Here is a 114,479-nt window from a genome sequence, read left to right as displayed (position 1 = left end):
AGGATCGGCAGGATCTGCCCTTGGTAACCCACCTTTTCGATCTGGAACAAACCGAGGATGTCGAAGTACGGCAGGCTCTGACCGTCGAGACCCGCAACGGCCTTTCCGTAGTTCCAGGCATTGAGCAGATCGGGGTGAACGAGCATCAGACCGAGCACGATGCCGAGGATTTCGCTACCGCCGAACCGCTTGGCTGCCGACCAGCCCACCAGGGCCGGCAGAAACACAAACGAAGTATTGGCCATCAGGTTGATCAGGCTCCAGAGCCCGTCGAGTTTCGGGTAAGCGTCCAGCAGGGTCCTGCCTTCGATGAACATGCCCTTGGCGCCGATCAGGTTGTTGATGCCCATCAACAACCCCGCAATGATCAACGCCGGCAGGATCGGCATGAACACGTCGGAAAACACCCGCACCAGACGCTGCATGGCGTTTATCTTTTCGGCGCTTTTTAGTTTGACGTCAGCGATGGTTGAAGCGGCGAGACCGGTTTGACGGCGCAGTTCGGCGTAAACCTTTTCAACCTCGCCGGGGCCGATGACCACTTGGAACAGGCCGCCGGTGAAGAACGAGCCTTTCACAAGATCAATCTGGTTCAGCGTGGCGCTGTTGACCCGGCTCGGGTCCTTGAGGGCCAGGCGCAGGCGTGTGACGCAGTGCGCGGCCTGCTCGAGGTTGTCGCTGCCCCCGAGGCTTTGCAGCAGCTCGCTGGCGATATTCGGATAGTCGTGGCTCATGCTTTTCTTCCGCTGTAGTTTTTTGTTTTTGGCAGCACGCCGAAGCGAAAAGTACTCGTCTGTACGAGTTAAAGCAACAACTCGTACAGACGTGTTTGATTTGTTTATTCAGAACCCGACAGTCGGCGACAATTCCTACCTACCGAAACGATGAAACCTAAACCCGCATGGACAAACCCCTACCCTGCCCTTAAGGTTCGAAACCTTGAGCACATCGCGGCACAGAGCCATCCCCATGAGTAAATACAACCAGATCTACAGCGATCTGCTTGCCAGCATCACGACCGAACGTCTGGAACGCGGCGCCCGGTTGCCGTCCGAAACCGAATTGATGGACAGCTACCAGGCCAGTCGCGGCACTGTGCGCAAGGCCATCGAGCAATTGCAGGAGCGTGGTTTCGCCCAGAAAGTCCACGGTAAGGGTACTTTCGTGTTGTCGACCAACCCGATCGAATTCCAGTTGGGTGGCATCGTCAGCTTCCAGGAGACTTATCCGCGACTGGGCAACGACGTCAGCACCGAGGTGGTCGAGTTCACCCAGATCCCCCTCGAAGGCCCGCTGCTGGAACACATCAAGGCTGAAGAAGGCAGCCTGATCACGCGGATCAAGCGCGTGCGGCGGATCGACGGCAAACGCGTGATTCTCGACATCAACCATTTCGTCAGCGATGTGATTCCCGGCCTGTCCCGCGACATCGCCGAGCAGTCGATCTACGCCTTCATCGAACAGACCCTGCAACTGCAAATTGCCTACGCCCAGCGCACCATCGAAGCGGTGCCCCGGAGCAAGGACGACCAGCACCACCTGGACCTCGATGGCCAGAGCCATGTGATTGTGGTCAGCAACCAGACCTTCCTGCAGGACGGCCGCCAGTTCGAGTACACCGAATCACGGCATACCCTCGACAAGTTCTATTTCTCGGATGTGGCCCGGCGCTAAAACGCAAAAGGCCCCGTGAACTCACATTCACGGGGCCTTTCAGGTGTTACGAACGATCAGTCAGACAGTCAGACAGTCAGACAGTCAGACAGACAGACAGACAGACAGACAGACAGACAGACAGACAGACAGGGATCATTCCCACTCAATCGTCGCCGGCGGCTTGCTCGACACGTCGTAAGTGACGCGGGAGATGCCTTCGATTTCGTTGATGATGCGGCCGCTGACGGTTTCCAGCAGTTCGTAAGGCAGGTGAGCCCAACGCGCGGTCATGAAGTCGATGGTTTCCACGGCACGCAGGGCCACGACCCAGGCGTAACGACGGCCATCGCCGACAACGCCAACCGATTTCACCGGCTGGAACACCACGAAGGCCTGGCTGACTTTGTGGTACCAGTCGGCCTTGCGCAGCTCTTCGATGAAGATGTGGTCGGCGCGACGCAGCAGGTCGGCGTATTCCTTCTTCACTTCACCGAGGATGCGCACGCCCAGCCCCGGGCCCGGGAACGGGTGACGGTAGACCATGTCGTACGGCAGGCCGAGTTCCAGGCCCAGACGACGGACTTCGTCCTTGAACAGCTCGCGCAGGGGTTCAACCAGCTTGAGGTTCATTTCTTCCGGCAGGCCGCCCACGTTGTGGTGCGACTTGATCACGTGAGCCTTGCCGCTTTTCGCGCCAGCCGACTCGATCACGTCCGGGTAGATGGTGCCTTGGGCGAGGTACTTGATGTTGTCCAGTTTGTTGGACTGGGCATCGAAGACGTCGATGAAGGTACGGCCGATGATCTTGCGCTTCTTCTCTGGATCGCTTTCGCCAGCCAGGTTGTTCAGGAACTGGTCTTCGGCGTTGGCGCGGATGACCTTGACGCCCATGTTCTCGGCGAACATGGCCATCACTTGTTCGCCTTCGTGCAGACGCAGCAGGCCGTTGTCGACGAAGACGCAGGTCAGCTGGTCGCCGATGGCCTTGTGCAACAGCGCGGCAACCACCGAAGAGTCAACGCCGCCGGACAGGCCGAGCAGTACGTTGTCGGTGCCGACCTGGGCGCGAACCTGAGCGATGGCGTCTTCAGCAATCTTCGACGGCGTCCACAGCGCTTCGCAGCCGCAGATGTCGAGGATGAAGCGCGACAGGATGCGTCCGCCCTGCTTGGTGTGGGTCACTTCCGGGTGGAACTGCACGCCGTAGTAGCCGCGAGCATCGTCGAACATGCCGGCGATCGGGCAGCTTGGGGTGCTGGCCAGGATGTGGAATTTCTGTGGCATCTTGGTGACTTTGTCACCGTGGCTCATCCATACGTCGAGGCCGAACAGGCCATCGGCGTCGATGTGGTCTTCGATGCCATCGAGCAGGCGGCTCTTGCCGACTACGTCAACGCGGGCGTAACCGAACTCACGCAGTTCGGAACCTTCAACCTTGCCACCCAGCTGTTCAGCCATGGTCTGCATGCCGTAGCAGATGCCGAAGACCGGTACGCCCAGGTCAAAAACGGCTTGCGGGCAGCGAGGGCTGTTGGCTTCGTGCACAGACTCGGGGCCGCCGGCGAGAATGACGCCTTTTGGAGCGAATTCGCGAATCGCTTCTTCATCCATGTCGAAAGGATGCAGTTCGCAGTACACGCCGATTTCACGCACGCGGCGGGCAATCAGCTGGGTGTACTGGGAACCGAAATCGAGGATCAGGATGCGGTGAGCGTGAATGTCGAGGGCCATGATTCAGTCTCGTCTAAGTAATTCAGAAACAGTCGTGATTCAGAAACAACTCGGGGCTGAATAGAACAGCCCCGGGTTACTTAACGTTTTGCTTGAAGCCTCAACCTACGCGGTAGTTTGGCGCTTCTTTGGTGATCTGTACGTCGTGGACGTGGGACTCGGCCATGCCTGCGCCGGTGATCCGCACGAACTCAGGCTTGGTGCGCATTTCTTCGATGTCGGCACTGCCGGTGTAGCCCATCGAGGAACGCAGGCCGCCCATCAGTTGATGGATGATGGCGCTCAGGGTGCCCTTGTACGGCACACGTCCTTCGATACCTTCCGGTACCAGCTTCTCGGCACCCGCGGAGGAGTCCTGGAAGTAACGGTCGGAGGAACCTTGAGCCTGGGACATGGCGCCCAGCGAACCCATGCCACGGTAAGCCTTGTACGAACGACCCTGGAACAGTTCGATCTCGCCTGGCGCTTCTTCAGTACCGGCGAACATCGAGCCCATCATCACGCAGGAAGCACCGGCAACGATGGCCTTGGACAGGTCACCAGAGAAACGGATACCGCCGTCGGCGATCAACGGAACACCGGTACCTTCAAGGGCAGCGGCAACGTTGGCGATGGCACTGATTTGCGGGACGCCGACACCGGCGACGATGCGGGTGGTGCAGATCGAGCCAGGGCCGATACCGACCTTGACGGCGTCAGCGCCGGCTTCGGCCAGGGCCTTGGCGGCAGCGCCGGTGGCGATGTTGCCGCCGATGACCTGCACTTCAGGGAAATTCTGTTTGACCCAGCGAACGCGGTCGATCACGCCTTTGGAGTGACCGTGTGCGGTGTCGACCACCACCACGTCAACGCCGGCATTGACCAGGGCAGCGACGCGGTCACCGGTGTCTTTACCGGTACCGACGGCAGCGCCAACGCGCAGACGACCTTGATCGTCCTTGCTGGCCAGCGGGTAAGCCTTGGCTTTTTCGATGTCGTTGACGGTCATCATGCCTTTGAGGGCAAATTTGTCGTCGACGATCAGCACGCGTTCGATGCGGTGTTTGTGCAACAGCTCGCGAACGTCGTTCTTGTCGGCGCCTTCCTTGACAGTGACCAGACGCTCTTTAGGCGTCATCACTTCGCGGACGGTGGCTTCCAGACGATTTTCGAAACGCACGTCACGGGAAGTGACGATGCCGACCAGGTCGCCATTGTGCAAAACCGGAACGCCGGAAATATTGTGCATGCGGGTCAGTTCGAACAGATCACGAACCGTGGCGTCAGCCTCGATGGTGATCGGGTCCTTGACCACGCCGGCTTCGAACTTCTTGACCTTGCGCACTTCGGCAGCTTGCTGCTCGATGGTCATGTTCTTGTGGATAATGCCGATGCCACCTTCCTGAGCCATGGCAATTGCCAGACGGGCTTCAGTAACGGTGTCCATGGCGGCAGAAACCAGAGGAATATTCAGCTCGATGCCACGGGTAAGGCGGGTCTTGAGACTGACTTCGTTAGGAAGCACCTCGGAATAACCAGGCACTAGGAGAATGTCGTCGAATGTCAGAGCTTCTTGGCTGATACGCAGCATCGCGGGGGCTCCCGAGCGGGAAAATGGAAGCGCGCCATTATAGTCAGACACCCCCTCGGGTTCAATGTAAAACTCTGTCTATTATCGATGCGGTGATCGACGGGTGATTTGAAGAGCATCGCCAGCAAGCCGGCTCCAACATATTCGGCGTGATTGTAGGAACCGGCTTGCTGCGGGCGGCGCTCCGACGATCAACGATAACGTGGTCTATCAGATGTATCACAACTCGACCTTCACCCAACTGACGGGCTGATCCAGCCAGTCGGCGAACTCATCGATAAAGCTCTGCTTGAACCCGGCCTCGGCCCAGTTGTTGAAGATGAACCCCAGGTTGGAAAACCCGCACTCCTGCAAGAAAAGAAAGCCGTTGATGTCATCTTCATGCCCGCATTCCGGGCAGATGAAGTTATCGGTGCGCCCCGGCATCCAGTCTTCGAGGCTTTCGAACAACGCTTCGCCGATTTCCTTGCGGCACTCGGGACAGCCTGCTTCGCCAAGGAAACCCTTGGCCGGCGTGTAGATGCAACGCTTGGTAATGATCTCGAGGCCATTGATCGGCTCGCCGAACGGCAGTGCTTCCGGGTGCAATACCACGGCACGGGCACCGTCGGCGATCGCGTGCCCCATGCGGTTGCCGGTACGGCCGCAAGTGGTCAGCTCTTCCTTGACGATGTTCTTGCGCACCAGCCACCGCACGACCGCCCTTGCCCGGGGTTCGTGCGCAGGCAGCGTAGAGATTTTCGGGACGATGATGCTTTGGGAATTCATGGGTGCAAGCCTGCTACGTCAGTGGAAAGTTCTGCGGCGTACCGTTTGACGCTTTCGCGGGCAAGCCCGCTCCCACAAGGATTGGTGGTGTACATAAAAATCATGTTCACCCCGGTCACTGTGGGAGCGGGCTTGCCCGCGAAGGCGTCCGAGCGGGCGGCAGCTTAATCCCTGACACTCTGAGGTCAAGTACTCAAATACCGCCCGATCAACGCAATCCCGCTGGCCAGCACCAACCACGTCACCAGCCGCACGAACGCCTCGCGAGACAACTTCTTGGTCAGCCGCCGGCCGGCCCACAGCCCCAACGCCATGACCGGCAACAAACACAGCGCCAACATCAACAAGGGTAGCTCGGCATACACACCCGCGACAGCAAACAGGCTCAGGCGCACGACGGTGCTGCAACTGATCAGTGCGCTCTGGGTTGCCCGCGCCGCGTCTTTCGGTAAACGGCTGTTCAAATAGATCGCATATAAAAAGCCGCCACTGCCAAACAGCGCACCGAACATCCCGCCGACCGTGCCCATCGGCACCGCCCAACCTGCCGACAACTGCATCGGCCGGGTTTTGACCCACAGGCTGTAAACCGCATAGACGCTGATGAACAGCCCCATCAATAGCAGCAACAGGTCGGATTTCAGGCTCAGCAGAAAGATCACACCCAGCGTGCAACCCACCGCCATGCAGGGCAGCAGCCGCAGCAGTTCCGGCCTGGCGACATCCCGTCGTGAGGGCAACAGATTGCCGAACGCCGCGACAAAATCCAGCAGCACCAGCAACGGCACGATCTTCGACAGCGGCATGAACAGAATCAGAATCGGCCCGGCCACCAGTGCAGTGCCGAACCCGGCGATGCCAAACACGATATAGGCCAGCGCGATGCCCGACCCGATCACCAGCCAATCCGTCGCGCCGAATGGCCATTGGTGCAACAACTCAAGCACGTTCATCTGCACGCCTTCATTAAATACCTGTGATGACTTTAGCCAGCGCCGAGCCTTGCGACTAATATCCTCAAAGTGGCCCTCTCATCTCAAAAAGGCATACCTTGTGCTTTCAACCCGTCAATTGCGTTACTTCGTGGAAATCGCCGAGTGCGGGAGTTTCAGCGCCGCCGCCGAACGACTGTTCATTGCTCAATCGGCCCTGAGCCGGCAAATAAAGGACATGGAAACCCGCCTGCAAACGCCGTTGTTCGAGCGTACGGCACGCTTGCCTCGACTAACGGCCGCCGGTGAAGCCTTCCTGCCCCGGGCCAGAAACCTGTTGAACGAATTGACCAAAGCCAGTGAGATGGCCACCCAGGTCGGCAATGGAGAACTCGGCACCTTACGTCTTAGTCACTCAAGCACCGTGCCCATGAGTGGCCGCCTGCTGCGAGGCATCAGCGACTACCTGAGCCAGCATGCCGGCGTGTCCATGGACATCGCCAAGCTGTCCTCCGAAGCGCAACTTGAAGCGTTGGCCGACAACCGGCTGGATGTCGGACTGCTGCGCCTGCCGGTGTTGCGCCAACGTGAAGGCGTGCAGATTGTTCCTTTGTATAGCGAACGATTGCTGCTGGCCGTTCCGCCCCATCATCGGCTGGCTGTGGATAAGTCCACGCAGGGCATCGATCTGGCGCAACTCAAGGATGAGGCGTTTATCTCCATTCCTCATCCTCAGCGTGGAGGGTTGAGTTATCTGTCCGCCGAGCTGTGCATGCGTCAGGGTTTCTTTCCAAAAGCGGCCCGCGTGGTGTCGCGCAAAACCACGCAACTGCAATTGATTCAGGCCGGGTTCGGCATCGCCCTGCTGCCGGAGTCGATGCAGGACATCGCGCCGCCCGACATTCATTTCCTGCCCCTGGCCGACCCGGATTGCCACAGCACCGTCGCCCTCGCCTGCCGGCAGAATCCCACAGCATTGGTCGAACACTTCCTCAAAACCTGCACAAACTCCTGTGGGAACGGGCTTGCTCGCGATAGCGGTCGAACATTCAACATCAATGTCGACTGACACACCGCTATCGCGAGCAAGCCCGCTCCCACAAGGGATTTGCGTTGATTCATGGAGATTCAGCGACGAATGCCTTTATCATGCGCCCCATGATTAAAGATCCCTTTGCAAGACTTGGCCTGGACCGTGAAGTCCTGACTGTCAGCCAGCTCAACGGCCGCGCGCGGGTGTTGCTCGAAGACGTGTTCAGCAATATCTGGGTCGAAGGTGAAATCTCCAACCTCGCGCGCCCGGCGTCCGGCCATGTGTATTTCACGTTGAAAGACAGCGGCGCCCAAGTGCGTTGCGCATTATTCCGGCAGAACGCGGCGCGGGTTCGCCAGGCGCTGAAGGATGGTCTGGCGGTCAAGGTGCGCGGCAAGGTTTCGCTGTTCGAAGGGCGCGGCGACTATCAGCTGATCCTCGACACCGTCGAGCCGGCCGGTGACGGAGCACTGCGCCTGGCCTTCGATGCCTTGAAGGAAAAGCTCAGCGCCGAAGGCCTGTTCAGCGCCGAACGCAAAGTGCCGCTGCCGGCGCATCCGCAGCGCATTGGCATCATCAGTTCGCCGACCGGCGCAGTGATCCGCGACATCATCAGCGTATTCCGCCGCCGTGCGCCCCAGGTGCAACTGACGCTGATCCCCACCGCCGTGCAGGGCCGCGAGGCCACCGCGCAGATTGTCCGCGCGCTGAAACTGGCGGACGCTCGTGGTTTCGATGCGTTGATCCTGGCCCGTGGCGGCGGCTCGCTGGAAGACCTGTGGTGTTTCAACGAAGAAGCCGTGGCCCGTGCCGTGGATGCTTGCGTGACGCCGATCGTCAGCGCCGTCGGCCATGAAACCGATGTATCGATCAGCGACTTCGTGGCCGACGTTCGCGCCCCGACACCGTCCGCCGCCGCTGAACTGCTGGCGCCGGACTCCAGCGACCTGGTGCGCCGGGTCGAGAGCCTGCATCGACGCCTGGTGATGCGCATGCGCGACCGCCTGATGCGTGATCGGTTGCGCCTTGAAGGCATCTCCCGCCGCTTGCGCCACCCCGGCGAACGTCTGCGTCAGCAGGCGCAACGGCTGGATGATCTGGACATGCGCATGCGCCGCGCGTTCGAACGCAGCCTCAATACCCGTCGCGAACGCTTGATCCGCCTGGAAACCCGCCTCGCCGGGCAACATCCGGGCCGGCAACTGGCGATGCTGCGCCAGCGCCTCGACAGCCTCGCCGAACGCCTGCCCCGGGCCATCCGCGAAGGCCTCAAATCCCGTCGTCTGCAACTGCAAAGTCAGGTACAGACGCTGCACGTGGTCAGCCCATTGGCGACCCTCGGCCGTGGCTATAGCATTTTGCTGGACGAGCGCGGCAACGCAATCCGCAATGCCGCGCAAACCCACAACGGCCAGCGCCTGAAAGCCAAACTGGGTGAAGGCGAACTGCACGTGCGGGTCGAAGACAATCACCTGACGCCTGTCACCCTTTCTTTACTGGATTGATCCATGCCGCGTTTTTTAGCTCCACTGCTGTTGCTGTGCCTGACCTTTAACGCCCACGCCGACAGCTACATCACCCGCCTGTTGAACAAGCCCGTGCCGGGCGGTGTAGCGGTCGTGGATCTGGGCAGTGCTGCCCAAGCGCCGAAAGCCAGTTATCAAGGCAAACCGGTGCTGGTGGTCAAGGAGCAGAACAATTGGCTGGCGATTGTCGGTGTGCCGTTGACCGTCAAACCGGGGGCGCAATCCATCAGCAGCGGTGGTCGTAACCTGGGTTTCACCGTCGGCAACAAGAAATACCCGGAACAGCGCATCACCTTGAAAAACACTCAACAGGTCAATCCAGACCCGGACAATCTCAAGCGCATCGAGCGCGAACTGGCCGAGCAAATCGCCGCCTACCGCACGTTCAGTCCCAATACCCCAAGCAACCTGCTGCTGGACAAACCGGTCAACGGGCCGCTGTCGAGCAAGTTCGGTGTGCGCCGGTTCTTCAATGGTGAAGAGCGCAATCCGCACTCGGGCCTGGATTTCGCCGTGGACGCCGGCACACCGATCAAGACCCCGGCCGCGGGCAAGGTGATCCTGATCGGTAACTACTTCTTTAATGGCAACACGGTGTTTGTCGACCATGGGCAGGGCTTTATCAGCATGTTCTGCCACATGTCGAAGATTGATGTGCAGGTCGGGCAACAACTGGCCCGTGGCGGCGTGGTAGGGAAGGTTGGCGCCACCGGGCGCGCGACCGGGCCGCATATGCACTGGAATGTCAGCCTGAATGATGCGCGGGTGGATCCGGCAATTTTCATTGGCGCGTTTCAGCCTTAAGTAGTCGGTGAGGCGTCTGTCCTCTTCGCGAGCAAGCCCGCTCCCACATTAGAATTTCGGCGGGGCTCGCTCCGATCAAATGTGGGAGCGGGCTTGCTCGCGAAGACAGCATCGAGGACGCGACCTATCTCAGCCCTGTACCCAGACTCCGCAATTGCGCATCCCTCAAACCTCGCGCAAACATCCACAACATCACTCCCTTTCACCGCAATAAAATCTCGATAAATCTCCCCATTCGAGTATTCCTCTCAATTTTTTTCGACTGCTTGCCATCCTTCACCCTCGCGGTTAGGGTTGAAGGCATGAAAACCTCTCACACCCTCATTCAGCTTCGCCAGCACCGCAGCCTGTGCCTCGTCAGCGCACGACTGCCGGGCTGAATCGCGACGCCTCGTCTTACGCTTTTCCCAAGAACATTTGATCTACCGGCAGGCCGCCTTTTTTCGGCCCACACAATAAGGATTTCCCGATGAGCATGCTCAAAGACCCGTCTTCGAAATACCGCGCGTTCCCGACCATCGACATCCCGGACCGCACCTGGCCGTCGAAGACCATTACCGCAGCGCCGATCTGGTGCAGCTCCGACCTTCGCGATGGCAACCAGTCGCTGATCGAGCCGATGGACGCGGTCAAGAAGCTGCGTTTCTGGAAAACCCTGGTGCAGGTCGGCGTGAAAGAAATCGAAGCCTCGTTCCCGGCTGCTTCGCAAACCGACTTCGACTTCGTGCGCACCCTGATCGAAGGCAACCACATCCCGGACGACACCACCATTCAGGTGCTGACACAGGGCCGTGAAGACCTGATCGCACGTACCTTCGAATCCTTGCGCGGGGCGAAGAAAGCCATCGTTCACCTGTACAACGCGACCTCCCCTTCCTTCCGCCGCATTGTCTTCAACCAGGACAAGGACGGGATCAAGGAAATCGCCGTGAGCGCGGCCAAGCTGTTCGTCAAATATGCCGCCCAGCAACCGGAAACCCAGTGGACCTTCGAGTACTCACCGGAAACCTTCAGCGCCACCGAACTGGAGTTCGCCAAGGAAGTCTGCGACGCGGTGATCGAAGTCTGGAACCCGACGCCCGAGCACAAGATGATCCTCAACCTGCCGGCCACCGTCGAATGCGCGACCCCGAACATCTATGCCGACCAGATCGAATGGTTCGGTCGTCACATCAACCGTCGTGACAGCGTGATCATCAGCCTGCACACCCACAACGACCGTGGCACCGGCGTGGCCGCCACCGAGCTGGGCCTGATGGCCGGCGCAGACCGTGTCGAAGGCTGCCTGTTCGGCAACGGCGAGCGTACCGGTAACGTCGATCTCGTGACCGTGGCACTGAACCTGTACACCCAGGGCATTCACCCGGAGCTGGACTTCTCCGACATCGACGGCGTGCGCAAAGTCGTCGAAGAATGCAACCAGATTCAGGTGCACCCGCGTCACCCGTACGTCGGCGACCTGGTTCACACCGCGTTCTCCGGCTCGCACCAGGACGCCATCCGCAAGGGCTTCGCCCAGCAGAAACCGGACGCCCTGTGGGAAGTGCCGTACTTGCCGATCGACCCGGCCGACATCGGCCGCAGCTACGAGGCGGTGATCCGCGTCAACAGCCAGTCGGGCAAGGGCGGTATCGCTTACCTGCTGGAACAGGAATACGGCATCAGCTTGCCGCGTCGCATGCAGATCGAGTTCAGCCAGGTCGTGCAGCGTGAAACCGATCGCCTGGGCCTCGAAATGACCGCCCAGCAGATCCACGCGTTGTTGCACAGCGAGTACTTGCAGGCCAACACCCCGTACGCGCTGGTCAGCCATCGCCTGCAGGAAGAGAACGGTCACAGCGCCGTCGAAGTGGAAGTCTCCGGCAAAGGCCAGGGCGAAACCAACCTGCACTGGCGCGGCAAGGGCAACGGTGCGCTGGAAGCGCTGGTGGCCGGTCTGCCGATTCCGGTGGAGATCATGGACTACAACGAACACGCGATCGGCGCGGGCACCAACGCCAAGGCAGCGGCCTACATCGAGCTGCGTGTGAACGGTGAACGTGCAGTGCATGGCGTCGGCATCGATGAAAACATCACCACCGCCAGCTTCAAGGCTCTGTTCAGTGCGCTGAACCGCTCGTTGAGCCAGCCGGAAGCGAAAGCGGCGTAAGCGTTCGCTGAAATGCAAAAGGCCCCAAGGTGCGAACCTCGGGGCCTTTTTGTTTGCCTGCTGTTTTTGTGCTGCCTGACAGGGCCTCTTCGCGAGCAAGCCCGCTCCCACATTTGACCGGTGTGAACACAACTCCAATGTGGGAGCGGGCTTGCTCGCGAAGAGGCCTTGTCAGGCAATACAGATTTCAGGCATGGGTATCAACGCTAAACATCGCCTGCAACAACGCCGCCTGCAGCACCTGCAAGTTGCTGCTGGTCACGGCGATCTCGACCTGGATTTCCATCACCTGCTGCGCCTTTTGCTCGTTGTCCTGGCTCTTCTGAGCACTGGCCAGTTGAGCTTGCTGTTCGGCGAGGACACGGCGTACGAGTTAATGGTAATGGTGCTCACGTTGATCATGGCTCACTACTCCTGGGCTGACCTTCCTATCGGCCTGCCTGGAAAAATCCGCACCCAGAATCGTTAACAGCCAGCCGATCAAGTGAACTCGAAGGTGTCAGCATCCAGATTCGCCGGGAAACGCGTGCGATAAGCCTGAAGGTCGGCGGCATTCAAAACCACCTGAAATACGCCATCGGCTTCGCCGGCACTGAGCAACGTCTCGCCCTGAAAATCCAGCACCTGACTGTCGCCGGTATACGCGAAACCTTTTCCGTCAGTCCCGATGCGATTCACCGCCGCCACATAACACAGGTTTTCGATCGCCCGCGCCGGCAGCAAACGGTTCCAGTGCTGACGCCGCGCACCTGGCCAATTCGCGGTGTACAGCAACAGGTCAGTGTCCTGGGCATCGCGGCTCCACACCGGAAAACGCAAGTCGTAGCAAATCAGCGGCCGCACACGCCAGCCTTTGAGCTCGAACTGCACCTGGCGCTCACCTGGTGTGTAGTGATTGTGCTCGCCCGCCATGCGGAACAAGTGACGTTTGTCGTAGTGCCAGACTTCACCGTCCGGCCGTGCCCACAACAGGCGATTGCGATGACTGCCGTCGGCGGCCTGAACGATGATGCTGCCGGTGATCACGGCATCGAGTTGCGCAGCCCGTGCGCGCAGCCATTTGCTGGTCGGACCATTTTCCGGTTCGGCGAGCGTCTCGGATTCCATGGAGAAACCCGTGGTGAACATCTCCGGCAGGATGATCAGGTCAGCGCCGCGAGCCTGTTCCAGCAGTTGCTCAAAATGCTCCAGATTGGCTTGGCGGTCGTGCCAGGCCAGGGTGGTCTGGACCAGCGCAATGTTCAGGTTGGGCAGTGCACTCAGATCACGCATAGTTTTGCCGCTGCTTCACGCAGGGTCTCCTCACGCTTGGCAAAGCACAGACGCACCAGGCGCTGGCCTTCGGGCGGTGTCTGGTAGAACACCGAGATCGGGATGCTCGCCACGCCGTGTTCGCGGGTCATCCACAGCGCCATCTCGACGTCGTTGAGGTCCGGTCGGATCTGCGAGTAATCGACCAACTGGAAATAGGTGCCGGTCACGCGGGTGAAACTGAAGCGCGATGGCGTCAGAAGGTCGCAGAACAGGTCGCGCTTGGCCTGATAAAAAGCCGGCAGCTCTTCGACATGCTCCGGGTGCTCAGCCATGAAATCGGCCAAGGCAAATTGCAGCGGCGTCACGCCGCAGAAACTGACGTACTGGTGAACCTTGCGCAATTCCGCCGTCAGGGCCGGCGGTGCGACCACATAACCGGTTTTCCAGCCGGTGACGTGATAGGTCTTGCCAAACGAACTGACCACAAAGGCACGCTGATACAGCTCTTCGTGATTCAGCACACTGACGTGAGGCACACCGTCGAACACCAGGTGTTCGTAGACTTCGTCGCTGACGAGGTAGATATCGCGATCACGAATCAGATCCGCCAACTGATCCAGCTCGGCACGGCTGATCAGTGCGCCACTCGGGTTGTGCGGGGTGTTCAGCACAATCATCCGCGTGCGCGGCGTAATGGCCTCCGCCAGTTTCTGGAAGTCGATGGAGAAGTCATTCAGCCCGAGCTGCACATGCACGCAACGACCACCGGCCAGTTCAACCGACGGCTCGTAACTGTCGTAGCACGGATCGAACACGATCACTTCGTCGCCGCTGTGGATAACCGCCTGAATCGCGCAGAAGATCGCCTGGGTGGCGCCGGGCGTGATGGTCACTTCGTTGTCGGCATCGACATTGATGCCGTAGCTGCGAGCGATCTTCGCCGCCACTTGCTGGCGCAGCGCCGGCAGGCCCGTCATCGGCGAATACTGGTTGTGGCCATTGGCAACATGCCGACCGACCGCATCGCACAGGGCCTGCGGTGCATCGAAATCGGGAAAACCCTGGGACAGGTTGATCGCCCCGGTTTGCGCCGCGAGCTGAGACATCTGCGTGAAGATAGTGATGCCGACATTCGGCAGCTTACTGGTGATCATCGGTGATTCCCTGCTCTACACCCGGCTCTAACGGCGGCGCGGGAGAGCCCGAGGATAGCCCAAACGGCGCCCATAAAAAAAGGGCGCTCTGGTGAGCGCCCTTTTTACTGCCGTCCCCCTGTAGGAGCCGGCTTGCTGGCGATGGCATCACTGCGGTATTTCATATAAACCGCGGTGATGCCATCGCCAGCAAGCCGGCTCCTACAAAAGCATCAACGCTTGTCGCGGCGCTTCTTGTCGGCTTTCTTGTGGTGCGACATCAAGCGACGCTTCTTGTTGACCTGACGGTCGGTGAGCGAGTTCTTGTTGCCTTCGTACGGGTTCTCCCCGCCCTTGAACTCGATGCGGATCGGCGTACCGACCAGTTTCAAGACACGACGGTAAGTGTTTTCCAGATAACGGACGTAAGACTTCGGCACCTTCTCGATCTGGTTACCGTGAATCACGATGATCGGCGGGTTCGCGCCACCCAAGTGGGCATAACGCAGCTTGATCCGGCGGTTGTTGACCATCGGCGGCGCGTGTTCACCGACCGCATCTTCCAGGATCTGGGTCAGGCGGTTGGTCGGCCAGCGGGTGACCGCAGACTTGAACGAGTTCTGTACGGAGGCATACAGGTTGCCCACGCCAGTGCCGTGCAGGGCCGAGATGAAGTGGATGTCGGCGTAGTCAACGAAGAACAGTCGACGTTGCAGCTCGACCTTCACGAAGTCACGCTCGCTCGGCGTCATGCCGTCCCACTTGTTGATCGCGATGACCAGCGCACGACCCGATTCAATGGCGAAACCCAGCAGGTTCAGGTCGTGGTCCACCACGCCTTCGCGGGCGTCCATCACGAAGATCACCACGTTGGCGTCTTTGATCGCCTGCAGGGTTTTGACCACGGAGAACTTTTCGACTTCCTCGTGGATCTTGCCGCGCTTGCGCACACCGGCGGTGTCGATCAGCGTGTACTTCTCGTCGTTGCGCTCGAACGGGATGTAGATACTGTCGCGGGTAGTGCCGGGTTGGTCATACACGATTACGCGGTCTTCACCGAGCATGCGGTTGACCAGGGTCGACTTGCCGACGTTCGGGCGACCGATGATCGCGATCTTGATCCCGTCTTTTTCGCTCGGGCCAGGAATGCGCTTGGCTTCCTCGCCTTCGGCAACGATTTCTTCTTCGCCGTCTTCCGGTTCTTCTTCGTCTTTCGGGAAGTCGCTCAGGGCGATTTCCAGCATCTGGGTGATGCCACGACCATGAGCACCGGCGATAGGGATCGCGTGGCCCATGCCCAACGGGGCGAACTCGGCGCGGGCCATTTCAGGGTCGATGTTGTCGACCTTGTTGGCAACCACGTAGGAACGCTTGTTACGTTTGCGCAAATGCTCGGCGATCATCTGGTCGGCGGCGGTGAAACCGGCCTTGGCATCTACCAGGAACAGAACGACATCGGCTTCTTCAATGGCCAGCAGCGACTGCTCGGCCATTTTTTCGTCCATACCGTGCTCGTCACCGGAGATACCGCCGGTGTCGACCAGAATGTAGGAACGCCCTTGCCACTTGGCCTCACCGTATTGGCGATCACGGGTCAGACCGGACAAGTCGCCGACGATGGCGTCGCGAGTCCTGGTCAGGCGGTTGAACAAGGTGGACTTGCCGACGTTCGGTCGGCCCACCAGGGCGATTACGGGAACCATGCGGCTCTCCACTTCGTTATTTCAGAAAATACAAAAGCCGCTGCGAGGCAGCGGCTGGTGCTCGGGGCAATCACTGTGTGTGTTTCTGCAGGAGCGAGCTTGCTCGCGAAAAACGCAAAGACACCGCGTCTATTCAGGTCGCCAACGTAATCGTCGACGTCCATCGCGAGCAGGCTCGCTCCCACATTCATACCCACAAGTGAAGCAGCCTGGGGTGTTAACCCCAAGCATAGTTGTTACTTGATGGTCAGGGCTTCCAGTTTGCCGCTGTTGCCATACAGATAAATCGTGTCACCCACCACCAGCGGACGGGCACGCAGGCCGTCGCTGTCGATGCGCTCGCGGCCGACGAAGCGACCGTCCACCTGGCTCAGCAGGTGCACGTAACCTTCCATGTCACCGACTGCAACATAGCTGGAGAACACTTCCGGAGCCGACAGTTGACGGCGAGCCAGCGAATCGTTGCTCCACAAAGCCGTGGTGGAACGCTCGTCGACGCCTTCAACCGTGCCCGAAGACAGGCTCACATAAACAGTGCCGAAACCCTGGGCCACGCCCGCATAGCTGGAAGCATCACGCTGCCAGAGTTGACGACCGCTTTCCAGGTCCAGTGCCGCAACGCGACCCTGATAGCTGGCGACGTACAGCGTACCGCCGGACAGCAGCAAGCCACCGTCGATATCGACAACGCGTTCCAGTTCCGAACGACCTTGTGGAATCGCTACCCGCTGTTCCCACACCGGCACGCCGTTGGAGATATCGAGCGCAACCACTTTACCGGTCGACAGGCCAGCCACCGCGAGGCGGTTGGTGACGATCGGTGCACTGGTGCCGCGCAGGGTCAGGACGGCAGGCGTGCTGTCATACAACCAGCGCTGGTTACCGGTAGCGGCATCCAGACCGATCAAACGGTCGTCCTGAGTCTGAACCACCACCACGTCACCGTTGTTGGCCGGCGGCGCGAGGACTTCGCTGGACACGCGAGCGCGCCATTTCTCTTCACCGTTGGTGGCGTCCATCGCAACGATTTCGCCCTTGGTCGTACCGATCACGAGCAAGCCGTAACCTACGCCAACGGCGCCGGAAACAGGCAGTTCGAGGTCTTTCTTCCATTTGACGTCGCCATTGCTGCGATCCATCGCCATCACCACACCAGTGACGTCGGCGGCATAGATGGTATCGCCATCGATCGCCGGAACCAGCATGTTGTAGGTTTCGCCCTGACCGTCACCGATCGAACGACTCCACTGCTTTTGCAGGACCACTTCTTCTTTGAAGTCGACCAGCTCGGCAGGCGGCAATTCTTTTTTGCTGTTGCTGCTGCAACCCGCGGCCAATACGGCCAGAGCCAGCAATGCTGCATGTTTCCAACGGATCACGTCACGCATCCCCTTTGGCCAGATCGTCCAGCTTGATTTGTAGGCCACCGACTGCCGCTTCATCCGACAGTGCCGCCTTGGCTTTTTGATACGCAGCGTTCGCTTCATCAGTACGACCCAACTGCACCAGCAGGTCGCCCTTGAGTTCTTCGCGAGTGGCGAGGAATGCTTTATCGGCATCGCCTTCGAGCAGTTTCAGGGCTTCATCGGCCTTGTTCTGCGCAGCCAGTACCTGCGCCAGGCGCTGACGGGCGATTTCGCCCAGTGCCGGGTTGGCCGGTTTGGCAACGATGGCTTTCAGTTCGGTGGCGGCGTCGTCCAGCTTGCCGCTGTCGACCGCGACTTTCGCCACGAACAGGCTGCCGTACTGCGCGTAGGCGGTGCCGCCAAACTCGCTGTTGAGCTTGCCGGCCAGGTCCGAAACACGGGCGGCGTCAGGCTTGCCGTCAGGCGTCAGCGTGGTTTCGAGCAATTGCTGATAGAGAATCGAGGCGCTTTGCGACTGATTGCTCTGATACTTGTGATAGGCCTGCCAGCCGAACACGATGACCAGCGCCAACAGGCCGCCAGTGACCAGGGGCTTGCCGTTGCGTGACCACCAGTCCTTAAAATCCGCCAGTTGTTCGTCTTCGGTACTCGACACCCCAATACTCCTTAATCGCTAAATCGGCTGTTTGACAGCTTCAACCCTGCACGACGCAGGTGGCCAGGTGTGCAGCAAGCGCATCCCAGGCAATGCTTTGTTGTTCGCCCTGGCCACGCAGGGGTTTGAAACCTACCACTTGCTGGGCCATTTCGTCGTCACCGAGGATCAGCGCGTACAGCGCACCGCTCTTGTCGGCCTTCTTGAACTGGCTTTTGAAGCTGCCGGCGCCGGCATTGATCTGCAGGCGCAGGTTGGGCAATTGATCGCGAACCTTCTCGCTCAACGTCAGCGCAGCCAACTCGGCAGCCTCGCCGAATGCGCAAAGATAAACGTCGACCTGGCGGGAGATCTCTTCCGGGATCTGCTCCAGGGTTTCCAGCAGCAGCACGAGGCGCTCGATGCCCATGGCGAAACCTACGCCCGGGGTCGGCTTGCCGCCCATCTGCTCCACCAGACCGTCGTAACGACCGCCGGCACATACAGTGCCTTGAGCGCCCAACTTGTCGGTGACCCATTCGAAAACGGTCTTGCTGTAGTAATCCAGCCCGCGGACCAGCTTCGGGTTGATCACATAGGGAATGCCGGCAGCGTCCAGGCGAGCCTTGAGGCCCTCGAAGTGCACGCGGGATTCGTCGTCGAGGTAGTCGGCCATTTTCGGCGCGTCGACCAGGATCGCTTGAGTGTCGGCGTTCTTGGTGTCCAGAACCCGTAGCGGGTTGGTCTTCAGACGACGCTGGCTGTCTTCGTCGAGCTTGTCCAGGTGAGCGGACAGGAACTCGACCAGCGCTTCGCGATAACGACCACGGGATTCGCTGGTGCCCAGGCTGTTGAGCTCGAGCTTGACCGCATCACGGATGCCCAGCTCGCCCCACAGGCGCCAGGTCAGCACGATCAGCTCGGCGTCGATGTCCGGACCGTCGAGGTTGAACACCTCGACACCGATCTGGTGGAACTGGCGATAGCGGCCTTTCTGCGGACGTTCATGGCGGAACATCGGGCCGATGTACCAGAGTTTCTGCACCTGGCCACCGCCGGTGATGCCGTGCTCGAGCACCGCACGCACGCAGGCCGCCGTGCCTTCTGGGCGCAGGGTCAGCGAATCGCCGTTGCGGTCTTCGAAGGTGTACATCTCTTTTTCGACGATGTCGGTCACTTCGCCGATCGAGCGCTTGAACAGCTCGGTGAACTCGACGATCGGCATGCGGATCTGCTTGTAACCGTAGTTATCCAGCAGACGCGAAACGGTGCCCTCGAAATGACGCCACAGGGGAGTCTGTTCGGGCAGGATGTCGTTCATGCCACGTATGGCTTGCAGAGACTTGCTCACTATCAATCCTTAAATTCGTTCGACTCAACCGCGGGCGATGACTGCCGCGTCGGCTTCGACCTTTTCGGCCGCTTTCTGGCGGATCAAGCGTTCGAGCTCATCCACCAGATTGTCATTCGTCAGTTTCTGCGACGGCTTGCCGTCGATGTAAATCAGGTTTGGCGTGCCGCCGGTCAAGCCGATATGGGCTTCCTTGGCTTCGCCCGGCCCGTTGACCACGCAACCGATCACCGCGACATCCAGCGGCACCAGCAGGTCTTCGAGGCGCCCTTCCAGCTCGTTCATGGTCTTGACCACATCGAAGTTCTGCCGCGAGCAGCTCGGGCAGGCGATGAAGTTGATGCCACGGGAACGCAGGTGCAGGGATTTGAGAATGTCGTAGCCGACTTTCACTTCCTCGACCGGGTCGGCCGCCAACGAGATGCGGATAGTATCGCCAATACCTTCGGCGAGCAGCATACCGAGGCCTACGGCAGATTTCACCGTGCCGGAACGCAAACCACCGGCTTCGGTAATCCCCAGATGCAGCGGCTGGACGATTTCCTTGGCCAGCAGGCGGTAAGCGGCGACGGCCATGAACACGTCGGAGGCTTTCACGCTGACCTTGAAGTCCTGGAAGTTCAGGCGTTCAAGGTGCTCGACGTGACGCAGGGCAGACTCGACCAGCGCGGCCGGGGTCGGCTCGCCGTATTTCTTTTGCAGGTCTTTTTCCAGGGAGCCGGCGTTGACGCCGATGCGGATCGGAATCCCGCGATCACGGGCGGCATCGACCACCGCGCGCACGCGGTCTTCACGACCGATGTTGCCCGGGTTGATCCGCAGGCAGTCAACGCCCAGTTCGGCGACGCGCAGCGCGATCTTGTAGTCGAAGTGAATGTCGGCCACCAGCGGCACTTTGACCAGTTGCTTGATCTTGCCGAAGGCTTCGGCGGCGTCCATGTCCGGCACCGAAACCCGCACGATATCGACACCAGCGGCTTCCAGACGATTGATCTGGGCCACGGTGGCGGCGACGTCATTGGTGTCGCTGTTGGTCATGCTCTGCACAGCGATGGGCGCATCGCCGCCAACAGGCACGTTACCGACCCAGATTTTCCGGGATTCGCGACGCTTGATTGGAGATTCGCCTTGCATGACTTATTGACCCAACTTCAGGCGAGCAGTCTCGCCACTGGTGAACGGAGCGACATCGACCACCTGCCCGTTGTAGCTGACCTGCGCGCCACGGGCGAAGCCCAGACGCACGGCAAACGGCGGCTTGCCGCTGACGGTAACGTTTTCGCCTTTACGCTTGAGACCACTCAGCAGCACTTTGCCAGTGCCGTCGGTAACCTGGGTCCAGCAATCAGCAGTGAATTGCAATTGAACCTGACCCTGGCCGGCAGCTGGAGCAGCCGCTGCCGGTGCGGGAATGGTCGGCGTGACCGAAGCGCTCGCTGGCGGGGTCGATACCACAGGTGCCGTCGGGGCTGGCGCTACCGGCGTCGCGACAACCGGCGCGGCGCTGTGTGTCGGTGCGGCAGGCGCTGGGGCCGCCGGTGCAGCTGGAGCGGCAGCAGGCGCAGTGGCTTCGGCTTCAGCCGGTTCTTCAGTCGAGCTTTCGGCTTGCGGCAATGCCAGCGACGTCGTGCCTTCTGCCTGACCTTCCGCGACAGCCTGGTCTTCCGGCTCGTCCAGCGGATGGATCTGGGTGGTGCCATCGGCGCCTTCGACTTCAACGTGTTCCGGGCTCAGGCTGACCTGGTCTTTGGTGCGCAAAGAGGTCTGATCCTGCCACCAGACAAAACCACCGCCGATCACCGCGATCAGCAGCAACAGGCTGACGATTCGCAAAATGGTGTGGGAAACCCGAACCGGTTCTTCGATGCGACCCAGGCTGTGGACATTGCTACCCTGGGAGTCGGTGCCGGTGGATTGGTCGAACTGCTGAACCAGAACGGTCTGGTCCATGCCCAGCAATTTGGCGTACGCGCGAATATAACCGCGGGCAAAAGTATGCCCAGGCAGCTTGTCGAAAGCGCCGGCTTCAAGATTGCTAAGGGAGTTAACGGTGAGGTTGAGCTTGAGGGCCACTTCGGCCAGCGACCAGCCATTGCTTTCGCGGGCCTGGCGCAAAGTCTCACCGGGGTTAACGCGATTCGCCGCTACAACTTCAGGATGCGCCGCTTTCATCATTGCTCCGACAGGTATTGCTGATATTCCGGCGTACCGGGATAGAGTCGTTTTAGTTGCAGGCCAAAACTGGCGGCCTTGTCGCGATCTTCGAACACTTTTGCCAGACGAACGCCGAGCAATAGACTACGTGCATTTTGCTCGGTGAGCAGGCTAAAACGGTCGTAATAGTCACGTGCGGGCACATAATGCCTGTCTTCGTAAGACAACTCAGCCATTTCCAGCAATGCACGGGGTTGTTGACGGTTCAAACGCAGGGCTTTTTCCAGTTGCTGCCGGGCCAGATCACGCTGGCCAAGCTTGGAAGCGGTCATGCCCAGGTTCTCGAACACCCGTGAACGCTCAGGATACAGGGTATCGGCGGCGGCTTGTTCGAAGCGCTCGTACGCCTCTTTGTAACGTTTCTGCTCGAAAAGAAAACTGCCGTAGTTATTCAGGATGCGTGCATCGTTGGACCGGGAGGACAGCGCCTTGCGAAAGTGCTCGTCCGCCAGCTCCGGCTCCATCTCCGCCTGAAACACCAGCCCCAAAGCGGCGTTGGCGTCGGGGTCCGAGCTGTCCAGTTCCAAGGCCTTTTTCAACGGGACCTTGGCGCGTTCGGTCATGCCCTGCTGCAAGTAGCCCAAACCCAGTTGCACATAGGCGACACGCGCTTCATCGCGGCCCTTGCTGGTCTTCATCGGGTTGAAATCGCCCGACAGAACGCAGCCAGTACAAAGACTGGCCAACAGCACAAGCAGCGCGAAGCGCAGGGACATAGAGATCCTCTCTTGATTTATTTCGCGGCGTTTTGCGCCATATCGTTGTCGGCGCTCAACTCGCGCACGGCGATATAACGTTCGCTGCGACGGGTGCGATCCAGCACCTGCCCTACCAATTGGCCACACGCGGCATCGATGTCTTCACCGCGGGTGGTGCGTACGGTGACATTGAAGCCTGCATGGTGAAGCTGATCCTGGAACCGGCGAATCGCGTTGTTGCTCGGGCGCTCGTAACCGGAATGCGGGAACGGGTTGAACGGAATCAGGTTGATCTTGCATGGGATGTTCTTGAGCAACTCGATCATCTCAACGGCATGTTCGACCTTGTCGTTGATGTCCTTGAGCAAGGTGTACTCGATGGTCAGCACGCGTTTTTCGCCCAGGGACGACATGTAGCGCTGGCACGACTCGAGCAGCATCTTAAGCGGATACTTCTTGTTGATCGGCACCAATTGGTTACGCAATGCGTCGTTCGGTGCGTGCAGGGACAACGCCAGGGAGACGTCGATGTGCTTGGACAGCTCATCGATCATCGGCACCACGCCGGAGGTCGACAGGGTTACACGGCGCTTGGAAATGCCGTAGCCCAGGTCGTCCATCATCAGATGCATGGCCGCAACGACGTTGTCGAAGTTCAGCAACGGCTCGCCCATGCCCATCATCACCACGTTGGTGATGGCACGGTCGGCGGTCGCCGGGATGCTGCCGAACGATTTATTGGCAATCCACACCTGACCGATAACTTCGGCGGCGGTGAGGTTGCTGTTGAAACCTTGCTTGCCGGTGGAGCAGAAACTGCAATCCAGGGCACAGCCTGCCTGGGACGAAACGCACAGAGTGCCGCGTTTGCCCTGGGGAATGTAAACGGTCTCGACGCAGCTGCCGGACGCCACGCGCACCACCCACTTACGGGTGCCGTCGGTGGAAATGTCCTCGCTGACGACCTCAGGACCGCGAACTTCGGCAATAGCCTTGAGCTTGTCGCGCAAGGCCTTGCTGACATTCGTCATGGCGTCGAAATCATCGACGCCAAGGTGGTGAATCCATTTCATTACCTGACCGGCACGGAAACGCTTCTCCCCGATTGAGTCGAAGAATTTTTCCATTTCCTGTTGAGTCAGACCCAGCAGGTTGGTTTTTACAGTCGATGTAGTCATGGATTCACCTTCACTCTTAAGCCAATGCTTAGCGAGTGGTTACTTCAGTAGCTGCGAAGAAGTACGAGATTTCGCGAGCAGCAGCGGCTTCGGAGTCCGAGCCGTGTACAGCGTTGGCGTCGATGGAATCAGCGAAGTCAGCACGGATGGTGCCGGCAGCAGCTTCTTTAGGGTTGGTAGCGCCCATCAGCTCACGGTTCAGAGCGATAGCGTTTTCGCCTTCCAGAACCTGAACGACAACCGGACCGGAGATCATGAAAGCAACCAGGTCGTTGAAGAAACCACGAGCGCTGTGCTCAGCGTAGAAGCCTTCAGCTTCGGCTTTGGACAGTTGCTTCAGTTTCGAAGCTACAACGCGCAGGCCTGCTTTTTCGAAACGAGTGGTGATCTCGCCGATGACGTTTTTTGCAACAGCGTCAGGCTTGATGATGGAGAAAGTACGTTGAACAGCCATGGTGTAACTCCAGAAACGGTAATTTGTGAAAAATTAAACCCGCGAATTATACGCGGGTTCTTGGGTATTGCCTAACTGCGTACGGTGCAGAATCAGTCTGCTTCTTCGATCCAGGCGGCCTGAATGGCTTCAAGCACCTTCTCGCCACCGCGTGTCGGATCATCGCTGAACTCCGGCAACGCCAGCACCCATTGGTGCAGATCGACGAAGTTCACGTAACGCGGGTCTACATCCGGCTTTGACTCAGTCAGCTGGATCGCGATTTCCAGCACATCAACCCATTTCAGGCTCATGACAGTTCCCTTGAATCAGTGCGGCGCTTCGGCGGCGTGGTTGAGCGAGTATTTCGGAATCTCGATGGTCAGGTCTTCGGTCCCGACGATCGCCTGGCAGGCCAGACGCGATTGAGCTTCCAGACCCCAGGCACGATCGAGGAAATCTTCTTCCAGTTCATCCGCTTCTTCCAGCGAATCAAACCCTTCTCGAACGATGCAGTGACAAGTGGTGCAGGCGCAAACGCCGCCACAGGCACTTTCCATCTCGATGTGGTGCTCATGGGCCAGCTCGAGAATGGAGATGCCGGGCTCAGCCTCGACAACCATGCCTTCCGGGCAGAACTTCTCGTGGGGCAGAAAAATGACCTGCGGCATCAGTTATCCTCGATTTCATTCAGGTTGCGCCCCGCCAGCGCGGCTTTCACCGTCGAGTCCAGGCGGCGGGCAGCAAAGGCATCGGTCACTTGCGACAGACGCTTGGTCTGCTGCTCGATGGCGTAACCATCGGTACCTTTCATCAGTTCGGTCAGTTCCTGCATCTGCAGCTCGATAACCATGCGCTCTTCGGCGTCGAGCAAACGCTCGCCGTCAGCCTCGAGGGCGGCTTGCACCGCCTCGATCAGGCGCTGGGCATCGACCTGCTGCTCACGCAGTACGCGGGCGACCTTGTCGTCATTGGCGTGCTGGAACGAATCCTTGAGCATCTTGGCGATTTCGCCGTCGGTCAGGCCGTAGGACGGCTTGACCTGAATGCTGGCTTCAACGCCCGAACCCAATTCACGGGCCGACACGCTGAGCAAGCCGTCGGCGTCGACCTGGAAGGTCACACGAATCTTCGCTGCACCCGCCACCATCGACGGGATACCGCGCAACTCGAAGCGCGCCAGGGAGCGGCAGTCGCTGATCAGCTCACGCTCACCCTGCAACACGTGAATCGCCATGGCCGACTGACCATCTTTATAAGTGGTGAAGTCCTGGGCACGAGCGACGGGGATGGTGGTGTTGCGCGGAATCACCTTCTCCATCAGGCCGCCCATGGTTTCCAGCCCCAAGGACAACGGAATCACATCAAGCAACAGCAACTCATCGCCATCGCGCTTGTTGCCGGCCAGGGTATCGGCCTGGATCGCGGCACCGATGGCCACCACTTGATCCGGGTCGATTTCAGTCAACGGCTCACGACCAAAGGCTTCAGCGACCGCTTCGCGAACGCGAGGGACACGGGTCGAACCGCCGACCATGACCACGGCGTGCACTTCTTCCAGCTCGACGCCGGAATCGCGCACTGCGCGGCGGCAGGCTTTCAGGCTGCGAGCCACCATCGGTTCGATCAGTGCATTGAAGGCTTCACGGGTCAGCTGGGCTTTCCAGTCGCCATAAGCGACTTCAACAGCCGAGGCATTGGTCAGCGCTTCTTTGGCCGCGCAGGCGGTTTGCAGCAGATTGCGTTGCGCACCTGGATCGAGGTCGGCGGACAAACCGGCGCTCTCGATGATCCAGCCAGCAATGGCGTGGTCAAAGTCATCGCCGCCCAGGGCACTGTCGCCACCGGTCGCCAAAACTTCAAACACACCGCCGGTCAGACGCAGAATCGAAATATCGAAGGTGCCGCCGCCCAGGTCATAAATCGCGACCAGGCCTTCAGCGTGCTGATCCAGTCCGTAAGCCACAGCGGCAGCGGTCGGTTCATTGAGCAAACGCAGCACGTTCAGGCCGGCCAGCTTGGCCGCGTCCTTGGTGGCTTGACGCTGAGCATCGTCGAAATAGGCCGGAACGGTGATCACCGCACCCACCAGCTCGCCACCCAACGTCTCTTCGGCGCGCTGACGCAGCACTTTCAGGATATCGGCGGAGACTTCAACCGGACTTTTCGGCCCCTGGATGGTGTCGATGAACGGCATGTGCGACTCGCCGCCGACAAAGCGGTACGGCAATTGCTCGCCCAATTGCTTGACGTCGGACAGACCACGACCCATCAAGCGCTTGACCGACAGCACGGTGTTCAAAGGATCGGTAGCGGCAGCCAGTTTGGCCGACTCGCCGACTTCGACGCGGTCGGCGTGATAGCGCACGGCAGACGGCAGGATGACCTGCCCGTCAGCGTCGGCCAGAGGCTCGGAAAGACCACTGCGCAATGCAGCGACCAACGAATTGGTAGTGCCCAAGTCGATCCCCACAGCCAGACGACGCTGGTGCGGTTGAGGACTTTGGCCGGGTTCGGCGATCTGCAGTAGGGCCATCGTGATCAGGACTTATCTGTATATCAGGCGTGCGACCGGAGCGGCACTGGGTTAATCGTCGAGGCGCTCTTCTAACTGGCGCACTTCGTAGGTGAGCTTGTCGAGGAACTGCATGCGCCGCATCAGGCGTTCGGCCTGCTCACGTTGCGCTGCGTCATTCCAACAGGCTGCGAAGCTTTGGTTCAGTTCATCCTGCGCGGTTTTCAGGCGACGCTTGAACGCTGCAATACCGGCCATGTCGGCGCTGTCTTGCAGGTCTTCGAGCTCTTCACGCAACTCCATCTGCTGCAGGAGAAACGCCGGATCATGCACCGTGACCTCCAGCGGCAGCTCGCCACCATTCAAAGCGAGCAGGTATCGCGCGCGCTTCGGGGGACTTTTGAGCGTCTGGTAGGCCTCGTTGAGGCTCGCGGATTGCTCTAGCGCCAGACGCTGCTCGCGCTCGGAAGCGTCCGCAAAACGGTCCGGATGAACACTGCGCGCCAACTCACGGTAGCGCGTAGCCAGCTGGTCGAGGTCCAGATTGAAACTCGGTTGCAGCTCGAATAAAGCGAAATGACAAGGAGTACCCACAAGTAGCCTCAGATATTGAAGCTTTCGCCGCAGCCACATTCACCGCGTACGTTGGGGTTGTTGAACTTGAAGCCTTCGTTCAACCCTTCCTTGACGAAATCGAGCTCGGTGCCGTCCAGGTAGGCCAGGCTTTTCGGGTCGATGATCACTTTTTCGCCGTGACTTTCGAACACCTGGTCCTCTGCAACCACCTCGTCGACAAACTCCAGCACGTAGGCAAGGCCGGAACAGCCCGTGGTGCGAACACCCAGACGTATCCCTTCACCTTTGCCGCGCCCGTTGAGGGAGCGTCGCACGTGTTGAGCAGCCGCTTCTGTCATGCTGATAGCCATCGGTGACTCCTTACTCGTCGCCAAAAATCAGATCAAGCCTTTCTTCTGCTTGTAGTCGCGAACGGCCGCTTTGATAGCGTCTTCAGCAAGTACGGAGCAGTGAATTTTCACTGGCGGCAAGGCCAGTTCTTCGGCCAGCTGAGTGTTTTTGATGGTCTCTGCTTCATCCAGAGTCTTGCCTTTCATCCACTCGGTCGCCAGGGAGCTGGAAGCGATAGCAGAACCGCAACCGTAAGTCTTGAACTTGGCGTCTTCGATGATGCCTTGCTCGTTGACCTTGATCTGCAGGCGCATCACGTCGCCGCACGCCGGGGCGCCGACCATGCCGGTGCCGACATCCGGGTCTTCCGCGTCCATCTTGCCGACGTTACGCGGGTTTTCGTAGTGGTCGATGACCTTTTCGCTGTAAGCCATGATTCTTAATCCTCACTCATCAGAGAGTCGCTCTTGAAGCCCTGCGAACCTGGGTTCGACAGGGCTGGTTTGCGGCGACTTGAAATCAGTGTGCCGCCCACTCGATTTTCGAAATGTCGACACCGTCTTTGTACATGTCCCACAGCGGCGACAGAGCGCGCAGCTTGGTAACGGCCTCGCAGACTTTCTGCGCGGCGTAGTCGATTTCTTCTTCGGTGGTGAAACGACCGAAGGTGAAGCGGATCGAGCTGTGTGCCAGTTCGTCGTTGCGGCCCAGTGCGCGCAGTACGTACGAAGGCTCCAGCGAAGCCGAGGTGCAAGCCGAGCCGGACGAAACCGCCAGATCCTTGAGCGCCATGATCAGCGACTCGCCTTCAACGTAGTTGAAGCTCAGGTTCAGGTTGTGCGGAACGCGAGCGGTCATGCTGCCGTTGACGTACAGCTCTTCCAGGTCTTCGACCTGCTTGAAGAAACGGTCGCTCAGGGCTTTGATGCGTACGTTCTCGGCAGCCATGTCTTCCTTGGCTACGCGGAAGGCTTCGCCCATGCCGACGATCTGGTGGGTCGCCAGGGTGCCGGAACGCATGCCGCGCTCGTGACCGCCGCCGTGCATGGTCGCTTCGATGCGAACACGCGGCTTGCGGCTGACGTACAGCGCGCCGATGCCTTTAGGGCCGTAAGTTTTGTGGGCGGAGAACGACATCATGTCGACTTTCAGCTTCTGCAGGTCGATCTCGACCTTGCCAGTGGACTGAGCGGCGTCGACGTGGAACAGGATGCCCTTGGAGCGGGTCAGTTCGCCGATGGCCGCGATGTCGTTGATGGTGCCGATTTCGTTGTTCACGTGCATGACCGAAACCAGAATGGTGTCGTCACGCAGGGCTGCTTCGATCATTTCAGGCGTAACCAGACCATCGGTGCGAGGCTCGATGTAGGTCACTTCGAAGCCTTCACGCTCCAGTTGGCGCATGGTGTCGAGGACAGCCTTGTGCTCAATCTTGGTGGTGATCAGGTGTTTGCCTTTGGTCGCATAGAAATGCGCCGCACCCTTGATTGCCAGGTTGTCGGATTCGGTGGCACCGGAGGTCCAGACGATTTCACGCGGGTCGGCGTTGACCAGGTCTGCGACCTGACGACGAGCGTTTTCGACGGACTCCTCAGCTTTCCAGCCGAACACGTGGGAACGGGACGCCGGGTTACCGAAGTTTCCGTCGACCAGCAGGCATTCACTCATTTTTTGCGCAACACGCGGATCAACCGGGGTGGTCGCAGAGTAATCAAGGTAAATCGGCAATTTCATGGACTATCTCCTAAATCAGGCTGGCTGGCGTGCCGCTAGCTCTTTGGCTGTCATTCGACGGCGGACGCTTCAATCTTGTCCAGGCGTGGCGCCTTGCTGTTGCAACGGCGCTGGTCCTGACGCTGGGCTACTTCTTGTACCTCACGGCGAGTGACAAGGTCAGCCAAGCTGATACCGCTCAGAAACTCGTGAATCTGCAGGCTCAGATCGCACCACAAGTGGTGAGTCAGGCAGGTGTCGCCTTGATGGCAATCGCCCTGGCCCTGGCACTTGGTGGCATCGACCGATTCGTTTACCGCATCGATCACCTGGGCAACCTGAATGCCCTGCATGTCGCGGGACAGCTGGTAGCCGCCACCCGGACCACGGACGCTCGATACCAGATTGCTGCGGCGCAACTTGGCGAAAAGCTGTTCGAGGTAGGACAGGGAGATGCCTTGGCGCTCGGAGATATCGGCCAGGGACACCGGCCCGTGCTGCGCGTGCAACGCCAGATCGAGCATGGCGGTCACGGCGTATCGGCCTTTTGTAGTCAGTCGCATGGACAATTACCACGGAGTTCGGAATGGGGCGAGTATGCAATTCCCGAGTATTTAAGTCAACTATAAGACCTAGTACTTTAGTCAGGATTACCCGCAAAAGAGCGGCAGCATCATAGCAAAGGCGGGGCGGTTACAGCCAGCGAATGCGCGTTGCCGTTCTTCGCGAGCAAGCCCGCCCCCACATGGGATCTTCGTCGCACACAAAATCTATGGCCACTGGAGATTCAATGTGGGAGCGGGCTTGCTCGCGAAGGGGCCAACTCGGTTTAGCTGGCCTGACTCTGATCCTTGTCCTTCACACAGGCGAAATCTTCTTCGCGCAGCTCAGGCAGATCTTTCGCACAGTAATTGCTGCCCAGATCCTTCAGCGCCCCGCACATCCCCTCCAGACGACCATCAACTGCCTGCAGATGATCAAGCAACTGATTGATGGCGCGCGCCACCGGGTCCGGCATGTCTTCGCCAACACCGTAGGCATCAAAGCCAATCTTCTCGGCCATTGCCTTGCGCCTGGCATCCTGCTCTTCGTCGGATTTGACGATGATCCGCCCTGGAATGCCGACGACAGTCGCGCCGGCCGGCACAGCCTTGGTCACCACGGCATTGGAACCAACCTTGGCACCCGCGCCAACGGTGAACGGGCCGAGCACCTTGGCACCGGCACCCACCACAACCCCATCTTCCAGAGTCGGGTGACGCTTGCCTTTATTCCAGCTGGTGCCACCGAGAGTCACACCTTGATAAAGGGTGACATCGTTGCCGATCTCTGCAGTTTCACCGATGACAATGCCCATGCCATGGTCAATAAAGAAGCGCCGACCCACCTTGGCACCCGGATGAATCTCGATCCCGGTCAACCAGCGACCGAAGTTCGACACCAGCCGCGCCAGCCATTTCAGCTCGGCACGCCACAAGGCTGCCGACAGGCGATGGATCCAGATGGCGTGCATGCCCGGGTAGCAAGTCAGGACTTCAAAAGCGTTACGCGCCGCCGGGTCACGATGGAAAACACTCTGGATATCTTCACGCAAACGCTCGAACATCATTAATCCTTCCGCTTTAGAAGCTCACCACGGGCCGCTTTCTGGGTTTCCGTGAGGATGCCACGCAATATATTCATTTCCGCCCGGCTGACCGAGCTTCGTCCGTACAACCGACGCAGGCGCGCCATCAAGTGCCGTGGCTTTTCCGGATCGAGGAATTCAATGGCCACCAGGGTTTGTTCCAGGTGTTCATAGAACCGCTCCAGCTCATCCATGGTCGCCAGCTCAGCGCTTTTGACGGAGGCCACTTCTTCCTTCTCGACCTTGCTCGGCTGACCTTCGGCCGCCAGCCAGGACATGCGAACTTCATAGCTCAACACCTGCACCGCTGCCCCAAGGTTCAGCGAGCTGAACTCAGGGTCTGACGGGATGTGCACGTGATAATGACATCGCTGCAGCTCTTCATTGGTCAAACCGGAATCTTCGCGACCGAATACCAGTGCGATTTCCGCGCCCTGCCCCGCCTCCTCGACCACTTTCGTCCCGCATTCGCGTGGATCGAGCAACGGCCAGGGAATGCGACGATCACGGGCGCTGGTGCCCAGCACCAGATTGCAGCCGACCAAGGCATCTTCCAAGGTGGCGACGACTTGCGCGTTTTCAAGGATGTCCCCGGCGCCGGAGGCTCGCGCATCGGCTTCGTGGTGCGGGAACAAACGCGGTTCGACCAGCACCAGCCGCGACAGGCCCATGTTCTTCATGGCACGCGCAGCCCCGCCGATATTGCCGGGGTGGCTGGTATTGACCAGGACGACACGAATGTTATGCAGCACGGGAGGCGTTCTCGAACACAATTTTGGGAGCAGAATCTTACAGTTCATCCTACCGTTAAGCTATGAAAGCGAACACCAACCTTCACCTGTAGAAAAGTTCTGATAGAATGCCCGGCTTTCTTTAACAACCTTAGGTGACACATCCATGCAGCCCATGCTGAATATCGCGCTGCGCGCCGCCCGCAGCGCCAGTGAATTGATCTTCCGCTCCATCGAGCGCCTGGATACCATCAAGGTCGACGAAAAAGACGCCAAGGATTACGTATCCGAGGTGGATCGCGCCGCTGAACAGAAAATCATCGACGCGCTGCGCAAGGCTTACCCGAACCACTCGATCATGGGTGAAGAAACCGGCATGCACGCCGGCACCGGGATCGAAGGCGAAGAATACCTGTGGATCATCGATCCGCTGGACGGCACCACCAACTTCCTGCGCGGCATTCCTCACTTCGCAGTCAGCATCGCCTGCAAATACCGCGGTCGCCTGGAACACGCTGTTGTTCTGGACCCGGTTCGCCAGGAAGAATTCACCGCCAGCCGTGGTCGCGGCGCTCAACTGAACGGTCGTCGCCTGCGCGTCAGCGGCCGCACCAGCCTGGACGGCGCCCTGCTGGGTACTGGCTTCCCGTTCCGTGACGATCAGATGGACAACCTCGACAACTACCTGGGCATGTTCCGCGCCCTGGTTGGCCAGACTGCCGGCATCCGCCGTGCTGGCTCGGCGAGCCTGGACCTGGCTTACGTAGCAGCCGGTCGTTTCGATGCATTCTGGGAGTCGGGCCTGTCCGAGTGGGACATGGCTGCAGGCGCCCTGCTGATCCAGGAAGCCGGCGGTTTGGTGAGCGACTTCACCGGCAGTCACGATTTCCTCGAGAAAGGCCACATCGTTGCCGGTAACACCAAGTGCTTCAAGGCAGTGCTGACGGCGATCCAGCCGCACCTGCCGGCCTCGCTGAAGCGCTAAGCTCGCAGCGACAAAAAAGCACCCTTCGGGGTGCTTTTTTTATGCCTGGAAATCCACCCCTAGAACACCATCGCCCCCTTGTAGGAGCCGGCTTGCTGGCGATAGCGGTCGGACATTCAACATTCATGTCGACTGTTACACCGCTATCGCCAGCAAGCCGGCTCCTACAGGGATTTGTGGTGATGCATGAATTCCGGGCACAAAAAAAGCACCCCGCAGGGTGCTTCTTTTTTGACTCTTGAACCTGAGTAGTTAGCGATTCTGTTCGTTCTGCCCCAGAATCAGCTTGCCTTCCTTGTCGACCGGAATCTGGTTGCCCGGATCGCGATCCATCCGCACCTTGCCTTCCTTGCCATCCAGCGAATAACGAACGTCATAACCTACAACCTTGTCGCTGATGTCATTCACTGTATTACAGCGAGTCTGCGTCGTGGTGTAGGTGTCACGTTCCTGCATACCTTCCTGAACTTTGTTGCCTGCATAACCACCACCGACCGCGCCCGCAACCGTGGCAATTTTCTTGCCGGTGCCGCCGCCGATCTGATTACCCAGCAGACCACCTGCCAGTGCACCTACCACCGTACCGGCAATCTGGTGTTGATCTTTCACCGGCGCTTGCCGAGTCACTGCTACATCCTTGCACACTTCACGTGGAGTCTTGATTTGCGTCTTGACCGGCTCAACGGCGAGTACTTGCGCATACTCCGGGCCGTTATTTTTAACCAGACTGTAGGTGGCCACAGCACCCCCGGCAGTCACACCGACAGCACCCAGTACAGCACCAACCAGCATCGACTTGTTCACATGAACCTCCTGACCATCACCCGCGGAACATGTCCGCGCTTCTCCCAGCCTTGGAGCACAAAAAAAGGCGCGAGTTCAACTCGCGCCTTTTTGGGCTGACAGCGGGGAATGCGAGGCCGTTATGGACGGTCGTCGACTTCCTTGTCAGTGGCCACAGGAGGAATCAGGTCCTCGGTGCTCAGGTTCAGCCAGATTAGCACCACGTTCGCGATGTAGATCGACGAGTAAGTACCCGCCAGAACACCGATAAACAGGGCGATGGAGAAGCCGAACAGGTTATCGCCGCCGAAGAACAGCAGGGCCGCGATCGCCAGCAACGTGGAGATCGACGTCGCCATGGTCCGCAGCAGGGTTTGCGTGGTCGAGATGTTGATGTTCTCGATCAGGCTGGCCTTGCGCAGCACACGGAAGTTCTCACGAACCCGGTCGAATACCACGATGGTGTCGTTGAGCGAGTAACCGATGATCGCCAGCACCGCCGCCAATACCGTCAGGTCGAAGGTGATCTGGAAGAACGACAGGATACCGATGGTCACGATCACGTCGTGGATCAAGGACACGATCGCACCGACCGCAAACTTCCACTGAAAGCGGAAAGCCAGGTAGATCAGAATGCCACCCAGCGCCATCAGCATGCCGAGGCCGCCCTGGTCGCGAAGCTCTTCACCGACCTGAGGGCCGACGAACTCAACGCGCTTGACCGAGGCCGGGTTGTCGCCGCCGACCTTCAGCAGCGCTTCTGCCACCTGATGGCCCAGCTGCGGATCTTCACCCGGCATGCGCACCAGCAGATCGGTGGTAGCACCGAAGCTCTGCACGATCGCTTCGTGATAACCCGAAGTGGCCAGTTGCTCGCGCACCTTGGTAACGTCGGCCGGACGCTCGTAGGTCAGCTCGATGAGCGTACCGCCGGTGAAGTCCAGGCCCCAGTTCATGCCCTTGGTGGCGACGCTGAACAAGGCCAGCGCAGTAAGGAACAATGTGACGCCGAACGCAAAGTTGCGAACGCCCATGAAGTTGATTGTACGTAACATGGCAGCCCCTTAAATCCACAACTTCTTGAAGTCACGACCGCCGAAGATCAGGTTGACCATCGCGCGGGTCACCATGATGGCCGTGAACATCGAGGTAAAGATCCCGAGGGACATGGTCACTGCGAAACCTTTGACTGGACCTGTGCCCATCGCAAAGAGAATCCCGCCGACCAACAGAGTTGTCAGGTTGGCGTCGAGAATCGCAGTAAATGCCCGGCCGAAGCCTTCGTTGATTGCCCGTTGTACGGTCATGCCCGCCGCGATCTCTTCACGAATCCGCGAGAAGATCAGAACGTTGGCGTCGACCGCCATACCCATGGTCAATACGATACCGGCGATACCCGGCAAGGTCAGCGTTGCACCCAGCAGCGACATCAGGGCCAGCAGCAGCACCATGTTCACAGCCAGAGCGACGGTGGCGATGATGCCGAAGAAGCGGTAGATGGCGATGATGAACAGCGAGACAAACAGCATGCCCCACAGCGATGCATCGATACCCTTGACGATGTTGTCCGCACCCAGGCTCGGGCCAATGGTGCGCTCTTCAGCGAAGTACATCGGTGCAGCCAGACCACCGGCACGCAGCAACAGCGCCAGTTCGGACGACTCGCCCTGGCCGTTCAGGCCAGTGATGCGGAATTGAGCACCCAGCGGCGACTGGATGGTCGCCAGGCTGATGATCTTCTTCTCTTCCTTGAAGGTTTGAACCGCTACGTCTTTCTCGACGCCGTTAACCACTTGCTTGGTGTAAGTGGTGACCGGACGTTGCTCGATGAAGATCACCGCCATGCTGCGACCGACGTTGCTGCGGGTCGCACGGCTCATCAGTTCGCCACCGTGGCCATCCAGGCGGATGTTCACTTCTGGCGTGCCATGCTCGCCGAAGCCAGCCTTGGCGTCAGTCACCTGGTCACCGGTGATGATCAGGCCACGCTCGATCTGTGCTGGCGGACGATTGCCTTCACGGAACTCGAACGTCTCGGAAGTGGCTTTCGAAGCGCCAGGCTCTGCAGCCAGACGGAACTCAAGGTTGGCCGTCTTGCCGAGGATACGCTTGGCTTCTGCGGTGTCCTGCACGCCCGGCAGCTCAACCACGATGCGGTTGGCGCCCTGACGCTGAACGATCGGTTCGGCAACACCCAGCTCGTTGACGCGGTTACGTACCGTGGTCAAGTTCTGCTTGATGGAGTATTCGCGGATTTCCGCCAGCTTGGCCGGGGTCATCGCCAGACGCAGCACCGGTTGGCCATTGAGGTCGGCCGGAACAATGTCGAAATCGTTGAAGTTCTTGCGGATCAGTGTGCGGGCCTGTTCGCGGGAAGCTTCATCACTGAAACCCAGCTGAATGGCGCCGTTGAGTTGCGGCAGGCTGCGATAGCGCAGTTTCTCTTTACGCAACAGGCTCTTCACATCGCCTTCGTACACTTTCAAGCGTGCGTCGATGGCTTTGTCCATGTCCACTTCGAGCAGGAAGTGCACACCACCGGACAAGTCCAGACCCAGCTTCATCGGGTGCGCGGCGAGGCTGCGCAGCCATTGCGGGGTGGTTTGCGCCAGGTTCAGTGCAACGACGTAGTCATCACCCAACGCCTTGCGCACGACGTCTTTGGCCGGCAGCTGGTCTTCAGCCTTGGTCAGACGAATCAGACCGCCCTTGCCGTTGGCCGCCAGGGTGGCTGCCTTGACGTTGATCCCGGATTCCTTGAGCGCAGCGCTCACACGATCCAGATCAGCCTGATTGACTTGCAGCGCAGTGCTTGCGCCACTGACCTGAATGGCCGGGTCATCAGGATATAGATTGGGAGCGGAATAAATCAGACCGACCGCCAGCACCGCCAGGATCAGAATGTATTTCCACAGAGGGTATTTGTTCAGCATCACGCCGCCCGCTTATGACGCGGGGCGCCTTGCGCGCCCCGTCGATTGAGTAGAAGTTGAAACTTAGATCGCTTTCAGCGTGCCTTTTGGCAGCGTGGCGGCAATGGCGCCTTTCTGGAACTTCATTTCGACGGTGTCAGAAACTTCCAGAACCACGAAGTCGTCAGCCACTTTAGTGATCTTGCCGGCGATGCCGCCGGTGGTCACGACTTCGTCGCCTTTCTGCAGGCTGCTCAGCAGGTTCTTCTGCTCTTTGGCGCGCTTGGCCTGTGGACGCCAGATCATCAGGTAGAAGATGACCAGGAAACCGACCAGGAAAATCCACTCAAAACCGCCACCCATTGGGCCGGCAGCGGCCGGTGCAGCAGCGTCAGCCATGGCATTCGAGATAAAAAAGCTCATTTAGCACTCCAGTTGCAAATGTTGAATCTTGGGGTCAGAAAACTCAGTCCAAAGGCGGAACAGGTAACCCGCGTTTGGCGTAGAAGGCATCGACAAAGGCGGCCAATGTACCCTGTTGAATAGCCTCGCGCAAACCAGCCATAAGCACTTGATAATGACGCAAGTTATGGATGGTATTGAGCATGCTTCCCAGCATTTCGCCGCACTTGTCCAGGTGATGCAGATAAGCGCGGGAGAAGTTCTGGCAGGTATAGCAATCGCAGGTCGGATCGAGCGGCGAATCATCATGGCGATGGAACGCGTTACGGATCTTCAGCACGCCGGTATCAATGAACAGATGCCCATTGCGGGCATTACGGGTTGGCATCACGCAATCGAACATGTCCACACCGCGGCGCACACCCTCAACCAGATCTTCCGGTTTGCCAACGCCCATAAGGTAACGAGGTTTGTCAGCCGGCATCTGGCCCGGCAGGTAATCCAGCACCTTGATCATCTCGTGCTTCGGCTCGCCCACCGACAGACCGCCGATGGCCAGGCCATCGAAGCCGATCTGGTCGAGGCCTTCCAGCGAACGCATGCGCAAATCCTGGTGCATGCCGCCCTGAACGATGCCGAACAGCGCTGCCGTGTTGTCGCCATGGGCCTCTTTCGAACGTTTGGCCCAACGCAACGACAGCTCCATCGACACGCGAGCGACGTCTTCGTCGGCCGGGTACGGCGTGCATTCGTCGAAAATCATCACGATGTCGGAGCCCAGGTCACGCTGGACCTGCATCGACTCTTCCGGCCCCATGAAGACTTTGGCGCCATCGACCGGAGAGGCGAAGGTCACGCCCTCCTCCTTGATCTTGCGCATCGCGCCCAGGCTGAATACCTGAAAACCGCCGGAGTCAGTCAGAATCGGGCCTTTCCACTGCATGAAATCGTGCAGGTCGCCGTGCTTCTTGATCACTTCAGTGCCAGGACGCAGCCACAAGTGGAAGGTGTTGCCCAGAATGATTTCCGCGCCGGTCGCGACGATATCCCGCGGCAGCATGCCCTTGACGGTGCCGTACGTGCCCACCGGCATGAAAGCCGGGGTCTCGACGGTACCGCGAGGGAAGGTCAAACGACCGCGACGAGCCTTGCCGTCGGTAGCAAGCAACTCAAACGACATACGACTTTGGCGACTCATTCTGTTTCCTCGGGGCCACGTGGCGCGGGGTTACGGGTGATAAACATCGCATCACCGTAGCTGAAAAAGCGGTATTCATGCTCCACGGCGGCTTTATAGGCGGCCATGGCTTCGGGATAACCGGCGAACGCCGAAACCAGCATCAACAGCGTGGATTCAGGCAAATGAAAGTTGGTGACCAAGGCATCGACCACATGAAACGGCCGGCCCGGGTAAATAAAAATGTCTGTGTCGCCACTGAACGGCTTGAGCACGCCATCGCGCGCGGCACTTTCCAGCGAACGCACGCTGGTGGTCCCCACCGCCACCACACGACCACCGCGAGCACGACAAGCGGCGACGGCATCGACCACGTCCTGGCCGACTTCCAACCATTCGCTGTGCATGTGGTGGTCTTCAATCTTCTCGACCCGCACCGGCTGGAACGTACCCGCCCCAACGTGCAAGGTCACGAACGCCGTCTCGACGCCCTTGGCGGCAATCGCCTCCATCAGCGGCTGATCGAAATGCAGCCCTGCCGTCGGTGCCGCCACCGCGCCCAGACGCTCGGCATACACCGTCTGATAACGCTCGCGGTCCGAGCCTTCATCCGGGCGGTCTATATAAGGAGGCAACGGCATGTGCCCGACGCGGTCGAGCAGCGGCAACACCTCCTCGCTAAACCCCAGCTCGAACAACGCATCGTGACGCGCCAGCATCTCGGCCTCGCCACCGCCATCGATGAGGATCTTCGAACCCGGCTTCGGCGACTTGCTGGACCGCACATGCGCCAGCACACGATGACTGTCGAGCACCCGCTCCACCAGAATTTCCAGCTTGCCGCCGGAAGCCTTCTGGCCAAACAGCCGCGCCGGAATCACCCGGGTATTGTTGAACACCATCAAATCGCCCGGGCGCAAATGCTCAAGCAAATCAGTGAATTGACGGTGTGCCAGGGCGCCGCTGACCCCATCAAGGGTCAACAGGCGACTGTTGCGACGCTCGGCCAAAGGGTGGCGAGCAATCAGCGAATCAGGGAGTTCGAAAGTAAAGTCAGCAACGCGCATGATGGGGTTCGTCTAGCAGGGCCCGGAAGTCTAGCGGAAATAGTGAAAATTCTCCATGTACCTGATTGACCGACGGTTATCTCATCTCTATACTTCGCCGCCATTGAGCCCTGATGGCGGAATTGGTAGACGCGGCGGATTCAAAATCCGTTTTCGAAAGGAGTGGGAGTTCGAGTCTCCCTCGGGGCACCATTTGCAGTACATAGACGACTACCAGCGTCTACGTAACACCTCTAGAGCCCGCTAACTGCGGGCTTTTTGGTCTCTGGGGTTCCACCCCCATCTCTTGCAAGCCAGCCTCTTTTTGGTACATTTTCTGTACATATTCCAGTTCGAGAACCGGAGGTGTACAGCGATGCCATTGACCGCCTTGCAAATCAAAGCGTCCAAGCCTGCCGACAGACCGTTCACGTTGAGTGATAGTTCGGGTCTTGCCTTGCTGGTGAAACCCAACGGCAGCAAGTATTGGCACTTCCGGTACACCTATCAGGGGCGGGCGGCGCGCATGTCACTGGGTGTGTATCCGCATATCTCCTTGCAGGAAGCCCGTGAACGAGCTGCAGAATGCCGCAACCTACTCAAGCAAGGCACCAACCCCGGCGCCAAACGCCGCGATGACAAACTGCGACAGCAGGAGGCCGGGCTCAACACCTTCAGGCGAGCCGCGGAGTACTGGTATCAATTCAAATCGGACTCCGGCCGCAGCAGCGCGACGCTGAAGAAGATCCGCGACTATCTCGATAAGGATCTACTGCCCGCTCTCGGCGAGAAGCAACTGGAGCTCATCACGCGAAGCGACTGCGCAAAACTGCAGGCCTGCATCGAAAAACGAGGCGCCTTCAATGTTGCGGACAAGACCCGGACCTGGTTGAAACAGATTTTCAGTCAAGCCATTGCACGCGGCCTGTGCGAACACAATCCAGCCTCCGAACTCCATGCCATTGCGATAGCCCCACCGCCCACTCAACACTACCCACATCTGCACGAACACGAACTACCTGAGTTTCTCCGGGCCTTAAGCAAGACCACCAGCCGGCTACCAGCGAGGATTGCATCATGGATGACAATTCTGACAGCGAGCCGCCCCGGCATGGTTCGCTACGCAAAATGGGAGGAAATCGATTTTGAGGAAGGGATATGGACCATCCCGGCCGCCCGCATGAAGATGCGCAGAGACTACGTCAGCCCTCTACCTCATCAATTGATCGCCATGCTTACCAAACTGAACCAAAGCACTGGCCGCAGTCGGTATCTATTCCCAGGCAATGGTGAAAAGCAGCCAGTCATCAGTGAAAACACGATCAACCTGGTGTTCGCCAAGATCGGCTATAAAGGACGACTCGTCAGCCATGGCACTCGTCATACCGCAAGCACGCTGCTGCGAGAACATGGCTGGCTGAAGGACCATGTCGAGAGCCAGCTGGCTCACGTCGAGGGCGGCATCTCTGGCGAGTACAATCAAGCCCTATACCTGCCGCAACGTCGGATCATGATGCAGTGGTATGCAGACTATCTCGACGCCCTCAAAGAAGGCATTACAGCCAACCTTCGCGATCAATTTGATACTCGCGTTAATCAGTTCCTCGCACGCCCTTCTGCACCGCCTCTAACAGCATCCCATGCACACAAAGATGATCACCTCCAAAAGTTGCCTATCGAGACAGACTCAACGGCGACTCAGTGATCACGTGACGCCTCACCAATTCGACCCGGTCGACGACAACATCATCGCCTTGCAAAACTACCGTGGCGCATTCCAACACTGGTAAGTCGGTGAGATCTCCACAGCCCAGCCTTCCACGCGGGTCCACCCAAACAGGGCTGCAAAGCCGCCCTGCTTGGATGGACCTCACTTAAAAAATCTAAAGCCCACGCAACTGTCTGTGGAAAACCACGGATTTCCACCGGTGGATAATTTCATCCACCGCCGCAGAACTCCGGATAATTCGAGCCTTGACCCGAATTATCCACAGGCGTAAAAAAGATCGGGCAAAGCGCTGTCGTTGACAGCAACTCAGGTAGCCAGAACCTTTAAGGCTACGCCACACCGTGGTGGTTCTCCCAAAGTGCGATGAGCGTCCGGCGGCTCGCACAGTCACAGCGATGTGATGGATGCCTACTTCTACCAGAGTGGCCACTGCGGCAACTCACACCCCTTCGTAGCTGCCCTGCAGCAACCTATCCGCTTGGCCATTTCATTGCGCCAACCTGCGCCCGTCTCTTTCTTCCGGAAAGAGACGGGCGCTCCTACCGCTGCTGCAGCCCATCTCGTACAAGGCTTTGCGGCATTTCCCCTCGTGACAATCGGCGTGACAAACACCGAAGTCACCAGCAACGGCGATGCAGATGATGGTGCCGCAGCCTACGGAATGGACTGCACCTGACTGACAGTCAGGCATGCCCCGGTCATCGCTTCACTGCCTTCACCTGACTCAGGATCTCGCGGCACTGGCCTCGTCAGCCAGTGCAGCCTCCACCCGCCCACCGGTAACGGTGTTCAGGAGGCCAGATCATGAGATGCCCAAGCTCCCGGTCGTAAAGAGCCGACAGTCCCGCGTTAGTGGACAACCCTCACAGGTCGCAGGGGCCTTGATCCCTGATAACACTCAACATTCTTGGCGGAATGACGTGGGGAAAAGCTTCAACGTTTTGACTTCGAGAGGAGTTTGATCATGGCGCTGGTCGGTAAACGGGATGGGCGCAATTTTGGCTATGGCCGGCAATTGAGCTACGCCGGGCCGCAGGCGTTGAAAGACATGTTCGGCGGTGGGCATTACGGCACGGTCAAGGCGCACAGTGATCGCTGGCAGGCGTTTGTACGCTGGTGTCGGTCGGAGGATGGACCAGGGTTTAACGATGCGCGACAAATTGATCGGCAGACCTTGCTGGACTACGCCGGGTATCTGCGCCAGCAAGTTGAACAAGGTGAGCTCTCTATCGCGACTGCGCAAAACCGATTATCCAGTGTGAATCGGACCATGGCCGCGCTGCGAGGTGATCAGTATGTGAAGGTGTCGAGTCCGAGCAAGGCTTTAGGACTGCAGCGCACAACCGTCCGCACAGCAACCCCGCAAGGCCAGGATCGTGAACAGGTGAAGCGGATCGTCGAGGCGCTCTGCGAACACCAACTGCCGCGCGCCGCCGCCATCGTGCAGCTGGCCCGAGCCACAGGCATGCGCTTACGCGAGGCGATTTTGGCCGACCTTCCGCGCTTGAAGCATGAGGCCGAACAATACGGCAAGATCAACATCCAGGACGGTACCAAAGGTGGCCGTTCAGGCGCGTCAGCACCTCGCTGGATCAGGGAGAATGATCATATTCGTGACGCACTGAGGTTTGCCGAAAAGGTCTCGCCCGACGATAGCCGCAACCTGCTTGCACCGAACGAACGCTACCTCGATTTCTTGCAGGGAATCGTCGGCCCTGCACGGGACATCCTCCATCAGTACAACCTCAAAGGCTTCCACGAATTGCGGGCAGCCTATGCGTGCGAACGTTACGAGCAAATCACCCATCATCCCGCGCCTATCAACGGTGGCCATTGCTATCAGCTCAACCGACACCTCGATCAGGAGGCCCGAGTACAAATCAGCTATGAGCTGGGGCACGGCCGTATCGGCGTGGTATCGGCTTACATTGGTGGTCGAGCATGAACACGGCATTCGATATGGAGCTGTTCCTGGCGGGCGTCTTGACCGGGTCACACACCACACGCCAACGCCACCTGCGTCAGGCGAAGACTATCCAAACAGCGATCGCTGAGCGCTGGCAATGCGACAACCCATGGACTTGGCAGAGAAAACACCTTGCATGGTTTTTGAATCACCATCTAAACAAGCGCACTGAATCGACGCGCTATTACTATTTGCTGACCATGCAATTACTCACTCATCGTCTAGGAAAATCCTGGCAGTTCACCCCCTAAGCGAAGGTCAGAAAACGGCCAAAGGCAGCCGCTCATATAATGAAGCTGATATCTTTGACCTCACGGCTTTGGCTCAAGCAGAAGCCAAGAGCGATAAAATGAATGGAGGCATACCGAATGGCTACTCAGGTGGCAGCAACGTACTCACCAGATTACCAATGCATCAGACTAAAGTCTGTATTTCCCGCTTTTGCGGATCCGGAAGAACCTCAAGGCTTTCAAACTCCACATCAAACTGGTTTTTTTATCCACGAGTGGCTTCATTATCTACACAATAATTCAACAATTCATGGAGTAACTGCATACTCACACGCCGTGATACTGTGGTCAAATGTTCGGGCCATCATTGACCATAATGGCTTATGCATCGGAGATGACCACTTGCCGATTCAGGATTTTGCCGACATCCGAAAGCAATATAAACATCGTTTAGATTCTAGGGCAGCACAGAATAATAAAATAGAAGCAAGCCTTCGTTTGGATGATCTGGATTTTATTTCCTGCAAAAAGGACACGGCATATATTGAGGGAGACGAGAACTATCCGTCCACAAAGCTGCTTTGTGATGTTGTGAGCAAGGTTGATGACAAAGTTTTCAAGATAAAAATCGGCTGTCATGAAATTGTCGAATATATTGCATTTGCGCTAGAGTCGAGATTTCTGAGAAATTTGAAAGAGCTGCCCCTATCTGCTCCTATTGATCCATACCTATTGATTAATGGTCTGGCAACACTTATATCGCCAACCCTTGAAAGAGAAACAATATTGCGTTGTGCAATATTTTCACTTCAGCTTCCCGATCCTCCTTCTTACCTTGCAGGGCTACTAGATTGGTCGGAAAGAAATAAGTGTGAGCAAAAAGATCCAGATATCGAAATAACAAAAAAAGCATCCGATCATTTCAAGACAAATACGCATGTCATGAATGATCAAGTTGACATGATAAAAAACATGCTGCCTTTAGATTCCCCATTTGCGCGAGCCGTCAAGCATACTGCGAATCTAATGAAGAAAAACTACCTTTACCGGATAGATAATCCGTTTTTTGAAATTGATTTGGTAAACGAATTTTCCAGATTGGGTGGGGCTGCCATAAATGCTGCGATGGACAAACATGGTGTTGGGTTCCTTATTCAGGAGCGGGAGGGCCCAGATGATAAATTCATGCGAGACCTTATGTTTGATATATCTCTACCTCATAAACTTGACGCAGATATTACCTATGGCCGAAGAGTAGCTCAAGCCGCCTTTAGTTATGTTCTTGAATTTTTTAAAGTTGAGAATGACAAGATAAAACAGCCAGTCAGGATGCGGTGCCCTTTCTTCACATCATGTGATTCGGAGTATCGGCGCGACAATCCAAGCATATGCAGCACTGCGCCTTGGGAATCTCGAAAACTTGAGCAGTCCAAGATTTGTTATTTTGGAGAGGCTGTGATAAACACAAAACAACCGCCATCCTGCGAAGAAGGTGATCAAGAGAAGGAGAGCAAAGATGACTCGTGCAATTGAAGATAGAGCAAAACTTTACTTGCTGACCGAATTTAGGCACCCCAATTATGAGTTCCGGGGAAAAGAGGTAGGAGATAAGGGGTTTGACTTATGGTTAGACGAAAGAGGCCACGCCCCGAAAAAAGTTGAGCTGAAAGCCACCGCCGCCGCGTATCAAAGGCATAGCAATATTTTCGAGCGCTTGGTTTTCAATGCCGAAATTGAAAAACAATTGTTTGAGAGTGGCGAGTCTGTTATCGCAAGATTGTTCATGGGATCAGCGCCGCCACGCCTATTTATAGTTACTAATGCCATATTCAATACCGGGGCAAAACTTACGGTTGAGTCGCGATATGTGGTTCGAGGTAGAATTAATTATACCAGCTCAATAGTGGAGCTTGCTTAACTGCCAAATCAATGACAACTTCGATTCGTTAGGTAGTTTCCACGAAGGGGTCGACTGCGGCCCTTCGTGACTGGCAGAAATCGACTGTGGATGCACCCTCCTCCCGGCGTCCTTCCGACCATGCGCAACTCCCTACCGAGGTCAGTAATCCCCCTGCTACGCTGAAAATTTCACGGAGGATTGCACAATGCCAAACTCAGACTTACTCCCTTCCCTGCTATTTAAGATCAACGAAAACCAGCTCGCCCTGGAGGCCGCCATCATGGAGCTTTCGAACTGGGTAGAGATGCGCGGATCGGCGGACGTCGCCGACAATGTTCGGGGCGCCCTGAACACGATCGATCGAAACGAGGAGTTCATCAAGATAACGCTTGCTGTGCTCATGACGCCCGACTAATCGCGAAAGTTCGCCATGTGTCGGTTCGGCATTTTTTGGTAGACCAGGGAGTCTATCCGTAACCAGTTTTTTGTAGATATTATTCACAGCTCGTCGGAAATTGGATGGAGAAATCCTATCAAGCTTCCATCCATACCAGTCCTTATTGGAGGCAGGTAGGATGTACACTTCACGGTACAACGTGGAAGTGTACACATGCAAAAAACTATGTTAATTATACAGTTATGCTATTATTCGAGTCTCCCTCGGGCACCAAAATTAAGAAAGGTCTTGCTTTGCAAGGCCTTTTTTTCACCTGTAGAAAAGCACCTGACACCCCACCGACCTGTAGGAGCCGGCTTGCTGGCGATGCTTTTGGCTTTTTTCGTCCTCGGTCGGTACGCCCCTTCTCAAGGATTCATCCCATGGAACTGCTGCTGGAAACTGTTGCTCTGTTCTGTCTCAAGCTGGTTTATGAGACGGAGGGGACGAGTCCGATTCTGCGGGATGATCCGGTCATGAGCGATTACGAGCGGGAGGTATTCGGGTTACTTGTGCGCCGGGGTGATATCGAGGGCATTCGGTTTAGAGTGGCGCACTGTACAGGTTTGGCGCTGGACGCTATAGGTGGCGCTGAAACACCGCTAGGGCGAGAGCTGCAACGGTTGTCAGTTGGTTTCAGCAGTGCTCGGACAATGGAACAGCTTCATGCGCCGCTCATCGCGCTTAAGGACTACCTGAAAGACATTCAGTAAATGATCGAGTGAGGCGGTATCCCCCGCCGCCTTCGCGCACTGGAACGCTGGACCTACAGTTTTCGCGACGAGTTTTACCCGCGATCCGAGCGCATGGAGCGCTACACGCGAACTAGAAACGGCTGACGATTTCCTTCCAGATATACCCGTAGTGATAACTCAGCCAGCGAACAAGCAACTTATCGAACTGCCTGCGAAACCAATAGTTTCTTCTGGCTGCATGTCTTTCTTCAATCATGACGTTTAGAGAGTCAGTATCGAAACCGGTCCACACCGGCGGAACGGCCGATTCAATGTAAGCGTCCGCCCAACACACCTTGCGTGGTTAAACGGCCGTCCACCTATGCGGCAGCAACTCGTCAATTTCACTCGCCGCTGCATCGGCAGACGTGTCAGGACGTCCTTCAAATACTCGTACGGATCATGCCCATTGAGTCGCGCCGACTGGATCAAACTCGTCGCAGTGGAGGAGCTTTCCAATTGGATAGAGCAGCGCGGATCAACCGGCATCGCCGATAACGTGCGCTGCGCGCCTGCCACTGGATGAAAACCTGGAGTTCATCAGCACCGAATCACAGAGCTTTCAACCTCTGGCCGCCACGTACCTGACAGCAGGCTGGAGCAGGTCAAACCGACGTCGCAGCGTGATACGGTAGAAAACCGCATTGGAAACCATCGCGGTGATAAGGACAGGAAGAGAACCTATGCAACTCGAAGTTAGCGGTAACTGGATTTTCGGAGAGGGGGTAAGGTTTGAGGTTGAATATCCTGCCCTTGAAGCCGTATTGATCAACGGGCGGGTGCTGGTGACGTTTGACTGGATGGCTTTTGAGAGGAATGCTCCTGCGCAAAATCTTTTTTGCTACGACTCGTCAGGCAATTTACTTTGGCGAGCGCCAGCTATTGGAATGGGGGCCGTGGATGCCTATACCGGTGTAACGAACGAGGAGCCTCTTTGGGTAGGAAATTTTTCTGGATTCAATTGCCGGATAGATGAAACATCTGGCCAAGTTCTAGAGACTTGCTTCACGAAATAAACACTGCCCGCGTCTCCAAAGACGGTTAAACGGGCGCCCATTTGTGTGGTAGCAGCTCGGCAATCTCACTTGCCCGCTGCGTCGGCAGCGGCTACAGATTGGTAGAGAAGCAGAGTTACCGATGAGACGACCGGTAGAAGCGGGCGATTATGAGGTAAGTGCGCAAGGACCCGAAGCGTAAATATGTAACCCGCAGACGGATGGCGCCACTTTGGTTCAGTGCGTTTCATGATGGAAGTGTGCCACGTCCCCCGGCCGGCTGCTGAGCCTTTATAAACCGAGTTTGCGAGGTTTTTGGCCTAATTTTTACCTAGTGATTTCGAAGGTTGCAGGAATGAGACCTGCACGATACCCTCCCACCGTCGCTGCCAATTCAGCGACCGGGTGTGAGAGCCCGAAACAATCAAGGCGCAAAGCGCCCCAAAACCTGTCGTGGCGTTTTTTTTCGTCTGCGATATGGCTTTATGGCGGCTGTGCGTGGGAGACCTTCGGGTCTACCGGTTGCCTTGATTGCCGGTTTCTCACCCCGCGCACGGCTGTCACCCAAGCCCGTGAGAAGGCTCGTGGCAGCTCCTCAAATCAAGGACGTTGACCATGAACAGAACAAATCCGTACAAAATTCAGCTTCCCCCTCTACACAATTCCCAATCACGTAACACCCTCCCCCACCACCTCTCCCTCATCGGAGGTGGCCAATGACCAACCAACCCGAACTCACAACCATCGGCCTCACCCCCGCCATCTACTGCGGCGATCAAGCGCTGTTCCATGTCACCCGTAACGTGCCCGCCGGCGATGCGTTGGCCATGGCTTCTGATTTTCTGTGTATCGCCAAGGCGCTGACCAAGGATGCGGCTTATGCCAAGGACACGGATTACCACGCCTGGGCCGCGCATTATTTGACGGCGATGAGTAAGGCGGTGGTGGATGATGTGGCGAAGGCGGTGACGCGGGATCGGGATAATGAGGTGGCGAATAAGCGGGCGGAGGGGATGGCTGAGGGGTAGCGTCCGAAAGGGCCAGAGTCTGTCTGTAGTTATTTAAGGCACTTGCAGGAGCTAGCTTGCTCGCGAAGATTGCGGTCATTCAGCGGGATTGGTGGTGGCTTGGGTTTTTCGCGAGCAAGCTCGCTCCTTGGGATTGTGATTCAGTGCGAAGTTTTGTGGTGGTTGGGCTGGCGCTATCGCCAGCAAGCCGGCTCCTACAGTGGTCGCGGTGGATTGATTAGCATTGTTGGCCCCGGGGTTTCGGGGCCTTTGGGCACGCGGGTCAGAGCAGGTGTTGGGAGATCAGTTTTGAGATTTCTACCATCGACGTCCGGCCGGTGAATTCGAATTTCACTTTGCCCAGCGACGAGAAGTAGATCTCCAGTTCTGAATCCAGGTCGAACGTGCCGGAGGTTTCTACCGAGTACGCGACGATGTTTTTGTAGGGCAGCGAGGTGAAGTCTTTTTTGCTGCCGGTGAGGCCCTGGACGTTGACGGCGATGATGCGTTTGTTGGTGAAGACGACGCCGTCGCGCATGGATTTGTACGAGTCGATGACGTGCTCGCCTTCCAGCAGCAGTGCACTGACGCGTTCTGCGTACTCTTCGTTTTGCTTGAGTTTGAAGAAGCCTTTGTTGTTGAAGTCGATCATCTGCCCATCCTCCGTTCGAAGAAAAATCCCTGCGGGTTACTTCACCACTTTCACGACTCGAATGTTGACGGGGAATCCATCCTGTCCAGGCAGTGTCTTCCATCCCACGTACTGATAAACCACTTCGTCATCAATGTACTCACCCCACTCCGCGACTTTGCCACCCAGCACAGCGACGTTCCGGTTTTTGACGCAGTTGCCATCCCAAGGACCCACGGTGTAGATCACGTAAGGTTTGACGTATTTCGAGGCACGGAAATTTTCGCCGCAACCAGAATCGACTCTGATCATCAACCTCTTCAGGTTCTCTTCACCATCCGCCTCGGCGTGCTGGTCGAGTTCCCCGATTTCGCCGACGTCGATGAAGCCCAGAGAGCGAGCACGCTTGTATGCCGGGGAGGCCTGGTGTTTGATCTGGGCTTGCGCGAGATACTCGTCCACGTCTTCGCTGAGTTCAATTTCGCCCTTGTCCGCGATCTCTTTCGCTATGGGAACGCCGCTCTCACAACGAGCGTATTCGGGGGAGCCAAGGCTTGACTGGGGTAGGTAGTAGCGATGTAACTCAAAGGTACTCAGATGCATCTTGATAGCGGGAGTAGCTTCTTTGGGCGTCTGGCGCCCGGCCTGCACCTCGGCCACCACCTGCAGAAATTTCTGGCAATCGGAGAGGTAGCCCGCCCTGGCGTATTCCGGGGTTTCACTCGACAGGCCGGCGAGCGCCGGGGTCATCACAACGGCAAAAGTGATTGCGCAGAACAGGCGCGAGGCTCGAGCGACAGTGGGCATGTGTAGTCCGTTACAAAGAAGAAAGTGGCGCAACGCTACTGTTTTGCTGCCTTGCCGTCCACTGGCAGCAAAGGGGACAGAGCTTGTTTCCTGCGTTTTTCGCGAGTGTGCTCGCTCCTGCAGTGGGTTGTGTTTCTGATCCGTGGTTTGCGTCGGCTGGGCTGGCGCTTTCGCGGGCAAGCCCGCTCCCACAGGGGGGGTGTGGAGTGATTGGGATTTGGAATTTGGCCCGAGGTTTTTGAGGGCTTTTTATTATTTGGCTCGGGGTGAATGGTTTTCGGTTTACGGCGGGATATATCAGCGCATCTGCTCCCTGAATTGTCCACGGATCTGATGCTGTTTCGCACCTGTAATGCTTGCTATACATCAGGCATCGACAAGCCCTCAGGGCATTAGACCGGTGAGTAAACGCCCCGCGTGGCTCTCATCTAGACTTAATGGATAGTCGTAGGCAGAACCGAACACGTCGCTTTGGTGCAGTTGAATCAAAAGCGCCGTGGCAAGCTGCCCTTTATGCCCAGTAGAGGTGCGGCGAAGACCGTGCCGGGCACAACAAGATGCCCGCCAAGGGTGCCCTGGCCAACGGCCTGAAAATGCCACGATACCGTGACGTGGTGTGACTGCCGCAGCCGACACTTTCGGACGAACGACAACCATCTGGTTTGTCCGTGACCGTGAGGATTGCTGAATGCCTGATGAGAGTTTGCACCTGCCTTTGGTCAACAGCCTGCTGGAGCGCCATAAGGGCACCCCGGGCGCGCTGTTGCCCATTCTTCATGATATTCAGGAACGCATCGGTTACATCCCCGATGTGGCCGTCCCCGAGATTGCTCATGCCCTCAATCTGAGTCAGGCTGAGGTTCGCGGGGTGATCAGTTTTTACCATGACTTCCGTACCGCACCGCCGGCCAGGCATATCCTGCGGCTGTGCCGGGCTGAGTCGTGCAAAAGCCGTGGTGCCGAAGCGCTTGCCGCGCAGTTACGCGAACGTCTGCAACTGGATGATCACGGCAGCAGCGCCGATGGCAGCATCAGTTTGCGCCCCGTTTATTGCCTTGGCGCCTGCGCCTGTTCGCCGGCGCTTGAGCTGGATGGCCGGGTGCATGCGCGGCTCAGTGCTGAGCGTCTCGATGCCTTGCTCGACGCTTGCCGGGAGGACGCGTGATGCCGACTCTTTATTTGCCCTGTGATTCCCTTGCCCGTGCTGTTGGGGCCGATGAGGTTTCCACGGCGCTGATCACTCAGGCCAAGGAGCGCAACCTGCCACTGGAGTTGCAGCGCACCAGTTCGCGCGGATTGTATTGGCTGGAACCGCTGCTGGAAGTGGACAGCCCGCAAGGCCGGATCGGTTTTGGCCCATTGACCGCGGCTGATGTGCCGTCGGTGCTCGATGCCTTGCAAGGCGAGCCGTCAAGCCATCCGCTGGCCTTAGGTCCGGTGGAAGAAATCCCCTATTTGAAAACCCAACAACGCCTGCTGTTCGCCCGCGCCGGTATTACCCGGCCTCTGTCGCTTGACGATTACCGGGCGCACGGTGGTTTCGAGGGTTTGAAAAGGTCCATCACGGTTGGCGGCGAAGAGACCGCAACAGCGGTGTTCGATTCAGGCCTGCGTGGCCGTGGCGGCGCGGCGTTCCCCGCCGGGATCAAATGGCGCACGGTGCGCGCCACCCAGACGGCGCAGAAGTACATCGTGTGCAACGCCGACGAAGGTGACTCGGGCACTTTCGCCGACCGCATGTTGATGGAAGGCGACCCCTTCCTGCTGATCGAGGGCATGGCCATTGCCGGCATTACCGTCGGCGCCACCTTCGGCTACATCTATGTTCGTTCGGAGTATCCGGATGCCGTGGCCACACTGCGCGCAGCGCTGAACATCGCCCGTGATGCCGGTTACCTCGGCGCCAATGTCGGCGGCAGCGGCCTGGCCTTCGATATGGAAGTGCGCGTCGGTGCCGGCGCTTATATCTGCGGTGAGGAAACGGCGCTGCTGGATTCCCTCGAAGGCAAGCGCGGGATCGTCCGCGCCAAGCCGCCGATCCCCGCGTTGCAAGGCCTGTTCGGCTTGCCGACGCTGGTGCATAACGTGCTGACCCTGGCTTCAGTGCCGCTGATTCTGGCCAAGGGTGCGCAGTTCTATCGCGATTACGGCATGGGCCGTTCCCTGGGCACGATGCCTTTCCAGCTGGCGGGCAATATTCGTCACGGCGGTCTGGTGGAACGGGCCTTTGGCCTGACGCTGCGGGAACTGGTGGAAGACTACGGCGGCGGGACCGCCAGCGGTCGGCCGCTGAAAGCTGCGCAGGTGGGCGGCCCGCTCGGCGCCTGGGTGCCGCCGTCGCAATTCGATACGCCGCTGGATTACGAGGCTTTTGCCGCCATGGGCGCGATGCTCGGTCACGGCGGTGTGGTGGTGGCTGACGACAGCCTGGACATGGCCCACATGGCGCGCTTCGCGATGGCGTTTTGCGCCGAAGAATCCTGTGGCAAATGCACGCCATGCCGCATCGGCTCGACCCGGGGCGTGGAGGTGATCGACCGCCTGCTGGCCGCGCCGGACCAGAGCGGTCGCGAAGAGCAGGTGATCATCCTCAAGGACCTGTGCGACACGATGCAATACGGTTCGCTGTGCGCGTTGGGTGGCATGGTTTCCTTTCCGGTCGCCAGCGCCCTCAAGTACTTCCCCGCCGACTTCGGTCTGCAAGCCTCGGAGGCCGAGCAATGATCACTCTTTTCGACCCGAAAACCGACATCGACCTCGGCACCCCGGCCCGCGACAGCGACGTGCAGGTCACCCTGAACATCGACGGACGCAGCATCAGCGTGCCGGAAGGCACTTCAGTGATGCGCGCCGCCGCGATGCTGGGCACCACCATTCCGAAACTCTGTGCCACTGACAGCCTGGAAGCCTTCGGTTCCTGCCGCATGTGCCTGGTGGAGATCGACGGCATGCGTGGCTATCCGGCGTCTTGCACCACGCCGGTCACTGAAGGCATGACCGTGCACACGCAGACGCCGAAGCTGGCCACGCTGCGCCGCAATGTCATGGAGTTGTACATCTCCGATCACCCGCTGGACTGCCTGACCTGCTCGGCCAATGGCAACTGCGAACTGCAAACCGTCGCCGGCCAGGTGGGTCTGCGCGAGGTGCGTTACGGCTATGAAGGCGAGAACCATCTGGAGGATGTGAAAGACACCTCCAACCCTTATTTCGACTACGACCCGAGCAAGTGCATCGTCTGCAACCGCTGCGTGCGCGCCTGCGAAGAAACTCAGGGCACTTTCGCCCTGACCATCACCGGGCGCGGCTTTGAATCCCGGGTCGCGGCGGCCGGTGGCGAGAACTTCCTCGACTCGGAGTGCGTGTCTTGCGGCGCCTGTGTGCAAGCCTGCCCCACCGCGACGCTGATGGAAAAAAGCGTGGTCGAGATGGGCCAGCCGGAACGCAGCGTGATCACCACGTGTGCCTATTGCGGTGTGGGTTGTTCGTTCCGCGCCGAGATGAAAGGCGACCAACTGGTGCGCATGGTTCCGGACAAGAACGGCCAGGCCAACCACGGCCACTCGTGCGTCAAAGGGCGCTTTGCGTGGGGCTACGCCACTCACCCGGATCGCATCACCAAGCCGATGATCCGCCAGCACATCAACGACCCTTGGCAGGAAGTCAGCTGGGATGAAGCGGTGACCTACGCCGCCAGCGAATTCCGGCGTCTGCAGCAAAAATATGGCCGCGACTCCATTGGTGGCATCACCTCCAGCCGCTGCACCAACGAAGAAACCTACCTCGTACAAAAACTGGTGCGCGCGGCGTTCGGCAACAACAACGTCGACACCTGTGCACGGGTCTGCCACTCGCCGACCGGGTATGGCCTGAAACAAACCTTGGGCGAGTCTGCCGGTACCCAGAGTTTCGACTCGGTGATGCAGGCCGACGTGATCCTGGTGATGGGCGCCAACCCGAGCGACGCCCACCCGGTATTCGCCTCTCAGCTCAAACGCCGACTGCGTGAAGGTGCGCGGCTGATCGTCATCGACCCTCGCCGCATTGATCTGGTGGACTCGGTGCATGCCCGCGCCGAACTGCACCTGGCCCTGCGTCCGGGCACCAACGTCGCCATGCTCAATGCGTTGGCCCACACCATCGTTACCGAAGGCCTGCTCAATCAGCCGTTTATCGATGCCCGTTGCGAGGGCAACGATTTTGCGCGCTGGAGCGAATTCGTCAGCCGCGCGGAAAACTCGCCGGAAGTGCTTGGCCCCGTCTGCGGCGTAGAACCTGCCGACATTCGTGCCGCCGCCCGCCTGTATGCAACCGGTGGCAACGCAGCGATCTATTACGGTCTGGGCGTCACCGAGCACAGCCAGGGCAGCACCGCGGTCATGGGCATCGCCAACCTCGCCATGGCCACCGGCAACATCGGCCGCGAAGGCGTGGGCGTGAACCCGTTGCGGGGGCAGAACAACGTGCAGGGCTCCTGCGACATGGGCTCGTTCCCCCACGAGTTGCCCGGTTACCGGCACATCTCCAACGAAGTAGTGCGCACGCAGTTCGAACAGGCGTGGAATGTCACCCTGCAACCTGATCCGGGCCTGCGCATTCCGAACATGTTCGAATCGGCGCTGGCCGGCAGTTTCAAAGGCCTGTATTGCCAGGGTGAAGACATCGCCCAGAGCGACCCGAATACCCAGCACGTCACCGCGGCGCTGTCGGCCATGGAATGCGTAGTGGTGCAGGACATTTTCCTCAACGAAACCGCCAAGTTCGCGCATGTGTTCCTGCCGGGCGCTTCGTTCCTGGAAAAAGACGGCACGTTCACCAACGCCGAGCGACGTATTTCGCGGGTGCGCAAGGTCATGGATCCTCTGGGCGGCAAGGCCGACTGGGAGGGCACCGTGGCCCTGGCCAATGCCTTGGGCTACCCGATGAACTACAACCACCCATCGGAAATCATGGATGAAATCGCCAGCCTGACGCCGACGTTCACCAACGTCAGCTACGCCGAACTGGACCGCCACGGCAGCCTGCAATGGCCGTGCAACGCCGCAGCACCGGACGGCACGCCGACCATGCACATCGATGAATTCGTGCGCGGCAAGGGGCGCTTCATGCTCACCGGCTACGTGCCCACCGAGGAGAAGGTCAACAATCGCTATCCGCTGCTGCTGACCACCGGGCGCATCCTCAGCCAGTACAACGTCGGCGCCCAAACCCGGCGTACCGAAAACGTTGCCTGGCACGACGAAGACCGCCTGGAAATCCACCCGACCGACGCCGAGAGCCGTGGCATCAATGAAGGTGACTGGGTCGGCATCGGCAGCCGCGCCGGCCAGACTGTACTGCGTGCGCGGGTCACCGAACGGGTCGCGCCGGGCGTGGTGTACACCACGTTCCACTTCCCTGAATCGGGCGCTAACGTGATCACCACCGACAACTCCGACTGGGCCACCAACTGTCCGGAGTACAAAGTCACGGCCGTGGAAGTCAGTCGCGTCTATCACCCTTCGGAGTGGCAAAAACGCTACCAGGCCTTCAGCGACGAACAGGACCGTTTGCTCAAGGATCGCCGTCAGGCCCGTGGCGCTAAAGCGGAGGTGCGCCGATGAGTACTGAAAACTTGATCAAGATGGTCAACCAGATCGCCCAGTATTTCGCCACCGAACCGGACCAGAAACAAGCCGTGCTCGGTGTGCGTAATCACCTGCAGATGTACTGGACGCCGGGGATGCGCAAGGAATTGCTGGCCTGGCAGACAGAGCATCACGGGGCAGACTTGCACCCGTTGGCGCAAGAGGCGGTCAGCGGGGCCGGTTGGGAGGCTTAACCTGCAGGATGAAAAACGGTAGGAGCGAGCTTGCTCGCGACGGTCGTCAACGATAAAGCGCGAATCCTGGATTAGCGCGGCGTCCATGACTCCATCGCGAGCAGGCTCGCTCCTGCAGAGGGTTGTGTGCAGTGCTCCGCCTTATTCATCTCCATCGGTCACCCGCACCGCGATCTCAATCGAACGCACGCTGATCGCCGCAAAGATCGCCGTGAGCAGCACGCCGTTGAACCCGAGCAATATTGCCAATATCCGCGAAAGCGGCAACTTCGGCACGAGCTCGCCATAGCCAATGGTCAAGCCGGTCACGAAGCCGAAATAGATGCCGTCAAAAGGATCCCAACCTTCCAGGTAGCTGATGATCAGGCCGCACATGACGATGACGATCAGCATGGTGGAAAGGATGGGCCAGACAACTCGAAGGTAGTAGCCGACAGCTTTGTAGAACTCTCGACGGATGTTCGACGTATTGGCAGGCTTCATGTCGTGTGCTTCCTGAGGGCGGCAGGCGGATTGACACTCTTCAGCTTGGCACAAGTATTGGGAATCGATGGTCGGACCAACGGAAAGTGGCACGCGCGGAACAGGGATTAAGCTGGAATGACCTGGCACTGGAGAACATCCATGCTCAAGCACCTGATCCTGCCACTCCTGTTCGCCGTGTTCGTGGCCCTCAGCGGATCGTCCTGCCATGACACGAGCCAGGACGGCCAGGTGAGACCGCCCGCCAACGGTGACAGTGGCAGGATTATCCCCTCCCAACAACGCATGCCCTCAACGATGCCGCGTCCCAGGATGTAATGGTTACTCGATCTGAATCGACCCTTTGGTCCCGGCATCGCTGTCGGTCCAATAGTCTTCATTCTGTAACCGCCGATCACCCTGAATCGTGAAGGTGACTTTGCCCTGGCGAAACTGCAGCGTGCCATCGGTGCGCTGGGCATTTACCCGTTTGCCATTCACCCAGACTTGCTCCTTGGCATCGATGCGAATCGTGGCAACGGTCGCGCCGGCATCGCTCTTGGCAACCCACTGCCCGACGTAAGGCGTTTGTGTATGGGCGCTGTCCGCCGCGGCGTTGGTGAACCCGGCCTTGGCATTTTCCGCCCTGCTCTTGTGGATATCGCAGCCCTGAGTCTCGCTGACCTGGGTGCAACCGGATTGCTCAAGTTGTTTGCGGTACTTGTCGTTGATGGCATAGGCCGGGAACTGCACCCACATCAGTGTGGCCAGTACCGGCAGGATGATCCGCTTCATAAGTCTTCTCCTCTGATCCGCGCCTCCCCGGCGCCCGCGAACGGCATGGATCATTCACTGTAGTGCGAAACCCGGATGCACTGGCAAAACGACCAACGCTTCCAACCCTCCTTGCGACCGATTACGCAGCTTCAGCTCCCCGCCATGCTCCAGCACAATCGCCCGCGCCGCCGATAATCCCAACCCCACGCCACCGGTGCTTTTGTTCCGCGACCCTTCCAGACGAAAGAACGGCACAAACACTTGCTCAAGGCTGGCCTGCGCAATCCCCGGCCCACGATCCAGCACCATAATCCGCACTTCCCCTGCCTCAGGCATCAGTTCAATCGCCGGCTCACTTCCATACTTGATCGCGTTATCCAGCAGATTGGTCATCACCCGCTTAAGCCCCAATGGCCGTCCGAAATACACCAGCCGCTGCGGCCCGCTGAAGGCGATCTCGACACCCTGATCCCGGTAATCGTCCCGCAAGGTTTGCAGCAGTTCCGCCAGATCGAACTGGGTGGCCGGTTCAAGCCGCGCATCATCGCGAAAGAATTCCAGTGCCGAATTGATCATCGCCTGCATTTCATCCACGTCACGAAACAGCCGCTGCTGTTGCTCCGTATCTTCGATGAATTCGCCGCGCAAACGCATCCGTGTCAGCGGTGCGCGCAGATCGTGGGAGATGGCGGCGAGCATTTGCGTGCGGTCGCGGATGAAGTGTTGCAGCTGGGCCTGCATGGCGTTGAACGCGAGGATCGCCTGGCGGATTTCCTGGGGCCCCAAGGGTTCGATGGGCGGTGCACGGAAGTCCGAACCGAAGCGCCGGGCGCCTTCGGCGAAACGTTGCAAGGGTGTGGCGAGACGCCGGGTAGCGATCAGCGCGACCAGCGCGGTGGAGATCAGCACCAGCAAAATCACGATCAGATAGCGCGGCGTTTCGTCGAGGCCCCAACTGCGCGAGGGCGCGGAGAACTTCAGCCAGGTCGAGTCTGCCAGTTCGATCAGCAGCGCGTAATGCGCGTTCTCGGTGTGTTCGGTCCAGTCGGCGGGCTCATAGGCCTCGATTCGCCGGTCAGGGGCTTTGAGCATCGGTTGGAGGATGTGCGCGCCAATGTCGGACTTCGCATCTTCTGCTTCTGGCAGGTTGAGATCGCGCCGGTCAGGGTGCCAACTGACGATGAAGCCGTTTTCGCTGGCGGCTTGCGCCAACGGGTTGCGCAACGGCGCTGGCGCGGCCTCGATGACGCGGGTGATGGCGGCGGCCTTTTCCAGCAGACCGATTTCGGTCAGTGGCGGTCGGGCCCAAACGCCGGCCAGTTGAATAAACAGTCCGTTGAGCGCCAGCGAAATGAGCATCGCCAGGATGATGGTCAGGGCGATCCAGCGCGCCACCGTGTCACGGCGAATCCGCTTCAGCCAGCTCATCGCCGCGTCACGCTGGGGGTGAACAGGTAACCGCCATTGCGTACGGTGCGAATCATCGCCGGGCGCTTGGTGTCGGACTCGAGTTTGCGTCGCAGGCGGCTGACTTGCACATCGATGCTGCGATCGAACGCGTCGTGGCAATGCCCGCGCGCCAGGTCCAGCAGTTGTTCGCGGGTGAGGATGCGTTGCGGGTGTTCGACGAAGACCAGCAGCAAATCAAACTCACCGGCCGAGAGCGGAATCATTACATTGTCCGGCGAGCGCAGTTCACGACGGGTGACGTCGAGGTGCCAGTCGGCGAAGTCGATCAGCGGCCGTGGGCGTTCCTCCGTCAGTGGTCGACGCTCGTCCACCCGGCGCAACACGGCACGTACCCGGGCCAGCAGTTCGCGGGCGTCGAAGGGTTTGGTCAGGTAATCGTCGGCACCGAGTTCGAGGCCCACTACCCGATCACTCAGTTCGCCCATGGCGGTGAGCATGATCACCGGGATCGCGTGGCGGATTCGCAATTGCTGGCACAGGATCAACCCGCTGTCGCCGGGCAACATCACGTCGAGAATGATCAAGGCCGGCATCTGGCGCTCGATGGCCGCCCATAGCGATGCGCCGTCAGTGGCGACCTCAACGCTGTAGCCGTGCTGGACGAAGAATTTTCTCAACAGGTCGAGGACTTCGAGGTCATCGTCGACAATTAAAAGGCTGTTCACCGAAGGTCACTTACGGGACGAATGGAACCGCCATCTAAAACCATTCGCGGCAGCGCGTCATATATTTCAATCCTGCAATAAAACGACAGCGGCGTCATAAACCGGACATCTTTGCGCAAGACTCGGGGCCCAGCATCACCGCGAATTCCTCCCGAGACTCGCGTCCATGTTGCCTTTCAAATGTGCTCCCTGGCTGGCCCGCAACACCTCGATCGCCGTGCTGGCCGCCGGGTTGGCCGGTTGCAGCAGCCAACCGTCGTCCACCGCCCAGGTGAGCTGCGCCGACATAACCTATTCGGTGAACGACCCGGCGGAACCGTTCAATCGCGGGGTCTTTGCGTTTAACCGGGTTGTGGATGACTACGCCCTGGCACCGGTCGCCCGCGGCTATCGCTACTTGCCGGACTTTTTCCAGACGGGTGTGCATAACTTCGTGGAGAACTTCGGTGAGCCCAAGGTGTTTATCAATGACGTGCTGCAAGGCAACCCGGGGCGCTCGGTCAACACCCTGGGGCGTTTCGTGATTAACACAACGGTTGGCGTGGTGGGCTTGATCGACGTTTCCGGCATGGCCGGCATCCCGCGCCACGACGCAGACTTTGGGCAGACCTTCGGCGTGTGGGGCATCGGCAACGGCCCGATCGTCGAGTTGCCGTTGTTCGGCACGTCCAACAGCCGCGATGCGGCCGGACGCGTGCTCGGTTTCGTCGTCGATCCGTTCGGCAGCAATAGCGATACCGTCGACACCTTGTCCACGATCAACACGGTCGGCGGCATCGTCGATGGTCGAGCAGAAGCCTTGCCGCTGACCGACAGCCTGCAAAAACTGCCGGACTATTACAGCGCGTTGCGCAACGTGGTGGCCGAGCATCGTGCGGCTTACGTGGCCGATGGCAAACAAGGCTCGCCCGACAACACCAAGCCTCAATGCACAGGAGCACCGGCCGATGGTTTCTGAAGGTCTGATTCTTCAACAACGGATGACCCGTGACGCCGAGGCGAATCTGCACTGTCGGGAAATCACCCTGCGCCTCTCGGCAGATTGCCGCCAACTGGTGCTCACTCGTTACACCGAACACTATGGCCCGGCCGTGGTGCGCTGGATCGAGCGCAGCCACACGGTGTCAGTGAGCGAGGTGTTTCGCTGGTTGGTCGCCAATGGCGAGGTGGATATCAGCCAGTACCAATCACTGCCTCCAACACGCGCGCCACACACTGCACCGCCACGTCTTCATCGCGCCGCTTATGCCAGGCCAGATGCACAGCAAAACCCTCCACCTCAATCGGCGGATCTACGGTGTGCAACGCCTTGGCCATCGGCATCGACAGGCACTGGCTCGGCAGCATCGCAATCAGGTCCGACCCCAGCAGCAGATCCGGAACCATGACAAAACTCGGCACGACGATCCCGACCCGCCGCGACAGCCCTTGGCCCTTCAACTGTTCATCGAGCGGGCCCCAGGTGGCGCCGCGCCCGGACACCAGCACGTGTGGATAACTCAGCCAGCGGTCGAGATTGAAGCCTGCCATTGCAGGGTGCCCCGCTCGCATTGCCACCACGAAATGCTCGTGCAACAGCAGGCGCCGGGTGTAGTCAGGGCCCAGAGGCGGGAACACCGACATGGCCAGATCGCTTTGGCCGCGACTCAAGCTTTCCTGCGCCGCCTCACCGCCCTGCCAGGGTTGGATCACCAGGTCGATGCCCGGTGCCAGTTCCGCCAGTCGTTGGTGCAATCGCTGGGCGATGACGATCGCCGGAAAGTCGGCCATGACGATGCGCACGGTCTGGCGCAGGGTGCTCAGCTCGGCACTGGCGGTGCCGACCAGCGTGCTGACCGCCCCCAGAATCTGCTTCAACGGGCCGCGCATGGCCTGTGCTTTTGGCGTCAGTTGCATGCCGCCCTGTCCGCGCTCGAGCAAACGATCCTGGAACAGGTGCCTGCAACGCTCCAACGCATTGGACGCCGCCGGTTGCGACAAGCCGACTCGCTCGGCGGCGCGGGAGACATGCGCTTCGTCGAGCAACGCATCGAGCACGGTCAACAGGTTGAGGTCCACCGAACGCAGATTCATTAAATCAATACCCAATTAGACAAACCATCCATTGGAGCAATGTACAGCAGGCTGGCACGCTGTGGCTCCCTTCACTTGAACCGGTGAGCCATGAACGACACCACCCTGATTTTGAGTTTTCATCCTGATTTGGGGCGCTCCCATGCAAACCGCGCCATGCTTGATGCCGTGAAGGATCTGGAGGGCGTGTGCATCGTCGATCTGTACGGGCTTTACCCGACCGACGAAGTCAACATCGCAGCGGAGGTGCAACGTTTGTTGTCGGCAAAGCGGCTGGTGCTGCAATTTCCGGTGCAGTGGTATTCAACGCCCGCACTGCTGAAGGCATGGCAGGACAGTGTGCTCACGCAGATGTACTACATCGCCTATGAAGTTCAGGGCCGGAAACTTGAGGGCCTGCCAATCATGGTTGCCGCCACCGCAGGTAACACGCCCCAGGCCTACGGCGAAACTGGCGTAAACCTGTTTCCCCTTGAGCAACTGCTGCAACCGTTGCGTGCCACTGCGAACCGCTGCCACTGGGCATGGTGCGATCCGTTTCTGGTGTATCAGGCGAACAAATTGCCAAGTTCGGAGCTGGATGTGGTCGCCGCTGAATACCGGGCCAGGATCAAGCAGTTTCAACTCAAGGCTTAACAGGCATCCGCAGCCACCTGCGTTATCATCGCCGACCTGTGCGCCAAGAGTCTTGAACCCGGATGTCCGAATCACTGCCTTTACCTGACGATTGCACCTCACTGCCACCGGTCCTGGTCGGCCCCATGCTGCGGCGGCTGGAGCCTAAGCGGCTGGTGCTGTGGCTTGTAGGAAGCCGGTCGTTGTCACTGACGTTGCGCCTGCAAGGTGTAGGCGACATACGCCTCGACGCCGGGCAATGCACGATCATCCGGGTCGGTACTCGCGCCTTCATTCATTTGATCGATGTGCCGCTGGACGTCGCACTGCCCTGCGACACGCTGATCGAGTACGACCTGCTGATTGATGAAGCCGCAACGGGTATCGCCGAATGGGCGCCGCATCTGCTGTATGGCGAAGCACGCTCGCCGAATTTCGTTTTGCGCTCTCGGATCGATCAGCTGCTGCATGGCTCCTGCCGCAAACCGCACCATCGCGCCGCCGACGGTTTGCTCTGCGTTGATCGCTTGCTGGCGTCGGCACATGAAGCAACAGAGCGTCCGGCATTGCTGATGATGAGCGGCGATCAGGTGTACGCCGACGATGTCGCGGGACCGATGTTGCGCGCCATTCATGCCTTGATCGCGCGGTTGGGGTTGTTCGGCGAACACCTTGAAGGCGCCGTGGTCAGCGACAGCGCCAAGCTCTATGAGCATGCGGCCAGCTACTACCACCGTGCGGATTTGTTACCGGCGCTGCAAAGCAACGAAACCCTGCGCGAGCGATTTTTCGGCGGTGCGCGCAAGCCGATTTTCACCAGCAGCAGTGCCGACAATCATCTGGTGACATTCGCTGAAGTCATGGCCATGTACCTGCTGGTGTGGTCGCCGACACCCTGGACGCTGATCGCGCCCAAACCACCGAAACTGATTCCCGAACGACGCGAGCGTTATGCACTGGAGCAAACGCGCATCGATGATTTCAAGGCCGGCCTTGGCGATGTCGCCCGCGCCTTCGCGCATTTGCCGTGCCTGATGATCTTCGACGACCACGATATTACCGATGACTGGAATCTTTCCGCGCAATGGGAGGAAACGGCCTACGGCCATCCGTTCTCCAAGCGCATCATCGGCAATGCGCTGATCGCTTATATGTTGTGCCAGGGCTGGGGCAACAATCCGGACGCCTTCGATGCGGTGCTGGAGAAGACTGATGGTTTTAGCGCGACCGGGGACGATGGCTATCTCGACAGCCCGGTGCAGGACGCCTTGATCGATGAGTTGCTGAAGTTCCAGCATTGGCATTACGTGTTGCCGACCACTCCGGCGATGGTGGTGCTCGACACCCGCACCCGGCGCTGGCGCAGTGAGATGACGCTCAAGCAGCCCTCGGGTCTTCTGGATTGGGAAGCCCTTAGCGAACTGCAACAGGAATTGCTGGATCATCCGTCGGCGATCATCGTTTCGCCGGCACCGGTGTTCGGCGTGAAGCTGATAGAAACCGTGCAACGGGTGTTCAGCTGGTTCGGTTATCCACTGCTGGTGGACGCCGAAAACTGGATGGCCCATCGCGGCGCAGCCCAGGTGATCCTGAACATTTTCCGACACTCGCGTACACCGGGTAACTACGTGGTGCTGTCAGGCGATGTGCATTATTCCTTCGTCTATGAAGTCTTGATCCCACACCGCAAGGCTGGCCCGAGGATCTGGCAGATCACCAGCAGCGGCATCAAGAACGAATTTCCACCGGCGCTGCTTGAATGGTTCGACCGGCTCAATCGCTGGCTCTATTCCCCGCGCTCGCCGCTGAACTGGCTGACCAAGCGCCGACGGATGCGCATCGTGCCGCACGTTCCGGAACATGCCGAGGCGGGTGAACGGTTGTGGAATTCGGCGGGGATCGGGCAGGTGTTCTTTAATGAAAAAGGGCAGCCGCAGGAGATTTTTCAACTCAACTCGGATGGTTCGCCGAAAACACGGATGGTGGCACCTGAGGCGGAGGATTGAAGGTACGGCCGGTACCTGTGGGATCGCCGCACCGCCGCTCCCACATTTAATCGATGTCGAGTACTCGGACTATGCGTTAACGCAGGCTACTGGATATGAATCTCGCTCGGACACTGATCATCGGCAACTCCGGCTCGGGCAAAAGCTGGTTGGCCGAGCGCTTGGCTGGGCATCTGCGATCACCGTGGATCGATCTCGATTCAATCCACTGGCTGTCCGACGAACACAGCATCGCCCGCCCACGCGCAGAAGCATTGGGCATAGCGCGGGTCGCGGCAGATAAAGAGCGCTGGGTAATCGAAGGTGTTTACGGCTGGATCGCCAGCGAGCTTATTCACCGCGCCACCGCGTTGATCTGGTTGTGTGTTGATGAAGAACAATGCATCGCCAATATTCGCCAGCGAGAGCACAAACCAGAAGATGACGAATTGTTAATGACGCTGCTGGCGTGGGCCGGCAGTTATCGTGCCCGCGATGACGCCAGTGGTTTTTTGGCGCATCAGCAGTTGTACGAAGTGTTCGCGGGTTCAAAAATCAAACTGATGAATCGAGGCGAGATCACAGGATTCGAGAAACCCCTGAAGCGGCCAAAGGATGGCGTTTGAATCGGATACGGATTACATCGTTCACGGAAACGTCTCGAAGGGCATTCAGCGATACTCATCACAAACGCAGATGCATCGTCTGTGTAACGACCATTCGTAGGTATCGCCCTGTCATCCTGTACACATTTCTGTACGTTCTTTGCATTGAGCGAGGACTACAACATGCAAACCATCAACTACACCACTGCACGCGCGCACCTTGCCGAAACCATGGATCGGGTCAATGAAGATCGCGCTCCATTGTTGGTCACTCGCCAGAAAGGCGAACCCGTGGTGATGATGTCTCTGGCGGAATACAACGCCCTCGAAGAAACCGCTTACCTGCTTCGCTCCCCAGCCAATGCTGAACGCCTGATGAAATCAATCGGCAATCTGCGGGCGGGAAAAACCAAAACCAGGCAACTTATCGAAGAATGAATAACGAGTTCACTCCTGAAGGTTGGGAAGACTATTTGTGGTTCCAACAAAACGATAAGGCCGGGCTCAAACGAATCAATCTGCTTATCAAATCCATCCAGCGTGGACCGTTCGGCGGGCTCGGAAAGCCAGAACCGCTCAAACACAATTTGAGCGGCTTCTGGTCACGTCGAATTACAGGCGAGCATCGCTTGGTCTATGCAGTTGAGGACCATGAGATACGTGTAGTGATGTGCAGATATCATTACTGAGTAAAAACCGAGGCTGCACCCACCGCCCGACAAACCCCTCTGACAATCATCCCCACCTCCCGCTCATCAATCGTCAGCGGCGGCAGGAGGCGGATGGTCTTGCCCCGTGTCACGTTGATCAGCAAACCGTGATCCCGGGCGGCGATCAATGTCAGGTCGCGAATCGGTTGCTTGAGTTCGATGCCGATCATCAGACCCTGACCACGGATGGCCAGTACGTTCGGCTCATCAGCCAGTTCAATGCGCAATCTTTCGAGCAGGCGCTCGCCCTGCACTGTGGCGTTTTCCAGCAAGCCCTGTTCTTCGATGATCTCCAGCACGGTGCAACCCACGCGACAGGCCAACGGATTACCGCCGAAAGTGCTGCCGTGGCTGCCGGGGGTGAAGAGGTCGGCGGCTTTGCCCCGGGCCAGGCAGGCACCGATGGGGACGCCATTACCCAGGCCTTTGGCCAACGTCATGACGTCCGGAGCGATGCCTTCATGCTGGAACGCAAACCACTGGCCGGTGCGACCGATGCCGGTCTGGATTTCGTCGAGCATCATCAGCCATCCGCGCCGGTTGCACAGGTCACGCACGGCTTTGAGGTAGCCTGGCGGAGCCAGTTGCACACCGCTCTCCCCCTGAATCGGTTCCATCAGGATTGCCACGATTCTCGGGCCGTGGGCCTGTTGCACCTTGTCCAGCGCCTTGAGATCGCCGAATGGCACTTTGACGAAATCCCCCGGCAATTCATTGAAACCCAGGCGCACCGCCGGGCCATCGCTGGCCGACAGCGTGCCGAGCGTCCGGCCATGGAAGGCATTTTCCATGACGACCACCAAGGGCTGCTCGATGCCTTTGTGCCAGCCATGCAGCCGCGCCAGTTTCAGCGCGGTCTCGTTGGCTTCGGCACCGGAGTTGTTGAAGAACGCCCGCTCCATGCCTGCCAATCGGGTCAGTTTCTGCGCCAGCCGCTGTTGCCAGTCGATGCTGTAAAGGTTGGAGGTGTGCAACAACAGCCCGGCCTGTTCGCTGATGGCGGAAACAATTCTGGGATGGGAGTGGCCGACATTGGTCACCGCCACGCCCGCCACCGCATCCAGGTATTCACGACCGGCCTGATCCCACAGGCGTGTGCCCAGGCCTTTAGTGAAACTCAAGGCCAGTGGTTGGTAAGTGCTCATCAGGCAGGCGGCGGTCATGACATCAAGCTCCATCAATAGTCGGTGTTTTTGCAGTATGGTTAGCCACCAGAACTGGATAAACACTGCAAAACTTCAATCATTTTAAAGCCGGGCTTGATAATGGATTTGTTCCAGGCAATGACCGTTTACGTAAAAGTGGTGGAATCCGGCAGCATGACCGCTGCCGCTTTTCAGTGCGAAATGTCGACCACCATGGTGGGCAATCACCTGCGGGCACTGGAGCAACGACTGGGTGTGCGCTTGCTCAACCGTACGACGCGACGCCAGCGGCTGACAGAATTTGGTACCGCGTACTATCAGCGTTGCCTCGAAGTATTGGGGCTGGTGGCCGATTCCGAACGCCTGGCCGAGCAGGCCCTCGACGAGCCGAGCGGCACCCTGCGCCTCACCGCACCGTTGACGTTCGGCACCGAAAAACTCGCGCCCGCGCTGAGCGAATTCGCCCGGCTTTGTCCACGGGTCAAACTGGACGTGGTCCTCACCAACCGGCGTCCGGACCTGCTCGAAAACGGTTTCGACGTGGCGTTTCGGCTGGGCAACATGGAACAGACCAACCTGATCGCCCGCCCACTCGAGGACTACACGCTGACCATGTGCGCGTCACCGAGCTACCTGGCGCGCCGAGGCAACCCGCAGACACCGGATGACCTGCGACACCACGATTGCCTGTCCTTTGCCTACCCGGCCGGCGATGACTGGCACTCGGTGGAAAAGGAATGGCGCCTGACCGGGGCCGAAGGCGAGGTGACTGTGGCAGTCAGTGGCCCCATGCTGATCAACAGTTCCGCAGGATTGCATCAAGCGGCACGCACCGGCATGGGCATCGTGTTGTTGCCCGACGCATTGGTGGAGCAAGACCTCAAGAACGGAAAACTGGTGGCCGTGATGCCGGATTACGTGCCGCCGAACCGGCCGATGAGCCTGATGTACGCACAGGATCGCTACCGTTTGCCGAAACTGCGCAGTTTCGTCGACTTCGCCATGCGGATGTGGGGCAAGCACTAGCGGGCTGAAGGCGCCATCGACTAATCTCCTCGACTGACGGGTCACTTTGGTCAGGGAGAGCGGTGATGGATGGGGCCTCGGATATCGAAGCGTTGAAGTTCAATCTGTCCGATTTGAACGAAAACATGCTGCACACCATTATGGAACTGGTCAGTGACGGCATCTGGGACTGGAACGCCAATACCGGTTTCGTTTACCGCAACCCCGGCTGGTACGAAATGCTTGGCTATGCACCTCACTCCCTCGACAACAACGTGTTGACCTGGGAAAACGTGATGCACCCCGACGATTACCCGCGGGTCATGGCCCTGTTTGACGACTACCTGAGCCAACGGGCTCCCGGTTATCAAGCCGAGTATCGCTGTCGCACACAGGACGGGCGCTATATCTGGATCGAAGATCGTGGCCACGTGCTTGCACGTAATGCCGACGGTTCGGTCGCGCGCATGGTCGGTGCGCACCGCTGCATTGAAGACAAAAAACGCCTGCTCGAAGCGCTTGAACGAAGGAATCAATCCCTCGAAGCCATCGTCGAAGAACGCACTCGAGAGCTATCCCGGGTCAACCAGCAATTGCAGGTCCAACTCGAAGAAAATCGCAAACTGGCGGAAACCGACGCGCTGACTTCAATCGCCAATCGACATCGGCTGAGTAAGGCCCTTCCCCAGGCATGTGACCGCGCCCAGCGCTTTCGACAGCCCCTGTCGCTGATCGCCATGGACATCGACGACTTCAAGAACATCAACGATCACTACGGTCATGCCCTGGGTGATGCCGCGTTGGTGCAGGTGGTCGAAAGCGTCAAGCGTTGCGTCCGCGAGGGCGATTTGCTGGTGCGTTGGGGGGGTGATGAGTTCATCATGATTTTGCCCAACACCCCGCTGGCCGACGCCAGAACCCTTGCCGAAACCATCCGCAATAGCCTCGCCGACTTGCCGCCGGTGGGAGACTTTCAACTGACCCTCAGTTTTGGCGTGGTTCAGCGCTTTGACGAAGAACAACAAACCGGGTTGCTGGCCAGGGCTGATCAGGCGTTGTATCGGTCGAAGGTGGCAGGCAAGAATGTGATTTCGGGGTGAGCATCATGCCCCCTTTCCCGAATCCTCGGCCGCATCGCTCCTACAATGATTACAACCCCGACTTCACCAGCACCGGTTTTTCCTGATACCGCTCCGGATACAGCTGTTTGAGCTGCGCTACTTTCGGTAGATCGTTGATCACGATGTACGGATAAGTCGGATGCTCGGTCAGAAAGTCCTGATGTTCCTCTTCCGCCGGGTAGAAACCGTTATAGGTTTCCAGTTTGGTGACGATCGGTTTGTTGAAGGATTTGGCGGCATCCAGCTGGGCAATGTAGGCCTGGGCGACGCGTTGTTGCTCGCTGTTTGCAGGGAAAATCGCCGACCGGTACTGAGTCCCGTGGTCAGGCCCCTGTCGATTGAGTTCGGTTGGGTTATGCGCGACGGAAAAATAGATCTGCAACAAGGTGCCATAGCTGACCTGAGTGGGGTCGAAGGTGACCTCGACAGCTTCTGCGTGACCGGTATCGCCATCGCTGACTCGTTCGTATCGGGCGGTGTTGGCGGCACCACCGGCATAGCCGGAGACCGCGTTCTTCACCCCTTTGACATGCTGAAACACCCCTTGCACGCCCCAGAAGCAACCGCCGGCGAAGACCGCCGTTTCGCTATGGGCCTGGGTGGTTTCGTCGAGGGCCGGCGGGGGAATGATGACCGCTTCGTCGCCAGCACCGAAAGAGAAGGCCGAGCATTGGCCGATGATGCCTGCGGCAGCCAGCCCCAACAGGGTGCGGCGCCAGGTGAAGAGGGTTTTCATGAGGCTGACTCCTGAGAAATAAAGGGGGCGATCAACCGAACGTAAAGGCATACGCCGAGACGCCCGGATCGAGAAATTCGATGCTGAAGGTTCGATCCGTGACACCGCCGGGTTGACGCACCAGTTGATACAAACGTTGTTCGGTCACGCTGCCGCTGCCATCGGGTGCGACGTCCGTACCGTGGGCATCACCAGGGGCTTTTCCGTCAATCAGGACTTTGAAGCGCACCGGTTTGCCATCGGTGGCAGGCCCCAGCACCAGGTGCAAATCACGAGCATGGAAGCGGTAAACGATGCGACTGGCCGGCGCGCTTGATATGGCCCGCTCCGAGCCGACAGTCCACTGACCGCCCAGGCTCCAGTCATTCAGGGCCAGTTGCGACGGTGGGTTGTAGTTCGTCGACTTGTCGGGAACCAGGCTGGTTTCGGGGACGAAATGCTCCGAGCGCTGGTAGCCGACGTAGGTTTCCGGTGACTGCACTTCGTTCATGTCCGGCGCGAGTTGAACACCCTCGGCACTGGCATCGATCAACCCGTCGGCCACCTTGGCGGCGCCCGCCTCACGCAGCAATTGCTGGATCACCCGCTCCGACTCGGCGTAATCGCCTTCGCCAAAGTGGTGATAGCGAATGCGTCCCTGAGCGTCGGCAAAATAGTGGGCGGGCCAGTACTCGTTGTTGAAAGCTCGCCAGATCTTGTAGTCGTTATCGATTGCCACCGGGTAGTTGATGCCCAGGTCCTTCATGGCTTTGGTGACGTTGCCTACATTCCGTTCGAAAGCGAATTCGGGCGCATGGACGCCGATCACCACCAGGCCCTGATCACGATACTTTTCGGCCCACGCCTTTACATAGGGCAGCGTGCGCAGGCAATTGATGCAGGAGTAGGTCCAGAAATCCACCAGCACTACTTTGCCTTTCAACGCCTGAGCAGTGAGAGGGGGTGAATTGAGCCATTGCACGGCGCCGTCCAGCGCCGGAAGGTTGCCTTCAATCGGCAGCGCGCCCGGCTTTTGGTCGGCCGCTTTCATTACACCACCGGGATCACGCGCCATCATTGCCCCGCTTTCATTAGGAGACCTGGCCAACCGTCCGACCAGCGCCTGTTCGATACCGCCCGTGGAGGCCGTCGAAACCCGTGCCAGAATCCCTGTATCAAGCCCCAGGGCAATCGCCGCCACACCCGCCAGCATTGCAGCGCCCAAACCTCGACGAACCCACTCGCCAGCACCGATGGAACGCTTCATTGCAGCGAAGACTTTACCGCCCAGCAGCAACGCCACCGCGAGAGAAGTGGCGGCACCGGCGGCGTAGGCCAACAGCAACAGGGTGGTTGCGATGCTTGCCCCTTGCAGTGCGGCGCCGGTGAGTACCAGGCCCAGAATCGGCCCGGCACACGGCGCCCAGAGCAAGCCAGTTGCAACACCGATCAGGAACGAAGCACCGGGACGCGGCCGCGAATCGGCACCGGCGGCTTGCGACAAACGGCTGCCAGCCGCCACCAGCGGACGCGTCAGGCGCTCAGCCAGTTGCGGCAGCAACAACGTCAAGCCGAACAGTGCAACAAACACCAAAGCGAGCCAGCGTCCGTACTGATTGAGCTGCACCACCCAACCGCCACCTACCGCTGCCAACGAGGCGACCAGCGCGAAGGTCAGTGCCATCCCCGCCAGCAGCGGCAAGCTGCTCTTCATGAACGGCTGCCCGGTGCGGGCGAAGACAAACGGCAGTACCGGCAGAATGCACGGGCTGACGATCGTCAGCACACCACCGAGATAAGCGAGGACCAGAAGCCACATAACGTCGACCTGCATGAAATGAGAGAGAGGGTTAGGCCGCCTGTGGCTTGAAGGTCATCGCCAGACCGTTCATGCAGTAACGCAGGCCGGTGGGCTTGGGCCCGTCATCGAAAACATGCCCCAGATGACCACCGCAACGCCGACAGTGAACCTCTTCGCGCAACACGCCGAAGGATCGGTCCTGACGGGTCGCCACGGCCTTGTCCAGCGGGGCCCAGAAACTCGGCCAACCGGTGTGGCTGTCGAACTTGGTTGCAGAGGAGAACAGCGGCAGATCGCAACCGGCACAGGCAAAGATGCCCTCACGGTGCTCGTTGTTCAGCGCACTGCTGTAGGCCCGTTCGGTGCCCTCCTCGCGCAGGATTTCGTACTGCTCGGCGCTTAGCAGGGCGCGCCATTCGCTGTCGCTGTGGGTCACCTCGAAAACCTCCTCGGCACTGGCCTCACTGACCAGTGCGGAACGAGCGGCAAATTTTGGCAATACACCGATCACCAGGGCTGCAGCCCCCAGCCCGCCGCTCGCCAGTAGAAATTGTCGCCGTGAAAACATGGCCGTCTCCAAAAATCCAAAATGCCTTTCATGGAACACAGCCTAGGCTTGGGTAGTTCGCCAAATCCTCACGGGAAGTTAAACAATTCGTGATAACTCTGGCCCTGGAAAACCCGCACAATGCGCTCATTGCGCCGAAGGATTGAGCTTGATGGAACCGACCAAACGCGTCCTCGTGGTCGAGGACGATCTGCATATCGCCGACCTTATCTGCCTGCATCTGCGCGATGAGCAGTTCGAGGTGGTGCACTGCGCCGATGGCGATGAAGGCATGCGATTGCTGCAGCAAGGAAACTGGGACGCGCTGATCCTCGACCTGATGCTGCCGGGTGTCGACGGCCTGGAAATCTGCCGCCGCGCCCGCGCCATGGCCCGCTATACCCCGATCATCATCACCAGTGCGCGCTCCAGCGAAGTGCATCGGATACTGGGCCTGGAACTCGGCGCCGATGATTACCTGGCCAAACCCTTTTCCATGCTCGAGCTGGTCGCCCGGGTCAAGGCGTTGCTGCGACGGGTCGACGCCATGGCGCGCAACCTGAAAATGGACGCCGGCAGCCTGATCATCGACGGCCTCTCCATCGACCCGATCACCCGCGAGGTGTCCCTTGACGGTCGGCGCCTCGACCTCACGCCACGGGAGTTCGACCTGCTGTATTTCTTCGCCCGCCAGCCCGGCAAAGTGTTCTCGCGCATGGACCTGCTCAACGCCGTGTGGGGTTACAGCCATGAAGGCTACGAGCACACGGTCAATACCCACATCAACCGCCTGCGGGCAAAGATCGAGGCCGATCCCGCGCAACCGGTGCGCATCCTCACGGTGTGGGGCCGTGGCTACAAATTCGCGGCCAGAGAGGAACAGCCATGAAGCTGACCCTGACGCAACGGCTGTCTCTGGTTTTCGCCGTGCTGTTGCTGGTGTGCTGCGGCACCTCGGCCTGGATGCAGGTGCGTTCCAACCAGATGCATGAACAGGAAGTGGTGCAAGGACTGTCGCGGGATCTGGCCCAACATATCGCCAGCGACACGGTGCTGATGGACACCCAGGGCCTGATGCCCGATGCCGTGCGAGACCTGTTCAGCAAGCTGATGCTGGTCAATCCCAGTGTCGAGGTCTATCTGCTCGACATCGGGGGCAGGATTGTCGGCAGCGCGGCGCCCGAAGGCCGGATTCACCGGGAACGGGTCGACCTTGCGCCCATCCAGCGCCTGCTCAAGGGTGATGCCCTGCCGATTCTCGGCGACGACCCGCGCAGCGTCGATGCGCGCAAGGTGTTCAGCGCTGCACCGTTGAAGGTCGACGGTAAGCCTGTCGGTTATCTTTACGTGGTGTTGCTCGGCGAAGACCACGATCGCCTGGCGGAACGGGGCGCCACCAGTGCAGCCCTCAACACGGCCCTGCTGTCTATCGGACTGGTCGCATTGCTTTGCCTGATTGCCGGTCTCACAGCCTTTGCGCTGATCACCCGGCCGTTGCGTCGGTTGACCGAAACCGTCAGCCAGTTCGACATTGATGGTGTCCCGGCGACGCCACCCGCGCCAGCCCCGGCGGAAAAAACCGCCAGCCACGACGAAATCGCCATCCTCGACGCCACCTTCCGGCAGATGCAGGCGCGCCTCAGCGAACAATGGCGTTCGCTGACCCGTCAGGATCAGGAGCGCCGCGAACTGGTGGCGAACATTTCCCACGACCTGCGTACGCCCTTGGCCTCGTTGCACGGTTATCTGGAAACCTTGTCACTCAAGGACGCCACGCTGTCCCCCGCCGACCGTCGCCGCTACCTGGGCATCGCTCTGGATCAAAGCCGAAAGGTCGGCGGCCTGGCGCAATCGTTGCTGGAACTGGTGCGCCTGGAGCACGGTTTCGTGCAGCCCGTGCTGGAGCGCTTCTCCCTGACCGACCTGGTGCAGGACATCTTCCAGAAATTCGAACTCACCGCCGAGGCGCGCCAGGTTGAACTGAAGGCCAGCTTCGCGCCCAACGTGGCGGCCGCTTGCGCAGACCTGGGGCTGATCGAACGGGTCCTCACCAACCTGTTCGACAACGCCCTGCGTCATACCCCTCAAGGTGGGGATATCGAATTGAGCCTGCGTCCACAAGGATCGTTTATCGAAGTCACCGTCAGCGACACCGGCCCCGGCATCGCACCTGAACTGCGCGAAGGGCTATTCCTGCGCCCGTTCAACATTGGCGGCGCACGACGCGATGGCGGACTCGGGCTGAGAATCGTCCATCGGATCCTGCAACTGCACGGTCGCGATATCCAGCTGATCGATGTGCCCGGACGTGGCGCGACCTTTCGCTTCACGTTACCGGTCGATCAACAGACTGCAGAGCAATGGGCGGTGCGTTCCATGAACCTGAATTCGCCGGGGAAGTAGGAATCCGTGACAACGCCGTCTCGGTCCAATAGATTAGGCGGCCTGAAAAGGCCCAGCGCTTTCTCGCCTAAACCCAAGTTTAAAGAAGTAGTGAAATTTCAATGTCCGATTCCAATACCGCTGAATCCGTAGTCACCTTGTCGTCCAAAGCGGAATACGAAAACTCCATCAATCTTTCACAGCATGTGCCCCAGGCCAAGACCATCAGCGAGATGGTTCTGGACGCTTTCCAGTCCACCCGTGAAAGCGACCAGATCCGCGAGCTGCGCGCCGCGATTCGCCAGGCCCACGACCGCTTCGACGACGACAAAGCCTACGAACTGATGGGCGAACTCAAGCAACTCAAGGACGCCGAAGCGGCCGATATCGCGGCCCTCGAAGACCTGAGCAGCAAATTCTCGATCAGCCGCATTCTTTCCAGCTTCAAGGACGATCCGGCGTTTCAGGAAATCGTCTACGGCCTGGCATTGAAGGTGCTGAACCAGACGCATCTAGCCATCAGCAACCCGGCCAGCGGCAAGAGCAAAACGGCCCGCGCCAAGAAAGAAGTCGAAGTGTTTACCATCAGCAAGGATGGCGTGAGCGTCACCCTGCCGCTGCGTACACCACGCTCGCGACTGAACGTTGACCGTGAAGCGCTGGAATTCCTGGGCTTCACTTTCGTTGGCGAGGGCGATGAAGCCGAGCTGGAAAGCGAGACGTTCCTGGACAGCGCCGGGACGGAACAAGCGGTCAACCGCAAAAACATCATTACCGCACTTCAGCAGCAAACCGCGTTCGATGGCTACAGCATCGCCGCGCAGTAACACGGTCCATCAGCAGCGCTTCAGGCGCCACTGACCTAAAAGCCCCGCCCTAGAGCGGGGCTTTTTATTGCCCGCGATTCCGCTAAAAGCACGATTACTCTCACAGTATCGACACCCGAATAAACACTTCCCTTCACCCTTGAGCACCACGGGTCCGCCTGCGGGGAGCGTCATCTCACTTTCCAGCTCAAGACTTCAGTGGTGCGATTGCTGAGGTCGTCATGCACACAACCCCTTTGTACCGTCAGTTAGCCAACCACTACCTCGATGCAATCCGCAGCGGCACCTTGAAAACCGGTGAACGTTTTCCCTCCATTCGGCTGATGATGGAAAAACATGCCGTCAGCCTGTCGACCGCCGTGCAGGTTTGCCGAGAGCTCGAGGACTACGGCGTCCTGGAAGCCCGCCCACGTTCCGGCAACTACATTCGCCAGCCGGATAACTTGCCCAAACCTGTCGAGATGACTCCCCCGCCCCCCGACACCGACGTCTATCTCGGCATTCACGAGTTGGTGTCATCGGTGCTCAAGGCCAGCCAGCGTGCAACGATCAAGGTCAATTTCGCCAGTGCCTACTGTGCACCCGAGCTCTATCCGTTGAAGATTTTGCAGGAGCACATGATCAAGGCGCTGCGTCAGGATCAGCATTTGCTGGGTGTCCAAGGCTCGACCTGCGGCAACCTCACCTTGCGTAACATCCTGGCGCGACGGGCGCTGACCGCCAAAGCCAATTTGACTGCCGAGAAGATTGTGATCACCAACGGCGCAACCGAAGCAATCAACCTGGCCTTGCGTGCGGTCACCCAACCCGGTGACACCGTGGCCGTGGAGTCGCCGACCTTCTACGGCTTGCTGCAAATTCTCGAAAGCCTGAACCTGCGAGTGCTGGAAGTCCCGGCAACGGGCCACGCGGGCATCAACCTGTTCGCACTGGAACAACTACTGCAAAAACCCGAACGAATTCGGGCGCTGATCGTCATTCCCAACCTGCAGAATCCGCTGGGCAGCATCATGCCCGACGCCAACAAGGCGCGGTTGGTGCAACTGTGCGCCGAGCACGGCACCGTGCTGATCGAAGATGACACCTATGGCGATCTGGTGGATACCGAGCAGCCGTTGTCCACGCTCAAACACTGGGACTGCAGTGACAATGTGATCTATTGCGCCTCGCTGAACAAAACCCTGGCACCGGGCTTGCGCCTGGGCTGGATCAGCGCGGGAAAATGGCACGAGCGCGTGGAAATGCTCAAACACACTCAGACCCGCGGCTGTGAGACGTTGTCGCAACTGGCGGTGGGTGCGTTCATGAAGACGCCTTCCTACGAGCGTTACCTGCGTCGGCTGAGGAAAACCCTGACGCAACAACGCCAACAGATGAGTGCCGCAATCACCCGCTATTTCCCTCCGGGCACCTGTGTGACGGACCCTCGGGGCGGCACATTGCTGTGGGTGGAACTGCCTCGACACTATTCGGCCATGGCGCTGTTTCGGGAGGCGTTGAAGGCGGGCATTCAGATTTCCCCTGGGGATATCTTTTCCAATGCGCAGCGCTTTGGTCACTTTGTGCGGATTGGGTGTGGGGCGCCTTATTCGCCGAAGATAGATGAGGCGCTGGCGACATTGGGCCAACTCCTCAAAACCCAAAGCTGACACGTCATCCTGTAGGAGCCGGCTTGCTGGCGATGGCGTTATGTCTGACGCCATCGATGTCGACTGATCCGCCGCCATCGCCAGCAAGCCGGCTCCTACAAGGGGTTTGCGTGCAGGCAAATGATGTGTGGATCATCGTTCCAATGAGGGAATCGCTCGGCAATCAATGGGTCATGACCGGGAATGACGTGGTCTTCGCTGTCAGCCAAACGGTCGATTTCGATAAACGCTTCCAGCGTCTGTGCCAGATCATCCAGGATCGGAAACGGGCTGCGCTGGCGAATGTTCGCCCACAAATGCGCAGCATCCGACGCCAGCACAATCCACCCGCGCTCGGTGTTCACCCGCACCACCTGGCTACCCGGCGTATGGCCACCCACCGGGTGCAGCGTCACACCCGGAATCACCTCGACCGCGCCGGTATGCAAGCGCAACCGGCCTTCGAACAGCGGTGGCAGCGCCGACATCACATCTTCGACTTCGTAGGTTTTGTTTACCGTGCGATGGGCCATTTTCGGTCCGGTGCAGAAGCGCAGCTCCGCTTCCTGCAGATGCACCGTGGCTTTCGGAAACAACCCCAGGTTGCCGGCGTGATCCCAGTGCAAATGGGTGAGGATCAGGTTCTCGACCTGCGCCGGATCGATGTCCAGTTGGCGTAGGGATTCTTCCGGCAGGCGATACATCTGACGGTTGCGCCGATCGGCTGTGGCCGGTTGAAAACAGGTGTCGACTACGATGACCTGTTGCTCGTTGCGAATGACCCAGAAGTAGTAGTCCAACGGCATCGACGCGTTCGGATCTCCGCAGCAAGCGTCGTAAAGAAAATTCTCCCGGGCGGTGCGTTGGGCATTGGCGCCGACACGGATGGCAAACACTTCGTACACAGGAACGGACATTTTCACCTCCTGAATCAGGCCACGGCCGCCGCTTTGAGGGTCGGACGGAAGTCGAAATCGATCTCGTCGGTAATTCCCAGATCCTGCGCCAGACGATGCAGGCCGCTGTAGTCGCGCATGATCGTGGCGTTCTTGTTGCTCTCGCGAGTGTCGGCGATGATCAGCGCCGCATCCTCGACGCCGAGCTGCGTGAGAATCGCCTCCCACATCGAGTAGTCCTGAGCGACAAAGGCACTCAGCGCCACCGACAACGTCTGTGCGAAAAATGCCCGTTGGGTCGGCTGCATGTTCGCGTACATGACCTTCGCCACTTCAGCGAGAATCTTGCTGTGGGCGTATTCGTCGCGGTTATGCAGCTCTGCCACGCGGCGGTTCTGCGGTTGAATGGTTTGGTCGTCGGCCAGCAGATCCAGGTAAGCGTTGACGCTGATCTCGGCCACCACCGCAAAGGTGATCGCCGCCAGGTCGCGCTGCCACTGCTCGGGCAATGTTTCTCGCAGCGCGACAAGGCGCAGATAGGTGACCGAGGGCGGCAACTCCAGATCCTGATCGAGTGCGCGCTCCTCTTTGGTCCGCTCGATGGCGCGAAGGTGCATGAGCGTGTGGTAGTGCTCGTCGATCAACGTCTGCTGCATCGCCTCGCGAAAGTGCCAGTCGTTTTTACCCAGGTACTGATTGGCGATGACGCTCAGCGCCGGGTTCACCACGTGCTCTTCCGCCGTGACCGTACGCAGGTTGTAACCGATCCAGCCCCAAGTCACGACGGTGCTTTTGAGCTCGTCGCTAAGGGCCTGGAATTTCGGGTGATGGAAGAACGGCACCATGCACTCCGGATAATCCGGGCGTGCCGGATCGAACGCTTCGCTGACCGAGGCCTTGTCCGGCGCACACACCGTGGCCCTTTTGGTCCATGCCTGATTGAGCCGCACGACCAGTTGATGATCGACCTTGGCGATCTCGATTGCTGTTTGCATGACGCGATACCTGTAGGACGCGTACCCGCTGAGGGGTACGCCGATTAAATAGTGAGCGACGGATGAATCAGGCCAGCCAGTAGCGGGTCAGGTTGCGCGCCGGGTCAGTGTATCGACTGCGGGCGTGGATCATTCGCCAGTTGTCCCAAATCAGCATGCAGCCGTCGGGAATCAGCACCGGCGTGTTGTGCTGGATGAAATATTCCTCGCCGAGCAGCGCGAACCTGGCCAGGGGCGATGAACTGCTCGTCACCTTCGATTGCTGCAAATCGTCCTCGGAAGGATTCACATCGCCGTAGTGAAACTGGTTGTAGCTGAAGCGGAAAATGTCCCCGTCCTCTGTAGGCGTCAGGATGTACTCCTTGACCCTGGTTTGCGCCGCCTCACCCGGTTTGGCGGTGGCGACGAACTCTACGGGTGTGTCGTCGATCCATTCGCGCAACTCGGGTTCGGTGCGTTCGAGGTACGCCAGGAACTCGATTCCGTCGACCAACCCCGTATGCCCGCCACCACAGGTAGCCTGATGATGACAATGCAACGCCAGATAACGCGGCGGCGGCCCATAGACCGGCGCTTCGGTGTGCGGGCCGATGCCGTTCATGCTCTGGGAGTACGGCAACGCTTCATACCCCGGCTTGCGGGTAATGGCGAACGCCGTCTGCCCGTTGAATTGCGGAATGACCTGACCGAACGCCTGCAGCGTGCCGACGACATCGTAGGCAAATTCGGCTGGGGTCAGCACCGTCCAGCCACGGGATGACAATTCATCATGGCGGTGGCCCAGTGAAACGTAAGGTTTAGACGCAACAATCCCTTGATCTGACATGGTGGTGTTCCTGGCGGTTTATCAGGCGTTAACGGTTGAGGTGTAAGCGGCAATGAATTCGCGACAGGCGTTGCCCGGTCGATAGCGCTGTTCGTCGATGCTCTGCACGGGGGTGATTTCAGCGGCGGTGCCCGTCAGAAAACACTCATCGAAGTCGCCAAGCTCAGTAGGAAGAATCGTGCGCTCGACCACCTGGTAATCCAGCGCCCCGGCCAGTTCGATGACGGTCTGGCGAGTGATGCCATTGAGAAAACAATCGGGTAGCGGCGTGTGCAGCGTCCGGCCCTTGACGAAGAACACGTTGGCACTGGTGGCTTCGGCGACATGGCCGCGCCAGTCGAGCATCAGCGCATCGTGATAACCGTTGTTTTCCGCATCGTGTTTGCTGAGCGTGGCGATCTGGTAATGCCCGGACGCCTTGGCTTCGAACGGGCTGCTGCTGGGCGGCGGCCGACGCCACTCGGCGGTCTTCAAACGAATGCCGCCCATGTGCCCCGCCGGGTCGAAGTAACTCGGCCATTGCCAGCAGGCGATCGCCACGTGCACGCGGTTGAAGCGGGCCGAGGTCGAGATCATTTCACTGCCGCGCCACGCCACTGGCCGCAGATAACCGTCGACCACGTTGTTGCGTTGCAGCAGTTCATGGCTGGCCGCTTCCAGTTCGGCCAACTCATAGGGAATCGCGAAATCCATCAACTGCGCCGAGCGGTACAGCCGCTCGCTGTGCTCACGCAGTTTGAAGATCTTGCCGTTGTAGACACGCTCCCCTTCGTACACGGTGCTCGCGTAATGCAAACCATGGGTCAGCACATGCAAGCGCGCCTCGGACCACTCGACGAACTCGCCATCGAGCCAGATAAAACCTTCTCGCTGGTCAAACGGAATGCCGCTCATATCCCTATCTCCTGATGAATTTTCTTACGCCGTTTCGAGCAAGACCGGTATCAATTCGGGCGCTGCTACAGGCTCCGGCTGAAAGAAAAACGAGCGCTCGCCAAACGCCGGTCGCAGCTCATCGAACCAGGTCGCGTGCGGATCGAAGCGCGCATAGAAGGTGCGCAATACCCATTGCGGGTCCCGGGCCTGAAGAAACTGCAACACGAAGACTTTTTCCCCGGCCACGGTCTCGATGCCGTTGATCAACACCTTCCCGTAAAACGTGCTCATCGATGGCCCGCGCACTGTGCGCGCCAGCCCGGAGACCGTTCGGTAAGCCGCCTGGAAAATCTCGAACGCCCGCACCAGCGGCATCGCGAAGTAGTGGCTCGGCCCGGTATCGCGCTCGACAAACATGTAATAAGGCACCGCCCCCAGCCGCACGCCCTCGGTCCAGAGCGCCGCCCAATCGGCGGGGTTTTCGTTGATGTGGCGGATCACCGGCGCCTGCATGCGCAAGGTCGCCCCGGTGGAACGAATGCGTTCGACAGCCTGGCGAGCGATGTCCTGGCGGATCTCCACCGGGTGGTTGTAGTGCCCCATGATCGACAGGTGTTTCCCCGCTGCGACGATCCGTTTAAACAGCGCCAACAGTTCCGGTGCGTCCTTGTCGCTGACAAACCGTTGCGGCCAATACGCCACGGACTTGGTGCCGATGCGGATGCTCTTGAGGTGGGGCAGTTCCAGCAGCGGCTCGATATACCCCGCCAGCGACCGGGTGTTCATGATCATCGGGTCGCCCCCGGTGATCAGCACGTCGGTCACCTCGGTGTGCACCCACAGGTAATTCACCAGCTCCTGGGACTCACGCGCGTTGAACTTGAGTTCTTCCTCGCCGATGAACTGCGCCCAGCGGAAACAGAACGTGCAGTACGCGTGACACGTCTGACCGGCACCGGGGAAAAACAGCACGGTCTCGCGGTACTTGTGCTGTATACCGGGTAGGACTTTTCCGTCGAGGGTCGCGCCGTTGTGTGTCAGCTGCCCGGCCGGGTGCGGGTTCATGCGCAGCCAGATCGCCTCGATCCGACGCTTGATCGCGACGGCGTCATCGCGCTCGATCAACTGTTTAAGCGACGCGTACTCGTCCGGCAGCAGCATGTCCTTGTGGGGAAAGGTCATGCGGAAAATCGGATCATCCGGAATGTTGTTCCAGTCGATCAGCGTACCGAGGACATAGTCATTGGTGCGAAACGGCATGACCCGGGCCACCACGGTCATGGCTTCCTGCAACGCTGGTGTCAGTTTTTGCCAATACGGCGTGTCGCGAATGGTGCGTGAGTTATAGGGTTTGTATCTTTCCTGCTCCGACAGTCCCTGCATGGCAGCGCTCCTGGTGATTGCCTGGCGTTTTCACTGAATGGCCGGCGCTGCGCGCTCTATGTCTATCCATGCCCGGACGCTGTCGCGATCCCATTGCCGACGCACATAGGCCGCGAGCCGCTGAGGAACGCGATCGCCATTGGCGAGCAATCGGTTGAGCATGATTGCCAGGTCGGTGTCGGCGATGCTCCAGTCTCCGAACAGATGATCGGCGCCCTCCTCCAGCAACCGGTCGGCGACAAAGAACAGTCTCGCGACAGCTGCGTGGGCTTCATCCGACAACGGGGTTTCTTTCTTGCCGAAGTAAATGAGGTCTGCCGGACGCTCTTTGCGAATGACCAGCAGATCACTGCGCAACCAGGCCTGGAGTTGGCGGGCGCGGGCGCGCTGCTTGATGTCCAGCGGGAACAGTTTTGGATGCCCCGGCGCTATCTCGTCCAGATATTCGGCAATGGCCGAAGATTCCGACAATGCGAAACCGTCGTGAATCAACGTGGGGATCTTGCACGTCAGAGAGATATCTTGATAACTCGACTTATAGTTCTCACGCGCTTTCAAATCCAGCGTGACAAGTTCAAATGAAAGTTGTTTCTCTTTCAACGCCACAAATGCTGACAGCGCAAAAGCACTGACAAAATCTGCGCCGACATACAGTTTCAGCTTCGTACTTTCCATAGAACGCTCCCTTGCTTTAACCACAATAATCCGTTGCATTGGAAACGATCGTAGTTAGTTGCTTAAGCGCTGAACAGATACAGAAATTAGCTGTTTCTACGGATACAGAAGTTTAAAGACACAAATACCCAGGAGGGGCAGAAATAAAAAAGGGAGTCTGCGAATGCAGACTCCCTGGTGAGTCACAGAGGGGAAGGTTGAGCGTGTCAGACCGTGGCGTCTGCCGCATTGGAGAGTTGCGCCATCTGGGGCATGTTGCTCATGTTCAGCATGGCCAGCGGTTCAGTGGCGCTGGTGTTGACGAAGCCGTGTCGGGTCCAGGCTGGCACCAGCAACACGTCACCGGGGCTGACGTCCACTGCATCGGCATCGCCCAAGGTCAACGCGCCGCTGCCGGACTGAATGATGAACAGGTGCCACCAGGAATGCGCATGGCCATTCAGCGTCGTGCCCGGTTTCAACCATTGCATGGACACCGCCATCCCTGGCGTCAACTTGCAGCCTTCGGTGCTGTCGTCGTGAGCCAGGGCGACAATATCGATCTCGCTGGCTTCGAGGTTCTTACGCATGCCTGTGAGTTCGTCACCCTTCCACACCCGGGCATTGACCGGCGGTGGGTTCAAACTCTGGCGAAAGTCCTTATATGAAAAAAAACCACCTTGAATGTTATTCATCCGCGCACACCGATTTATTATCGACTTTGAGTCGACCTGACACTAGGCGAACAATCGATCACTGTAAAGCCGAGCAACTAATACTCACAACACCGAGGGCCGCAGCGCCACAATCATGTCAACTTCCACGGCGGCATTTTTCGGTAGTTGGTAGACACCGACAGTGGTTCGAGTATGTTTCCCCGCATCGCCCAGCACATGACTGAAGACATCCGATGCGCCGTTGGCAACTTCACTGAGATCAACAAAGTCCGCCGTGCACTTCACGTAAACCGTGACCCGTATCAGCGACTTTATTTTGTCCAGTGAACCGATGGCATCAACGATCAGTGCCAGCCCGCGCATGGCGCTGATGCTGGCCGCCGCTTGTGCGTCCATCAGGCTGAGCTCAAGCCCGACCCTGCCCGGGTATTGCATTTTGCCGCTCACGCGCGGTACCAGACCGCTGATGTAGATTTCATCGTGATGCCGAACCAGCGGTGCGTAACGTCCGCCCACTGTGTTCTCGCCGTAGATGTCGTAGTCGAGTTCTTTCGCCAGGGTGATGAAACGTTCGTCACACGACATTTTTTGCTCAATCATTCATTCAACCCTCTTAAACCAATAATGCTTGAAACATTGATCCCGAAGGCTCAACCCACGGCTCTCGCCGGCACAGCCAGGCATGTGACTTCGACGCGCGATTCGATCGCCTCTGCCAGGCGCAGCAGGTTGTCGCTGAGCTGCCCGTAGTCTTCGCTGAACAATACGATGTGGCCGATAAACGACGTGTTGTCTTTCACCAGTGCGGTGACTGAATCACTGAGGCGCTTGGCGTACACCGCCTCGACCAGCTCGATGTTCAGCTCCCGGGCCAGGGACTGGATGTCGGGCACGAAGCGCAAAAGACCACCGGCCGGTGCCCTGAGCAGACGAATGCCGCAATAGCCACGGGCAACGGGATCCTGATGGTCGACCTTGCCTTCTACCGCCCACCGGACCCAGCGTTCCCATGGATCGAAATCGACAAACGCCAGACGGGCCAGGTCCCAGATATGCATGCCGCCAGGGCGCATGTTGGTTTCCACCGCCGAAGTCAGGCCGTCGCGGCGCAGGAAGATTTCGTTGTGATAGGCGCCGTTTTCCAGTGAGACCAGTCCGGACATATGGCGACCGGCAGCCGCCAGGCGAGCCTGTACGTCAGCCGCCAACGGTGCCGGCACCACTTGCTGGATTTCTGCGCGATAGGCGCCTTCGGTGGTGGTTTTCTCAGTGACCCAAGTGCTGCCCGCGACGTAATCCCAACTGTATTCCCGGGCGTTCTGAATCAACTCTTCGAGGACGATGCCGCCTTCTCGATACGGCTTGAGCGCCTGCCAGGCCTCATCGCATTCGGACGGGTGATGGATGACCCGGCAACCCCTGCTTGCGCCTTCGCAGGCGGGTTTGATGAAGGCTCTGCCGCCCAGTTCGACGACCCGCTGACGCAGTTCTCCCAGGCTTTCGATACGTGCGGAAAACACCGGACGGTAATCCTCGGGCGCCGTGTCGGCGGCCGCTTCCAGCGTGCGAAAAATCTGTTTATCCAACCCCGCCCGCGCCTCGCCGGGGGTAATGCCGGGCAGGCCGAAATGCGTAGCCAACGCCGCGCCCAGCAACACGCCACGGTCGGAAAATGGCAGGACGCCTACCAGCTTCCAGCAATCGGCACTCAGGCAACCGACCAGCAGATCGACGGAGTCGGCGATGTCCTGCGGTGCCATCGAGGCCGTGCAGACGTGGTCCGCCACCTGATCGTCATCGGCTTGAATCTGCTCGACCACCAGGATCAGCCTGGCGTTATAGAGCGTCTTGCAGAGGTCGCGCAGCTTCTGGATATCGTGAACCCGGTTGCCGTTGTACCCGACCACTACTACGCATGACGTGGTGTTCATGAAACCTCCGACCTGTGGAGTAAAAAACGCAAGTGCGAGGACTCAGTCGTGCAGCGACGCGTTCGCTCTGCGGTTGAGCCAGTACCAGGCGAGGATGCCGCCCGCGCCGATGGCCGCCAGTACCAAGGCGCTGTAGGGCGGCGGCATGACCCGCATGATCAACACCGTCAGCCCGGCACCGACGCCCAGGGACACTTCCTTGACGAACATGTTGTTTTGTTTGACGGAGAAGTAATCGAGATAGCTGAACGCGCACTCGGCGATGGACAGCAGCGCAACCCAGATCAACGCGCCGGCAAGGGTTTCGACGTGGAACGCATCCGGCGACGAGAGCACGGCGAAGCCGCCGATGATGATCCCGATGACCGCGACCACCTTGAAGCGCCCGGTGCGCTCGATCAGTTTCATCACTGGCACTTGGGCGAATACCACCACGGCGCTGTTGAGGATCAGCATCAAGCCATACCAGGCCGGCAATTCACCGGTCTTGAGCAGGATCGCCTGGGGCAGGATCGAGAACACGCCAAACAGCTTGATGCCCATGATGATGCCGGCGATCACCCACGGCAGTTTGTTGCGCCAGCCGCTGCCGTCATGGGTGACCGGGCTTGCAACCACCGGTTGGGTGGTAAAGGTCGCGCCCATGGCGATGGGCAGGCACAACAGGACGAAACCTGCGGCACCGAGGAAAAACAGGGTGGGCGTCAGCAGCGGCGACAGCAGGATCAACCCCGCCACCAGACTGCCCATGTTCATGGCGACGCGGTTGTAGGCAGCGCCCTCTTTGGTCTGGGCGGCTTCGCTCTTGATCAGGTAACCGGCAATGGCAATGCCGTAGGCGAACAACGCCGCCGCGAACATCACCATGCCCTGGTTGCTGGTGACCGCCAGCAGCAACAGCCCGAGGGCAGCACACATGAGTGTGACGCTCAATGACCGACGGCCCAGCACCAGCAATGTCAGCGGCAGCAGCAACAGCAAGGCCCGATAACCCAGGGCGAGGATGCTGTTGGTGGCGGTGTCGAGCCAGACGTTGGCCTTGCCCAGCACGGCAAACAGCGACACGGCGGTGATGATCCGGATCGTGAACAGGCGGATGTTGATCACCGGTTTGGCGACGGCGACCGTGGTTTGAACACTCATGCAACACCTCTGGAACCAGCGATTGTTCAGGCGTCCAGCGCGAACAATCAGGAAAGTCTGTAAGGTGATGGTAGAGAGAGTCGCTTGTTTTCATCAGAGCAAGTTCGTATAGAATCAAACGAACTTTACTGCCGGAGAGACCAGTAAAATGCAGGTTCAGCGAGCAGTGATCGCCGCCATCGAGTTCCAGCCGGGAGTGCCGCTGGTCCAGCAGATCGTCGATCAATTGTCGGTGGCGATCAGCCAGGGCGGGCTGCCTCACGGCTCGCGGCTGCCGCCGATTCGCGAACTCTCCGAGTTGATGAACGTGGGCAAGTCCACGGTGGTGGATGCACTGGACCGCCTGCGGGCCAAGGGTCTGGTGGTTTCACGCCAGGGTTCGGGGCATTACGTGCACCGTTCCACCGCCACGCTCAAGACCGATGCCGGCCCGGACCTGCAACCCCAGGACACCCTCAGCGTGGTCCGTCGCGCAGTGCTGCAGGACAACGGCGCGTTGCGCCCTGGTGCCGGTTTCCTGCCTTCCTCGTGGCTGCCGGCAGAAGAATTGCTGAAAGCCGTGCGCGGCACCCTGCGCGCAACCTCCCTGCGCATGGGTGAATACGGCGTCGCCGCCGGTTATCTGCCGCTGCGCGAAGCGTTGCGGGTCAAACTGGCGACCTTGGGCATCGAAGTGCCGGTGGACCAGATCATCACCACCGCCAACACCGTGCAGGCCATCGACATGCTGATGCGTCTGCTGGTCAAACCCGGCGACACGGTGCTGCTCGACGATCCGTGTTACTTCACCATGCACACCAATCTGGCCTTGCATGGCGCCAAAGTCATCACCATCCACCGGGGCATCGACGGCATGGACCTCGACGCCTTGGAGCAATTGCTGATTGCCCATCGGCCCGTGCTCTACATGACCAACAACACCCTGCACAACCCGACCGGGCACTCGTTCTCCCCGGCGCAGGTCTATCGCTTGCTGGAGTTGAGCCACCGTTATGGTTTTCACATCGTCGAAGACGATTTGTATTGCGACATGCAGCAACGAACAACGCCGCGCCTGGCTGCGGGCGGGCTGGACAATGTCAGTTACGTCTCCGGTTTCTCCAAGACCCTGACGGCCAACAGTCGTGTCAGTTATGCGGTGCTTTCGCCGCAACTGGCGGCACGGATGGTCACCCTGAAAATGGCCTGCGGTGGCATGACGTCGGAACTGGCGGAGCAGATTATCTGCACGATGCTCAGTGATGGCAGCTACGCCAAACACACCCGGCGCACGGTGGATCGGCTCTACGAATCGAGCAGTCGGGTGTCGGGTTGGCTGGTGGAGGCAGGGTGTTCCGTTTCATCGCTGCCGCATGAAGGGTTGTTTATCTGGACGCGATTGCCCGACGGGCATCATGCCGAAACGCTCGCGAGGAAGGGGCTGGATATCGACCTGGTGCTGGCGCCTGGCACCCTGCTGAGCAAAGCGCCGGACGCCAGTCACTTTCTGCGTTTCAACGTGGCGCACAGCGATAACGTTCAGGTGCGCGAACGGTTCTTCCGCCTGCTCGACACACCAAGTAACTAACTGACTGCCACTAACCTTGTGGGAGCGGGCTTGCTCGCGAATGCGGTGTGTCAGGCGCCATTAATGCTGGCTGATACGGCCTCTTCGCGAGCAAGCCCGCTCCCACAAGGATTGCGGTGATCACACTGTCGACTGACAGGATCAGACCGAAGTCATCTTCTACAAGATATGTCGCCTGACATGCTCACAAGCCACCAGATCGCTACGATTGCGGCTTCGGAAAATGCCGGATAGCTTGAGGTTGTCGCTGCCAATTCAGCGACCGGGCCTGAGAACCCGAGTAAGATGCGCATGCAACTGCGCCTAACTCACGATTGTCGGCGTTTTTTTACGCCCGAGTTTTCGTGCAATGGCGGCTGTGTGTGGGAGACCTTCGGGTCTGCCGGTTCCTGCATCTCCGGTTTCTCAGCCTGCGCACAGCTGCCACCCATTCGCCTGAGAACGAACGGGACAGCTTCACCTATGCAGGAGTTACAAATGAACGCTATCGATCTATCCGCTACACCGGTCATCGACCACCGCCCAACCTACGGACGGTGAAACCCCAATGACCAATCCCAAAGACCTGAAAACCATCGGCCTCACCCCCTTCTCCTACCACGCCAATCAACCGCTGTTCCGCATCAACCGTGACGTCCCGATAATCCAGGCGCTGCACCACGCCTCCGACCTGCTCCATATCGCCAAACTTCTCGCCTCAGACGCCGCCATGATTCGCGATAGCGACCGGCATGCCTGGGCGTCACATTTTTTGCAGGATATGAGCAAAGCGATTATCGATGATGTGGCGAAGGTGCTCGACGCACCGTGTAACAACCGCGCTTGAATGAAAAAGCCCCGCGATTCTTTTGAATGCGGGGCTTTTTATACGAAGCGTGATCTAGCAATCGTCAGCAACTTCGGCCCCGTGCTTTTCCTGTTCCTGATCTCGAAGCAAGGTCTGCGTGACCCGCTCGATGTAATCAAACACTTCCTCCTGAACCGAATACTTGTACTGCTTGCGTCGGTGCTTTGAGACCGTGCCATTTTGCGACAAGCACATCATTACCAGATTGGCCAAGTCACTGCCGCGGACGTCATATCGCTCATCAACCGCCTTGACGATTTTGTCGTAATTTTCGAGAAAAACCGTTTCTTCACGAAGCTCTACTTCAAGAGCTCTCTTGGCCATCTCCAGAGTGAATCGAACGCCGGGCGTGGCATCCCAGAAGCGGTATATTGCCGGATGGCCAGTGAAGTTGAAGGACAAGTTTCCCTGATCAATCCACCGCACGTCCCAGAACTCACGCGCGGGTCGGGAGAATTCCTGCAGGGTTTCCAGATACAGACGCTCCTCACGCTTCATTGCCACCGACACCGGGAGCAGCAAGCCATTATCCAATGCCCCCGCACGGCAAAGCGTCTGGTGAATGAGGAAGCGGGAAAGTCGACCATTACCATCCATGAAAGGGTGAAGAAAGACGAATCCAAATGAAATGATCCCGGCGGCGACCAGAGGGTCAATATGTTTTACCGCGTCATTCCCCAATGCCATCAGCTGTTCCATCAGCTCTCGACATAAGTCCGGTGCAGGCGGGACATACGTTACACCCGCTGCACCATGCAGACCGCTTGCCAGATGGTTCTGTTCATGACGGAACGCAGCGGCCATATCGTATGGATTGGAGATCGTTGCATTCTGGAGGGTCACCAAGTAATCCTCACTCAACGGAATGCGTTCATGAGCCTGTCGGAGCAACTGGATGAAGCGTCGGGACTTGTCTTCGCTCGGTGATTCCTTCTCGATGGCGAACGAGTCCTGGGTTTCGCTCAGATAGGCCCAGTTGATTGCCCGATCCATCATTCCTGAAGGCAGGTTCTGAATGAATTGCTGTGCACGCGCAAGGATATCGTGTTGTAGCAACGCCATGATTTGAGGTGTTCGCTCAACGGTGGCGCAGTAAGCCAGTGTTCCAATACCATTGAACTCAATACGCCAGCGGGAATTACGTTCCCCTGGCATAGTCAAGTACTGCTCCGGGTCGAACAAGGGGATGAAGCCTCCCTTCACGGGGGAGTTTTGGGTCAGCTCCTCACCGGTGAATGCTTCGTGGAGAAAGCAGGCCTTGCGGATGTAGATCCCGTTTGGAGCCTTTCGCAATTCGGTTTCGAGCGCTTGTGCCGGAATTCGAGGTAACGCCTGAGCCAGAATGGCAAGGTTGATCCCCTCATGCTTCAAGGCGAAGAGGACATGTCCGAGCAGATCGTCTGGTGCAGGTGCAATTGCAGGTGGGACTGCCAATGTCGCGCCGATTCGTTCAAGCCGTGTAACGGGCTGAACTCTGGCAGGTTGGCGCAAAGGAAACGCTGAAAGCTGCAGTGCGTCTTGCAGACAGGCATATCCAGCTGAGTTCATCGCGCAAATCCTCATTTTTGAGCAGGCCGCGCGATTTTTCTTTAGCGGGCCAATAAAATCTTAAGATTCCTAGAATATCTCGATTTTTTCTTAAGTGACCAGTTCTATCTCATTGCTCGTGGTTATAGCGGGATGCCCTCAATTGACGTGACTTACCCACAGGGGTTTGGTGGCGAACACAAAAATGGCGGCCACACAGATTCAATTGTGGGAGCGGCGGTGCGGCGATCCGACTTGCTCGCGAATGGGGCGACACGGCCCACCAGAACACACCCAATAAAAAACCCCGCACTTCTCTCGAAGGCGGGGTTTTTCTTTACAGCATCCGACGCTTAAGGCGCGTACGTCAGCAACAGCTCGGTCGGCACTTTGAAGTCCAGGGACATCATCACGCTCAACGCGGTAATGGTGAAGATCGAGAACACGAACAGCTTGCGTGCCCAGACCGTGTCATCCACTGCCTTGTAGCCGGTCCAGGCCATGTACAGCCAGTACATGCCCATGGCCGCGGCGACGGCGAGGTAGCTCATGCCGGCGTAGCCGCTGAAGGTCAGCATCAAGGTCGCCACGAGGAAGGCCAGGATGTAGATCAGGATGTGCTTCTTCGCCACTTGAATCCCGCGCTTCACCGGCAACACCGGAATCGATGCGGCCAGGTAATCGTTGAAGCGGAAGATCGCGATGGCGTAGGAATGCGGCATCTGCCACAGACTGAACATCACCAGCAACGTCAGTGCAGCCATGTCGAAGCTGTTGGTCACAGCAACGTAGCCGATCACCGGCGGCATCGCCCCCGACAGACTGCCCACCAGCGTGCCGTGAACCGACTTGCGCTTGAGGTACAGGCTGTAGAAACCGACGTAGATGACAAAACCGATCACTGCGAACAGCGCGGCCAACGGGTTGGCCACCTTGTACAGCAACGCAACGCCGGCAACACCCAGGACGGTCGCGAAGATCAGGGCCAGTTTCAGGGAGATCAAGCCCTGGACCAGCACCCGGTTCTTGGTGCGCTCCATCTTAAGGTCGATGTCGCGGTCGATGCAGTTGTTGAACACGCAACCGGAAGCCACCACCAGGGACGTGCCGATCATGGCGGCCAGGAAGATGGCCAGATCGACATGCCCTTTCGAGGCCAGGAAAAATCCGCCTGCCACTGAAAGCACGTTACCGAAAATGATCCCCGGTTTGGTGATTTGGATAAAGTGCTTCAAGGACATTCGGACTTACCTCACTTCGCCATCATGTTGGTGTGGATGCTGAACATGATCCACAACGACAGGCCAACCAGCAGGACAATCACGATCGCGGCGAACACAAACGCAATCACGTTGTTACGCTGCGCGGCGGAACGGTCCAGGTGGAGGAAGTACACCAGGTGCACCAGCACCTGGATCACTGCGAAGGCCAGTACGATCCACAGAGTCAGCGACTTCGGCAGCGACGGGTACATCACCAGGCCGAAAGGAATGACGGTCAGGATCACCGACAGGATGAAGCCGATAGCGTAAGACTTGACGCTGCCGTGGCCGGCGTCGTGGCTATCGTGGGAATGAGCGTTAGCCATTTACATAGTCCCCATCAGATAAACAACGGTGAATACGCAGATCCACACCACGTCCAGGAAGTGCCAGAACAGGCTCAGGCAGCTCAGACGGGTCTTGTTGGTCGCGGTCAGGCCATTTTTCTGCACCTGGTACATCATGATCGCCATCCAGATCAGACCGCTGGTCACGTGCAGACCGTGGGTGCCGACCAGGGTGAAGAACCCGGACAGGAAGCCGCTGCGGCTAGGACCGAAGCCCTCGGAGATCAACACGTGGAACTCGTTGATCTCCATGCCGATGAAGCCGGCACCGAACAGGAAGGTCATGGCCAGCCAGCCCAGGACCTGGTTCTTCTTGCCCTTGAACAACGCCAGCATGGCGAAGCCGTAGGTGATCGAGCTGAACAGCAGCAGAGCGGTTTCGCCCAGTACGTATGGCAGCTCGAAGATGTCGTGGCCCGACGGGCCACCCGCTACGTTGTTAACCAGTACCGCGTAGGCCGCGAAGATCGACGCAAACAGAATGCAGTCGGTCATCAGGTAGAGCCAGAAACCGAATACGGTCATCTCGCCCGAGTCGTGGTGATGGTCATCGTGCCCATGTCCATCGACATGGGTGTGTCCAGCATTGGTCACTAAGTTCGACATGGTTTAAGCCTGTTCCAACGAGGTTTCAACACGGGTGGCGGTGGCTGGAACTTTCCCGGCCGCTACCAGACGCTTGTGCTGCTCGGCTTCGATGCGCTCGATCACGTCGACCGGCACCATATAGCCTTGATCATCGCGGGCAGCGTGGATCACGAAGTAGCCCACGGTGCCGACCAGACTGACGATGGCCAACCACCAGATGTGCCAGATCATCGCGAAACCGAACACGGTCAACAGAGCCCCCATGACCACACCGGTCGCGGTGTTGTTTGGCATGTGGATCGGTTCGTACTTGGCCGGAGCCTGGTACGCGGTACCGTTTTCCTTGGCTTCGGTGAACGGATCGATGCCTTCGGCTTTTGGCAGCACGGCAAAGTTGTAGAACGGTGGTGGCGACGAGGTCGACCATTCCAGCGTATGGGCATTCCACGGGTCGCCGTGTTCGCACATGTTTTCCGGCTTGTTGCGGTCACGCACGCTGACGTACAGCTGGATCAGCTGGCAGGCGATGCCCACAGCGATCATCACCGCACCGAACATGGCGACGTACAGGTACGGCACCCACTCAGGGTTGGTGGTGGCGTTCAGACGACGGGTCATGCCCATGAAGCCCAGTGCATAGAGCGGCATGAACGCGACGAAGAAGCCCGAGATCCAGAACCAGAACGCTGCCTTGCCCCAACCTTCGTGCAGCTTGAAGCCGAACGCTTTAGGGAAGTAGAAGCCGAAGCCGGCGATGTAACCGAATACCGCGCCGCCGATGATCACGTTATGGAAGTGAGCGATCACGAACAGGCTGTTGTGCAGGACGAAGTCAGCACCCGGGATGGCCAGCAATACGCCGGTCATGCCGCCGATGGCGAAGGTCACCATGAAGCCCAGGGTCCACAGAACCTGGCTGGTGAAACGCAGACGCCCTTGGTAAATGGTGAACAGCCAGTTGAACAGCTTCACCCCCGTCGGGATCGAAATCAGCATCGTCGCCAGACCGAAGAAGGCGTTGACGCTGGCACCCGAACCCATGGTGAAGAAGTGGTGCAGCCAGACCATGAAGCCCAGGATCGAGATCGCGCCCGATGCGTAGACCATCGAGTGGTGGCCGAACAGACGCTTGCCGGTGAAGGTCGAGATGACTTCGGAGAAGATCCCGAACGCCGGCAGAATCAGGATGTAAACCTCAGGGTGACCCCAGGCCCAGAACAGGTTGACGTACATCATCGGATTGCCACCAAGTTCATTGGTGAAAATGTGGAAATCCATGTAACGGTCAAGCGTCAGCAGTGCCAGGGTAGCGGTCAGGATCGGGAACGAAGCCACGATCAGGACGTTGGCCCAGGTGCAGGTCCAGGTGAAGATCGGCATGTCCATCAGTTTCATGCCAGGGGTACGCATTTTCAGCACGGTGGCGAGGAAGTTGACCCCCGTCAGCGTCGTACCCAACCCGGATAGCTGTAGCGCCCAGATGTAGTAATCCATCCCCACGCCCGGGCTGTATTGCAGGCCCGACAGCGGCGGATAGGCAACCCAGCCGGTCTTGGCGAATTCGCCGACGCCCAGGGACAGGTTGATCAGCACTACGCCCGATACCAGCAGCCAGAAGCTCAGGGAGTTCAGGAACGGGTAGGCAACGTCACGCGCGCCGATCTGCAGCGGCACTGCAAGGTTCATCAGGCCGGTGAAGAATGGCATCGCCATGAAGATGATCATGATCACACCGTGAGCGGTGAAGATCTGGTCATAGTGTTCAGGTGGCAGGTAGCCAGGCGAACCCTCGGTGGCCATGGCCAACTGGGTACGCATCATGATGGCGTCGGCAAAACCGCGCAGCAGCATGACCATGGCAACGATGATGTACATCACGCCGATTTTCTTGTGGTCGACCGAGGTCAGCCACTCGGACCACAGGTAGGTCCACTTCTTGAAATAGGTGATTGCAGCGAACAGCGCCAGACCACCGAGCGCGATCATGGCGATGGTCACCATCACGATCGGTTCGTGGAACGGGACCGCTTCCCAACTTAATTTACCAAACATCGTTTACTCCTCTGCCCCGGCAGCTGAATGCGAACTCATGTCCATCCCTTCCACGGCGGCCACTTCGTGCTCTTTCTTCTCGTGGTGCAGCGGCTTGCCCGGTTTCATGCCTTCGTACTTGTCGACGATGATCTGGAACAGGTTCGGCGTGACCGAGGAGTAAAGCTCGACTGGGTTGTTCTGGCTTGGCTTGGAAAGGGCTTCGTATTCAGCTTTTTCAAGCTGTTTAGGTGCCTTTTTAACTTCGCTTACCCAGGCGTCGAAATCTTCCTGAGAAGTGGCGATAGCTTTGAACTTCATACCGGTGAAACCAGCACCGCTGTAGTTGGCGGAGATACCGTCCATTTCAGCGTTCTGGTTGGCGATCAGGTGCAGTTTGGTCTGCATGCCGGCCATCGCGTAGATCTGGCCGCCCAGCGCCGGGATGAAGAACGAGTTCATCACGGAGTCCGAAGTCACCTTGAAGTTGATCGGCGTGTGCGCCGGGAACACGATCTTGTTGACGGTGGCGATGCCTTGCTCGGGATAGATGAACATCCACTTCCAGTCCAGCGCGACCACTTCAATGGTGATTGGCTTGACGTCGGATTCCAGCGGCTTGTACGGGTCCAGCGCGTGGGTCGACTTGTAGGTGACATAACCCAGGGCAATGATGATCAGCACCGGAACAGCCCACACCGCGATTTCGATCTTGGTGGAGTGCGACCACTTCGGCGTGTAGACGGCGTCAGTGTTGGACGCGCGATATTTCCAGGCGAACAGGAACGTCATGACGATGACCGGAACCACGACCAACAGCATCAGCAGCGTTGCGGTGATGATCAGGTTTCGCTCATCCAGGCCAACCTGGCCCTTGGGATCGAGCAAGGTCATGTTGCAGCCTGACAGCAACAACGTGCCGATCAGCGGCAATAAGCCTAGTAGTCTGGGGTACCTGTTTTTACTCATCTCACGACCTCTAAAGCAGCTTGCGCAATGCAGTTGGGTTTTGATCGCCAACACTTCACCCTGCCAAGGGTTGGCATTTTCTTGGATTGAATAAGGGCTGCCCGTCGCGCGTCAGACGCTGCTCGACAAATCCTGGGCCAGCGGTGAGTTCTTATTCGAATTCGTGGTCAAAGGCCTTGTTACAGACCAATTCCATTTGGTGCGGATAGTTGGAAGGCACCGACACCAGAGGCGTCGCATGAAGCCATCCGGCCTCTCGACGTCCTATTGCTGCTCATGCACCTGAGTCAGGGTGAGCAGTGCCGGGATTTCAGTGCGGGCGATTGTAGATATGTAACGATTCATAAACCATGTCTCATCCCGAAATAATTTTTATCCATTCCAGCAACAATCCTTGACGCTTTTTGTAAAAGTGCGCCATGTTATCGAAATTGATTCTCAACAAAAACACCAAAAATAGTAGGTCTACCACACGCAGTTCAGACAGCATCGAAGGCTCTGCCCTCCCCTTCGACCCTGCCCAAGCCCCCATGTGACAAGGGCTCTGGCAATTCGCCAGGGCCTGTTAAAACTGCCTGTTCCGGGTTGCGGGAATGGAAATCGGCAGAGGCGCCAAAAGACCAATTTCATTGCGTAGACCTGTACCAATCCGGCACGCTGAAATGCCTTGCGACACTCGTGCTGTGACAACATGTCGCACATGTGTCGCACCGCTCGTTGCCGCACATCACGATCTTTTTACCCGGCCTCTGAAATGCAAAAACGCCCCGGCCCTCTCAACGAGGACCGGGGCGTTTTTTTGTGTCACGCGGCGATGGGGCGAGTGACCTCAGCGCAGCGTCTTGCGGTTACGCGAAGTGAGCAACGGCACCAGCACTACCACCAGCACAAACGCGATCAACGCCCACTGTGCCAGCGACAGACCAAGGATCGGCGGGTACGGCGTGGAGCAGAAACCGTCGACCTGGAACCCCAGCGGGAAGATCTTCGCCAACGGCAGGCCGTCGACAATCGGCTGCAACACATCGATGCCACAGCTGACCGCCGGATAGAACTGGGTATAGACGTGATGCCCGGCAACCCCGACGCCTGCCAGGGCGCAGATCACCACCAGGGTTTCAAACACAGTAATGCTGCGACGGGTGCGCATTGCCGCGCCGATGAACGCGAAAATCGCGATCAGCAACAAGGCATATCGCTGCAGGATGCACAGCGGGCATGGCGCCTCGCCCAACACAATCTGCATGTACAGCGCGCCACCGATCAGCGCCAGGCAGATGATGCCCAGCAACACCAGGTAGCGCCGCTCACGGCCCAACCGCATCGTTTCCTCGCTCATTGCGTTTCCCTTCTTGATATCGATTGACCGGAAGTCTACACGCTGGCCCGGGCGTTGGAGAGCCCGGGGCGCATGGAATAGGTGTCGGGAAATAAACGACAGGGCGGTTAAGAAGGGATTAAATTCGGGCATATTCGTGGAATGTATAAAAGCCGACGGCCTCCGACTTGTAGGAGCCGGCTTGCTGGCGATGGTCGTTAACGATAACGCGTGCTGCCTGGATCAACGCGGCGCACTTGGGTCCATCGCCAGCAAGCCGGCTCCTACAAGGGAAACGTGTACATCAGCGAAACCTCTCGAACCTGGACGTTCGGTCAGTCGCCGTAGATATCCGTCTTGAAGTACTTGTCCGAAATCTTCTGGTACTCGCCACTGGCGCGAATGCCGTCGATGGCCGAGTTCAGCTGGCTGACCAACTCGGTGTTGCCCTTGCGCACCGCAATCCCGGCGCCCTCGCCCACGTATTTCGGGTCCTTGAGTTCTGGGCCGACAAAGGCATAACCCTTGCCACGCGGCATCGAAAGGAAGTCGTTCAGCGGGATGGTGTCGGCAAAAATGGCATCGAGGCGACCGGCCGCCAGGTCCATGTAGATCTCTTCGTTGTTGCCGTAACGCTTGACGTTGATGCCCTTAGGTTCAAACACCTCGGTGGCGTAACGGTCAGTGGTGGTTGCGCGCTGCACCCCGACGGTCTTGCCCTTGAGGCTGGCGTACTGGTCATCCACGGTCGCGCCTTCCTTCATCACCAGGCGCGATGAAGTGAAGTAGTACTTGTGGCTGAAATCCACTGACTTCTTGCGGTCTTCGTTGATGGTCATGGACGACAGCGCCATGTCGATTTTCTTCACTTTCAGCGAAGGAATCAGGCCATCGAACTCACCTTCGACCCAGACGCACTTGACCTGCATCTGCGCGCACAAGGCATTGCCGATGTCGTAGTCGAAGCCGACGATTTCGCCTTTGTCGGTTTTCGATGCGAACGGCGGGTACGCTGCTTCGATGCCGATGCGCAGGGTTTTATCAGCGGCGAACAAAGTGCTGCACGCCAACAGGCTCAGGGCCAGACCGGTGATGAGGGGGAATTTCTTCATATTCGTTCTCTCGCGGGTTGTTGTTGGTTTGGCAAGACAGAAGAAAGAGCAGAAACAGGGGCACGCCTTTTTTGTACTTATAATTCCATACTGGACTTTTATGTATAAACCGTCAATCGGGGCGAATGGGGATGTGCCGGCCGGTGGTCGGGTGGTGATTCATTGGGAGTTTTGGTGTTGCGGATGGCCTCTTCGCGGGCAAGCCCGCTCCCACAGGTATTGCGTCGTTCACATAATGTATGAACGACGCAATACCTGTGGGAGCGGGCTTGCCCGCGAAGGCGTACTCAAAGGCGCCGCAGGACTTACTGCTTCCAGCGATCCGCCGCCGCATGATCACTGTCACGCCCCTCGACCCAACGCGCACCCTCGCTGGTGTTTTCTTTCTTCCAGAACGGTGCGCGGGTTTTCAGGTAGTCCATGACAAAGGCGCAGGCGTCGAATGCCGCCTGGCGGTGAGCGCTGGCGGCGCCGACGAAGACGATCGGCTCACCCGGCTCCAGAGCGCCGATGCGATGCAGCACTTCCAGCTTGAGCAACGGCCAGCGCTGCTCGGCCTCGGTGGCGATCTTGCCCAGGGCCTTTTCGGTCATGCCCGGATAGTGCTCCAGAAACATCCCGGCCACGTCGAGCCCGTCATTGAAGTCGCGCACGTAGCCGACAAAACTCACCACCGCCCCGACACCGACATGGGCGGCGTGCATGGCGTTGACTTCAGCGCCAGGATCGAACGCCGTGGATTGCACACGAATGGCCATGGCTCAGCCCCCGGTCACGGTCGGAAAGAACGCCACTTCATCGCCGTCGCTCACCGGCTCGTCGAGTTGGCAGAGGTCTTCGTTGCGGGCGCACATCAGGTTCTGCTCGCTCAACACATCGGCGCCATCGCGCATGGCCAACAGCGCGCGAACGTCATCGACCGTGGCGAAGTCGCCTTCGACCCTCACCGAGTCGACGCCCAATGCTTCTCTGTAACGAGCGAAAAACTTCACGGTGACGTTCATGGCTGATCCGCCTGGAAATGGCCGCTCTTGCCGCCGAGTTTCTCCAGCAGGCGCACGCTTTCAATGGTCATGCCGCGATCGACCGCCTTGCACATGTCGTAGATGGTCAGCGCGGCGACGCTCGCGGCGGTCAGCGCTTCCATTTCGACGCCGGTCTGCCCGGACAGTTTGCAGCGCGCGACGATGCGCACGGTGTCGTCACCTTCCGCGCTGAGCTCGACTTTGACGCCGGTGAGCATCAGCGGGTGGCACAGAGGAATGAGGTCGCTGGTTTTCTTCGCGGCCTGAATGCCGGCAATACGCGCCACGGCGAACACATCACCCTTGGGATGGCCGCCGCTGACGATCATCTGCAGGGTTTCGGGCAGCATGCGCACCAGCGCCTGGGCCGTCGCTTCACGGAACGTCACGGCTTTTTCAGTGACGTCGACCATGTTGGCGCGACCTTGGGAATCGAGATGAGTCAGCACAGGGTTACTCCTGATCAAGAGCCTCGATTGTAAACCTGCGGGTCAAATTTCCGCACGCAAGATTGCAAGATCACCACAATCAACTGTGGGAGCGGGCTTGCTCGCGAAGGCGGTGTATCAGTCGCCATAGATAGAGACTGACGCACCGCCTTCGCGAGCAAGCCCGCTCCCACATTCGATAGGTATCGGGCACAAAAAACCGGGCGGCTTTGGGGCCGCCCGGTTTTGGTGAGGCGATTACAAATGCGATTCGGCGTATTCGGCCAGAATCGAACGTGGCACCCCTTGCAGGGTGATGTGGACGCCGTTCGGGAAGTCCTTGAAGCGTTCAGTCAGGTACGTCAGCCCGGAGCTGGTCGCGGACAGGTAAGGGGTGTCGATCTGCGCCAGGTTGCCCAGGCACACCACTTTGGAACCGGCGCCGGCACGGGTGATGATGGTTTTCATCTGGTGCGGCGTGAGGTTCTGGCATTCATCGATCAGGATCAGGCTCTGCTGGAAGCTGCGACCCCGGATGTAGTTGAGGGATTTGAACTGCAACGGCACTTTGCTGAGGATGTAATCGACGCTGCCATGGGTGTTTTCGTCATCCATGTGCAAGGCTTCGAGGTTGTCGGTGATGGCGCCCAGCCAAGGCTCCATTTTTTCCGCTTCGGTGCCGGGCAGGAAACCGATTTCCTGGTCCAGGCCCTGCACGCTGCGAGTCGCGATGATCCGGCGATAGCGTTTGCTGACCATGGTCTGCTCGATGGCCGCTGCCAGTGCCAGGATGGTTTTACCGGAGCCAGCTGCACCCGACAGGTTGACCAGGTGGATATCCGGATCGAGCAAGGCGTACAGCGCCAGGCTCTGATAGATGTCACGCGGTTTCAGGCCCCAGGCTTCCTGGTGCAACAGGGGTTCCTGATGCAGGTCGAGAATCAGCAGCTTGTCCTCGTCGATCTCCTTGATCCAGCCGACAAAACCCTGTTCGTCGATGATGAACTCGTTGATATGCACTGCCGGCAGGTTGTCGATCATTTTCACCTGGTGCCAGGTGCGGCCGTGATCCTGACGGGTTTCGACATTCCTGACGAGGTCCCAGAAGGAGCCGGCCATGTTGTGGTAACCGTTGGGCAGCAGCGATACGTCATCAACCAGTTGGTCGGTGCTGTAGTCCTCGGCCGCGATCCCACAGGCACGGGCCTTGAGGCGCATGTTGATGTCTTTGGTGACCAGCACCACGGGCAACTTTGGCTCGCGCGCGTGCAGGTCGATCAACTGGTTGATGATGATGTTGTCGTTCAGGTGCTCGGGAAGAATGATGTTCGGTTCGGTACGTTTGCTCATCAGAATTGACAGCAAACCTTTTGGCCCACTTTTTCCACGCTGGATCGGTACACCCAGTTCAACGTCTTCAGGGCTGGCATCGCCCAGGGTCTTGTCGATCAGGCGAATCGCCTGACGGCATTCCGCAGCCACGCTGTGATGCCCGCTCTTGAGCTTGTCCAGCTCTTCAAGCACGGTCATCGGGATCGCTACGTGGTGTTCTTCGAAATTAAGCAGGGCGTTTGGATCGTGAATCAATACGTTGGTATCGAGTACATAAAGGATTGGCTGGTTGGAGGAAGAACTACGTCCGTGATCATCCATACTCGGTCACCTTTGTGGGAGCCATTCGACGCAATACCTTGGCGGTGCTGCGCCTCGAAGTGACTGCCGAATTCACCTGTGATGATTCAAGTGAACTGCACACAAACTGGGGTCTTGGGAGACGCCACCTGTGTTGCAGGTTTCGGCGGTCTGTCTTCGTAATACTCCAAAACCTGTGACAGAAAAAAGCACTTTGACGCTTTTTTGAAGTTTATTTTTCAGAGTGACGAATAGCCCTTGGCGTGCAGGCAATGTGCCGTTAAAGTCGGAAGTCCGCCTGCATCGAATTTTCTCCCGAAATCACCCCTCGCCCAATGTTTACGGGCTTTTCCCGCTTCAGCGAAACGCGTCCTGACAGTCCTCCCAACCGATCCCGCTCGGCGCCGTTTGCGTAATGAGCCAGGGCATCGCCGTTTTCACGCCATCCTGCTTGATGTTGAAGTTGATCACCCCGTGCCGCCACAACAGCATCAGGGTCAACACCCGCTGCGCGCTCTGGTTGGCCTTGAGCTTGCCGGCGCCGTCCTGGGCATCGATGTCCCACAGCGCGACCTGCAAGCCCTGGGACCTGAAAAAGCCTTCTGCGTCAGAACGGCGCTGGCCATCCGGCGGACGGAACAGCGGCACGTAGTTCTCCGGCAATTTGCTTTTGACCAGTTCGGCGCTGCGCCGCACCGAATCCTGCCAGTCCTGCCAGTGGCTGTGGGAGCGGAATTCCCAGCCTTGCACGCCGATGCACTGCGTCGAATAAGTCCCCTGCAGGCTCGCCACTGAACGCTCGCTCAGGCGCGCCTGAATATCCTTGCCGAGGACGAAAAACGTACCCGTCATGTTCGCTTTGCGCAGGTACTCGGTGACCCACGCCGTGTTGTCCGGCGCGGCATTGGCGGCGCTGTCGAAGGTCAACAGGAACAGCCGGTCATGCATCGCCTCGCCGTTGCGCTCGTAGTCGCCAAAGCGATCGACTTCGCTGCTGGTTTGCGGAAACAGCGCAGCCTTGCGCAACTGCTCGTCGAGGTACTGCGCATGGAACAGCCGGCTCGGTTCAGCCCACTTTATGTAGTAGCTATCCTCGCTGACCTGGAACTTGGCGGCTTGCTCGCGCAGGGTGGCCATGTCTTCGACCAGAAAACAGAAGGACGCATCCTGATCGCAGCTTTGCTGGGCGAAGTTGTAGTTGGTCAGCAAGCGTTGCCACAGGCGCTGACGCAGGTTGTTGACCGAATCCAGATTGATCGTACGCAGGCCCAGGCGTTGGGCCAGGCTCGCCTCGTCCAGCGATTCGCTGGCCAGGAGCACACGAGCGAACATCAGAATCTCTGCGCGCGAGGCGACATCGAACAGCGTCGGGTTGCTGAGCTGTTCAGGCCAGGTGCTGCGATCGAGCGTCGCCACATCGCCCGGCGCCGCAACGGCACCGAAACTCAACAGCCAGGCTGATAAAAGAAAAACGATACGCAATGGGATGTCTCCATAACAAAACCCGCGCGGCACTATAGCTGATCCGGCCCTGACGCCACGATCTCCTGTGGGAGCGGGCTTGCTCGCGAATGCGGTGTGTCAGCCAGCATCATTGTCAACTGACACACCGCATTCGCGAGCAAGCCCACTCCCACAGGGTTTGCATCAAGCCGTCGATCACCTATGGACTTGATAGCTGGAGTCATTGAAGCCAACCCCCTAGAATCGCCCCCACGATTAAAGGAGACGACTTCATGCTGATGGTGATTTCCCCCGCCAAGACCCTCGATTACGAAACACCGCCGGCGACCCAGCGCTTCACCCAACCGCAATACCTCGACCATTCCCAGGAACTGATCCTGCAGTTGCGCGACCTGACGCCAGCGCAGATCAGCGAGCTGATGCACGTCTCCGACAAGATCGGCGGGCTCAACGCCGCGCGTTTCGGCAGCTGGACCCCGGCGTTCACACCGGAAAACGCCAAACAGGCACTGCTGGCGTTCAAGGGCGACGTTTACACCGGGTTGAACGCTCAGACCTTCAGCGAAGCCGATTTCGATTACGCCCAGCGGCATCTGCGCATGCTGTCCGGCCTTTATGGCCTGTTGCGCCCACTGGACCTGATGCAGCCATATCGCCTCGAAATGGGCACCAAATTGCCCAACGCCCGCGGCAAGGACCTGTATGCCTTCTGGGGTACGCGAATCAGCGAATGGTTGAACGAAGCCCTGGCCGACCAGGGTGATGACGTGCTGCTGAACCTGGCGTCCAACGAGTATTTCTCGGCGGTCAAACGCACGGCCTTGAAGGCTCGCATCATCAATACCGAGTTCAAGGACCTGAAAAACGGCCAGTACAAAATCATCAGCTTCTACGCGAAAAAAGCGCGGGGCATGATGAGCCGTTTCGTCATTGAAGAACGCATCAACGACCCGGCCGTCCTCAAGCAATTCGACGTCCAGGGCTATCGATACAGCGCCGAGCAATCCAACCCGGAAAACCTGGTGTTTCTTCGCGATCACGCTCCCGAGTGACGCACCGGGTCGGTGCACGACAGCCGGTATCTGCTCGTGCACCAACGTCTGATCGTCGAACAATTTACCGCCCGAATCGCCAAGCTCTTGGCGTCAAAAATTCAACAGTTACTTTCCTAACTTTAGTTTCACTCGACATCATTCATTTTTTTCAGTAGTGGCACTAAAAATATTTACCGGTAGTGGCACAAAACTATCTATCCGGCTAATCGCCCCGTGTAACAAGGGTGAAACAGCAAGTGCCATCAGTTTGAAAGTAGTGCCATCTTTCTCAACATTTCAAAAAATTTCAGAATTCGCGATGGGCGGACTGGAACTATGTCCAAATGCGTAGCTCCTACAACCGGTACCGATTATCTCTGAACATGTACGAGATAACTTACGCAGAGAAGAGATCACGTAGCGAAGTTGTCACAATAACTTCGGCTAAATAATCCCTGATTTGGGCAACACATGAAGGACAGGAGATAACGCATGACTACTATCCCCTATACGGCCAAGGCTGCGCCCCTATAAACGTGCTCACTCGAGCACCTGAACCGCTTGATTTACGGGCTTCTGGCCTGGAATCGAGCGCGCAAGACCTTAGCACGAAGGACCTCTGAACCAGAGGACTCGGCTGCATAACAGGGCAATTCATAATAATAAGGCCTGGTTACGCACATCTTGAGTGCACTTATTTAGACACTCGGAACTTATATGCCTGCACCCGGCATTGCGGCGCCTGTCGCCCGAACTTCCGAGTGCACTATGACCGCTGAACACGATTAACACCGGCCATTTAATGGCCTGGTAAATACCGGCTTGAAAATAGAGAGGTAAATGCGATGCGCATCAGCATATTTGGTTTGGGTTACGTCGGTGCAGTATGTGCCGGTTGCCTGTCTGCACGGGGCCATGACGTCGTTGGCGTCGATGTCGCCAAAGACAAGATCGATATGATCAATGCCGGCAAATCGCCGATCGTTGAACCGGGTCTGGGCGAACTGTTGGCCAAGGGAATCGAAACCGGCCGTCTGCGCGGTACGACCGACTTCGCCGAGGCGATTCGCGACACCGACCTGTCGATGATCTGCGTCGGCACGCCGAGCAAGAAGAACGGCGATCTGGAACTGAACTACATCGAAGCGGTATGCCGCGAGATCGGTTTTGTCCTGCGTGACAAGACCACCCGCCACACCATCGTGGTTCGCAGCACCGTTCTTCCGGGCACGGTCGCAAACGTTGTCATCCCGATTCTCGAAGATTGCTCCGGCAAGAAAGCCGGCGTTGATTTCGGTGTGGCGGTGAACCCTGAGTTCCTGCGTGAAAGCACCGCGATCGCCGACTACGACCTGCCACCGATGACCGTCATCGGCGAGTTCGACAAGGCGTCCGGCGACGTTCTGCAATCGCTGTACGAAGAGCTCGACGCGCCGATCATCCGCAAGGACATCGCCGTTGCCGAGATGATCAAGTACACCTGCAACGTGTGGCACGCCACCAAGGTGACCTTCGCCAACGAAATCGGCAACATCGCCAAGGCGTGCGGCGTCGACGGCCGCGAAGTGATGGAAGTGGTCTGCCAGGACAAAACGCTGAACCTGTCCCAGTACTACATGCGTCCAGGCTTCGCATTCGGCGGCTCCTGCCTGCCGAAAGACGTGCGCGCCCTGACCTACCGCGCCGGTGCTCTGGACGTGGAATCGCCGCTGCTGAACTCGCTGATGCGCAGCAACGAATCCCAGGTACAGAACGCCTTCGACATCGTTTCCAGCCACGACAAACGCAAAGTCGCCTTGCTGGGCCTGAGCTTCAAGGCAGGCACCGACGACCTGCGCGAAAGCCCGCTGGTGGATCTGGCCGAAATGCTGATCGGCAAGGGTTATGACCTGAGCATCTACGACGCCAACGTCGAATACGCCCGCGTTCACGGTGCGAACAAGGACTACATCGAGTCGAAGATCCCTCACGTCTCGTCCTTGCTCAACTCCGACTTCGACGAAGTGATCAACAACTCCGACGTGATCATCCTCGGCAACCGTGACGAGAAATTCCGCGCCCTGGCGCAGAACGCCCCGCATGGCAAGCAAGTGATCGACCTGGTCGGCTTCATGTCTCAAGCCACCAGCGTGAGTGACCGGACTGAAGGCATCTGCTGGTAACCGGCAGGTTGTAAGCGCTTCGCGCTGATCGCCAGCAAGCCGGCTCCTACAAAATCACCGCAAACCTGTAGGAGCCGGCTTGCTGGCGAAGGCGCCCTCCGGGGCGCCACAACCTTCGGCATTTACGCCTGCCTTAACCCCATCGGGCCACCCCACAGGCTCGCCCGAGATAGAGACGGATGCAGATTATGCACAGGCTAAAGCACGGCCTACTTCAGGCCGCCGGTTGGCTGTTTTACTTAAGTATTCTGATGGGCATCGCCATGGCGTTGCCTGCGAGTACGTTCGATTCCGAGTCGAAGGACTTCATCTTCCTGATCGGCTTCATCGGGATCTGGCGCTATTCGATGGGTGCCACGCACTTCCTGCGCGGCATGCTGTTTCTGTACGTGGTCTACCCGCACCTGCGGCGCAAAGTGCGCAAGCTGGGTAAAGCGGCAGACCCGTCCCATGTGTTTTTGATGGTCACCAGTTTTCGTATCGACGCGCTGACCACTGCCCAGGTCTATGCCTCGGTGATTCGCGAAGCGATCGACTGCGGCCTGCCGACCACCATGGTCTGCTCGATCGTGGAAATGTCCGATGAGAAGCTGGTGAAAAGCCTCTGGGCCAAGATGAATCCGCCCGCGCGGGTCAAGCTCGACTTCGTGCGCATTCCCGGTACCGGCAAGCGTGATGGCCTGGCCTACGGATTCCGCGCCATTTCCCGCCACCTGCCGGACGACCGTGCAGTGGTCGCCGTGATCGATGGCGACACCGTGCTCGCCGAAGGCGTCGTGCTCAAGACCGTGCCGTGGTTCCAGCTGTTCGGCAACGTCGGCGGCCTGACCACCAACGAGTTCTGCGAAGTGCGCGGCGGCTACATCATGAGCGAGTGGCACAAACTGCGCTTCGCCCAGCGTCACATCAACATGTGCTCGATGGCTTTGTCCAAGCGCGTGCTGACCATGACTGGCCGGATGTCGGTGTTCCGCGCCACCGTGGTCACCAACCCGGACTTCATCGCCGACGTGGAAAGCGACTCGCTGCAACACTGGCGCCTGGGTCGCTTCAAGTTCCTGACCGGTGACGACAAGTCGAGCTGGTTCAGCCTGATGCGTCTGGGCTACGACACGTTCTACGTGCCGGACGCCGCGATCCACACCGTGGAACACCCGCCGGAAAAAAGCTTCATCAAGGCCAGCCGCAAGCTGATGTTCCGCTGGTACGGCAACAACCTGCGCCAGAACGCTCGTGCGTTGGGCCTGGGTGTTAAACGCCTCGGCCTGTTCACCTCGGTGGTGCTGTTCGATCAGCGCGTGTCGATGTGGACATCGCTGCTGGGCCTGACGGTCGCGATCATCGCGTCCTTCAAGTACGGCACTGCGTTCATCCTGGTGTACCTGCTGTGGATCGGCATCACCCGCCTGATCCTGACCGTGCTGCTGTCCTTGTCCGGGCACCGGATCGGACCGGCCTACCCGGCGATTCTCTATTACAACCAGATCGTCGGTGCACTGGTGAAGATCTACGTGTTCTTCCGCCTCGACCAACAGTCCTGGACTCGCCAGCCCACTTCCCTGACCCGTGATCTCGCCAGCTTTCAACGTTGGTTCAACACTTGGTCGTCTCGGACCATGACCTTCTCCGCAGGCAGCATTTTTGTCGCCGTGCTGCTGATGATGGTCTGACCGCCCCTTTTTGAATTAACCAGGAAATCGCCCCTATGAATACCGCCGTCAACGCCAACGTAGTGCATGAGTCAGAAGCCCAGCGCCAACACGCCCGAGTGAAAATTCCGGCCAAGCTGCGCTTCTTCGGTCCGGACCGGACCCCGGTGGAAGCTCGAGTGATCGATCTCTCCGCTGGCGGCCTGGCTTTCAACGCCGGTCAGCTGCCATTGAAGATCGGCGACGTGTACAAGGCTCGCCTGCAGTTCGTCATCGATAACCTCGGCCTGGCCATGGACGTAGAGCTGCAAGTGCGCTCCTTCGACCGCCCGACCGGTCGCGTCGGCTGCCAGTTCCAGAACCTGGAACCGCAAGACATCTCGACCCTGCGCCACCTGATCACCTCTCACCTGGCCGGCGACATCGTCAGCATGGGTGAAGTGCTGGCAACCCTGCAGCGCGACAACTTCACCAAGGCGCGCAAGATCAAGGATGGCGGCCACGGCATGACCGCGTTCGGTCGTCTGCGTGCAGTGACCTTCAGCCTGGCGATTTTCATCGTCGGCCTGGCAGCGTTCGGTTTCATTTTCAAATCGGTGTATGGCATGTACTTCGTCAGCCATGCGCAGGCCGGTCTGGTCAGCGTGCCGGGCATGAACATCACCATGCCGCGTGACGGCACCGTGCAGAGCCTGATCAAGGCTGACGGCGTTGCCGCCAAAGGCGCTCCGCTCGCCACGTTCAGCACCAGCATGCTCGACGTACTCAAGGGTCATCTTGACGACAATCAACTGCAACCGGCCAAGGTTGAAGAACTGTTCGGCAAGCAAATGACCGGCACCCTGACCTCGCCATGCGATTGCACCGTGGCCCAGCAACTGGTCGCCAACGGTCAGTACGCCAGCAAGGGCGACGTGATCTTCCAACTGGTGCCACGCAACAGCGAAGCCAACGTCGAAGCGCGCTTCTCCTATCGCCAGTTCGGCGACGTGCGCCCAGGCACCAACGTCAGCTTCCAGATTGCCGGCGAAGACAAAACCCGCACCGGCAAGATCGTCAGCAGCACCAGCCTGAAAAGCGCCGACCTGTCGTCCGACATCCGCGTGTTGATCCAGCCTGACGAACCGCTGGACAGCAAATTCGCCGGCCGCCCGGTTGAAGTGAACAGCGACCGTGGCCCGAACCTGAACTGGCTGATCGATAAAGCCATGGCTTCCGGTCTTTAAATCGAGGACATGCCTGTGAACATCATAAACATCCTGAATACACCGCAATCCCTGTGGGAGCGAGCTTGCTCGCGAAAGGGTCAACTCGGTTTGTCTGATGCACCGCAGCGCGTGTTTCGCGAGCAAGCCTACTCCCACAAGGGTTATGCGTTCTGCGCATTGGCGTTGGCCATCAGCCTCAGCGGTTGCGCCGGCCTGCCCGACCAGCGCCTGGCCAATGAAGCCCTCAAGCGCGGCGACACCGCGCTGGCTCAGCAGAATTACAAGCAACTGGCCGACCTGGGCTACAGCGAGGCTCAAGTGGGCCTCGCCGATATCCAGGTCGACAGCCGCGACCCGGCGCAGGTCAAGCAGGCCGAGGCGACTTACCGCGCCGCGGCCGACGTTTCACCGCGCGCTCAGGCTCGCCTGGGTCGTCTGCTGGTGGCCAAGCCCGGCTCCACCGAAGCCGAACAGCACGAAGCCGAAGGCCTGTTGAAAAAAGCCTCGGCCAATGGCGAAGGCAACACGCTGATCCCGCTGGCGATGCTGTACCTGCAATACCCCCACAGTTTTCCGAACGTCAACGCGCAAAAGCAGATCAGCCAATGGCGTGCCGAAGGCAAACCGGAAGCGCGCCTGGCCCAAGTGCTGCTCTATCGCACCCAGGGCACCTACGACCAGCACCTCGACGAGGTCGTCACCATCTGCAAAGCCGCGTTGAACACCACCGACATCTGCTACGTCGAACTGGCCACGGTTTACCAGAAACAAGGCAAACCGGAACAGCAGGCCGAGCTGATCAAACAGATGCAAGCGGCGCATACCCGCGGCACCGTTTCCGCTCAGCGCGTTGATAGTGTCGCTCGTGTATTGGGCGATGCGAGCCTGGGCAAGACCGACGAGAAAACCGCTCAGTCGCTGCTCGAAGACATCGCTCCCGGCTACCCTGCTTCGTGGGTCAGCCTGGCGCAATTGCTCTACGACTTCCCGGAACTCGGCGATGTCGACACGATGATGAAGTACCTGGACAACGGCCGTGCCGCTGACCAGCCGCGCGCCGAACTGTTGCTCGGCAAGCTCTACTACGAAGGCAAATGGGTGCCGGCCGACGCGAAAGTCGCCGAAGAACATTTCCAGAAAGCCGTCGGCAAAGAAGTCGCCGCCGATTACTACCTCGGCCAGATTTACCGCCGCGGTTACCTGGGCAAGGTCTATTCGCAGAAGGCACTGGATCACCTGCTGACCGCTGCGCGCAACGGCCAGAACAGCGCCGACTTCGCCATCGCCCAGCTGTTTTCCCAAGGCAAGGGCACCCGGCCCAACCCGCTTAACGCTTACGTCTTCAGCCAATTGGCCAAGGCGCAGAACACCCCGCAAGCCACCGAGCTTGCGCAAACACTTGAAGCCCAACTGCCGCCTGCCCAGCTCGCCGAGGCCCAACGCCTGTTGAAACAAGAACAGGCCGTTCGTGGCGCCTTGAGTCCGAACACGCTGGAACTGCATGCCCTGGAAGAAGAAGACGGCGAGGAATCCCTATGAAGTTGAATCCATTTGTTAAGGCTGGTATTGGCCTGTCATTCGCCCTCTTGTGGTCGTGCCCAACCCTGGCGGCCCTGACCGAAACCAAGAACTACGGTCTCGATGTAAAAGTCACCGGCCAGTCCGAAGACGACCGTGACCTCGGCACCGCCAGTGGCGGCGACGTCAGCGGTGTCGGTCTCGACCTGCGTCCATGGGTCTATGGCGAAAGCGGCGCGTGGAGCGCCTACGCCATGGGTCAGGCCGTGACGTCCACCGACATCATCGAAACCGACACCTTGCAGCAGTCCGACAGCGACGGCACCCAGACCACCGACAACGGTGATCGCAAGACCAAGAAAAACTACCTGGCCATGCGTGAATTCTGGGTCGGCTACAGCGGCCTCACGCCGTATCCGGGCGAACAACTGAAGCTCGGTCGCCAACGCCTGCGCAACGACGACGGCCAATGGCGCGACACCAACATCGAAGCCCTGAACTGGACCTTCGACACCACCCTGTTGCGCGCCAACGTCGGTGTCGCCGAACGCTTCAGCGAATACCGCACCGACCTGAAAGAACTGGCCCCCAAAGACAAGGACCGCCTGCACCTCTACGCCGATGCGGCGTATCAATGGACGCCGGGCAACTGGGTCGGGATCCGCGGTCATCACACCCACGATGACGGCAAGCTCGACTACCCGGAACCCGGTGTGGCCGGCGACTCGCTGGACAAAAAACAGAACGGCGACATCAGCTGGCTCGGCCTCACCGCTGACAGCGACGCCTACAACTATCGCAACACCAACACCGTCAATTACTGGGGCAGCGTCACCGGCATGAGCGGCGACACCGACACAGTGAATCAGCTCAACGCCAACGGCTCCCGCCCGACCGAAGCCAAGCGCGGTGAAGACCTCAATGGCTGGGCCACCGACGTCGGTGTGCGCCTGCGCCTCGATCCGCAATGGCAAGTCGGTGCAGCCTATGCCCGCGCCAGTGCCGATTACGAACAGAACGGCCTGGAAAGCAACCGTTCGAACTACACCGGTACGCGTTCGCGGGTTCACCGTTTCGGCGAAGCCTTCCGTGGCGAAATGAACAACATGCAGACCGCCACGTTGTTCGGCTCGTGGATGCTCAACGACGAATACGACGCCAGTGTGATCTACCACAAGTTCTGGCGCGTCGACAGCAGCAAGCCCGTCGGCAGCAATGGCATCAACGCCGTCGATAACGATATCGATGGCAGTGGCGCGAGCACCTCGTTACCGCTCAAAGAGGGTAGCAACGACCTAGGCCAGGAAATGGACCTCGTCGTCACCAAGTACTTCAAGCAGGGCCTGTTGCCTGCCGCGTTGAGCCAGTCGATCGATGAGCCGTCGGCCCTCGTGCGTTTGCGTGGCGGTGTGTTCAAGCCGGGCGATGCCTACGGCAAAGAAGTCGACTCGTACATGCACCGCGCGTTTGTCGACGTGATCTGGCGCTTCTGATGCGAACCGCTAAGGGAGTTCCTGACATGAACAGTCCGAAGAGAGGCTCATTGACCTTGCTGGCCGGCGCGATGCTGCTGGCCAGTTCGGCGTGCTTCGCCAATGTGGAGCCGGTCAAGCCGACCACCACGGCCAAGGAATTGCAGCAGGCCAAGACCTACACCGTCAGCAGCGCGCCCACCGCACCGCTGGAACTGGCAAAACCAAAACTGCCGGACACCTCCGGTTACACCAGCGACGCCATCGCCGCGAAAATCGTGCGCACCAAGGCCGGCAAGATCAGCGTGCGCCGGATGATGCAGGAAAACGCCCTGAAGGACTTCATCGGCGGCGATAACAAAATGGCCGAATGGGTGGTGCGTCAGCACGGCATCCCGCAGGCGATTTTCATCGACGACGGCTACATGAACCTCAAGGACCTGGCGAAGAAACTGCCCAAGCAGTACTTCAGCGAAACCTCGCCGGGCGTGTTCCTGGCGAAGTTGCCGATCGTGGTCGGTGAAAAAGGCATCCTCGAAATCGACAAACAGACCCAGGAATTGCGCCTGTCCCAGGAGGCCGGTTCGTTCCTGGTCAACGACGGCCAGCTGTTTGTGCGCGATACCAAAATCACCGGCTGGCGCGAGAAAGACAACGGCCCGGCGACGTTCAAGTCGCCGAAGGAATTCCGTCCGTTCCTGCTCGCCTGGGGCGGTACCCAGACCTACATCGCCAACAGCAAGATGGCCAGTTTCGGCTACGCCAACAGTAAGTCCTATGGCGTGAGTATTTCCCAGTACACGCCGAACATGGCCAAGGTGCTCAAGCGCCCTGAGCCGAGCGGCTGGATCATCGATTCCGAATTCTCGGACATGTGGTACGGCTTCTACTGCTACGAAACCCGCGACTTTGTGGTCAAGGGCAACACCTACAAAGACAACATCGTCTACGGCATCGACCCGCATGACCGCTCGCACGGTCTGATCATCGCTGACAACACCGTCTACGGGACCAAGAAGAAGCACGGGATCATCATTTCCCGTGAGGTCAACGACAGCTTCATCTTCAACAACCGCAGCTACGACAACAAGTTGTCGGGCCTGGTGATCGACCGTAACAGCGTCAACAACATCATCGCCTACAACGAGATCTACAAAAACCACACCGACGGCATCACCCTTTACGAGAGTGGCGACAACCTGCTGTGGGCCAACAAGGTCATCAGCAACAAGCGTCACGGCATTCGTATTCGTAACAGCGTGAACATCCGCCTCTATGAAAACCTGGCCATGGCCAACGGACTGACCGGCGTCTACGGCCACATCAAGGACCTGAGCGACACCGACCGTGACATCAAGCTCGATCCGTTCGATGCCCAGGTGTCGCTGATCATCGTTGGCGGCGAACTGGCCGGTAACGGCAGCGGACCGCTGTCTATCGACTCGCCGCTGAGCGTCGAGCTGTATCGCGTGTCCATGCTCGCCCCGACCAAATCCAGCGGCATCAGCTTCAGCGGGATTCTCGGCGAGCGTCAGGATGAAATTCTCGACCTGCTGGTGCGCCAGCAGAAAGCCGTGCTGATCGACCCTGTCGAACGCCAGACCGAAATGCGGGACTGAGGATAATTTTATGCACCCACACTTGATCAAATTACTCAGCCTGTCGGCGTTGACCGTCGGCATTCTCGCGGCCAGCGCCGGCGCCCGTGCCGACGAAGCTGCCGCTAAAGTAAGTCCACCGGCATTCAACGCCGAGCCGTGCTGCAGCCTGTGTCCGGCCGCCCACGACGCGAAGAACTACACCACGCGTTATCAGCAGAACTTCACCACGCTGGTGCAGGCTCAGGGCGACTGGCTGTTCCGTACGCAGGAAGACTTGCGCACCGAATTCGACACCACGCCCGCCGGCTACAAACGTATGAAAGAACTGCACGATGCGTTCAAGAGCAAAGGCGTGGAGCTCGTTGTTGTTTATCAACCCACTCGTGGCCTGGTGAACCGCAACAAGCTCAATCCGGAAGACAAGGCCAAATTCGATTTCGACAAGGCCTTGAGGAACTACAAGACCATGCTCGGCCGTTTCGAGCAGATGGGTTATGTCGTGCCGGACCTGTCGCCGCTGACCAACGAATCGCTGCCCGACACCCTGCCCGCCCACGACTTCTACTTCCGCGGCGACCAGCACTGGACGCCGTATGGCGCCCAGCGCACTGCGAAAATCGTCGGCGAGAAAATCAAGCAACTGCCTGAGTTTGCCGGCATTCCGAAGCGCGAATTCGAGAGCCATAAGTCGGGTCGCATGGGCAAGACCGGAACGTTACACAACATGGCCGGTCAACTCTGTGGCACCAGCTACGCGATCCAGTACATGGATCAGTTCACCACCGAGCCAAAAGGCGAAGCGGCGGATGGCGACCTGTTCAGTGACTCCGGCAATCCCGAGATCACCCTGGTCGGCACCAGCCACAGTGGCAAGAACTACAACTTCGCCGGTTTCCTCGAAGAGGCCATCGGCGCCGACATCCTTAACGTGGCGTTCCCCGGCGGTGGCCTGGAAGGTTCGATGCTGCAGTACCTGGGCAGCGAAGAGTTCCAGACCAAGCCGCCGAAGATTCTGATCTGGGAATTCTCGCCGCTCTATCGCCTTGACCAGGAAACCATCTACCGCCAGATGATGGCGCTGCTGGACAACGGTTGCGAAGGCAAGGATGCACAGATGACCGGCAGTGCAACTTTGAAACCGGGCAAGAACGAATTGATGGTCAACAGCAAGAACCTGAACCTGCAAAACAGCAGTCACCAGGTCGACATCCGTTTCGCCGATCCGTCGGTGAAAACCCTGCAAGCCACCCTCTGGTACATGAACGGTCGCCACGAGGACATCAAGATCGAAAAACCGGAAACCTCCGACACTGACGGGCGTTTCGCCTTTGAGTTGCGCACGGACGAAGACTGGGCCTCGCAGAATCTGCTGGCCGTCGAAGTCCAGGGCCCTGAAGCAGGTGCCGCGCCGCAAAAAGTCGAAGCGAAAATCTGCAAACGCAACGTGTTCCCGAGCGCCGAGCAGCGTACTGCTTCGGTCGGGCAATGAGGCAATCATGCAAACCCGAACTTTGAAAAAGTTACTCGCGCCCTCCCTGCTGACGCTGGCCATGTTCGCCGGCGCCACCCAGGCCGCCGCGCCGCTGCGTCCGCCACAGGGTTACTTCGCGCCGATTGAAAAAGTCAAAACCGGCGACAGCAAAGAAGGCTGTGACGCGATGCCGACGCCGTACACCGGCGCGCTGCAATTTCGCAGTAAATACGAAGGGTCCGACAAGGCCCGTTCGACCCTGAACGAGGCATCGGAAAAAGCCTTCCGCGACACCACCGCCGACATCACCAAGATCGAGCGCGGCACCAGCAAACGCGTGATGCAGTTCATGCGTGACGGTCGCCCGGAACAGCTTGAATGCACGCTGAACTGGTTGACCGCCTGGGCCAAGGCCGATGCGCTGATGTCCAAGGACTTCAACCACACCGGAAAATCGATGCGCAAATGGGCATTGGGCAGCATGGCGTCTTCGTATATCCGCCTGAAGTTCTCCGACTCGCATCCGTTGGCCAACCATCAGCAAGAGTCGCAGTTGATTGAAGCCTGGTTCAGCAAAATGGCCGATCAGGTGGTCAGCGATTGGGACAACCTGCCGCTGGATAAAACCAACAACCATTCGTACTGGGCCGCCTGGTCGGTGATGGCAACGTCCGTCGCCACTAACCGCCGCGACCTGTTCGACTGGGCCGTGAAGGAATACAAGGTCGGCGCCAATCAGGTCGACGCCCAAGGCTTCTTGCCCAACGAACTCAAGCGCCAGCAACGCGCCCTCGCCTATCACAACTACGCCCTGCCGCCGCTGGCGATGATCGCCAGTTTCGCCCAGGTCAACGGTGTGGATTTGCGTCAGGAAAACAATGGCGCATTGAAACGCCTGGGTGATCGAGTACTCGCCGGTGTCAAAGACCCGGAAGAATTCGAGAAGAAGAACGGCAAGGAACAGGACATGTCCGACCTCAAGGTCGACTCGAAATTCGCCTGGCTCGAACCGTTCTGCACGCTCTACACCTGCTCGCCGGATGTGCTTGAGAAGAAGCACGAGATGCAGCCGTTCAAGACCTTCCGCCTCGGGGGTGACCTGACCAAGGTCTACGACCCGGCCAACGAAAAAGGCAAAGGCTCCTA

At 58.7% G+C, this 114,479-nt stretch carries 110 protein-coding genes, 1 tRNA gene and 3 pseudogenes (1 of these 114 running past the window's edge); 45 read left to right on the top strand and 69 right to left on the bottom strand.

The window, feature by feature from the left end; genetic code table 11:
* Positions 1-734, bottom strand: the 5' portion of a protein-coding gene (treP, locus tag PMI01S_RS15170; RefSeq protein WP_084320796.1) for a PTS system trehalose-specific EIIBC component. 709 nt of this gene lie to the left of the window's left edge; 734 of the gene's 1,443 nt are visible here — the first part of the coding sequence; the start codon lies at positions 732-734; the stop codon falls past the left edge of the window.
* A 235-nt stretch (positions 735-969) separates the two neighbouring features.
* Here treP and treR point away from each other — a divergent pair, with 235 nt between their 5' ends.
* Positions 970-1,674, top strand: coding sequence for a trehalose operon repressor (gene treR / locus PMI01S_RS15165; protein ID WP_084320795.1), 705 nt, complete (start codon positions 970-972; stop codon positions 1,672-1,674).
* 135 nt (positions 1,675-1,809) lie between these two features.
* Here treR and guaA read toward each other — a convergent pair whose 3' ends face one another.
* The 4 genes from guaA to PMI01S_RS15145 all read right to left on the bottom strand — a co-directional run bounded on the left by guaA (position 1,810) and on the right by PMI01S_RS15145 (position 6,678).
* Positions 1,810-3,387 carry a glutamine-hydrolyzing GMP synthase gene (gene guaA, locus PMI01S_RS15160; protein ID WP_084320794.1) on the bottom strand — a complete coding sequence of 526 codons (1,578 nt, stop codon included), beginning with the start codon at positions 3,385-3,387 and terminating at the stop codon, positions 1,810-1,812.
* Between the two features lie 100 nt (positions 3,388-3,487).
* Positions 3,488-4,957 (bottom strand): IMP dehydrogenase, encoded by a 1,470-nt coding sequence (guaB, locus tag PMI01S_RS15155; protein WP_084320793.1) that lies wholly within the window; start codon positions 4,955-4,957, stop codon positions 3,488-3,490.
* 219 nt (positions 4,958-5,176) lie between these two features.
* Positions 5,177-5,725, bottom strand: a complete 549-nt coding sequence (locus PMI01S_RS15150) for a sugar ABC transporter ATPase (protein WP_084320792.1) — start codon at positions 5,723-5,725, stop codon at positions 5,177-5,179.
* A gap of 185 nt (positions 5,726-5,910) precedes the next feature.
* A complete protein-coding gene (locus tag PMI01S_RS15145; RefSeq protein ID WP_084320791.1) occupies positions 5,911-6,678 on the bottom strand; it encodes a sulfite exporter TauE/SafE family protein in 768 nt (255 codons plus the stop codon).
* A 100-nt stretch (positions 6,679-6,778) separates the two neighbouring features.
* Between PMI01S_RS15145 and PMI01S_RS15140 the strand changes: the two genes are divergently transcribed.
* The 4 genes from PMI01S_RS15140 (at position 6,779) to leuA (ending at position 12,169) form a co-directional block, all read left to right on the top strand.
* Positions 6,779-7,726: a LysR family transcriptional regulator gene (locus tag PMI01S_RS15140; RefSeq protein ID WP_084320790.1), complete on the top strand. Its 948-nt coding sequence runs from the start codon at positions 6,779-6,781 to the stop codon at positions 7,724-7,726.
* Positions 7,727-7,815: 89 nt separating this feature from the next.
* The gene (xseA, locus tag PMI01S_RS15135) at positions 7,816-9,195 is read left to right on the top strand and encodes an exodeoxyribonuclease VII large subunit (protein ID WP_084320789.1); all 1,380 of its coding nucleotides are present in this window, start codon (positions 7,816-7,818) and stop codon (positions 9,193-9,195) included.
* 3 nt (positions 9,196-9,198) lie between these two features.
* Entirely contained in the window at positions 9,199-10,020 is an 822-nt protein-coding gene (locus tag PMI01S_RS15130) for a M23 family metallopeptidase (RefSeq protein WP_084320788.1), read from the top strand.
* Positions 10,021-10,489: 469 nt separating this feature from the next.
* Entirely contained in the window at positions 10,490-12,169 is a 1,680-nt protein-coding gene (gene leuA, locus PMI01S_RS15125) for a 2-isopropylmalate synthase (RefSeq protein WP_084320787.1), read from the top strand.
* Positions 12,170-12,356: 187 nt separating this feature from the next.
* Here the strand turns inward: leuA and PMI01S_RS32250 are convergent.
* From PMI01S_RS32250 to trmJ, 22 genes and pseudogenes are all read right to left on the bottom strand, one after another.
* Positions 12,357-12,536: pseudogene (locus PMI01S_RS32250) on the bottom strand (hypothetical protein); the annotation flags it as partial.
* Positions 12,537-12,649: 113 nt separating this feature from the next.
* Positions 12,650-13,441 (bottom strand): amidohydrolase, encoded by a 792-nt coding sequence (locus PMI01S_RS15115; protein WP_084320786.1) that lies wholly within the window; start codon positions 13,439-13,441, stop codon positions 12,650-12,652.
* The gene (locus tag PMI01S_RS15110; protein WP_084320785.1) at positions 13,429-14,577 is read right to left on the bottom strand and encodes a pyridoxal phosphate-dependent aminotransferase; all 1,149 of its coding nucleotides are present in this window, start codon (positions 14,575-14,577) and stop codon (positions 13,429-13,431) included. Before PMI01S_RS15110 ends, PMI01S_RS15115 begins: the two co-directional genes overlap by 13 nt.
* A 212-nt stretch (positions 14,578-14,789) precedes the next feature.
* Entirely contained in the window at positions 14,790-16,259 is a 1,470-nt protein-coding gene (der, locus tag PMI01S_RS15105; RefSeq protein ID WP_017340309.1) for a ribosome biogenesis GTPase Der, read from the bottom strand.
* Positions 16,260-16,495: 236 nt separating this feature from the next.
* Positions 16,496-17,647 (bottom strand): outer membrane protein assembly factor BamB, encoded by a 1,152-nt coding sequence (bamB, locus tag PMI01S_RS15100; protein WP_017340310.1) that lies wholly within the window; start codon positions 17,645-17,647, stop codon positions 16,496-16,498.
* A complete protein-coding gene (locus PMI01S_RS15095) occupies positions 17,640-18,281 on the bottom strand; it encodes a tetratricopeptide repeat protein (RefSeq protein ID WP_017340311.1) in 642 nt (213 codons plus the stop codon). Before PMI01S_RS15095 ends, bamB begins: the two co-directional genes overlap by 8 nt.
* Before the next feature lie 40 nt (positions 18,282-18,321).
* Entirely contained in the window at positions 18,322-19,611 is a 1,290-nt protein-coding gene (gene hisS, locus PMI01S_RS15090; protein ID WP_008042422.1) for a histidine--tRNA ligase, read from the bottom strand.
* Between the two features lie 24 nt (positions 19,612-19,635).
* Positions 19,636-20,745 (bottom strand): flavodoxin-dependent (E)-4-hydroxy-3-methylbut-2-enyl-diphosphate synthase, encoded by a 1,110-nt coding sequence (gene ispG, locus PMI01S_RS15085; RefSeq protein WP_084320784.1) that lies wholly within the window; start codon positions 20,743-20,745, stop codon positions 19,636-19,638.
* A gap of 3 nt (positions 20,746-20,748) precedes the next feature.
* On the bottom strand, positions 20,749-21,783 hold the full coding sequence (locus tag PMI01S_RS15080; RefSeq protein WP_084320783.1) for a RodZ domain-containing protein: 1,035 nt from the start codon (positions 21,781-21,783) through the stop codon (positions 20,749-20,751).
* Positions 21,783-22,541 (bottom strand): type IV pilus biogenesis/stability protein PilW, encoded by a 759-nt coding sequence (pilW, locus tag PMI01S_RS15075; RefSeq protein WP_084320782.1) that lies wholly within the window; start codon positions 22,539-22,541, stop codon positions 21,783-21,785. The genes PMI01S_RS15080 and pilW overlap by 1 nt, the downstream gene beginning before the upstream one ends.
* A 17-nt stretch (positions 22,542-22,558) precedes the next feature.
* Positions 22,559-23,701, bottom strand: coding sequence for a dual-specificity RNA methyltransferase RlmN (gene rlmN / locus PMI01S_RS15070; RefSeq protein WP_084320781.1), 1,143 nt, complete (start codon positions 23,699-23,701; stop codon positions 22,559-22,561).
* 28 nt (positions 23,702-23,729) lie between these two features.
* Complete coding sequence (gene ndk / locus PMI01S_RS15065) at positions 23,730-24,155, bottom strand: nucleoside-diphosphate kinase (protein ID WP_007903599.1); 426 nt, start codon at positions 24,153-24,155, stop codon at positions 23,730-23,732.
* 92 nt (positions 24,156-24,247) lie between these two features.
* The gene (gene iscX / locus PMI01S_RS15060; protein ID WP_084320780.1) at positions 24,248-24,448 is read right to left on the bottom strand and encodes a Fe-S cluster assembly protein IscX; all 201 of its coding nucleotides are present in this window, start codon (positions 24,446-24,448) and stop codon (positions 24,248-24,250) included.
* A 15-nt stretch (positions 24,449-24,463) separates the two neighbouring features.
* Entirely contained in the window at positions 24,464-24,805 is a 342-nt protein-coding gene (fdx, locus tag PMI01S_RS15055) for an ISC system 2Fe-2S type ferredoxin (RefSeq protein WP_007903596.1), read from the bottom strand.
* Positions 24,805-26,670, bottom strand: coding sequence for a Fe-S protein assembly chaperone HscA (gene hscA, locus PMI01S_RS15050; protein WP_084320779.1), 1,866 nt, complete (start codon positions 26,668-26,670; stop codon positions 24,805-24,807). Before hscA ends, fdx begins: the two co-directional genes overlap by 1 nt.
* Positions 26,671-26,721: 51 nt before the next feature.
* Entirely contained in the window at positions 26,722-27,243 is a 522-nt protein-coding gene (gene hscB, locus PMI01S_RS15045) for a co-chaperone HscB (protein ID WP_084320778.1), read from the bottom strand.
* 8 nt (positions 27,244-27,251) lie between these two features.
* Positions 27,252-27,575 (bottom strand): iron-sulfur cluster assembly protein IscA, encoded by a 324-nt coding sequence (iscA, locus tag PMI01S_RS15040; RefSeq protein ID WP_007903589.1) that lies wholly within the window; start codon positions 27,573-27,575, stop codon positions 27,252-27,254.
* Positions 27,576-27,602: 27 nt separating this feature from the next.
* Positions 27,603-27,989, bottom strand: a complete 387-nt coding sequence (gene iscU, locus PMI01S_RS15035; protein ID WP_003443374.1) for a Fe-S cluster assembly scaffold IscU — start codon at positions 27,987-27,989, stop codon at positions 27,603-27,605.
* Positions 27,990-28,074: 85 nt separating this feature from the next.
* Entirely contained in the window at positions 28,075-29,289 is a 1,215-nt protein-coding gene (locus PMI01S_RS15030) for an IscS subfamily cysteine desulfurase (RefSeq protein ID WP_084320777.1), read from the bottom strand.
* Positions 29,290-29,339: 50 nt separating this feature from the next.
* Positions 29,340-29,831 carry a Fe-S cluster assembly transcriptional regulator IscR gene (gene iscR, locus PMI01S_RS15025; RefSeq protein WP_007903581.1) on the bottom strand — a complete coding sequence of 164 codons (492 nt, stop codon included), beginning with the start codon at positions 29,829-29,831 and terminating at the stop codon, positions 29,340-29,342.
* A 266-nt stretch (positions 29,832-30,097) separates the two neighbouring features.
* Positions 30,098-30,874, bottom strand: a complete 777-nt coding sequence (cysE, locus tag PMI01S_RS15020) for a serine O-acetyltransferase (protein WP_084320776.1) — start codon at positions 30,872-30,874, stop codon at positions 30,098-30,100.
* A gap of 2 nt (positions 30,875-30,876) precedes the next feature.
* Positions 30,877-31,647, bottom strand: a complete 771-nt coding sequence (trmJ, locus tag PMI01S_RS15015) for a tRNA (cytosine(32)/uridine(32)-2'-O)-methyltransferase TrmJ (RefSeq protein WP_084320775.1) — start codon at positions 31,645-31,647, stop codon at positions 30,877-30,879.
* Between the two features lie 145 nt (positions 31,648-31,792).
* Between trmJ and suhB the strand changes: the two genes are divergently transcribed.
* On the top strand, positions 31,793-32,611 hold the full coding sequence (gene suhB / locus PMI01S_RS15010) for a type III secretion system regulator SuhB (RefSeq protein WP_084320774.1): 819 nt from the start codon (positions 31,793-31,795) through the stop codon (positions 32,609-32,611).
* Positions 32,612-32,863: 252 nt separating this feature from the next.
* Here suhB and PMI01S_RS15005 read toward each other — a convergent pair whose 3' ends face one another.
* The 6 genes from PMI01S_RS15005 to queA form a co-directional block, all read right to left on the bottom strand.
* Positions 32,864-33,415, bottom strand: coding sequence for a glycine zipper 2TM domain-containing protein (locus tag PMI01S_RS15005; protein WP_084320773.1), 552 nt, complete (start codon positions 33,413-33,415; stop codon positions 32,864-32,866).
* Between the two features lie 119 nt (positions 33,416-33,534).
* Positions 33,535-34,449: a protein translocase subunit SecF gene (gene secF / locus PMI01S_RS15000; RefSeq protein WP_084320772.1), complete on the bottom strand. Its 915-nt coding sequence runs from the start codon at positions 34,447-34,449 to the stop codon at positions 33,535-33,537.
* A gap of 9 nt (positions 34,450-34,458) precedes the next feature.
* The gene (secD, locus tag PMI01S_RS14995) at positions 34,459-36,327 is read right to left on the bottom strand and encodes a protein translocase subunit SecD (protein ID WP_084320771.1); all 1,869 of its coding nucleotides are present in this window, start codon (positions 36,325-36,327) and stop codon (positions 34,459-34,461) included.
* Between the two features lie 63 nt (positions 36,328-36,390).
* Positions 36,391-36,729: a preprotein translocase subunit YajC gene (gene yajC, locus PMI01S_RS14990; RefSeq protein ID WP_007916913.1), complete on the bottom strand. Its 339-nt coding sequence runs from the start codon at positions 36,727-36,729 to the stop codon at positions 36,391-36,393.
* A 43-nt stretch (positions 36,730-36,772) separates the two neighbouring features.
* Positions 36,773-37,888, bottom strand: a complete 1,116-nt coding sequence (tgt, locus tag PMI01S_RS14985; protein WP_162491076.1) for a tRNA guanosine(34) transglycosylase Tgt — start codon at positions 37,886-37,888, stop codon at positions 36,773-36,775.
* Between the two features lie 14 nt (positions 37,889-37,902).
* Positions 37,903-38,952, bottom strand: a complete 1,050-nt coding sequence (gene queA, locus PMI01S_RS14980; RefSeq protein WP_084320770.1) for a tRNA preQ1(34) S-adenosylmethionine ribosyltransferase-isomerase QueA — start codon at positions 38,950-38,952, stop codon at positions 37,903-37,905.
* A 107-nt stretch (positions 38,953-39,059) separates the two neighbouring features.
* On the opposite strand from queA, the gene PMI01S_RS14975 reads away from it, so the two are divergent.
* From PMI01S_RS14975 to PMI01S_RS14935, 9 genes are all read left to right on the top strand, one after another.
* Positions 39,060-39,144, top strand: a tRNA-Leu gene (locus PMI01S_RS14975).
* A 163-nt stretch (positions 39,145-39,307) separates the two neighbouring features.
* Complete coding sequence (locus PMI01S_RS14970; RefSeq protein ID WP_027605406.1) at positions 39,308-40,636, top strand: tyrosine-type recombinase/integrase; 1,329 nt, start codon at positions 39,308-39,310, stop codon at positions 40,634-40,636.
* A gap of 424 nt (positions 40,637-41,060) precedes the next feature.
* The gene (locus tag PMI01S_RS14965; protein ID WP_034128031.1) at positions 41,061-41,336 is read left to right on the top strand and encodes a hypothetical protein; all 276 of its coding nucleotides are present in this window, start codon (positions 41,061-41,063) and stop codon (positions 41,334-41,336) included.
* Between the two features lie 288 nt (positions 41,337-41,624).
* Positions 41,625-42,605 carry an integrase domain-containing protein gene (locus tag PMI01S_RS14960; protein ID WP_084320769.1) on the top strand — a complete coding sequence of 327 codons (981 nt, stop codon included), beginning with the start codon at positions 41,625-41,627 and terminating at the stop codon, positions 42,603-42,605.
* Positions 42,602-42,877: a hypothetical protein gene (locus PMI01S_RS14955; RefSeq protein ID WP_034128033.1), complete on the top strand. Its 276-nt coding sequence runs from the start codon at positions 42,602-42,604 to the stop codon at positions 42,875-42,877. The genes PMI01S_RS14960 and PMI01S_RS14955 overlap by 4 nt, the downstream gene beginning before the upstream one ends.
* A 117-nt stretch (positions 42,878-42,994) precedes the next feature.
* Positions 42,995-44,389 carry a hypothetical protein gene (locus tag PMI01S_RS14950; RefSeq protein WP_139272968.1) on the top strand — a complete coding sequence of 465 codons (1,395 nt, stop codon included), beginning with the start codon at positions 42,995-42,997 and terminating at the stop codon, positions 44,387-44,389.
* A complete protein-coding gene (locus PMI01S_RS14945) occupies positions 44,373-44,774 on the top strand; it encodes a hypothetical protein (RefSeq protein WP_084320767.1) in 402 nt (133 codons plus the stop codon). The genes PMI01S_RS14950 and PMI01S_RS14945 overlap by 17 nt, the downstream gene beginning before the upstream one ends.
* 187 nt (positions 44,775-44,961) lie before the next feature.
* On the top strand, positions 44,962-45,171 hold the full coding sequence (locus PMI01S_RS14940) for a hypothetical protein (RefSeq protein WP_034128036.1): 210 nt from the start codon (positions 44,962-44,964) through the stop codon (positions 45,169-45,171).
* 404 nt (positions 45,172-45,575) lie between these two features.
* The gene (locus tag PMI01S_RS14935; RefSeq protein WP_084320766.1) at positions 45,576-45,905 is read left to right on the top strand and encodes a hypothetical protein; all 330 of its coding nucleotides are present in this window, start codon (positions 45,576-45,578) and stop codon (positions 45,903-45,905) included.
* A 112-nt stretch (positions 45,906-46,017) separates the two neighbouring features.
* Here PMI01S_RS14935 and PMI01S_RS32610 read toward each other — a convergent pair whose 3' ends face one another.
* Positions 46,018-46,179: a DUF7079 family protein gene (locus PMI01S_RS32610; RefSeq protein WP_420874871.1), complete on the bottom strand. Its 162-nt coding sequence runs from the start codon at positions 46,177-46,179 to the stop codon at positions 46,018-46,020.
* 51 nt (positions 46,180-46,230) lie between these two features.
* A pseudogene (locus PMI01S_RS14930) lies at positions 46,231-46,361 on the bottom strand (transposase domain-containing protein); the annotation flags it as partial.
* A 4-nt stretch (positions 46,362-46,365) separates the two neighbouring features.
* On the opposite strand from PMI01S_RS14930, the pseudogene PMI01S_RS32420 reads away from it, so the two are divergent.
* From PMI01S_RS32420 to PMI01S_RS14920, 3 genes and pseudogenes are all read left to right on the top strand, one after another.
* A pseudogene (locus tag PMI01S_RS32420) lies at positions 46,366-46,561 on the top strand (hypothetical protein); the annotation flags it as partial.
* 48 nt (positions 46,562-46,609) lie between these two features.
* Complete coding sequence (locus PMI01S_RS14925) at positions 46,610-46,942, top strand: DUF7957 family protein (RefSeq protein ID WP_084320765.1); 333 nt, start codon at positions 46,610-46,612, stop codon at positions 46,940-46,942.
* A gap of 695 nt (positions 46,943-47,637) precedes the next feature.
* Positions 47,638-47,949, top strand: coding sequence for a DUF3077 domain-containing protein (locus tag PMI01S_RS14920; RefSeq protein ID WP_084320764.1), 312 nt, complete (start codon positions 47,638-47,640; stop codon positions 47,947-47,949).
* 262 nt (positions 47,950-48,211) lie between these two features.
* On the opposite strand, the gene PMI01S_RS14915 is transcribed toward PMI01S_RS14920, so the two are convergent.
* Together PMI01S_RS14915 and PMI01S_RS14910 are read right to left on the bottom strand one after the other, a co-directional pair.
* Complete coding sequence (locus PMI01S_RS14915) at positions 48,212-48,580, bottom strand: PH domain-containing protein (RefSeq protein WP_084320763.1); 369 nt, start codon at positions 48,578-48,580, stop codon at positions 48,212-48,214.
* A gap of 36 nt (positions 48,581-48,616) precedes the next feature.
* On the bottom strand, positions 48,617-49,366 hold the full coding sequence (locus tag PMI01S_RS14910) for a hypothetical protein (protein WP_084320762.1): 750 nt from the start codon (positions 49,364-49,366) through the stop codon (positions 48,617-48,619).
* Positions 49,367-50,054: 688 nt separating this feature from the next.
* Here PMI01S_RS14910 and PMI01S_RS14905 point away from each other — a divergent pair.
* The 4 genes from PMI01S_RS14905 to PMI01S_RS14890 are packed head-to-tail and all read left to right on the top strand — an operon-like array spanning position 50,055 to position 55,187.
* Positions 50,055-50,531 (top strand): formate dehydrogenase subunit gamma, encoded by a 477-nt coding sequence (locus PMI01S_RS14905; protein ID WP_084320761.1) that lies wholly within the window; start codon positions 50,055-50,057, stop codon positions 50,529-50,531.
* Positions 50,531-52,090, top strand: a complete 1,560-nt coding sequence (locus PMI01S_RS14900) for a formate dehydrogenase beta subunit (RefSeq protein WP_084320760.1) — start codon at positions 50,531-50,533, stop codon at positions 52,088-52,090. Before PMI01S_RS14905 ends, PMI01S_RS14900 begins: the two co-directional genes overlap by 1 nt.
* Entirely contained in the window at positions 52,087-54,969 is a 2,883-nt protein-coding gene (gene fdhF / locus PMI01S_RS14895) for a formate dehydrogenase subunit alpha (protein WP_084320759.1), read from the top strand. Before PMI01S_RS14900 ends, fdhF begins: the two co-directional genes overlap by 4 nt.
* Positions 54,966-55,187, top strand: a complete 222-nt coding sequence (locus tag PMI01S_RS14890) for a formate dehydrogenase subunit delta (RefSeq protein WP_084320758.1) — start codon at positions 54,966-54,968, stop codon at positions 55,185-55,187. The genes fdhF and PMI01S_RS14890 overlap by 4 nt, the downstream gene beginning before the upstream one ends.
* Before the next feature lie 141 nt (positions 55,188-55,328).
* On the opposite strand, the gene PMI01S_RS14885 is transcribed toward PMI01S_RS14890, so the two are convergent.
* The 4 genes from PMI01S_RS14885 to PMI01S_RS14870 all read right to left on the bottom strand — a co-directional run bounded on the left by PMI01S_RS14885 (position 55,329) and on the right by PMI01S_RS14870 (position 58,561).
* Positions 55,329-55,670 (bottom strand): potassium channel family protein, encoded by a 342-nt coding sequence (locus tag PMI01S_RS14885; protein ID WP_084320757.1) that lies wholly within the window; start codon positions 55,668-55,670, stop codon positions 55,329-55,331.
* A 321-nt stretch (positions 55,671-55,991) separates the two neighbouring features.
* Positions 55,992-56,444, bottom strand: a complete 453-nt coding sequence (locus tag PMI01S_RS14880; RefSeq protein ID WP_084320756.1) for a hypothetical protein — start codon at positions 56,442-56,444, stop codon at positions 55,992-55,994.
* Between the two features lie 54 nt (positions 56,445-56,498).
* Positions 56,499-57,854, bottom strand: coding sequence for an ATP-binding protein (locus PMI01S_RS14875; RefSeq protein ID WP_084320755.1), 1,356 nt, complete (start codon positions 57,852-57,854; stop codon positions 56,499-56,501).
* Complete coding sequence (locus tag PMI01S_RS14870) at positions 57,851-58,561, bottom strand: response regulator (RefSeq protein ID WP_084320754.1); 711 nt, start codon at positions 58,559-58,561, stop codon at positions 57,851-57,853. Before PMI01S_RS14870 ends, PMI01S_RS14875 begins: the two co-directional genes overlap by 4 nt.
* A gap of 166 nt (positions 58,562-58,727) precedes the next feature.
* Here PMI01S_RS14870 and PMI01S_RS14865 point away from each other — a divergent pair, with 166 nt between their 5' ends.
* Positions 58,728-59,519, top strand: a complete 792-nt coding sequence (locus tag PMI01S_RS14865; protein WP_084320753.1) for an MlaA family lipoprotein — start codon at positions 58,728-58,730, stop codon at positions 59,517-59,519.
* 215 nt (positions 59,520-59,734) lie between these two features.
* Here PMI01S_RS14865 and PMI01S_RS14855 read toward each other — a convergent pair whose 3' ends face one another.
* Positions 59,735-60,634, bottom strand: a complete 900-nt coding sequence (locus PMI01S_RS14855) for a LysR family transcriptional regulator (protein WP_084320752.1) — start codon at positions 60,632-60,634, stop codon at positions 59,735-59,737.
* Positions 60,635-60,724: 90 nt separating this feature from the next.
* Between PMI01S_RS14855 and PMI01S_RS14850 the strand changes: the two genes are divergently transcribed.
* The 5 genes from PMI01S_RS14850 to PMI01S_RS14830 all read left to right on the top strand — a co-directional run bounded on the left by PMI01S_RS14850 (position 60,725) and on the right by PMI01S_RS14830 (position 64,528).
* Complete coding sequence (locus PMI01S_RS14850) at positions 60,725-61,270, top strand: NAD(P)H-dependent oxidoreductase (RefSeq protein ID WP_084320751.1); 546 nt, start codon at positions 60,725-60,727, stop codon at positions 61,268-61,270.
* A 62-nt stretch (positions 61,271-61,332) separates the two neighbouring features.
* A complete protein-coding gene (locus PMI01S_RS14845; RefSeq protein WP_084320750.1) occupies positions 61,333-63,255 on the top strand; it encodes an alkaline phosphatase D family protein in 1,923 nt (640 codons plus the stop codon).
* 95 nt (positions 63,256-63,350) lie between these two features.
* Positions 63,351-63,860 (top strand): P-loop NTPase family protein, encoded by a 510-nt coding sequence (locus PMI01S_RS14840; RefSeq protein ID WP_084320749.1) that lies wholly within the window; start codon positions 63,351-63,353, stop codon positions 63,858-63,860.
* Between the two features lie 162 nt (positions 63,861-64,022).
* Positions 64,023-64,277, top strand: a complete 255-nt coding sequence (locus PMI01S_RS14835; protein WP_084320748.1) for a type II toxin-antitoxin system prevent-host-death family antitoxin — start codon at positions 64,023-64,025, stop codon at positions 64,275-64,277.
* Positions 64,274-64,528, top strand: coding sequence for a Txe/YoeB family addiction module toxin (locus tag PMI01S_RS14830; RefSeq protein WP_084320747.1), 255 nt, complete (start codon positions 64,274-64,276; stop codon positions 64,526-64,528). The genes PMI01S_RS14835 and PMI01S_RS14830 overlap by 4 nt, the downstream gene beginning before the upstream one ends.
* On the opposite strand, the gene PMI01S_RS14825 is transcribed toward PMI01S_RS14830, so the two are convergent.
* Entirely contained in the window at positions 64,522-65,712 is a 1,191-nt protein-coding gene (locus PMI01S_RS14825; protein ID WP_084320746.1) for an aspartate aminotransferase family protein, read from the bottom strand. The genes PMI01S_RS14830 and PMI01S_RS14825 overlap by 7 nt on opposite strands.
* Positions 65,713-65,814: 102 nt before the next feature.
* Here PMI01S_RS14825 and PMI01S_RS14820 point away from each other — a divergent pair, with 102 nt between their 5' ends.
* Both PMI01S_RS14820 and PMI01S_RS14815 read left to right on the top strand, forming a co-directional pair.
* On the top strand, positions 65,815-66,720 hold the full coding sequence (locus PMI01S_RS14820; RefSeq protein ID WP_084320745.1) for a LysR family transcriptional regulator: 906 nt from the start codon (positions 65,815-65,817) through the stop codon (positions 66,718-66,720).
* A gap of 65 nt (positions 66,721-66,785) precedes the next feature.
* Positions 66,786-67,799 (top strand): sensor domain-containing diguanylate cyclase, encoded by a 1,014-nt coding sequence (locus tag PMI01S_RS14815; RefSeq protein WP_084320744.1) that lies wholly within the window; start codon positions 66,786-66,788, stop codon positions 67,797-67,799.
* A gap of 49 nt (positions 67,800-67,848) precedes the next feature.
* On the opposite strand, the gene msrA is transcribed toward PMI01S_RS14815, so the two are convergent.
* The 3 genes from msrA to msrB are packed head-to-tail and all read right to left on the bottom strand — an operon-like array spanning position 67,849 to position 70,904.
* Positions 67,849-68,556 carry a peptide-methionine (S)-S-oxide reductase MsrA gene (msrA, locus tag PMI01S_RS14810; protein ID WP_084320743.1) on the bottom strand — a complete coding sequence of 236 codons (708 nt, stop codon included), beginning with the start codon at positions 68,554-68,556 and terminating at the stop codon, positions 67,849-67,851.
* A gap of 31 nt (positions 68,557-68,587) precedes the next feature.
* Positions 68,588-70,354, bottom strand: coding sequence for a cytochrome c biogenesis protein DipZ (locus tag PMI01S_RS14805; RefSeq protein ID WP_084320807.1), 1,767 nt, complete (start codon positions 70,352-70,354; stop codon positions 68,588-68,590).
* A 31-nt stretch (positions 70,355-70,385) separates the two neighbouring features.
* Positions 70,386-70,904, bottom strand: a complete 519-nt coding sequence (msrB, locus tag PMI01S_RS14800) for a peptide-methionine (R)-S-oxide reductase MsrB (protein WP_084320742.1) — start codon at positions 70,902-70,904, stop codon at positions 70,386-70,388.
* A gap of 151 nt (positions 70,905-71,055) precedes the next feature.
* Here msrB and PMI01S_RS14795 point away from each other — a divergent pair, with 151 nt between their 5' ends.
* From PMI01S_RS14795 to PMI01S_RS14780, 4 genes are all read left to right on the top strand, one after another.
* Complete coding sequence (locus PMI01S_RS14795) at positions 71,056-71,772, top strand: response regulator transcription factor (RefSeq protein WP_084320741.1); 717 nt, start codon at positions 71,056-71,058, stop codon at positions 71,770-71,772.
* A complete protein-coding gene (locus PMI01S_RS14790) occupies positions 71,769-73,286 on the top strand; it encodes a sensor histidine kinase (RefSeq protein ID WP_084320740.1) in 1,518 nt (505 codons plus the stop codon). The genes PMI01S_RS14795 and PMI01S_RS14790 overlap by 4 nt, the downstream gene beginning before the upstream one ends.
* 101 nt (positions 73,287-73,387) lie before the next feature.
* A complete protein-coding gene (locus PMI01S_RS14785; RefSeq protein WP_084320739.1) occupies positions 73,388-74,092 on the top strand; it encodes a hypothetical protein in 705 nt (234 codons plus the stop codon).
* A gap of 221 nt (positions 74,093-74,313) precedes the next feature.
* The gene (locus tag PMI01S_RS14780) at positions 74,314-75,741 is read left to right on the top strand and encodes an aminotransferase-like domain-containing protein (protein WP_084320738.1); all 1,428 of its coding nucleotides are present in this window, start codon (positions 74,314-74,316) and stop codon (positions 75,739-75,741) included.
* A gap of 95 nt (positions 75,742-75,836) precedes the next feature.
* Here the strand turns inward: PMI01S_RS14780 and PMI01S_RS14775 are convergent, their stop codons facing one another.
* The 10 genes from PMI01S_RS14775 to PMI01S_RS14730 all read right to left on the bottom strand — a co-directional run bounded on the left by PMI01S_RS14775 (position 75,837) and on the right by PMI01S_RS14730 (position 85,101).
* Positions 75,837-76,637, bottom strand: coding sequence for an N-acyl homoserine lactonase family protein (locus tag PMI01S_RS14775; RefSeq protein ID WP_084320737.1), 801 nt, complete (start codon positions 76,635-76,637; stop codon positions 75,837-75,839).
* Positions 76,638-76,651: 14 nt separating this feature from the next.
* A complete protein-coding gene (locus PMI01S_RS14770) occupies positions 76,652-77,611 on the bottom strand; it encodes a diiron oxygenase (protein ID WP_084320736.1) in 960 nt (319 codons plus the stop codon).
* Positions 77,612-77,678: 67 nt separating this feature from the next.
* Positions 77,679-78,437, bottom strand: a complete 759-nt coding sequence (locus PMI01S_RS14765) for a TauD/TfdA family dioxygenase (RefSeq protein ID WP_084320735.1) — start codon at positions 78,435-78,437, stop codon at positions 77,679-77,681.
* A 21-nt stretch (positions 78,438-78,458) separates the two neighbouring features.
* On the bottom strand, positions 78,459-79,331 hold the full coding sequence (locus PMI01S_RS14760) for a branched-chain amino acid aminotransferase (protein ID WP_084320734.1): 873 nt from the start codon (positions 79,329-79,331) through the stop codon (positions 78,459-78,461).
* Positions 79,332-79,355: 24 nt separating this feature from the next.
* Entirely contained in the window at positions 79,356-80,696 is a 1,341-nt protein-coding gene (locus tag PMI01S_RS14755; protein WP_084320733.1) for a KamA family radical SAM protein, read from the bottom strand.
* Between the two features lie 30 nt (positions 80,697-80,726).
* A complete protein-coding gene (gene yfcF / locus PMI01S_RS14750; protein WP_084320732.1) occupies positions 80,727-81,371 on the bottom strand; it encodes a glutathione transferase in 645 nt (214 codons plus the stop codon).
* 206 nt (positions 81,372-81,577) lie between these two features.
* Entirely contained in the window at positions 81,578-82,045 is a 468-nt protein-coding gene (locus PMI01S_RS14745; protein ID WP_084320731.1) for a cupin domain-containing protein, read from the bottom strand.
* An 84-nt stretch (positions 82,046-82,129) separates the two neighbouring features.
* A complete protein-coding gene (locus tag PMI01S_RS14740; protein WP_178118260.1) occupies positions 82,130-82,627 on the bottom strand; it encodes a RidA family protein in 498 nt (165 codons plus the stop codon).
* A gap of 50 nt (positions 82,628-82,677) precedes the next feature.
* Positions 82,678-83,958: an ATP-grasp domain-containing protein gene (locus tag PMI01S_RS14735; RefSeq protein ID WP_084320730.1), complete on the bottom strand. Its 1,281-nt coding sequence runs from the start codon at positions 83,956-83,958 to the stop codon at positions 82,678-82,680.
* 42 nt (positions 83,959-84,000) lie between these two features.
* On the bottom strand, positions 84,001-85,101 hold the full coding sequence (locus PMI01S_RS14730) for a hypothetical protein (RefSeq protein WP_084320729.1): 1,101 nt from the start codon (positions 85,099-85,101) through the stop codon (positions 84,001-84,003).
* Positions 85,102-85,249: 148 nt separating this feature from the next.
* On the opposite strand from PMI01S_RS14730, the gene PMI01S_RS14725 reads away from it, so the two are divergent.
* Together PMI01S_RS14725 and PMI01S_RS14720 are read left to right on the top strand one after the other, a co-directional pair.
* The gene (locus PMI01S_RS14725; RefSeq protein ID WP_084320728.1) at positions 85,250-86,668 is read left to right on the top strand and encodes an aminotransferase-like domain-containing protein; all 1,419 of its coding nucleotides are present in this window, start codon (positions 85,250-85,252) and stop codon (positions 86,666-86,668) included.
* A 547-nt stretch (positions 86,669-87,215) separates the two neighbouring features.
* Positions 87,216-87,494, top strand: a complete 279-nt coding sequence (locus PMI01S_RS14720) for a DUF3077 domain-containing protein (protein ID WP_084320727.1) — start codon at positions 87,216-87,218, stop codon at positions 87,492-87,494.
* A gap of 54 nt (positions 87,495-87,548) precedes the next feature.
* Here the strand turns inward: PMI01S_RS14720 and PMI01S_RS14715 are convergent, their stop codons facing one another.
* From PMI01S_RS14715 to PMI01S_RS14650, 13 genes are all read right to left on the bottom strand, one after another.
* Entirely contained in the window at positions 87,549-89,063 is a 1,515-nt protein-coding gene (locus tag PMI01S_RS14715; protein WP_084320726.1) for a Fic family protein, read from the bottom strand.
* A gap of 332 nt (positions 89,064-89,395) precedes the next feature.
* The gene (gene cyoE / locus PMI01S_RS14710; protein WP_084320725.1) at positions 89,396-90,283 is read right to left on the bottom strand and encodes a heme o synthase; all 888 of its coding nucleotides are present in this window, start codon (positions 90,281-90,283) and stop codon (positions 89,396-89,398) included.
* Positions 90,284-90,294: 11 nt separating this feature from the next.
* A complete protein-coding gene (gene cyoD / locus PMI01S_RS14705; protein ID WP_084320724.1) occupies positions 90,295-90,630 on the bottom strand; it encodes a cytochrome o ubiquinol oxidase subunit IV in 336 nt (111 codons plus the stop codon).
* Complete coding sequence (locus PMI01S_RS14700; RefSeq protein ID WP_008044529.1) at positions 90,631-91,257, bottom strand: cytochrome o ubiquinol oxidase subunit III; 627 nt, start codon at positions 91,255-91,257, stop codon at positions 90,631-90,633.
* Between the two features lie 3 nt (positions 91,258-91,260).
* Complete coding sequence (gene cyoB / locus PMI01S_RS14695; RefSeq protein ID WP_084320723.1) at positions 91,261-93,291, bottom strand: cytochrome o ubiquinol oxidase subunit I; 2,031 nt, start codon at positions 93,289-93,291, stop codon at positions 91,261-91,263.
* Between the two features lie 3 nt (positions 93,292-93,294).
* On the bottom strand, positions 93,295-94,239 hold the full coding sequence (gene cyoA / locus PMI01S_RS14690) for a ubiquinol oxidase subunit II (protein WP_084320722.1): 945 nt from the start codon (positions 94,237-94,239) through the stop codon (positions 93,295-93,297).
* Between the two features lie 829 nt (positions 94,240-95,068).
* A complete protein-coding gene (locus PMI01S_RS14680; RefSeq protein ID WP_084320721.1) occupies positions 95,069-95,578 on the bottom strand; it encodes a disulfide bond formation protein B in 510 nt (169 codons plus the stop codon).
* A gap of 314 nt (positions 95,579-95,892) precedes the next feature.
* Positions 95,893-96,669 carry an L-arginine-binding protein AotJ gene (gene aotJ / locus PMI01S_RS14675; RefSeq protein ID WP_084320720.1) on the bottom strand — a complete coding sequence of 259 codons (777 nt, stop codon included), beginning with the start codon at positions 96,667-96,669 and terminating at the stop codon, positions 95,893-95,895.
* A gap of 305 nt (positions 96,670-96,974) precedes the next feature.
* Positions 96,975-97,427 (bottom strand): molybdopterin synthase catalytic subunit MoaE, encoded by a 453-nt coding sequence (moaE, locus tag PMI01S_RS14670; protein WP_084320719.1) that lies wholly within the window; start codon positions 97,425-97,427, stop codon positions 96,975-96,977.
* Between the two features lie 3 nt (positions 97,428-97,430).
* Positions 97,431-97,673, bottom strand: coding sequence for a MoaD/ThiS family protein (locus PMI01S_RS14665; protein WP_084320718.1), 243 nt, complete (start codon positions 97,671-97,673; stop codon positions 97,431-97,433).
* On the bottom strand, positions 97,670-98,143 hold the full coding sequence (moaC, locus tag PMI01S_RS14660; RefSeq protein ID WP_059406245.1) for a cyclic pyranopterin monophosphate synthase MoaC: 474 nt from the start codon (positions 98,141-98,143) through the stop codon (positions 97,670-97,672). The genes PMI01S_RS14665 and moaC overlap by 4 nt, the downstream gene beginning before the upstream one ends.
* A 237-nt stretch (positions 98,144-98,380) precedes the next feature.
* Positions 98,381-99,775 (bottom strand): PhoH family protein, encoded by a 1,395-nt coding sequence (locus PMI01S_RS14655; RefSeq protein WP_084320717.1) that lies wholly within the window; start codon positions 99,773-99,775, stop codon positions 98,381-98,383.
* A gap of 336 nt (positions 99,776-100,111) precedes the next feature.
* Positions 100,112-101,236: a polysaccharide deacetylase family protein gene (locus PMI01S_RS14650; protein ID WP_084320716.1), complete on the bottom strand. Its 1,125-nt coding sequence runs from the start codon at positions 101,234-101,236 to the stop codon at positions 100,112-100,114.
* A gap of 254 nt (positions 101,237-101,490) precedes the next feature.
* Between PMI01S_RS14650 and yaaA the strand changes: the two genes are divergently transcribed.
* The 9 genes from yaaA to PMI01S_RS14605 form a co-directional block, all read left to right on the top strand.
* Positions 101,491-102,270 (top strand): peroxide stress protein YaaA, encoded by a 780-nt coding sequence (yaaA, locus tag PMI01S_RS14645; protein WP_084320715.1) that lies wholly within the window; start codon positions 101,491-101,493, stop codon positions 102,268-102,270.
* A gap of 827 nt (positions 102,271-103,097) precedes the next feature.
* Positions 103,098-104,414 carry a nucleotide sugar dehydrogenase gene (locus tag PMI01S_RS14640; protein WP_084320714.1) on the top strand — a complete coding sequence of 439 codons (1,317 nt, stop codon included), beginning with the start codon at positions 103,098-103,100 and terminating at the stop codon, positions 104,412-104,414.
* Positions 104,415-104,602: 188 nt separating this feature from the next.
* A complete protein-coding gene (gene alg8 / locus PMI01S_RS14635) occupies positions 104,603-106,084 on the top strand; it encodes a mannuronan synthase (RefSeq protein ID WP_371850922.1) in 1,482 nt (493 codons plus the stop codon).
* A 35-nt stretch (positions 106,085-106,119) separates the two neighbouring features.
* On the top strand, positions 106,120-107,289 hold the full coding sequence (locus tag PMI01S_RS14630) for an alginate biosynthesis protein Alg44 (RefSeq protein WP_084320712.1): 1,170 nt from the start codon (positions 106,120-106,122) through the stop codon (positions 107,287-107,289).
* A 15-nt stretch (positions 107,290-107,304) separates the two neighbouring features.
* The gene (gene algK, locus PMI01S_RS14625) at positions 107,305-108,810 is read left to right on the top strand and encodes an alginate biosynthesis TPR repeat lipoprotein AlgK (protein WP_084320805.1); all 1,506 of its coding nucleotides are present in this window, start codon (positions 107,305-107,307) and stop codon (positions 108,808-108,810) included.
* On the top strand, positions 108,807-110,282 hold the full coding sequence (locus PMI01S_RS14620; protein ID WP_084320711.1) for an alginate export family protein: 1,476 nt from the start codon (positions 108,807-108,809) through the stop codon (positions 110,280-110,282). Before algK ends, PMI01S_RS14620 begins: the two co-directional genes overlap by 4 nt.
* A 26-nt stretch (positions 110,283-110,308) precedes the next feature.
* A complete protein-coding gene (gene algG / locus PMI01S_RS14615; protein WP_084320710.1) occupies positions 110,309-111,880 on the top strand; it encodes a mannuronan 5-epimerase AlgG in 1,572 nt (523 codons plus the stop codon).
* Positions 111,881-111,890: 10 nt separating this feature from the next.
* Complete coding sequence (locus PMI01S_RS14610; protein WP_084320709.1) at positions 111,891-113,351, top strand: alginate O-acetyltransferase; 1,461 nt, start codon at positions 111,891-111,893, stop codon at positions 113,349-113,351.
* A gap of 7 nt (positions 113,352-113,358) precedes the next feature.
* A partial coding sequence (locus PMI01S_RS14605; RefSeq protein WP_084320708.1) for a mannuronate-specific alginate lyase occupies positions 113,359-114,479 on the top strand: 1,121 nt, incomplete at its 3' end.

Origin of the sequence: Pseudomonas migulae NBRC 103157, from assembly GCF_002091715.1 — a bacterium.
Taxonomy (GTDB): domain Bacteria; phylum Pseudomonadota; class Gammaproteobacteria; order Pseudomonadales; family Pseudomonadaceae; genus Aquipseudomonas; species Aquipseudomonas migulae_A.
The sequence above is the reverse complement of the archived record's forward strand: the minus strand, read 5'-3'. Positions and strand labels throughout refer to the sequence as shown.

Bases quoted from the DNA above. Each gene is read 5' to 3' on its own strand.
- PMI01S_RS14935 (WP_084320766.1), top strand. From the start codon at position 45,576: ATGGAACTGCTGCTGGAAACTGTTGCTCTGTTCTGTCTCAAGCTGGTT.
- PMI01S_RS15150 (WP_084320792.1), bottom strand. From the start codon at position 5,725: ATGAATTCCCAAAGCATCATCGTCCCGAAAATCTCTACGCTGCCTGCG.
- PMI01S_RS15080 (WP_084320783.1), bottom strand. From the start codon at position 21,783: ATGAAAGCGGCGCATCCTGAAGTTGTAGCGGCGAATCGCGTTAACCCC.
- PMI01S_RS14715 (WP_084320726.1), bottom strand. From the start codon at position 89,063: ATGAACTCAGCTGGATATGCCTGTCTGCAAGACGCACTGCAGCTTTCA.
- PMI01S_RS14770 (WP_084320736.1), bottom strand. From the start codon at position 77,611: ATGCAAACAGCAATCGAGATCGCCAAGGTCGATCATCAACTGGTCGTG.
- PMI01S_RS14970 (WP_027605406.1), top strand. From the start codon at position 39,308: ATGCCATTGACCGCCTTGCAAATCAAAGCGTCCAAGCCTGCCGACAGA.
- iscX (WP_084320780.1), bottom strand. From the start codon at position 24,448: ATGAGCCTGAAATGGGTTGATGTGCTGGAAATCGCGATCCAGCTGACT.
- PMI01S_RS14655 (WP_084320717.1), bottom strand. From the start codon at position 99,775: ATGGATGATCACGGACGTAGTTCTTCCTCCAACCAGCCAATCCTTTAT.
- msrA (WP_084320743.1), bottom strand. From the start codon at position 68,556: ATGAAAACCCTCTTCACCTGGCGCCGCACCCTGTTGGGGCTGGCTGCC.
- PMI01S_RS14775 (WP_084320737.1), bottom strand. From the start codon at position 76,637: ATGTCCGTTCCTGTGTACGAAGTGTTTGCCATCCGTGTCGGCGCCAAT.
- PMI01S_RS14665 (WP_084320718.1), bottom strand. From the start codon at position 97,673: ATGAACGTCACCGTGAAGTTTTTCGCTCGTTACAGAGAAGCATTGGGC.
- rlmN (WP_084320781.1), bottom strand. From the start codon at position 23,701: ATGACTACATCGACTGTAAAAACCAACCTGCTGGGTCTGACTCAACAG.
- PMI01S_RS14835 (WP_084320748.1), top strand. From the start codon at position 64,023: ATGCAAACCATCAACTACACCACTGCACGCGCGCACCTTGCCGAAACC.
- tgt (WP_162491076.1), bottom strand. From the start codon at position 37,888: ATGTCGTTTGAGTTGCTTGCTACCGACGGCAAGGCTCGTCGCGGTCGT.
- guaB (WP_084320793.1), bottom strand. From the start codon at position 4,957: ATGCTGCGTATCAGCCAAGAAGCTCTGACATTCGACGACATTCTCCTA.
- xseA (WP_084320789.1), top strand. From the start codon at position 7,816: ATGATTAAAGATCCCTTTGCAAGACTTGGCCTGGACCGTGAAGTCCTG.
- cyoD (WP_084320724.1), bottom strand. From the start codon at position 90,630: ATGGCTAACGCTCATTCCCACGATAGCCACGACGCCGGCCACGGCAGC.
- PMI01S_RS14805 (WP_084320807.1), bottom strand. From the start codon at position 70,354: ATGTGGCTTCTGGTCCTCGCTTATCTCGGTGGTGTGCTGACGATCGTC.
- PMI01S_RS14620 (WP_084320711.1), top strand. From the start codon at position 108,807: ATGAAGTTGAATCCATTTGTTAAGGCTGGTATTGGCCTGTCATTCGCC.
- algG (WP_084320710.1), top strand. From the start codon at position 110,309: ATGAACAGTCCGAAGAGAGGCTCATTGACCTTGCTGGCCGGCGCGATG.
- secD (WP_084320771.1), bottom strand. From the start codon at position 36,327: ATGCTGAACAAATACCCTCTGTGGAAATACATTCTGATCCTGGCGGTG.
- yajC (WP_007916913.1), bottom strand. From the start codon at position 36,729: ATGAGCTTTTTTATCTCGAATGCCATGGCTGACGCTGCTGCACCGGCC.
- PMI01S_RS14900 (WP_084320760.1), top strand. From the start codon at position 50,531: ATGCCGACTCTTTATTTGCCCTGTGATTCCCTTGCCCGTGCTGTTGGG.
- PMI01S_RS14785 (WP_084320739.1), top strand. From the start codon at position 73,388: ATGTCCGATTCCAATACCGCTGAATCCGTAGTCACCTTGTCGTCCAAA.
- PMI01S_RS14755 (WP_084320733.1), bottom strand. From the start codon at position 80,696: ATGCAGGGACTGTCGGAGCAGGAAAGATACAAACCCTATAACTCACGC.
- PMI01S_RS15115 (WP_084320786.1), bottom strand. From the start codon at position 13,441: ATGCGTGATCTGAGTGCACTGCCCAACCTGAACATTGCGCTGGTCCAG.
- fdx (WP_007903596.1), bottom strand. From the start codon at position 24,805: ATGCCGCAGGTCATTTTTCTGCCCCACGAGAAGTTCTGCCCGGAAGGC.
- hscA (WP_084320779.1), bottom strand. From the start codon at position 26,670: ATGGCCCTACTGCAGATCGCCGAACCCGGCCAAAGTCCTCAACCGCAC.
- iscR (WP_007903581.1), bottom strand. From the start codon at position 29,831: ATGCGACTGACTACAAAAGGCCGATACGCCGTGACCGCCATGCTCGAT.
- PMI01S_RS14960 (WP_084320769.1), top strand. From the start codon at position 41,625: ATGGCGCTGGTCGGTAAACGGGATGGGCGCAATTTTGGCTATGGCCGG.
- alg8 (WP_371850922.1), top strand. From the start codon at position 104,603: ATGCACAGGCTAAAGCACGGCCTACTTCAGGCCGCCGGTTGGCTGTTT.
- PMI01S_RS14890 (WP_084320758.1), top strand. From the start codon at position 54,966: ATGAGTACTGAAAACTTGATCAAGATGGTCAACCAGATCGCCCAGTAT.
- PMI01S_RS14905 (WP_084320761.1), top strand. From the start codon at position 50,055: ATGCCTGATGAGAGTTTGCACCTGCCTTTGGTCAACAGCCTGCTGGAG.
- PMI01S_RS14760 (WP_084320734.1), bottom strand. From the start codon at position 79,331: ATGAGCGGCATTCCGTTTGACCAGCGAGAAGGTTTTATCTGGCTCGAT.
- PMI01S_RS14735 (WP_084320730.1), bottom strand. From the start codon at position 83,958: ATGAACACCACGTCATGCGTAGTAGTGGTCGGGTACAACGGCAACCGG.
- PMI01S_RS14700 (WP_008044529.1), bottom strand. From the start codon at position 91,257: ATGTCGAACTTAGTGACCAATGCTGGACACACCCATGTCGATGGACAT.
- PMI01S_RS14880 (WP_084320756.1), bottom strand. From the start codon at position 56,444: ATGAAGCGGATCATCCTGCCGGTACTGGCCACACTGATGTGGGTGCAG.
- iscU (WP_003443374.1), bottom strand. From the start codon at position 27,989: ATGGCTTACAGCGAAAAGGTCATCGACCACTACGAAAACCCGCGTAAC.
- PMI01S_RS14640 (WP_084320714.1), top strand. From the start codon at position 103,098: ATGCGCATCAGCATATTTGGTTTGGGTTACGTCGGTGCAGTATGTGCC.
- fdhF (WP_084320759.1), top strand. From the start codon at position 52,087: ATGATCACTCTTTTCGACCCGAAAACCGACATCGACCTCGGCACCCCG.
- iscA (WP_007903589.1), bottom strand. From the start codon at position 27,575: ATGGCTATCAGCATGACAGAAGCGGCTGCTCAACACGTGCGACGCTCC.
- PMI01S_RS14920 (WP_084320764.1), top strand. From the start codon at position 47,638: ATGACCAACCAACCCGAACTCACAACCATCGGCCTCACCCCCGCCATC.
- PMI01S_RS14925 (WP_084320765.1), top strand. From the start codon at position 46,610: ATGCAACTCGAAGTTAGCGGTAACTGGATTTTCGGAGAGGGGGTAAGG.
- PMI01S_RS14780 (WP_084320738.1), top strand. From the start codon at position 74,314: ATGCACACAACCCCTTTGTACCGTCAGTTAGCCAACCACTACCTCGAT.
- PMI01S_RS14745 (WP_084320731.1), bottom strand. From the start codon at position 82,045: ATGAATAACATTCAAGGTGGTTTTTTTTCATATAAGGACTTTCGCCAG.
- PMI01S_RS14850 (WP_084320751.1), top strand. From the start codon at position 60,725: ATGAACGACACCACCCTGATTTTGAGTTTTCATCCTGATTTGGGGCGC.
- PMI01S_RS14865 (WP_084320753.1), top strand. From the start codon at position 58,728: ATGTTGCCTTTCAAATGTGCTCCCTGGCTGGCCCGCAACACCTCGATC.
- PMI01S_RS14910 (WP_084320762.1), bottom strand. From the start codon at position 49,366: ATGCCCACTGTCGCTCGAGCCTCGCGCCTGTTCTGCGCAATCACTTTT.
- guaA (WP_084320794.1), bottom strand. From the start codon at position 3,387: ATGGCCCTCGACATTCACGCTCACCGCATCCTGATCCTCGATTTCGGT.
- yfcF (WP_084320732.1), bottom strand. From the start codon at position 81,371: ATGGAAAGTACGAAGCTGAAACTGTATGTCGGCGCAGATTTTGTCAGT.
- cysE (WP_084320776.1), bottom strand. From the start codon at position 30,874: ATGTTCGAGCGTTTGCGTGAAGATATCCAGAGTGTTTTCCATCGTGAC.
- PMI01S_RS14630 (WP_084320712.1), top strand. From the start codon at position 106,120: ATGAATACCGCCGTCAACGCCAACGTAGTGCATGAGTCAGAAGCCCAG.
- ispG (WP_084320784.1), bottom strand. From the start codon at position 20,745: ATGCAAGGCGAATCTCCAATCAAGCGTCGCGAATCCCGGAAAATCTGG.
- PMI01S_RS14825 (WP_084320746.1), bottom strand. From the start codon at position 65,712: ATGACCGCCGCCTGCCTGATGAGCACTTACCAACCACTGGCCTTGAGT.
- secF (WP_084320772.1), bottom strand. From the start codon at position 34,449: ATGTTACGTACAATCAACTTCATGGGCGTTCGCAACTTTGCGTTCGGC.
- PMI01S_RS14855 (WP_084320752.1), bottom strand. From the start codon at position 60,634: ATGAATCTGCGTTCGGTGGACCTCAACCTGTTGACCGTGCTCGATGCG.
- leuA (WP_084320787.1), top strand. From the start codon at position 10,490: ATGAGCATGCTCAAAGACCCGTCTTCGAAATACCGCGCGTTCCCGACC.
- yaaA (WP_084320715.1), top strand. From the start codon at position 101,491: ATGCTGATGGTGATTTCCCCCGCCAAGACCCTCGATTACGAAACACCG.
- PMI01S_RS14720 (WP_084320727.1), top strand. From the start codon at position 87,216: ATGACCAATCCCAAAGACCTGAAAACCATCGGCCTCACCCCCTTCTCC.
- der (WP_017340309.1), bottom strand. From the start codon at position 16,259: ATGGTTCCCGTAATCGCCCTGGTGGGCCGACCGAACGTCGGCAAGTCC.
- PMI01S_RS14955 (WP_034128033.1), top strand. From the start codon at position 42,602: ATGAACACGGCATTCGATATGGAGCTGTTCCTGGCGGGCGTCTTGACC.
- cyoE (WP_084320725.1), bottom strand. From the start codon at position 90,283: ATGTCCTTGAAGCACTTTATCCAAATCACCAAACCGGGGATCATTTTC.
- bamB (WP_017340310.1), bottom strand. From the start codon at position 17,647: ATGCGTGACGTGATCCGTTGGAAACATGCAGCATTGCTGGCTCTGGCC.
- PMI01S_RS14790 (WP_084320740.1), top strand. From the start codon at position 71,769: ATGAAGCTGACCCTGACGCAACGGCTGTCTCTGGTTTTCGCCGTGCTG.
- PMI01S_RS14795 (WP_084320741.1), top strand. From the start codon at position 71,056: ATGGAACCGACCAAACGCGTCCTCGTGGTCGAGGACGATCTGCATATC.
- PMI01S_RS14945 (WP_084320767.1), top strand. From the start codon at position 44,373: ATGACTCGTGCAATTGAAGATAGAGCAAAACTTTACTTGCTGACCGAA.
- treR (WP_084320795.1), top strand. From the start codon at position 970: ATGAGTAAATACAACCAGATCTACAGCGATCTGCTTGCCAGCATCACG.
- PMI01S_RS14940 (WP_034128036.1), top strand. From the start codon at position 44,962: ATGCCAAACTCAGACTTACTCCCTTCCCTGCTATTTAAGATCAACGAA.
- msrB (WP_084320742.1), bottom strand. From the start codon at position 70,904: ATGTTTTCACGGCGACAATTTCTACTGGCGAGCGGCGGGCTGGGGGCT.
- PMI01S_RS15110 (WP_084320785.1), bottom strand. From the start codon at position 14,577: ATGATCACCAGTAAGCTGCCGAATGTCGGCATCACTATCTTCACGCAG.
- PMI01S_RS14680 (WP_084320721.1), bottom strand. From the start codon at position 95,578: ATGAGCGAGGAAACGATGCGGTTGGGCCGTGAGCGGCGCTACCTGGTG.
- cyoA (WP_084320722.1), bottom strand. From the start codon at position 94,239: ATGAGTAAAAACAGGTACCCCAGACTACTAGGCTTATTGCCGCTGATC.
- cyoB (WP_084320723.1), bottom strand. From the start codon at position 93,291: ATGTTTGGTAAATTAAGTTGGGAAGCGGTCCCGTTCCACGAACCGATC.
- PMI01S_RS14730 (WP_084320729.1), bottom strand. From the start codon at position 85,101: ATGAGTGTTCAAACCACGGTCGCCGTCGCCAAACCGGTGATCAACATC.
- suhB (WP_084320774.1), top strand. From the start codon at position 31,793: ATGCAGCCCATGCTGAATATCGCGCTGCGCGCCGCCCGCAGCGCCAGT.
- PMI01S_RS14950 (WP_139272968.1), top strand. From the start codon at position 42,995: ATGGCTACTCAGGTGGCAGCAACGTACTCACCAGATTACCAATGCATC.
- PMI01S_RS14815 (WP_084320744.1), top strand. From the start codon at position 66,786: ATGGATGGGGCCTCGGATATCGAAGCGTTGAAGTTCAATCTGTCCGAT.
- pilW (WP_084320782.1), bottom strand. From the start codon at position 22,541: ATGTCCCTGCGCTTCGCGCTGCTTGTGCTGTTGGCCAGTCTTTGTACT.
- PMI01S_RS14830 (WP_084320747.1), top strand. From the start codon at position 64,274: ATGAATAACGAGTTCACTCCTGAAGGTTGGGAAGACTATTTGTGGTTC.
- ndk (WP_007903599.1), bottom strand. From the start codon at position 24,155: ATGGCTGTTCAACGTACTTTCTCCATCATCAAGCCTGACGCTGTTGCA.
- PMI01S_RS14725 (WP_084320728.1), top strand. From the start codon at position 85,250: ATGCAGGTTCAGCGAGCAGTGATCGCCGCCATCGAGTTCCAGCCGGGA.
- aotJ (WP_084320720.1), bottom strand. From the start codon at position 96,669: ATGAAGAAATTCCCCCTCATCACCGGTCTGGCCCTGAGCCTGTTGGCG.
- PMI01S_RS14885 (WP_084320757.1), bottom strand. From the start codon at position 55,670: ATGAAGCCTGCCAATACGTCGAACATCCGTCGAGAGTTCTACAAAGCT.
- PMI01S_RS15030 (WP_084320777.1), bottom strand. From the start codon at position 29,289: ATGAAATTGCCGATTTACCTTGATTACTCTGCGACCACCCCGGTTGAT.
- PMI01S_RS14965 (WP_034128031.1), top strand. From the start codon at position 41,061: ATGGATGCCTACTTCTACCAGAGTGGCCACTGCGGCAACTCACACCCC.
- PMI01S_RS14845 (WP_084320750.1), top strand. From the start codon at position 61,333: ATGTCCGAATCACTGCCTTTACCTGACGATTGCACCTCACTGCCACCG.
- queA (WP_084320770.1), bottom strand. From the start codon at position 38,952: ATGCGCGTTGCTGACTTTACTTTCGAACTCCCTGATTCGCTGATTGCT.
- PMI01S_RS14915 (WP_084320763.1), bottom strand. From the start codon at position 48,580: ATGATCGACTTCAACAACAAAGGCTTCTTCAAACTCAAGCAAAACGAA.
- PMI01S_RS14875 (WP_084320755.1), bottom strand. From the start codon at position 57,854: ATGAGCTGGCTGAAGCGGATTCGCCGTGACACGGTGGCGCGCTGGATC.
- PMI01S_RS15145 (WP_084320791.1), bottom strand. From the start codon at position 6,678: ATGAACGTGCTTGAGTTGTTGCACCAATGGCCATTCGGCGCGACGGAT.
- PMI01S_RS14820 (WP_084320745.1), top strand. From the start codon at position 65,815: ATGGATTTGTTCCAGGCAATGACCGTTTACGTAAAAGTGGTGGAATCC.
- PMI01S_RS14610 (WP_084320709.1), top strand. From the start codon at position 111,891: ATGCACCCACACTTGATCAAATTACTCAGCCTGTCGGCGTTGACCGTC.
- PMI01S_RS14740 (WP_178118260.1), bottom strand. From the start codon at position 82,627: ATGATTGAGCAAAAAATGTCGTGTGACGAACGTTTCATCACCCTGGCG.
- moaE (WP_084320719.1), bottom strand. From the start codon at position 97,427: ATGGCCATTCGTGTGCAATCCACGGCGTTCGATCCTGGCGCTGAAGTC.
- PMI01S_RS15130 (WP_084320788.1), top strand. From the start codon at position 9,199: ATGCCGCGTTTTTTAGCTCCACTGCTGTTGCTGTGCCTGACCTTTAAC.
- PMI01S_RS14765 (WP_084320735.1), bottom strand. From the start codon at position 78,437: ATGTCAGATCAAGGGATTGTTGCGTCTAAACCTTACGTTTCACTGGGC.
- PMI01S_RS14840 (WP_084320749.1), top strand. From the start codon at position 63,351: ATGAATCTCGCTCGGACACTGATCATCGGCAACTCCGGCTCGGGCAAA.